Source organism: Marinobacter sp. F4218, assembly GCF_019443085.1.
GTDB classification, from domain to species: Bacteria; Pseudomonadota; Gammaproteobacteria; order Pseudomonadales; family Oleiphilaceae; genus Marinobacter; species Marinobacter albus.
This window is the reverse complement of record NZ_JAHZIL010000003.1, coordinates 2,046,657-2,161,999: the sequence shown is the minus strand read 5'-3', so window position 1 is coordinate 2,161,999 and position 115,343 is coordinate 2,046,657. Positions and strand designations below refer to the sequence as shown.

Sequence of the window (115,343 nt, the reverse complement as noted above, 5' to 3'; positions counted from 1 at the left end):
AGCGGAAACGACACGCACAATCTCAACATTCAAGCAGGTGCCAGACGGATTCGCCAGAAGGCCTCTGGGGGGTGGTCTCTGCTATGCACCCAGGCAATACGGCGTGGATTGGAAGCAGACTATCGCTCGGGCCCGTCCTGCCTCCGGCAATAATCTCTTGCAGAGAGCGGCACGTACACCTCAGCATTAGCAGACTGGAAAGGAACGCGACACCTTGAACACTCTCTACTGGTTCACCCGGGATCTCCGGTTACACGACAACGCGGCCCTGCTGGCCGCCTCCCGATCGGACATGCTCCTGTGTGTCTTTGTGGTGGATCCCCGCTGGTTCTCTCCGGGACAGTTCCAGAGCCGGGCCATGGGTGAGCACCGTTGGCGCTTTCTGTGGCAGAGCCTGATGGCGCTGGAGCGCGGCCTGCGACCGCTCGGCCAACGCCTGCGTATCGCCTATGGAAAACCAGAGACGGTAATCCCGGAGCTGGTGCACGCCCATGGCATTGCCCGGGTCGTGCGCTCCCGGCAGCCTGGCACCCAGGAAGCCATCCAGTGGCAGTCTCTCAAGGAACAACTGCCCGACACGCTCTTCCAGCAGTTTGAAACCCTGAGCCTGTTCACCGAGGGCTCGCTGCCCATGGCGTTGCCCGAGCTCCCCGATACCTTTTCACAGTTCCGCAAGCAGGTGGAAAAAACCGGGGAGCGCTGTACAGAACGCTTGCGGATTCGGACCCTGACCGCACTGCCCCCCCCACCGGGGTTTGCCGACGACAACCGGGGCGAATGCCCGCCAATTGCCAAACCCCAGCATCCGCTCCAGTTTATTGGTGGCGAAGAGGCCGGACTGGAGCAACTTCGGCAGTTCCTGTTCGTCAGGCATGGCATCGACAATTACAAGGAAACCCGCAATGCCCTCGACACATGGGACGCGTCATCCAAGTTTTCCCCCTGGCTGGCCAACGGGTCGCTGTCGGTCCGGGAGGTCGCAGAGACCATTGCCGAATACGAACGCAGTGACACGAAGAACGAATCGACCTACTGGCTCTGGTTCGAACTGCTGTGGCGAGAGTATTTCCACTGGTACGCCCTGAAACACCGCGCCAGCCTGTTTCGCCGCGACGGCGTTCAGCGCAAGCGCCGACCGGCCACCTTTTACGGACACCGGTTCATGGCCTGGTGCCAGGGCAACACTGAATACCCGCTGGTAAACGCCGCGATGAATCAGCTTCGGGAGACCGGCTACATGAGCAACCGGGCCCGACAACTGGTCGCCAGCTGCTTCGTCAACGAGCTGGAACTGGACTGGCGCTATGGCGCGGCATGGTTCGAGCAGCAGCTGATCGACTATGATGTAGCCAGCAACTACGGCAACTGGCAGTACCTGGCTGGCGTAGGGGCTGATCCCCGCGGACTGAGACAGTTCAACTTGGAGAAGCAGGCGAAACAGTACGACCCCCTCGGCACCTTTGTGGACCGCTGGGGTGGACACGCCGACCAGCCCGTGGGATTACACACAGTGGACGCAGCGGACTGGCCCATTTTATGACGACGACTGGCAGCCCCCGGGAAATACTCGCGCGCATCATCGACTCGACCCAGCCGGAAACACTTCTGTGTTGCGGCAGCATTGCCCACGAAGTGGCCGCCATTTGGCAGCAGCATAAGGGTAATGCCCGTGTCCGCAGCCTCGACACCACCGATCCCAATGCCGCCTTGCCGCTCGACACCGTGCAGGACCTGGCCCTGATCTCGGATACCCTGGAACACCTGCCCCACGACGAGGGTGCTCTTCTTCTGGGCCAACTGCGAAATTATGGCACTCACCAGATTGCAGTGCTGGTGGGCGATACCCCGGACTGGGCGTTTACCGATTTCATTGGCCTGGGTTTCCGGCGCCATGCCGAAGTGCAGGGCGACCACGGCATACTCACCCTGTATACCTACAATCTGGACACCTATAACCATAAGCGAGCCTGGAACAATCCGGACAACTGGGCCAACCCGGAAATGTGGGGCAAGGCCTGGTGGTAAGCCAACGCGTGCCCAGACACCTATGCCGCCGCTGCCACCTGCACCCCAACATCTGCGTCTGTGACCACTGCAGCGCCGTGCCAAACCAGACCCCGTTGACCGTATTGCAGCACCCCTCGGAAGTCGGCCGGAGCAAGGGAACCCTGAGAATCCTCGAGCAGTGCCTGACAAGGCTCCAGGTCTTTGTCGGTGAGACCCCGGCAGAATTTCGCCAGGCCGGATTGGGCGACAACATCCCCCTGGCCGGTACCGCGGTACTGTTCCCGGGGCCAGACAGTCAGGCCCTCGAAGAGGCCGACCTGCAAGGCATCCATCACTGGGTTCTACTGGACGGCACCTGGCGGAAGGCGGCCAAGATCCTGCACCTGAACCGGCGGATCGGCGAGCTGCCGAGGTATCACTTTGCCGCACCGCCGCCCTCCCGTTACGTTATCCGCAAGGCTCCGGGGGACCATCACCTGGCAACCGCCGAGGCCGCCGGCCACCTCCTCCAGCACCTGGAACCGGGACTCGACACCGACCCCATCCACGCCGCCATGGCGGCGCTGGTGACCAGACAACTGGCCCAGATCCCGGCGCCACTTCGGGATCGCTACCGGTAGCACCGGAAACCTGAGCGGTTGGCAATACACTCAGGCTTGAGCGATCATACGACCTGACAGACGTGACACTCAGCAAGCGTATAGGACACCCGTTTATGGCCCTGTTCAGTCAGAAGAACGCCGAGGAACAACTGAACGCCGAATCCGCGAAGGTGCATCGGGCCGATCTGGAGACGGTGCTCGAACGCCAGCGAGCCATCGAGGAAAAGGTGAAAGGCAGTGGCCGGCTCAAGCGCTTCAGTGCCGACATAAAACTGATGTTCTCGATGATCCGGGACTACTGGTACGGCAACTACCGCAGTGTCCCCTGGAAGACCATCGCCGCAGTCGCCGGCGCCCTGCTGTACGTGCTCAACCCGCTTGATGTCATTCCCGACCTGATCTTTGGTTTTGGTTTCCTCGACGACGCCGGTGTTGTCGCCCTGTGTCTGAAACTGGTCGAATCGGATCTGCACCGCTACGCGGCGTGGAAAGAACAACAGGAAAACCAAAAGCAGGAATCGGATCCCGGATTTACACAATCAAATTGATTGAAAAATAAACCAACGGGAAGGTGTGCTGGTTTTAGAAGACCGGGAAGTCGGCTCGCCGTTTCTGGCCCGGTCACCGGCGACAGCATCACCTGGTAACCCCACCAGCACCGACCAATACGGTGCATCTTTCCCATTTATGCACCGTATTGGTGCCATTTCTCTTCATTTCCCGCACCAGAACTCCAGCGAAGGACTTACAACTGACCACCACTCCTAATTTTGCATTGTTTTGGAACACCTCTTGCTTATGTGCACACCCACAATGCACAGAAAGCCCGACAGAGGCTGAAACACACCATCAGGAGCGAAAAACCCGTGGACATCACGAGTGCAGTACATACCCTGACCGAGAGCGCCAACACGCTGTTCATTCTCATCGGTGCCATCATGGTACTGGCCATGCACGCCGGCTTTGCCTTCCTCGAAGTGGGCACCGTGCGACACAAGAACCAGGTCAATGCCCTGGTCAAGATCATGACCGATTTCGGCGTCTCCGCCGTCATGTATTTCTTCATCGGCTACTACGTTGCCTACGGCAGCCACTTCATGTCCGGTGCTGCCGAGCTGACCGCCAGCAACGGCTACGAGCTGGTCAAGTTCTTCTTCCTGATGACCTTCGCGGCAGCCATACCGGCGATTGTGTCGGGCGGTATTGCCGAGCGGGCGAAGTTTTACCCGATGCTGATTGCATCCGGCCTGATCGTCGCGTTCATCTACCCCTTCTTCGAGGGCCTGATCTGGAACGGCAACTACGGTTTCCAGGCCTGGCTTGAGAGCCAGTTTGGTGCATCCTTCCACGACTTTGCCGGCTCCGTTGTAGTGCATGCGGTCGGTGGCTGGATTGCCCTGGCGGCGGTGCTTCTGCTTGGCGCCCGTAACGGTCGCTACCGCAATGGCCGGGTGGTCGCCTTTGCCCCGTCCAACATTCCTTTCCTGGCCCTGGGCGCCTGGATCCTGACCGTGGGCTGGTTCGGCTTTAACGTCATGTCGGCACAGACCCTGGATGGCATCAGCGGTCTGGTGGCCGTCAACAGCCTGATGGCCATGGTCGGCGGCATTCTCGTGTCCATGCTGCTGGGCCGGAAGGATCCGGGCTTCATCCACAACGGACCACTGGCCGGACTGGTTGCTGTTTGTGCAGGTTCCGACCTGATGCATCCTGTTGGTGCACTGATCACTGGCGGTGTCGCCGGCGCCATCTTCGTTTACCTGTTCGAATGGGCCCAGGACAAGATCGAGCGCCTGGACGATGTTCTGGGTGTATGGCCCCTGCACGGCGTGTGCGGTGTCTGGGGCGCAATCGCCTGCGGCATCTTCGGCCAGGCGAGTCTCGGCGGCCTGGGCGGCGTCAGCCTGATGTCCCAGATCATCGGCTCCGTTGCCGGCGTTGCCATCGCCTTTGTCGGCGGCCTGATCGTATACGGCGTGATCGGCGCCATCTCGGGGCTGCGCCTGACCGAGGAAGAAGAGTTCAACGGCGCGGACGTCAGCATTCACCGCATTGGTGCGACGGCCGTAGAGTAAGCTCCCCCTTCCAACAACAGGCGGCCATCTGGCCGCCTGTTGTCCTTCTATACCCCCCGAATTGACAGACGCCCGGTCTTCTCCTTTCTTTAAATCAAGGCAGTTTTCCAAAAACGACAACTACTGGCCCACCTTTTGCTGCCGATTACCTTACCGTGTGCCATACGCGCCGGCACCGCCCTAGGAGATGTACGGAATCATGCTGATTCAGACACCGGACCAAGGCCTGTTTGACGAACTGTTCGACCGGGACAACAAAGTACGACCGCACTGCCGAATGCTGGAGCAGTGGTTGATCAACTCGGATGAAACCCTGATTGCTGAAAAGCGTCGAGAAGCGGATGTGCTGTTCCAGCGCCTGGGCATCACCTTCAACGTCTACGGTGAAGACCAGGGCGCCGACCGGCTGATACCGTTCGATCTAATTCCCCGGGTGATCTCCGCCAGCGACTGGCACAAATTGCAGAGCGGTCTGCGCCAGCGGGTGCAGGCACTGAACCGCTTCCTGTTCGATATCTACCACGACTACGACATCGTCAAAGCCGGCGTGATCAGCGCCGAGCAGGTTTTTGCCAACCCGCAATACCAGCCCGGCATGCAGGCCCTGAAACTGCCGCGCAATCTGTATTGCCACATCGCCGGGATTGACCTGATTCGTAATAACGACGGCGACTTCTACGTCCTCGAGGACAACCTGCGCTGCCCCAGCGGCGTTTCCTACATGCTCGAGAATCGCCGCATGATGATGCGTCTGTTCCCGGAGCTTTTCGCCCACTCACCGGTGGCGCCCGTTGAGCACTACCCCAATCTGCTGGGTGAGACACTGCGTGCAGCCTCTCTCAAACCGGACCCGACCGTGGTGGTCCTGACTCCCGGCCGATTCAACAGCGCCTATTTCGAGCACGCCTTCCTCGCCCGGCAAATGGGCGTGGAACTGGTGGAAGGCGCCGACCTGTTCGTGCACCAGAACAAGGTGTTCATGAAGACCACGGTCGGCCCCCAGCAGGTCGACGTCATATACCGCCGCATCGACGACGACTTCCTCGACCCACTCGCGGGCAATCCCGACTCCATGCTGGGTGTGCCCGGACTTTACTCCGCCTACCGGACCGGCAACGTGGTGCTGACCAATGCCATGGGCACCGGCGTCGGGGATGACAAATCCATCTACCCCTACGTGCCCGACATGATCCGCTTCTACCTGGACGAGGAACCGATCCTGAAAAACGTTCCCACCTGGCAGTGCCGCAAGAAAAAGGATCTCCAGTACGTACTCGACCACCTGCCGGAGCTCGTGGTCAAAGAAGCCCAAGGGGCCGGTGGTTACGGCATGCTGATTGGCCCGAAGGCCAGCAAACAGGAACTCGCCACCTTCCGCAGCCTGCTCAAGGCCCGGCCCCAGGATTACATCGCCCAGCCTACCCTGAGCCTGTCCACCTGCCCGACCTTTGTCGATGAGGGCATCGCGCCCCGCCACCTGGACCTGCGACCGTTCGTGTTGTCGGGCAAGAAAATCCAGATGGTGCCCGGCGGACTGACCCGGGTTGCCCTCAAGAAGGGCTCACTGGTGGTGAACTCGTCCCAGGGCGGTGGCACCAAAGACACCTGGGTACTGGAGGATGACTTATGCTGAGCCGCGCCGCCTCCAGCCTGTTCTGGATGGCCCGTTATCTGGAACGGGCCGAAAGCCAGGCCCGACTGCTTGATGTCAGCCTGACCATGGCCCTGATCGACGTGCCCGAAGACCGGATCGAACAGCTCTCCGTTCCGCTCCTGGTGTCGGGCACACGGGAGATGTTCTTTGAATACTACAACGAAGTAACGCCCCAGAACCTGATCGATTTCCTGGTACTGGATGATCGCCATCCCGCCAGCGTGTACACCATGATTCGCAGTGCCCGCGACAATGCACTGCATGTCCGCGGCAACCTGTCCGCGGACGTCTGGGAAAGCATCAACCAGGCCTGGTTCGAAATGAAGGAGTTGCGCCAGCGGGGCGTCAGCGAATCCAATGCCAGCACGGTGTTTGACTGGGTCCGGGAACGTTCCCACATGTTCCGGGGTGCGGCCTACGGCACGCTGCTGCGCAACGATGCCTTCCACTTCCTGCGCCTGGGCACCTTCCTCGAACGCGCGGACACCACCGCCCGGGTCCTGGACATCCGTTACGTGATGGCCATGAAAGCGATGGAAGAACATCCCACCCAGTCGTTTTTCGAATGGACGGCGGTGCTGCACTCGCTGGCCGCGTTCGAAGCCTACCAGAACACCTACGGGCACAACCTGGACCCGATGAACGTCGCCGAGTTGTTGATCCTCGAGCCCGATGTTCCCCGTTCGCTGCGCGGCTGCCTGCAGGAAATCGCCAGCCTGCTGGAGGAGATCGAGAGCGACACCGCCCGGCGCTCCCGCCGACTGGCCTCCAGCCTGTACGCTAACATTCGCTACGGCGACCGGGAGTACATCGCCGAACGGGGCCTGCATGAGTATCTCGTGGATTTTCTGGAGCGCATCCAGGGCATTGCCGGGCAGATCCGGAACGACTTCATGGGGTGGAAACAATGAGACTCACGATTCAGCATGAAACCCGATACACCTACGAAACCACGGTCCAGAACAGCATCCAGTACATCCGGCTGATTCCCAGGAATACGCCCCAGCAACGGGTCCACGACTGGCACCTGCACACACCGGGTGAAACCAGCCAGATGATGGACGGGTTTGGCAATCCGGTGACCATCATGACGCTCCACGACGCGGTCCCGGAAATTGTCCTGAGGGCGGAAGGCGTGGTCGATCTGACCGGCAAGCCACTGACCCGGGACGACTCGCCCTTCCCGCCCCAGGTCTTCCTGCGTCATACGACGCTGACCGAGACCGACGAAGCCCTGAAGGATTTCGCCAGCCAGTACTCCGCCAACAAGCGCAGCCTGGTGCGGCTCATGAAACATCTCCTTGAACACATCACCTTCATGCCGGGTGCCACCACGGTCACCCACTCGGCCAGCGAAGCCTTCAACCTGGGGGCCGGTGTCTGTCAGGATCATACCCATATTTTCCTGGCGTGCTGCCGCCACATCGGCGTCCCGGCCCGGTACGTCAGCGGTTACATTCATTCCGCGAACGACGATCATGTGGCCACTCACGCCTGGGCCGAAGCCTGGATCGGCAGCAACTGGCACACCTTCGACGTGGTCAACACCCTGAACGTGGCCGAAAGCCACATCAAGCTGGCCGTGGGCCTGGACTACCTCGATGCGGCACCGGTCCGGGGCGTTCGCAGCGGCGGTGGAACCGAGCACATGCAGACCACCGCCTGGGTCACCAAGGCCACCGGAAGCCAGTAACAAAAAACTCAAAAATGCGACAAGAAAGCACTCACACCTCGCCGGATGTTGAGATTAGACTACGCTGCTGAAGAAGGGCCTTATCAGGAGGGCTTCATGACCTATTGCGTAGCGATGCGTCTGGCTGACGGGCTGGTGTTCGCATCGGATTCCCGGACCAATGCCGGCTTTGACCAGATTTCCACCTTTCGCAAGATGCACGTGTTCGAGCAGCCCGGAGAACGCGAACTGGTCCTGTTGTCCGCAGGCAACCTCGCCACCAGCCAGAGCGTGATCAGCCTTCTGGAGCGCCGCGTCGGCACCGATGCGGCGAACGTGCTGAACACGGCCTCCATGTTCGAGACCGCCGAAATCGTCGGCCAGACCATGCGCGAAGTGATCCGGCGGGACAACCCGGACGGCAAGCTGAACCACGTGGATTTCAGCTGCTCACTGATCCTGGGTGGTCAGATCAGGGGCGAGGCGCCGCGCCTGTTCAACATCTACCCGGAAGGCAACTTCATTGAGGCGACCGAAGAGACCCCCTATTTCCAGATCGGCGAATCCAAGTATGGCAAACCCATCCTGGACCGGGTCATCAATTTCCGCACCCCGCTGGACCGGGCCTACCAGTGCGCGTTGATCTCCTTTGATTCCACCATGAAGAGCAACCTGTCGGTGGGGATGCCTCTCGATATCGCCATCTACAGGAAGGACGCCCTCAAGCCCTGCCTGACCGAGCAGGTCGAAGAGCACTGCGCGTACTTCGAGACGCTCAGGCAACAGTGGCACCAGGGCATCCAGGATCTGTTTGTCGGACTCGAGCCGCCGGCGCTCAGCAAGACGGATTACTCCCCGCCGTACCCGGTCAGCTCCATGTAGCCTTCGCCGGAGTGGCTGCCGGTGACACTCACCGGACTCTCCCAGTAGGGGAACTGCCCGCGGTTCCGGTAGTCACCCGGCGGAGCCTTCACCGACAGATCCACTCCATAGTCCGGCACTTGCAGCCGCCACCGGGTCGGCATATCGCCCCGCAAGCTTCCCGGCGTCAGCATAAGGTCGCCAGGGCCCAGTGCTACGGGTTCACCAGCCGCCGGAATCCATGTGCCGGAGACAAACCCACCCTCGCCTTCTCGCAACCGGAAGGCCATGAGCTTGTCCCCGGAATCCAGATGCAGGGCAAACCAGTCCCAGCCCTGCTGCCCGGCTTTCAGCAACTGGCTGCTCCATTCCCGATCAAACCAGCCCTTGCCCCTGACCGACAGGGTTTGCCCATCAACGGTTACCGTTCCTTCAATCGCGATATCGACCAGACTGAAGTACATGGACCCCTCGCCACTGGCAGACTTGGCGCTGAAACCGGCCTCACCATGGGCGACCGGCTCACCCTGCACCCGTAATGACAGGTCGTAGGACCAATCCGCAGCCGACACCTGCAAGCGCCATGCATCACTGCCGCCCTCACTGGTCAGTTGCCAGTCATCCAGCCAGACCTCGAATGGCTCGGCCGTCGCTCCGGCGTGGCCAACGTCCCCCCGGGCCAGCTTCTCGGCAAAACGGTGCTGCCCCGTCCAACTGACCGCGCCATGGGCCTTCCAGGCCGCCTGCAGCGGCCAGCGCGAAGGGGGCGGTGGTGCCTGCGTGGGCGGTCTCGGCTCCAGGGTCTGGCGGAACTGGGTCCACTGCAGGCCGAGAGGCTCACCCCCGGAGGTTTCCAGGTTCGCGGTCAGGTACCACCATTCAATACGGTGCTGCGGGTGGGGGCCAAAATCCTCCGGGAAGGTCAGGCGGTCACCCGGCTCCGGCTGCAGAAACGGCACCGTCGCCGGACTCTGCCCGGACTCCGCGAGTCCGGCAAAGCCGGCTTGCTCAGGTGGCTCGGAACAGCCCGCAACCAGTAGCAGAAGGGCCGCGACAATCCGGCGGGATCTCATCGTTCACCCCCGGACAGGCCACTGGCGGACACCGGCATCGCCGCCGGCTGCCGAAGCTGGCGGCGCATGAGGGCGGCAATACTGAGCCCGATAATCAGGCTGAGCCCGGCCAGTTCGAACCAGAACTCCGGGTACACCGCCATGGGCAGGGACCAGCCAAAGGCCTGGGGGTTGACCCGATGCACCAGCGCCCAGGTCAGCCAGATGCCCAGCGGCAGCGCCAGCACCGCGATGCTCATGGTCAGGGTCACCGACAGCCGGACCAGTTGTCCGGCCACCTCACGCGGGCCCATCCCCCACACCGCCAGCAACCGGTAGTACCAGACCCGGGTCGTGAAAAACACCCAGCCCATGATCAGCAGCGCCATCGCTGCCAGAATCAGGGTCAGGACGGTCATGGAGCGGGTCAATAGAAAGGTCTGCTCGAAGACGGAGTCGGCCAGGGCCCGTATCCGCCCGTTGTCGCGAAGGGACAACGTCTCGGTCTGCCAGACCCGCTTCAGGCCGGAGGTCACCGCATCCAGATCCGCCGTGTCGGGACTGATGGCGAAGCTTTCACCGTCCGGACGGAAGCCCGCCGGCAGTTGCGCGGCGTGGATCAGCACCTCCCCGGCGGGCCGCCCGTAATCCGGATAGACTGCCAGCACCGGTGCTGTCCAGCGTTCGCCAGCCAGGGCCAACGTCAGGCTATCCCCCACGGACAGCTGCCTGCGCCGGGCCAGCTGCTCGTTGACCATAATCCCCTGCCCCCGGGAGAACGCCTCCCAGGGGGCATCTATTGCCGCCTGCAGACGCCAGGTCCCGAGCATGTTGCTGACGGGCCCGAGAGCAAACAGATCCACGGTCTGCCCGGGCCACCCGTCGACGGCCGGCAGGATGGCACGGCCCCGGACCACCCGGTGCCACCGCCCGCTCCCGGCGAGTGGCGATTGGGTTTCCAGCCAGTCAGCGGCGGCCAGGCTGTCAGCGCCGGCAGGCACCTCGATGAAATAGTCCGCCGCCAGACGCTGGGAAAGCCAATCATCAAAGGTGGCCTCAAACACCGTCACCAGGGCCTGGACCGCCAGCACCATGGCCAGTGCAAACTGCAAGGCGACCAGTGGCAATGCCAGCCGGCGGGCAAGCACGCCAATTTCTGCACACTGCCAGCGGGTGAGCGGGGCCGCACTCGCCCGGCCACACCGTCGGGCCAATTCGCTTATGAGGCCGGGGGCCAGTACACCGGCACCGGCAAACACCAGCGCGATGGCCACAAAGGTCAACGCCAGGGACGAGGAGACAAACGCAAGCGCCAGCCCAGCCACCAGGGTGAGCAAGGTTACCCGGTAACCCTGGCCGGCAAGCCTCCTGATGACCTGACGCCCCGAGAAATGCAATTGATCGGCCAGGCATACAGCCAGCACCACTGCCATCATGGTCAGCACCGGCGTCAGCCAGCTGCTTCCCTGACCGGCGAAAAGCGGAACATCAAACAGGCTCTCCAGCGCCTGACCAAACCCGCTGCCCAAGCCACCGGCCAGCAGCCTGCCCAGTGCCACTCCCGGCACCACACACACCGCCGCCAGCAGGACAATCTCGATGACCAGAGCCCGCCTAACAGCCGGTTCGGGCACGCCAAACCGGTGTAACAGGGCAAAACTGTCCCGGCGCTGGGCCAGACCCAGCTGATGCACGCTGCGCAGCAACAGGGCGGTAATCAGCAATACCAGAACCCCGAGGGCGTCCAGGTTCAACAAAAAGCTTTCGCCCAGCTCCCCGGTATCGGGGCCCAGGGAAAAGGGCGCCCGGCGATAGGCCTCCGGCAATGCCGGTTGACCCGGCGGCCCCGAGAGCAACAGCGACAAGGTCGCCCGGGCGCCATCTCCGGCGGCCGCAAGATTCTTCGCCTCCCGGATATCAAGGAAGGATTCGCCATTCAGCGGCTGGTCCCAGCCCCGGTAGGACTCTGCAGGCTGTCCGAAGCACGCGGCCGCCAGGGGATCGATACCCACCACCCGGCCTGTTGAGGCCGGACGTTCCACCTCCAGCCAGGGCATGACACAGTGCCCGGCCCGACGCAGGGCGACAAAATCCGCCACCGTCACCGGCATGCCGTCCACGCGTTCCACCTGGGCACGTTCCGCCACCGCCCGTTCGCTCTGGCCCAGACTGGCGCGGGCCTGACTGGTCAGGTGGCTAACACCGGTCCACAAGGCGCTGGCCACCACCATCATGGCGGCCAGCGCCAGTAACTGGAGCGGGTGTCGGCGATAGTGGCTCAGCAGCGCAGCGAACAACTTCATGGGACTAGGCCGGAGCCGTATGGGCAAGGTCCAGGCGCTGTTCACAACGGGCAGCCAGCTCGGCATCGTGAGTCGCCAGAATCAGGGCGCAGCCGGTTTTTGCCTGAAGCCGGAACAACTCATCGGCGACGTCGTCCGCGGTGTGCCGGTCGAGGCTGCCGGTGGGTTCGTCGGCCAGCACCAGGGCGGGCTGCATGGCAAACACCATGGCGAGGGCTGCCCGCTGGCGCTGGCCACCGGAAACCTGGTCCGGATACCGCCCGGCGAGCTCGCCAATCTCCAGACGCTCCAGCCAGGCCGAACAGTCATCGGGGTCCTGACCCGCCAGGCCAGCCCTGAGGCGCACATTATCCAGCAGCGACATGGCAGGCATCAGGTTGGCTTCCTGAAACACCACGCCAATGTGCCGGCAACGCAGGTCCGCCCATCGCCGGCTGTCCCCGCGCCCGTTCCGGGGCTGCCGGCCATTAAAGAGTTCGCCACACACCGAGATCACGCCGGCGTCCGGTTGCTCCAGTCCGCACAGCAGGTTCAGCAAGGTACTCTTGCCGGAGCCCGAGCGACCCATCAGGGCCAGGGACCCACCACCGCCCAGAGTCAGGTCGATGTCCGAGAGTACCGGCACCCGTTCGGTCCCACTGTCAAAATGCTTGGCCAGTCCACGAACTCGTAGCAGTTCATCCTGCATGCATCATTCCGCCCTCAGTCTTCTGCCCCCAGAGGCGTTGCCGTCTCGCCATGCCGCTGCGCCCGCCATTCCCGGAACTGCTCCATCCACGACAGCAATGCCGGAATGACCAACAGAACCAGCAACGTCGACAGCCCCAGCCCAAAGGCGATCGAGGTCGCCATGGGAATCAGGAACTGGGCCTGCAACGAGGTTTCAAACAGCAGCGGCAACAGCCCGCCAATGGTGGTCAGCGAAGTAAGCAACACAGCCCGGACCCGCTGCACCGCCGCCTCGTTCAATGCGTCGGTGATGCCAAGCCCTTTCTGCCGCTGCTGATTGTAGAAGGCTACGAGGATAATCGCGTTATTGACCACAATTCCGGACAGACCGAACAACCCGAACAGGGACAGGATGGTGAGCTGGAGCCCCATCAGCCAGTGGCCCAGCAAGGCGCCCACGAGGGCGAAGGGAATGATGGCCATCACGATCAACGGCAGGCTCCAGGACGCAAACACCCAGGCCAGCACCACGTACATCAGGCCGAGACCAATCGTCAGCCCGGTCCTCATGTCGGCCAGGGTTTCCCGCTGATCCGCGGCCCGGCCTTCAAAGCTGTACCGGACATTGAAGCGGCTGGCGATGTCCGGAAGGGCTTCGGCCTGAAGGCTGTCCAGAATCTGGTCGGTGGTACTGACCCGGGTGTTGAGCCCCGAGGTAACCTCCACCGACAGCTTGCCATCGGCGTGCCGGAGCGCCTGAAAGCCCTGCCGGTGATCGAGGTTCATAACCTGGGACAGGGGCACGAAACGGCCATCCGATACCCGCACCGTCATCCGCGACAGGGTGGACAGGTGCTCCCGCTGGTACCGGGGCAGTTGCACCCGAACCTCGACTTCATCCCGGCCGTCCTGATAGATCTGGGCGATGCGGCCGTCAAAGGCTGCTCGCAGCTGCCGGCCGAGTTCGGCGGTCGTCAGCCCGAGCGCCTCGCCATAGGCGCTGACCTGATAGATCAGCTGTTCCCGGCCCCAGGGCATGTCATCTTCGACATCGAGCACACCGGGCAGGGTGGCCAGCGCCTGGGACAGTTCCTCGGCTGCCGCTTTCAGACTCTCGGCATCGTCACCGGTCAGACGCACGTTAACGTCCCGGCCCGGGGGCCCCGCCTGCCGCTCCGAGATGCTCAGGTTATCGAGGCCGGCCGGCAGACGCAGGCGACTGCGCCATTCGTTGATAAATTCGGGGTTCCGGACCGACCGCTGGCCGGAGGGCACCAGCTCAATCATCATGGCACCGAGTTCATCGCCGTTCCGGGACCGGCCCTCGGCCCCCAGGGTGGCCCCGCGTGTGGTCACCGCATGCAGGATCAGGTCGCCGCCGAGGGCGGACTCGGTGTCGTTCAGGGCTTTGCGCATGTCCGCCAGGAACCGATCCACCGTGCCCTGGTCGGTACCGGCAACAAAGCTGGCGTTGGCGTAGAAAATCGAGGGTTCGGGTGTTGGAAAGAAATTGAAGCCAAGGCGACCGCCGGCCAGTAGCCCAACGGTCAATAGCGACAACGCCAGCGCCCCGGCCAGCGTCATGCCCCGGTGCTTCAGGCTGAGCAGGGAAAAGCGGCGAAAGCCGCCTTGCCGGAACTGGTCAAAACGCCGTTCGAAGCCCGCCCGCAGCCGGGCAACCGGGTTTCGGGCCGGAGCGGCTGGCTCGGGGGTCCGGGATTTGGCGGGCCGCACGACAAAGGCATGACGCAGATGCGCGGGCAGAACGATGAAGCACTCCAGCAGCGAAGCCACCAGGACACAGATCATCACCGTAGGGATGTCCCCCAGAATGTTCCCGATCACACCGCCGACCACCAGCAGGGGCATGAACGCCGCCACAGTGGTCAGCGAGGACGCCAGCACCGGCCACACCATGCGTTTGGCCGCGCCTTCGGAGGCATAGATCGGGTCCTCGCCCATCCTGGCGTGGGCGTCGGCGTCTTCGCCCACCACGATGGCATCGTCAACGATCACCCCCAGCGCCATGATCAGCGCAAACAGGGAGATCATGTTGATGGAACCGCCGATGCCCCAGAGCACCGCCATGGATGCCAGGAACGCCGTGGGAATACCGATGGCCACCCACAGGGCCACGCGCCCGGGAAGAAACAGGTACAACAGGCACACCACCAGCACCAGGCCGCCAAGACCGTTTTTCACCAGCAGTGAGATGCGATCGTTCAGCAGCTGCCAGGTCTGGTCGTACACTTCCAGTTCCAATGACGGCGGCAGGGTCGGCCGGGTTTCCCTGATCCACTCATCCAACACCTCGGCGGCGGCCAGCGAATTGCCGTTCTCGGCCCGCTGCAACAGCAGTTCCACGGCCGGATGGCCGTTCCGGGTAAGGGTAATCTGATTGTCCCGCGTCTCCTGCCGGATGATGGCGATATCGCCCAGCCGCAACTGGACCCGGTCGCCACTGAGCACCGGAATGCTCTCGAACGCCTGGGGTGACCGCCGCTGTTCCACCGCCCTCAACTCCCGGGTGGCGTCCTGCTGCGCCATCATCCCCGCCGGCAAGTCCCGGGAGATGGAGGCCACCCGATCGGCAACCTGCTCCAACGAAAGGCCCAGGGTTTCCAGGCGCTCCACGGGAACGGCGATGCTGATCTGCTGTTCCGGCAGCCCGGTGATTGCCACGCGGTCTATGCCGCGTTCCAGCAACTCGTCTTCGTACCGGTAACTCAGCGCCCGCAGTTCACTGCGCGCGACATCACCGTAGACGAGCAACCGGGCCACCGGTTCGTAGCGTTCGACCCGGGTAACCTGGGGCTCCTCGGCATCGGCCGGCAGGTTGGTGAATTCGTCCACCTTCTGGCCCACATCGTCCAGGGCCTGTATCGGGTTGGTGCCCTCGTGGAATTCCAGGGTGATGGAAGCTATGCCCTGGGCTGAGGTGGAGGTCATCTTTTTCAGACCATTAATACTGCGCAACCGCTGTTCGAGCGGGTCGGTAATTCCCTGCTCCACGTCCTCGGCCGAGGCACCGCTCCAGACCACGCGGACACTCACCACGTCCAGGGCAAAGGTGGGGAAAAACTGGATATTCATCCGGGTCAGCGCCAGCGCGCCACCGAGCAGCATCATCAGCATCACCAGGTTTGCAGCCACCCGGTGATGGACGAAGAACCCGATGATGCCCTTCCTGCGCCTCATGGCGAGGACTCCTCCCGACTCTCCGCCAGCTCCACTTTCAGACCCGTCACCGCGTTGGGAAGGTGCGTGGTGATCAGGCGCGCGCCCGGCTCCAGAGCATCACCGGCAACGAGCAGCCAGCGTTCGCCATTCTCGGCCCGGGCCTCACCGATGCGCTGAACCACCGCGCGTTCCATCCGGTTATCGCGGTTCATCAGATAGACGGCATCGGCCCCATAAAGAGCGCTGAAGGGAATGGCAACCGTCTGGTCGCGTTCGGGCCGCTCCAGCCGGACCGGCAGCAATTCACCCGGCCGCAGACCGGCACCGGGGCCCAGCAGCGAGAGAATGGCTTCGGTCCCGGCCGGGTCAGCCGTGCCGGCAAACCGGGACAATTGAAATCGGTGGGCGCCGTCTTCGCTGGACGCGATCAGGGTTTCGCTCCGATCCAGGGCCTCCAGCAACTCCGCGCGAAACACGGCGGGTACCTGGGCCCTCAATTCCAGCCCACGATCCGGGTACAACGACAGCAGCGGGGCATTACGGGCGACCTGATCCCCGGGTGCAACCTGTACGTCCGTGACAACGCCGTCAAAGGGCGCTGCCAGCCGCGACCGCTCCGCATCCCGCCGGATGATGGCCAGATTGGCCTCAGCCTGAGCCAGTTTTGCCTCAAGGCTCTGCAACCGGGCGGGGTGTTCCTCAATGGCACGTTGACGGGTTTTGACGGTCAGTTCAGCCCGGGCCAGGGCATCGGTGACCGCTTCCAGATTTTCCTGGGAAGCCAGATTACGTTTGACCAGTGACTCGGTGCGCTCCAGCTGTCGCCGGGCGTTGTCCCGGATGGCCAGCTCGCTGCGAATGGCCGACTGATCGTTGCGATAGCGCACCGCCTCGGCCTGCAGTTGGGCCTGCAGGTCTGCCACCTGGGCCTCGGCCTGGCTCACCACCGGGCCGATGTCCGCGTCGTCCAGAGCCACCAGCAGGTCTCCAGCCTTTACCCGCTCCCCTTCGGACACCGGGCGTGTGCCGATGCGGCCGGCCAGAGTGGCCGTGACAGTGAGCTGTTCAGGTGCTACCACCTGACCGTATAGTGGCAGCAGCGGTGTGTGGGTCCCCGGCTCGATGGTCTGAACATTAACACGCCAGCTGCGCTCGGTGGCACTCACTTCCGCCGGCTCCGGCCGGGTCATCTTGAGGACCAGGAAACCGAGGACGCCAACAGCAAGAATCAGCAGGGGAAAGAGTCGTTTGGACATTACTTCGTGGCCAGCTAAGGTGAATGGAACCCATCCTGTTAGGGCGTAAATCTACTACACAACCGGAGAAAACCACAGTTGGCCATGAACGAGCATGTCGTCCTGATCAACGTTACCGTCATCAACGCCCTGATTGTGGCGGCCGTCGTTCTCATCCACCACGAATCGCTGATTCGCCTGAGTGGGCTGCTCTCCAGCATGCGGCAAAGCCACCACTTCCGCATGATTGTTGCTGTTTTCGGCATCCTCGTGGCGCACACGGTCCAGGTCTGGATTTTCGCCGCAGCCTACTACGGGCTGCACCACGGTGAGGGCTGGGGCGAGCTGGTTGGCAATTTCAGCGGCAGCCTGCTGGATTGCGCCTACTTCTCGTTCACGACGTTCACCACCCTCGGATACGGCGACATTGAAGCTTTGGGCCACCTTCGATACCTCACCGGCATCGAAGCACTGACCGGCCTGGTACTGATCACCTGGAGCGCCTCGTTCCTGTTCGTGGAAATGCAGCGCTACTGGCCCACCCGCTAGCCCGGGCCTCCGACGAAACACCTTTGGTTACAGCCAGTTGCAGCGTGCCAGCGTGTAGTACAGTAGCGGTACCACCACGACCGTCAGCAGGGTCGACATCGCCAAACCGAAGACCAGCGAAATCGCCAGGCCATTGAAAATCGGGTCGTTCAGGATGAAGTAGGCTCCGACCATGGCCGAGATCGCGGTCAGGGCGATGGGCTTGATTCGTACGGCTCCGGCCAGCACCACGGCCTCGTCCAGTTCGATGCCCTCCTCCAGCAACTGCCGGATGAACACCACCAGCAAAATGGAGTTGCGCACAATGATTCCCGCCAGGGCGATCATGCCGATCATACTGGTGGCGGTAAATTCCCGGCCCAGCAGTCCGTGCCCGGGCAGGATACCGATCAGGGTCAGGGGGATGGGCGCCATGACCACCAGGGGCAACACGTAGGAACGGAACTGCGCCACCAGCAGCACGAAGATCATGAACACCCCGACACTGTAGGCCGCGCCCATGTCCCGGAAGGTCTCGTAGGTGATCTGCCATTCACCGTCCCATTTCAGGGCGCCCTTCTCCGGCAAGGGTGGCTGGCTGATGAAATACTGCTCCGGAGCACCCGGTTCCTGTTTCAGACGGTCCACCATGGCGAACATGCCATACAGCGGCGAATCGATTTCCCCCGCCATGTCAGCCGTGACATAGGTCACCGGCAGCAGGTCCTTGTGATAGATCGCCCCCATCCAGTCCGCTTCGCGGACCTCGGCAATACTCGCCAGCGGCACCAGCTCGCCACCGCGGCTGCGGACCTTCACCGACAACAGCGCGGAGGGCTGGGCCTTGTCGCCCTCACCCAGGATGATCCGGATCGGCACCGGGTACTTGGCGTGATCGTCGTGCAGGAAGCTGACACCCCGGCCACCCAGCGCCGTCTGCAGCGCGCCGACCACCTGGGCCTGGGACACCCCGAGACGCGCCGCGCGCGGCCGGTCAATCACCACCTCCCACTGCCGGATCGGGGCTTCGAGGGTGGTGTCGATATCCACGAGTCCCTGCACCCCGGTCATGCCTTCGGCCACCCGGGTTGCCAGTTCGGCACGTCGCTCGTTATCCACGGCATAGATTTCCGCCACAACCGGTGAGAGCACCGGCGGGCCGGGCGGCACTTCGACAATCTTCACCTTGGCGCCGTGGCGCTCGCCGATGTCGGTCAGGGGTTCCCGCAGAGACTGGGCAATGGCGTGGGATTGCCGCTCCCGGCTCTCCTCGGCTACCAGGTTCACCTGGAGATCCCCATGGTAGGGTTCGCTGCGCAGGTAGTACTGGCGCACCAGTCCGTTGAAGTTGATCGGGGATGCGGTCCCGGCATAGGTCTGCCAGTTGGCCACCTCGTCCACCGTCTCCAGGTAATGCCCCATTTCCAGCAGGACCTGCTGGGTTTTCTCCATGGGCGTACGCTCGGGCATATCCACGACGATCTGCAATTCGGATTTATTGTCGAAGGGCAGCATCTTCAGGATCACCACCTGGAATACCGGCAGCGAGGCCGCCGCTCCGGTCAGCAGCACGACACCCAGGGCCAGCGACCGTCGCCGCCAGGAATGTTCGCCCAGGAACGGCGACAGCAGGGTGCGGAAAATTTTCAGGGACACCGGGCTCACGCCATCGGCGGAACTGGAGGCTTCGGCCGCCTCCCTGGCCGCCTGCCCCTGCTTGTGCCGCAGCAACCGGAACGCCAGCCAGGGCGCGACCACAAAGGCCACGATCTGGGAAATCACCATACCAGCGGAGGCATTGATCGGAATCGGGCTCATGTAGGGTCCCATCAGGCCACTGACAAAGGCCATCGGGATCAGGGCCGCCATGATGGTGAGGCTGGCCATGATGGTGGGGGTGCCGACTTCGTCCACCGCTACCGGAATAATGTCCTTCACCGCGCGGCGGGAGTTCTGGATTCGTCGGTTTATATTCTCGGTGATCACAATGCCGTCATCCACAAGGATGCCGATGGAAAAGATCAGCGCGAACAGCGATACCCGGTTGAGGGTGAAGCCCCAGGCCCAGGAGAACACCAGCGTCAGCAGCAGGGTAATCAGGACCGCAATACCCACGATCAACGCCTGCCGCCAACCCATGGCGGCCAACACCAGAATCATCACCGCCAGCGTGGCCGAGACCAGGTCCGTAATCAGCTTGCGAGCCTTCTGGGAAGCGGTATCGCCATAGTCCCGGGTGACCAGGACCTCCACGTTCGCCGGCAGGGCCCGGTTCCGGAGCATGTCCAGGCGTTCCTGGATGGCCGTGGTGATGTCGATTGCGTTCTCACCGGGCTTCTTGGCCACCGCGAGGGTCACCGCCGGGAAGACCTCACCGGGTTTTCCGTCTGTACCGGACTGGGTTCCGGGGCCAAAGCCGGTCATCACACTCTGATCCACCACGGTGCCGCCCCGGCGAACCTCGGCCACGTCCTCCAGGTGCACGGCCGCGCCGTTGTGCATCCCGACCACCAATCGTCGGATGTCCTCCACCGACGCCAGCAGGGTGCCAACCTGCACCGGTATCGACAGGTTATTGCGGGTAACACGGGATTCCTGGCTGCTGGTGTTGGCCGTTTGCAGGGCGTTCTGGATATCGCCGACGGTGAGCCCGAAACCGGCGAGCAAGGCCGGGTCAAACCGGACATCGACCCGGTCGGGAACGCCGCCCACGGTGTAGATGTCGCGGGTGCCCGGCACCCGCTTCAGGGCCACTTCCAGCATGTGGGCCAGCCGGGTGAGCTCCTCGCCGGTGTGACCGTTGGCCGGGTCATACAGGGTCAGGGTCATCACCGGCACATCGTCAATGCCCTTGGGCTTGACCACCGGCTGCGTCGTCCCCAGATTCGCCGGCAACCAGTCCTGGTTGGAATACACCTGGTTGTACAGGCGCACCAGGGCCTCCTGCCGGACCACGCCCACGTCAAACTCAACGGTGATAACCGCCTGCCCCTGGCGCGCGACGGAGTAGACATGCTCAACGCCCTGGATCTCGCTCATCACCTGTTCGGCGGGCGTGGCAATGGCGCTTTCGACCTCCCGGGCGCTGGCGCCGGGAAAACCCACCATGATATCGGCCATGGTGACGTCAATCTGGGGCTCCTCTTCCTTCGGCGTCACGATCACCGCAAGCACACCGAGCACGATGGCCATCGCCGCCAGCAGGGGTGTCAGCTTGTTATCCTGAAAAACCCGGGCAATGGCTCCGGAAGGCCCGACCTTCGGCAGTTCATCGCTCACCGGCTTTCCTCCCCGCCGGCTTGCGCTGACTCGGGCCGACTCAGGCGATCACTGCCCACTAGTGCCGCCGGGTTCACCACCACGCGCTCGCCCTCATCCACGCCGGCGAGGATTTCCAGACGATCGCCGTCGCGGACACCCGTCCGCACCTGACGCAAACGGGGGCGGTCCTCGTCATCGAGAATGAACACAGCCCTGAGCTCGCTGCGCTGGATCAGGCTGCTGGTCGGCACCCACAGGGACTCCCGGGTGCCCACCGGGACACCAACCTTCACGAGCATGCCCGGAAACAGTGAGCCATCGGGCTCATTCAGCCGCATCCGCAACCGGAAGGTATGAGTGGCCGGATCGGCATAGGGGTAGAAGGTCATTTCGCGGGTCGCCAACACCCGGCCATCCGCCAGGGTGACGGTCGCCTGACGCCGGGAACGGGCCAGGTCGGCGTATTTCTGAGGCAGATCCACCACAACCCGCAGCTGCTCCAGGGAAAGCCCGCTCAGCAACGGCTGACCGGGATTCACCGATTCACCGATTTCCACATGGCGCTCGGTGAGAATGCCGCCATAGGGGGCAACGATGCGGGTGTAACCCAGTTGTTCTTCCGCCTCGGAAACACCCGCCTGGGCCCGCTCAACCCGCGCCCGGGCGGCCGCCAGGTTATTCCGGGCCTGATCAAATTCCTGACGCGATACCAGCCCCCGTTCCCGGATGGCGGAGATGCGATTGAAGGTCTGCTGTGCATCTTCTGCCCCGGCCCGGGCCTCATCCAGCGCCGCCTGGGCCTGACGCAGGCGCGCCTGTTGTTCGCTGTCCTCCAGCTGGACGATCAGGTCACCGGCCGTCACCGAATCGTCGACGTCGAAGGGCAGCGCCTCAACCGTCCCGCTGGTCTGCGCGGACACGGTGCTTTTCTGCACGGCCTCGATCACCCCATCGAGCTGAATTCTTTCCTCCAGCGTCTGGCGCAGCACCGGAGTCGATGCCACCGTGTCCTCTGCTGAATCCTGGGCCAGGGCCGTCGACGCCAGCAGCCAGCCGATCGCAGTGATCATGAAAATCCTAGCCATTGTTAATGCCCACCGTAATTTCTAAATGGTATATACAAATACCTTTAAAGCATATTAAAACCTTCACCGAGCCGGACATCAACACCCACGACCCCAATGAATCGAGCACCCCCGGGTTCATGACCGTCGTTCCCTGCCCTGCAAGGCTTCAAAACCGATGATGACGTCCAGCAACTCGGTGGTGATTTCTTCCTGGCGAACGGACCGCATCTGCCCTTTGACCTGCTCCAGCTGGTCATCCACGGATCGTTCTGCCTGCTGCATTCGCGCCAGTCGTGCCGCGTTTTCAGTCACGATGGCCTCTGCAGAGGCCCGAAACACACTGGCAAAGATATGACTGCGTAAAAGAGCGGCGAACACCTGATCGGATGACAGACTGTGGATGGGCAGCGACCGGGATACCCACGGGCGTTCAGCGAGTTCCGCAACCAGCGACGGTGCCAGCGGCAGCAGACGGGTTACCGCTGGCCGCTGCTGGCCGTGATCGGCACGCTGCATGAAGGCCAGTGTGGCCACCAGCCGGTTATGGGGATCGCCACGTCCGATCGTGTCCAGCCGGGTCACGATATCGCTGGCCAGTCGACCGATGCCGGCGGCCGAGGCCGGCGGAAGGAGGACGGCCTCCGAGGTAATCCCCAGACCGGTCAGGGCATCGTTCATCTGTGCCCCCACACACAGGATGCGCAAACCAGGATGCTCCGCGGCGAGAAGCTCCGGCGCCGTCACAACCGCCTGGGCCACGGTTTCGTTATAGCTTCCACACAGGCCGTGATCAGACCCGAACACCACCAGCACCTTTTCCTCTGGCTCCACCGAGGGCAGCGCAATTGGTCCGGTCCCCGCCAACAAAGCCTGCAAGCCGCTCAGTATCGTATTGTGGTAGGCCTCAATGGATGTCGCAGCACGCTCATAGGGCACCGCGTTGATGGCCGAGAGGGTTTTCATGGTGTGCACAATGCTCCGGATACCGGTCAGGGTATCGTCGTGGTGAGACAGGGCTTCAAACGTCTGTGCCATCGCCGCCACCCTCGTTCCCCAGGACCTTACCCGCCAGTGCCAGCATTGCGCTGAGATCAGACTCGCTCAGGGGCTGATTCTGGCCTATCTGTTTTGCCAGCCCCGGGAGTTCGTCGGTCGCCGCCGCCCGGAGCTGATCCATGGCAGCCAGCACCCGTGCTTCCGGTAAGTCATCGAACACTCCCTCCATGGCCGCAACCAGAATCACCAGCTGCACCACCGCCGGCACCGGAGCGTGCTCGGGCTGGCGAAGCGCCGCCCGCACAGCCGCCCCGCGCACCAGCCGCGCCCTGGTCGTGTCATCGAGCCGGGTACCGAAGCGGGCGAAATCCTCCAGTTCCTCGAACTGGGACAGGGTCACCCGCAGATTGCCGGCCACGTCCCGAAACGCCCGGTACTGCGCCTTGCTGCCAACCCTGGAGACCGACACGCCCAGATCCACGGCTGGAAACTGGTTCTTCCGGACCAGCCTGGGCGACAGGTAAATCTGGCCGTCGGTGATGGAGATCAGGTTGGTGGGAATGTACGCCGACAGGTTCTCGGCCTGGGTTTCCACCACCGGCAGCGCGGTGATCGAACCACCCCCGGCCTCCGGCGAAAACTGTCCGGCGCGCTCCAGCAACCGAGCATGAACGTAGAAAATATCGCCCGGGAACGCCTCCCGGCCGGGGGGCCGGCGCAACAGCAGCGACAGCTCCCGGTAGGATTGGGCATGGTGGGTGAGATCATCGAACACCACGAGCACGTCGCAGCCCTGGTCGGCAAAGTACTCGGCCATGGTCATGGCGGAATAAGGCGCAACGAACGACAGACCCGGGGTATCCTCATCCCCCGCGGCGACAACGATGGTCCGGGACAGCTGTCCGCTACCCCGGAGTGTCTCGATCACGCGAGCCACGGAATCGCCCCGTTGGCCTACGGCGCAGTAAATACAGAGTATCTCCGAGCTGGCCTGGTTGAGGATGGTGTCCAGCGCAATCGACGTCTTGCCCGTCTGCCGGTCACCAATGATCAGTTCACGCTGCCCCAGCCCTACAGGTACCGCCGCATCAATGGCCTTGATGCCGGTGGCCAGGGGCCGGGTGATGGGCGAGCGACAGAGAATCCCTGGCGCCGCGACCTCAATAGGCCGATCAGCCACCGCCTCAATCCGGTTCCTGCCATCCCTGGGTTGCCCGGTGGCATCCACCACCCGCCCCATCAGCCCCGGTCCCACCGGCACACTGATAACCTTGTGGGTGCGCCAGACATCCTCACCGGCGGCGATCTGGTCCGCCGGTCCCAGTAACACGACGCCGAGCCGATGTGGCTCAAGGTCCAGCACCATGCCCCGGACGCCGGAGGCAAATACCAGCAACTCATCGGCAAGGGCCCGGTCCAGCCCCGACACCAGCGCAATACCGTCGCCCACCTCGGTCACTTTGCCAACTTCCGCCAGCACCGGAGACGGCGCAGGGCTGTCCAGCAACGAATCGATCAGCGATTTTACGCCTGGCTGGAGCGGTTCATCCGTCATCACTCGCCCCCCCGACCCAAGGCGCCTGTGGCCAGCCGTTCGGTTAACAGCCCGATCAGTTCCTCGGTGTAGCTGTCCACGGTCCAGGCCACCTGGGCACTGCCGATACGGAGCACCAGGCCGGGAGCCTGGTCTTCGTCCACCAGAAAACGGAGCGGAACGTCGGGAATCAGCGCCGCCAACTCCCGATTCAGGGTGGCCCGGGCGCCCTCCGACAGCGGAATGTGGGTGCTGACAATGGCTTCCTCCGCGGTGCCGGCGGCGACGAGCAAGTCCGGCGCCATGGGCTCGAGTTTGGCGGTCACATGCAGGGCAATGCGTTCTTCGAGCTGTTCGTCCGCCAGATCGCGAAGCGCCTTGCGTACCAGCTGATACAGGGTATCTGCCCCGGCCCGATACAGCTCTGCGGTGAATTTCTGCTGCTCCCGTTGCAGGTGCCTCTGCCAGTCCTTCTGTTCATGCTCAAGCTTCTGGTGCGCTTCCGCCAGCAGGGCGTCACGCTGGCGCTCTGCCTCCTCATGGGCGGCGTCAACGATGGCCGCGTCCTCCGCCAGCAGTTCCTGTTTGCGGGCAACAAAGTCCGCCTCGGCCGCTGCCGCCTTCGCCCTGGCCCGCTCCGCCTCGCCCATTCGTTCAGCAATCTCGGCTTCACGAGCGTCGATGCCATTGAGAATCGGCTTGTAGAGAAATCGTTTGAGCAACCAGACCAGAACCAGAAAATTGGCAATCTGGGCAATGACCGTAATCCAGTCAATCGACATGGTTTAGCCCGCGGCCGCCGTGGTTGCCTGCAGGATCGTGTCCCAGAAGGGGTTGGCGAACAGCACGATCATGGCAACGACGAAACAGTAAATGGCGGTCGATTCAATCATCGCGAGGGAGACAAACAGAGTCCGCGACAGCGCCGAGGCCGAATCCGGCTGCTGGGCAATCGCGTTCAGCGCGGCCGCGGCCGCCCTGCCCTCCCCAAGCGCGGGGCCCAGGGCACCGAAAGACACGGTCAGCCCCGCCGTGAAAATGGAAACAACGGCAATCCAAACAAGATCTGTCATCAGTCGCGCTCCTTTTTCACCGGCTCGCCCGGTCGGGTCGTCGCCAGCGAGATATACACGGTCGCCAGGACCGCAAAAATGTATGCCTGGATCAGGCCCGTCAGCAGCCCCAGCACGTCCATGACCACTGGAAAGAAGAACGGCGCCAGACCCAGCAGAATCCCCGCGATCACCGCACCGCTCATGACATTTCCATAGAGGCGTATGGACAGGGAAACACCCCGTGAGAACTCACTGATGAGGTTGAACGGCAGCATAATTGGCGAGGGCCGAATGTAGATCTTCAGATAGCCACCCAAGCCCTGCCTCGAGATACCGAACAGGGGCACGGCAATCAACACCGACAGGGCCAGGGCAGCCGTCGTCGATAGCGAAGCGGTCGGTGGCGAGAAACCAGGGATCACCAGCAGCAGGTTCGAAGTGGCGATAAACAGGAACAGGGTTCCGGAAAAATACAGAACGTGCCGGGAGGCCTGCCGGGAGATGTCCTCGATCTGGCGCTGGATGCCCGTTACGATCACCTCCAGCGCCGTCCGCCAGCGACTGGGCGGCACATCAGGCCGCAGGTTTCGGGTAATGAGGACCGAGGTCCCGGTCAGGATCGCCATGACCACCCAGGTGTAGACAATGGTTTCGCTGAAACCGATGCCCCCAATTGTAAATACGATGACTTCATCCGGCGTCAGTTGCATCGGTCCTCCTTCGACTGGGGCAACCGGGCAATCCCCGTGGCGATGAGCCGCACCAGGAAAAAGGCCGCGACATAGCCGACGAACGCCCATCCGTCGCCGCCTGCCCCGGTAACCCACCAGCCCACGCCGAGCAGCAGGGCAATCCTGGCCGCAGCACTGGGCAGCAGAATGAGGCCGGGGCGGCCGGTGCGAAGCGCCCAGCGCACGCTCACGGCGAGACCGGCGAAGAACACGGTGCTGGCCACCATTCCGATCCAGAAACCGGTGTACAACGCCACCCAGTCAACTGTGATCATCGTTGCTATCCCCGTCGTCGCTGTCGTCCTGACCTTCCCTGCTGACCCAGGCCCAGGCAATGAATCCGCCCAACACCACGCCCCCCAGGATCAGGGCGATGGTCCATGGAAACGCCTGTGGCAGTGTGCGGTCCAGCCACATGCCCAGGAAGGCGCCGCCCACCGTGGGCACCGCCACCGACCAGCCAATCATGCCGAAGGCTCCCAACCCCCGAAGCGGGCTCATTCCGGGGTTATCCCGGGCGCGCTTGAGGCGCCGGGCCTGCCGGCCAATATCCTCTTCAGGGGTATAACGCCGGCCGGTCATGGCTGGGGCTTCTGTAAATCGGCAAACCGGCGGACTATCCCCGCCTCCAGACGGGAAAGGGCCGATCGGGCCACACGTTCATCTTCATCCACGGCAATAAAGTTTCTGTAGACCGTATCTTTGATCGACGCAAGATCCTCGCCCCGGACACCCCGCCGAACCGCAACATCGACCTGATGCCCCTTCTTGACCAGGATGCCCTCGTCAATGCCGAAGATCAGTTCCTCGCCGCCGGTGGCAATGACAATGAACACCGAGGGCACCAGCGCGGTGACGAAATCTATGTGGTTCGGCAACATCCCGAACGCGCCGTTTTCCGCCACTGCATAAAGCCGGCTCGCCGTGCCCTGATAGAGGGTTTGCGTCGGCAACCGCACAGACACCGTCATTTCCGTCGCCATCGTCATGTCACCGCCTCCAGATCCGCCAGGCCGCCGATCATGTAGTAGTCGCCTTCGTCCCGATCAAAATGGGTCTGATTGAGGATGGCGTCGCAGCCATCGAGGGTGTCGGCAATCGCCACCCGTTTGCCGGCGGTGCCGGTAAACGAGCCGGTGGTAAAGAAGGGCTGGGTCAGAAACCGTTCCAGCCGGCGGGCGCGGGCGACGGTCAGGCGATCGGCGGCGGACAACTCCTCGATGCCCAGCATGGCAATGATGTCCCTCAGCTCTTCATATTCCGCCAGCGTCCGTCGAACCGCCCGGGCGATGTCGTAATGCCGTTGCCCGACCACCGACGGGGTCAGCATCACCGACGACGACGCCAGCGGATCGATCGCCGGGTACAGGCCCTCGCTGGCTCGTTTTCGGGACAGCACCACCGCCCCGGACAGGTGGGAGAAGATGTGCGCGGCGGCCGGGTCGGTAAAATCGTCGGCGGGCACATAAACCGCCTGGACCGAGGTAATCGCCGCTTTGCGGGTGGAGGCAATGCGCTCTTCCAGTTCCGCCAGCTCGGTGGCCAATGTTGGCTGATAGCCCACCCGGGAGGGCATGCGCCCCATAAGTCCGGATACTTCCGCGCCCGCCTGCACGAAGCGGAAAATGTTGTCGATCAGCAACAGCACATCCTGGTGCTGGTCGTCCCGGAAAAACTCCGCCATGGTCAGCGCGGTTTTGCCAATCAGGAAGCGTACGCCGGGCGCTTCGTTCATCTGGCCGAACAGCATGACCGTCTTGTCGCGAACACCGGCCTCCCCCATTTCCCGGTAGAGTTCCTCGGCCTCCCGGGAGCGCTCGCCGATGCCGCAGAACAGGCTGACGCCCTTGTGGTGATGCACGGTGTTGTTGATCAGCTCGGTGATCAGCACGGTTTTGCCGACGCCGGCGCCGCCAAACAGACCGGTCTTGCCGCCCCGCTCCAGCGGCGACAACAGGTCGATGGCCTTGATACCGGTTTCCAGTATGCTGCTGCGAACCACGCGCTCTTCCAGCAGCGGCGGCGCATGATGAATGGAGCGCAGATCCTCACTCACCGGCGCGGGTTTCCGGTCGATCGGCGCACCAAAGACATTCAGCATACGCCCCAGCACGGCATCACCGACCGGCACCCGGATCGGCGCACCGGTTGCCCGCACCGCCATGCCCAGCCCGAGACCTTTTACCGGCGCCAGTGCCATGCAGCGAGCGACGCCCTCCTCCCGGAGTGACGAGACCTCCAGGGCAATCGTGTCGACGTATAGGAGTTCACGAATCTGGGGTACCGGGTCGCTGAACCGGACATCCACCACGCCGCCACGAATGGCGATGACCGTGCCATCCCCTCGGCGGGGCTGAGCATGATTGTCTCGCGGCATTCTTTTGCCTCCTGGGGCCGATCATCGCACCCGGCTGGCTAGCTCGTATCAGCCCAGAAAATCCGTTTACGCCCCTGCGGATATGCTTTGTGGCGATTCAATAAAGCATAGATGCTGAATCCGGAAACCATGTTGACCAAGGACAAAATGTATCGAGATGACGTCTGGAATACTGATGGCTTCATCTTGGGTAAACACGATAGGGAGTTTGCGAGGTTATTTTTCGCGCGAATGACCGCGCAGATCACAGACGTCAAATGGTTCCATGGAACGGGGGACTGCACTGGGCTAAGCTTCTGCAATCACAAAGCGCGTTGTCTAATTGCTGTTAAGTGAAAGTAAGGGAAGCCGACATCGAGAAGTTGCTCAAATCTAAACATCTCAAAGCCATCAGCTGGATTTCCATTGTCAGTAGCTCTATCTCTGTTGTGACTCTGATTTGGCTTGTTGTGGTTTCTTATCTTCCTCAGTTGATTTCATTGTATTCCCAGTCCTTTTTCTATTCGCTTGCGGCCGGCATTTCGCTCACTATCACCATAAGCACTCCCAATGGGACTGCTATTGGTTTCTATCGTTTCGCCTTGATAATGATGATCCTTTGTATTCGGATGCAACGGGAGCACAAGCACTTAACCAGTAGCGCCGCTCGGACGCCCTGAAGTGCGCCTGTGGTTATCTGGTTCAGCATTGCCAAGCACTCAGCTGGCAGATTTGGTCGTCATTTCCGAAGTTCGAGGGTTTGCCAGAGTGAGCTGCGGTGAAGGGCAGCAGGAACATCAAACACCAGGGAGAGGTACTTTTGGCTAGTGTCAGTTTTGATTTTAAGTTCAGCGTGCCCCAGTCAGCTGCCATGCGGGCGTTGTTGAAGCAGTTCCTTGGCTACACAGGCTATTTTATGACTGCTGTGTCCGCAGCTGTCTGGATGGCGTTGGGTCTGCTTGTCGTTGCTCTATTCTCACAAAACGCAGTTATCGTCATTCTGGAACTGTTGGTGGAATGGGGTGGTGATGTCTTTGCGCCTATGAAAGAAGGGGGACAGTTGGTTTTCAGTACCGACATGACCCAGCGGGGCAAAAACGACGTGGATGGCTTGCAAGCAGCGCTATCGGTCGTGGCGAGAGTGTCCCTGGTACTTTATGTTCTGGGTGCCGTGGGAAGGGCAATCTTTGGGACGAAACTGACTTTGACCCGGTCCGTGAAGCTCGCTTTTGTTCGGCGAGCGTCTCTCGTTGTGTTCGTGGCAATTCCGCTCAGTAGCGTCTTGCAGTTCGAGTCCGGTATAGGGCCAGATTCTTTCTTTATTGCCGCATTTCTCGCGGTCTTTATCACACCTGTGCTGTTACTCATTGGGTACTGGTCCGTTTTCTGGAATCACATGGTGATTCAGGCGATTCGCTATGTGGATGAGGGTGGTGTGAATGTACCCACGCTACAGGTAGAGCGCTGAAGTGGCTCTGGAGCCACTACGAATCATGCATAACCAGCTTGCTGTTGCCAGACAATTTTCCACCGCTTCGCGGCTCCCAAGTGGCCGCAAAGCTCCGAGTCATATATCGCTGATGGCGGTGAGTATCAGTTTCCCGGGCTTTACTGAGAGACTCGACTGGCGGGTAGACTATCCAAAAAATGAATCATAACAACAAGGCGAACAAGATGGATACTTCCGAAAAGAATGTGGCGCTCAGTATTTTTCAGATGATTGAGCGGCTGTTGCTGATCATCGTTGTGGTAATGACCCTCGGGGGCGTGGCATTCGAGCTTCACTCACTGTATGTCGCCCGGAGCATCAATCTTGCGGACATTCTGCTGATGTTTCTGTATCTGGAAGTCATCGGCATGGTTGCCGTGTTCTACTCAGACCGGCGGTCTGCTTCGGTTTTCCCGATTTTCATCGCCATTACGGCACTGGCCCGACTGATCATCCTTCAGGGCAAGGACATGGCACCTGAGAACATCCTGTTTGAGGCCATTGCCATCCTGATCCTCTCCATCGCGGCGTTTGTCATGACACGCCTGAACCAGGTGAGAAAAGGGGAGTCCGACATCTGATCGGTTGAAGACCAGGTACCTTCCTCTAGAACGAACAGAAAGCACTCTAAAAACCCGCTAGAATGCGCCCCATGGAATGGCTCACCCACTCACAAACCGGTTTCCGTCAGGCGGCGCGCTACCTGCTGAGCATGCGCCATGTCACTTTAATCGAGCATAGATGCTGAATCCCGAAATCATATGGATCAGGGACAAAATGTGGCCAAATGACGCCCGGTCCACCTCACCATCGAGCCGTCAGTGCCGCGCGGAGCGTGCGACCGGGTTCGTTGACCCGCACCGCTTCGGGGCTGAACGGATCCGTGTTGGCGCGACTGACGTGGCGGGCCCAGGTCTTATCGAGCAGGTTATCCATGGCCCAGGACAGCGTCAGGTAATCCGTCATTGCGTGGCTTCCCGACAGGTTGAGGACGCCATGGCCCGGTGAAGTGGCGGCGTCCAGTCCTGAGGCCAGATCCACCCGATCCTGCCGGCGGGCAACCACCCACTCCAGCGTCAACTGGTGCCCCCGGTACTGCCAACCGACTGTCTGCACAAATTGCAGCGGGGGAATCTGCGGCAGCGCCTGGTCGTCGTCCCGGTTTTCCCCCCGGACTGCGGCCAATGCGCTGTTCGAGCGCCAGGTTCCGTTGCTCCAGCCCAGTTCCGCTTCGACACCGAGCAGGCGCGCATCGATGTTGCGATAGATACTGACCTGATCGCCATTTCGGGTGCGCAACACGTAATCGTCTACCTGATCCATCCAGACCGCAGGGCGCCAACGCCAACCGGAGCCCTGCCCCGGCAGAGCAACCTCCAGCTTGTGATGCTTTTCGGTATCCAGGGCCGGATTACCGACCCAGCGCATGGCCGGCATCATGCTCCAACTGGCAATGTAACGCTCGGTCACGCCCGGGCTGCGAACACTGCGAGAGGCATTGACTTCCAGCGACTGGCGCGATGAAAAGCGCCAGTCGCCGGTGATAAACCCGCTGACATTGTCATCCGTCGCTTTGGTATTGGCCGTGTCATACAGCGCCCGGTAGATGCCCGCCGCGGACATCGCCATCATCCCGCTGCCAAAGGTTTTGTCTGCGGCGTCTGCGTCCATTGCCACGCGGTCATAGCGCACCCCGGCACCGACCTGCATCGCCGGGGTCAACCGTTGGAAGGCTTCGGCGAACACGCCGAAACGGTCCCGATCCACATCCGGCCACAGTACCGACGTCAGCGTATCCAGCCCGGGGCCACCCAAACGCTCGGCGTCCCAGTTGTTGGTCTCAATGTCGGTGCCAATGGCCCAATTGGTCTGCGTGCCCGGGTTCTGATCCAGAGTCAGCCGGACTCCACGGGTCCGGGTTTCAGAGACCGTCAGCATGTTCATGGTGGCCGGGCGCAGGCTGAAGTTGTCCATAATGTGGTCCACGTCCGCGCTCCACGCCAGAAGCTTCCAGTCACCGTCAGCAACCGGCGCTCCCAGCTCCAGCCGAGCGATATCGGTATCGGTTTTCGGGGCATCCATACCCGAGCCGGCGTATTTCACATCGCGCTCTTCCTGGCGGCTGACCAGTCCCTTGAGGAAAAGGCCATTGTCCGCCTTCCAGGCGGCATCCATCCGCCCTTCCGTGTTCCGGTAAGCGCTACGTACCTCGTTACCGTCGCCATCCTCGTAATCGTCGGCTTCATCGTGGCCGCCCGCCACCCGGAACCAGCCGCGATCGTTGCCAATTGCTGCGCTGCCATTGACCAGCCGACCATTGCCGTTATCTGCGCCTCCGGCCGTCAGATGTCCGGTCGTCAAACTCTCGCCAAAATCCGGATCCGGCGTGGTGGCAATGACCTGCCCGCCGGCTATGGCGCCCCAGCGCAGGGTCCGGTTGCTGGTCCGAACCTCCAGTCCGGGCGCAAGTGCCGCACTGAGCCGACTGGTTGGCGGGTCCATTCGATTCGGGCACGCCCCCTCCACCCGGATTCCGTCCAGCAGCACATCCACCCGCTCCTGGCCCTGGCCCCGGACAACGGGCTCCAGGCCACGACCGCCCATTCTGGACAATGAGACCGAAGGCTCGTTCGCCAGTCTTGCCACCGGCTCGGAGGCAAGCGCCTCACTGCCCCTGTCCTGGCGATGACCTTCCGTGACTCGAATCAGCAGCGCTGACCCGGACGTTTCCTCCGCCTGGAGGGCCATCGGCCAAGCCACACTGACGGCGACAAAAGCCAGTGCAAACCGGCCTGTTTGCGTTTTCTTCATGAGTTAACACCCTGAACAAATGGAATTTTCGGCCAATCATAATAGCCTCGGCGCAACGGCGCCTGAGGCAGAATGCCGCACTCCAAAGTCGCCATAGCGGCATGTAGGGCCCGGAAAAACCCGCTAGAATGCGCCCCATGGAATGGCTCACCCACTCACAAACCGGTTTCCGTCAGGCGGCGCGCTATCTGCTGGGCATGCGCCTGTCCATTGCCGCCATTCAACTGGTCGCCCTGGCGATAGCCGAGACCATGATGGTGCTGACGTATCGGGCCGAGGCCACGCTGATCAGCCTGCTCTACGCCGTACTGGCGACACTCGGCTGGCTTTGGTTCACACGCCGGCCACCGAAGGCGGCCCTGACAGTGAGCGCCGGCCTCGCCCTGGATCTGCTGATGATTGGTGGCTGGCTGCTGCTGACTGGCGGCTTCACCAACCCGTTCACCTCACTGCTCCTGTTGCCTATTGCGGTGGCCATCCTCCTTGTACCGCTCAGCCAGAGCGTCGCGCTCACCGGTTTCGGCATTCTGGTCTATACCCTGCTGGTGGTCTGGCACCTACCGGTATCAAGCGGCCCACACAGTACCGACATGGCGCAGTTGCACCTGTTCGGCATGTGGGCCACCTACGCACTGACCTCCGCCATACTCCTACTGGTGGTCGGCTCCCTGGCCCGCCGCGTCCAGAGACAGCAGGCCCAATTGGCGAACATCCGGGAAACCCGTTTGCGGGATGAACAGATCATTGCCCTGGGCTTGTCGGCGGCGGGTATTGCCCATCGCCTGGGGACACCACTGAATACCTTGACGCTGCTCGTTGAGGAATTGCGCCACGCGCCCAAGGAGCAAGATCTGACAGAGGATCTGAACCTGATGGGTCAGCAGCTGAGTCTGTGCGCCGATCACCTTCGCCAGCTGTCTGATGCGGCGGTCAAGGCGAAAACGGCACAACCGGAAACCGTCAGTGTGAGTGACTGGCTGATGCGCCTTCGGGAGTCAGCAACCCTGCTCTGGCCCGCCGGCATTATCGAGTGGCAGTCACCTTTTCCCGAAACGCCCATCAAGGTTGACGCAACGCTGGATCAGGCGGTCCTGAACCTGCTCGCCAATGCCCTGACGGCCAGCCCGCAGTGGGTGGGTGTCAGGGCAAGCGACAGCGGCAACGGCACGGTGGACGTGGTAGTCGACGACCACGGCGAGGGTTTGGCACCAGAGCGCAAAGACACCCTTGGTGACGGCGTGGTGTTTTCCGAATCCGGACTGGGCGTGGGCCTGTTCCTGTCGAACGCCACCATTCAGCGTTTCGGCGGCACCCTGAAGGCCCGCGCGGGCCAGACCGGCACCACCATGATCATCTCCCTGCCCCGGGCCAAAGAGGGAGAAATTGATGGCTGACCCCACGACGTGGCTGCTGGTCGATGACGACGAGGCCTTCCTGCAAGTCCTGCAACGCTCTTTGGGGCGCCAGGGTATCGGGGCAACCGTTGTCAGATCGGGCACGGACGCCCGGCAATGCCTTGAACGCCGCCGATTCGACCACTGTGTGCTGGATCTGAACCTGGCCGGGGAGAGCGGCCTGCAACTGCTGCCTGATTTACTGGCCCTGCAGCCGGACCTGAAAGTCCTGGTCTTGACCGGGTACGGCAGCATTGCCACCGCCGTGGAGGCCATGCGCCAGGGCGCCGTGAACTACCTCTGCAAGCCGGTTACAGTCGGCCAGCTGGTCACCGGCTTTGAGCCCCCGGGGTCAGCACCGGCCCTGCGCCCGGCACCGCCTTCGGTCGAAGAAATGGAATGGGAGCACATCCAGCGCGTGCTGAATGAACACGAGGGCAACGTATCCGCCACGGCACGTGCCCTGAACATGCATCGCCGGACGCTGCAGCGAAAACTTCAGAAACACTCCCAGTGGCGGCACTGAGCCCCGGCTGCGACAAAATCCCGCCGAAAAATGACTTCCGTCAACCCGACGCGACCAATTGGGCATGAGTTTGCGGCGGCCGTCGAGTAGCATCCTTCGCCATTGACTAGATGCCGTTTTTTTCGGGATAGGAATGCGACAGATCGATGCCAACAGCCCCGGCCCTGCACCCAACGATTTCTGACCCTCTGACCGACCGACTTGCCAGAGTCGCCTCGATAACCCGCAACATGGTGATCCTGCTCGACAGCGCCGGAGTCATCGAATGGGTTAACCTCAGTTTCGAGGAACACACGGGGTACTCGTCGAGTCAGGCCATCGGACACACACTGAGCAATTTGCTGGCCGGCCCCGACACCGATCCGGAAACGATCAGGCGTATCCGGCGAAAGCTCTATCAGGGTGGCATAGCAGAGGAAGACGTCCTCAATTACAGCAGGTGCGGTACGCCGTTCTGGGTAAACCTGTACTGCGCGCCCCTCGACGACGATGGCCAGCAAGGCTTTATTGTTGTCCAGACCAACGTTTCCGACCGCAAACAGGGCGAACGCAACCTGCGCATTGCCGCCAGCGTGTTTGATCGCAGCCACGAAGCCATCCTCATCAGCGATTGCAATAACCGGATTCTGGACGTCAACCCGGCCTTCTCCCGAATTACGGGATATGGACGTCATGAGGTGCTTGGGCTGACCCCGACCATCCTGAGTTCCGGGCGGCACTCGTCAGAATACTACCGCTCCATGTGGCACGCCCTTGAACAGACCGGCCATTGGCGCGGCGAGATCTGGAACCGGCGCAAAAACGGCGAGGAATACATCGAAATGCTGTCCATCAGCCGGGTGCAACTGGACGAACCGGGCACGTTCTACCACGTTGCGGCGTTCTCGGACATCACGGCCCTGAAGAACCACGCCCGGGAACTGGACCGGGCCGCCAACTACGACAACCTGACCGGGCTGCCCAACCGGCAACTGCTGACCGAGCGCCTTCGCTCCGCGTGCCTGCACTCCGACCGGCAACAACGAGGCCTGTCGGTCTGTTGCCTTGATCTGGACGGTTTCAAGGAACTCAACCAGCGCCTGGGGCAGGCCGCGGGCGACCAAGCCTTGCGGACCATTGCCGAACGACTCACCCACGCCGTTCGCCGGGGCGATACCGTTGCCCGGATCGGGGGCGACGAGTTTATTCTGCTGATCCAGAGCGACTATCCCGAAGGCGTATACCAGCGCATTCTGGATTGCGTGAGGGAGCCGCTCGAGATCGCTGGCGACGCTGTTGAGGTTACCGGCAGTATGGGCATCACCCGGTACCCGGCGGACCGGACCGATGCCGAGGGCCTGATCCGGCATGCGGATCAGGCCATGTATCTGGCCAAGGAGATGGGCCGCAACCAGTTTCACTTCTTCGATCCCGGCCTCGACGAGTATCGGCGACAACGCCGAAATCAACTCATGGAGCTCACACGGGCGCTGGAGAACGAAGAGTTCGAGCTGCACTTCCAGCCCCAGATCCGGGTCTCTGACTCAAAGCTGGTCGGCCTGGAAGCACTGATTCGCTGGAACCACCCCGTGCGAGGCCAGCTGACGCCGGGCGACTTCCTGCCAATGCTGGACAACAGCAATCTGGAGGTACCTTTGGGGCAATGGGTGGTCAAGGAAGCGATCCATCAACTGAACGTCTGGAAAACTGCCGGCGAGGATTTTGCCGTCAGCATCAATATCAATGCCCAGCACCTCATGGACCGAAGCTTTGCCACTTACCTGGAGAGCTACCTTCACAGCCACGCGGAACTCGATCCCGGCCAGATCACCCTCGAAGTCCTGGAGTCCACAGCGCTCGAGGACACAAAGCGCGCCAGCAATGTGCTGGCCACCTGCCGGAGCCTGGGCCTCAAGGTCGCACTCGACGACTTTGGCACCGGTTTTTCATCACTGACCTATCTGCGCACTCTGCCGGTGGACCTCATCAAAATCGACCAGACCTTTGTGCGCAACATGCTGGCGAATGCCCATGACCGGGCGATCGTCGAGAGTGTGATCTTTCTGGCCCAGCGCTTCTCGCGGCCCGTCCTGGCCGAAGGTGTCGAAACCGCCGAGCATGCCCGGGCCCTGCGGGACATGGGCTGTCAGTTTCTCCAGGGTTACGGGATTGCCCGCCCGATACCCGCCCGCCAGGTTCTGGACTGGGCACGGCAATGGCGGCACCACAGCGATTGCTGGCTCAGCGGTAGCGGCGCTGGTCCAGTGTGGTCAGGCGATCGGGATGGAACACCATCAGGCCGGTGACGAAGGTACCGTTCACGAAGCCCTCGGGGATCATGAACAGGGGCAGGTAGCGGATGTACTCGTGCACCAGCTCCCCGAACTCGTACACGCCGCTGCTCCAGAGCATCAGGCACATCACCGTTCCGGCGGCCGCCACCGAGATGCCGGCGCCGAAAAATCCGCAGAAAAAGATGTAGGCAAAGAAATTCCGGAAGTTCCGCCGGCGCTCCCAGAGCATGATGCCGTGACTGACCAGCGCCGGCACCATCACCGTGACCAGGCCGTTGGCCGCAAACATCAGCAGGGGTTCCCGGCCCGTGATCACGGTGATCAGCAACGCCAGTAATCCAGAGAGCACCGCCAGCGCCCACCCCAGCATCAGGGTAATCACGGTGATCCCAAACACATGGATGGCCAGGCCGGGCGAAATGCCCGCACGCATTTGCCAGAGAAACCCCAGCACGACGGCTGCTCCGAAGAACGAATGCTGCAGCGCGTTGTCGCGTCGGAAGGCCTGCCAGTCAATGGTGCGTACCGCCCGAATCAGGATCAGCAGGAACAGCACCAGGGTTGTGAGCCACTGGCCGGTCGATAGCAGGTTTTCAGTCATGCCCATAATGAACGTGCCACCGTCTGAGCTCCGGGAAATACTCCCATGATACCGGCCTTACCCATCATATGGGCAAGCCGGCCGTGCGTCAGACAGGGATACGCTGGGGTACTCGGTTGCCGATCAGTCGCTGCCAGGCTTCGAAGGTGCTGAGGAAGACCTCCCCGCTGAGCTTGGCCAGCAAGTCGGTTCGCTTGAGCCGGTCCATCACCGGCCCCTTCACCTCCGACAGATGCAGAGTCACGCCGGCATCCCCCAGCCGCTCATTGATGGCCTCCAGGCTCTCCAGCGCCGAGGCATCAATGAGGTTGACCGCCGGACAGACCAGAACCAGATGCTTGAGTTCCGGCTCTTCGGACACCAGATCCATGACCCGCTCCTCCAGAAACCGGGCGTTGGCAAAGTACAGGCTTTCGTCCACCCGCAGGAAGGTCACCTTGGGGCACAGCTCCACCTCATGGCGAAGCACATTGCGAAAATGCTCGGTACCCGGGACACGGCCAACCACGGCGCTGTGGGGCCGGCTGGTACGGTACAGGAAGAGTCCGATGGACAGGGCCACCCCGGCGATAATGCCCGCCTCCACACTGTGCACGAGGGTCGCCAGGATGGTCGCCAGCATGGCCCCGAAGTCCGGCCGAGAATACCGCCAGGTCCGGCCCAGTGCCGGCAGGTCGATCAGCGTGGACACGGCCACGATGATGGTCGCCGCGAGTGTGGCCTGGGGCAGATAGGCGATGGCCGGGGTCAGGAACAGGGTCGCCAGGGCGATGCCCACCGCCGTGTAGGCACCGGCTGCGGGCGTCTCCGCGCCGGCGTCGTAGTTGACCACCGAACGGGAAAACCCGCCCGTCACCGGCATGCCGCCGGACAGGCCGGCGCTGAGGTTGGCGGCGCCAAGGCCCACCAGCTCCTGATCCGGATCAATACGCTGGCGTCGCTTGGCCGCAAGCGTCTGACCCACCGACACGGATTCAACAAAACCGACCACGCTGATCAACAGGGCACTGACCGCCAGCTGTTGCCAGAGCTCCCAGTCCAGACTCGGCAGGGTTAACTCGGGCAACCCGGCCGGCACGGAGCCAACGAGCCTGACACCGGCTGCCCCCAGGTCCAGTTGCCACGCCACCACCGTGGTCACCAGCACGGCCAGAATCGGCGCCGTCTTGGTAACGATGTCGGCCATTCGCGACGGCAATCCGGCGGCCATTAGCCAGGTTTTGAGATATCGGCGCGCCAGCAGCAGAAACACCAGGGCCCCGGCTCCGATGGCCAGTGTCGCCAGGTTGATCTGGTCAATCGACTGCACCAGGGAATGGATGATTTCAAGCAGGTTATGGCCGGACGCCGGGATCCCGAACAGGTGCTTGAGCTGGCTGGCAGCGATCACGATGCCCGAGGCGGTAATAAACCCCGAGATCACCGGGTGGCTGAGGAAGTTCGCCAGGAAACCCAGCCGCATCAGGCCCATGGCCATGAGCATCAGCCCCGACATCACCGCCAACAGAATCGCCCCGGCGACGTACTCGGGCGTACCCACGTCGGCCAGCGGCGCCAGCGCCGCCGCCGTCATCAGGGAGGCGACAGCCACCGGACCCACCGAGAGCGTACGGCTGGTTCCGAACACCGCGTAGACAATCAGCGGCAGGATACTGGCGTACAGCCCGACCTGGGCCGGCAACCCTGCCAGCAGGGCATAGGCCAGTGACTGGGGAATCAGCATCACGGTGACAATCACCGCAGCCACCAGGTCACTGGTGGCCTGACTCCGACCGTAGGACGGCAACCAGTTCAGCACCGGCAGGTAGCGTTTGATGTCCATGCCCGCCTCAGAACCGGTTAATCGGTACTTTCAGGTACACCTGTCCGTTGTCCTCTTCCGGCGGCAAATGGCCCGCCCGCATGTTGACCTGGACCGACGGCAAGATCAGCCGGGGCATGTCGAGAGTCTCATCGCGCTCGGTGCGCATCTTCACGAATTCGTCTTCGGAAACGCCTTCGTGGACGTGCACATTGGCTTTGCGCTGCTCGGCGACGGTGGTCATCGGTTCAAACCGGTCCCGGCCGGGTGCCTTGTAATCGTGGCACAGGAAGATCCGGGTCTCTGGCGGCAGGGCCAGCACCTTCTGGATCGAACGATAGAGCGTCCGGGCATCGCCGCCCGGGAAATCGCAGCGGGCGGTGCCGTAATCCGGCATGAACAGGGTGTCGCCGACGAAGGCGGCATCGCCGATCACGTAGGTCAGGCACGCCGGCGTGTGCCCGGGCGTGTGCAACACCCGGCCCTCCAGGCCGCCGATGCTGAATGTATCGCCTTCGCGGAACAACCGATCGAACTGACTGCCATTCCGGGCAAACTCGCTGCCGGCATTGAACGCCTTGCCGAAGATTTCCTGGACGTCGCGGATGTGCTCGCCGATGCCGGTCCTGCCACCCAGCTTGTCATGCAGATAGGGCGCCGCTGACAGGTGATCCGCGTGGACGTGAGTCTCCAGAATCCACTCCACCGTCAGGTCCTGCTCACGAATGAAGGCGATGATGTTGTCGGCTGAGTCATGCGCGGTCCGCCCCGCCGCATAGTCAAAATCCAGCACCGAATCGAGGATAGCGCAGGACCGACTGTCCGGATCCCGGACCACGTAACTGAAAGTGTTGGTGGGCTCGTCAAAAAAGGGTTGGACGATGGGGTTGCTCATGGGTTTCACCTCCGGAGCGAATCTATATTTTATTCTAAGGATATACTATTAAGTAATATGGGGTGAAATGCTGATTTTTTATATACGAAGGACTCCTGATATGTCGACGGCACAATCGCGGCCGGCCTGCTTGGCCAGATACAACCGATGATCGGCGCGCCCAATCACGGTGTCCACAGAGATCATGCTGTCGTCCCGTTCCCGTACCGACGCCAAACCGGCGCTTACCGTTAGCGGGATCTCACGCCCCTCGAACACGAACCGGCCGTGCCGCACCGCATCGAGAATTCGGCTGATCGTCTGGTGCACGGTGGCCTGCTCGGTATCGGGAAACACCACCATGAATTCCTCACCGCCGAAACGGGCGACCACATCCGTCGACCGCACCAGATCAATCAGGATGTCCGCAAACCGTCGCAGGGTATAGTCGCCACCGAGGTGGCCAATGGAATCGTTGATCTGCTTGAAATGGTCAATATCGAGCATGGCAACGGTGAAATTCTCGTCGTAGCGCTCGGCCCGCTCGACCAGCTCATTGAGCCTCGGCATCAGATACCGCCGGTTGTGCAGGCCGGTCATGGGGTCGCGGATGGACTGGCTCAGCAGTTTTTCTTCCAGGATATGCCGTTCGAGGGCGCCGGACAGCAGACCGGAAACGATGATCAGCAGGTCGGACTGGTCTTCGCGCCATTTCCGCGGGGCCAGCGAATCCAGCCCCATGAAACCAACCACCTGGCCCTGAACCCTAACCGGCACGCAGAATACGGATGCCGCCTCACTCGTGGCTTCAATGAACACCACTTCGTTTTCGTCAACCATCTCAAGCAGCTTCTGCCCCCACTCATCCTGGTCATCCAGGGGCACCGACTGGTCTTCGTCGATCACGGACCTCACCCCGTCACGGCACCACTGGTGGGTCTTGGTTGCGGAGGTGTGATCGTCGTTGAAGGCGTAGAGGTAGGTCCGGTCCGCGGTGAAGAAAACACCAACACTTTCAAGCAGTTCAGAAATGCAGTCGTCTATCGTGCCAAATCCGACATTGATGAACTGGGCCGACAGGCGCGCAACCAGCTTCTGGAATCCAGCCTGGAACGAGTACTCGGCTTCGCTGTCACGAAGCTCCTGTTCCAGTTCCTTGTAGTGCTGGATGTTGTGGAACTGGCCGTACCAGAGCGTGCTGCCATCAGCCTGGCGCTCTGGCCTGGAATGGGCTTCGTACCATTGATAGCTGCCATCCTGCAGACGCAGGCGGGCCCGGTATTGCCAGGGCTCCAGCGTACGGGCCGACTCGAAGATGCTGTCCTGGAGGCCGCCGGCATCATCGGGGTGGACAATCGCGAGCACGGCATCCGCGTTCTGTTTCAAAGCCTCGGGGTCTAACCCGAAGCGTTCCCGGATCTGTTCACTGACGTAGGGGTAGCAATGGGCGCTTTTGTCGGCGCTGAGCCAGTAGGAAAAGAGAATGCCCGGGACCGCCGACGCCAACTTGTAAAAGAAATCTGCGGATGGGGCTTTTGTCGACGGTGAAGCCTTGTTGGTCGCCATGACACGCACTTTTCCTGGTCGAGGGCCTCCCGCCCTCTTTGCCCCAAGTGTAGTCCACGGTGACGGGTGCAGCGAGTAGCCGCCCGGCCTCAGAGCGTCTGCAGGAGCTGCCTGGCCTCGTCCCGTCGGCCGGTATCCGCCAGTTCACGCCCGGGCCGGGACGGCGCTTCCAGCACTTTTTCCAGGTAGCGACGGGCCTGCTCCGGCTGGTCCTGCTCCCTCAGGAAGTCGCCGTAAAAAAAGTTGGGATCAATGCCGTCGGGATTGATCGCCAGGGCTTTCTCCAGGTATTTCCGGGCCTTGTCGTCGTCACCGAAACCCAGGGGCCAGCCCGGCACCTGGTAATAGAGACTGCCAAGCGAGGTGTAGGCCGAGCCCTCCAGCGACCGGGGATCAATGGCCAGGGCGGCTTCAAGGGATTCCCTGGCATCCTTGACCAGCCCGAGTGCTCCCAGCCCGCCCTTGGCCCCGGCGTAGGTACTCAGGACAATGCCCTGCCAGATCAGCGGTTCCGCGTGCCCCGGATACCGGGCGACAAATGCCTCGGCGGTGTCGGCCAGGGCCTCAAAGGCTTTTTCTTTCTGATCCTCGGGCACCTGGTACTGGATTTCGGCCCAGCGCTGCTGGATGTCGGCGAGCTCCGCGTTCAGGTCAGCCGCCAGGGCCGGCACAGCAAGCAGCCCGGCCAACAGGAAAATGATCGCCCTCATGACAACACCTCCGAATTGAGAAAACGCCGGATGACCGGCAACTGTTTCAACATGGCCTTGTCCACAATGCGCGGCAGGATTCCGTTGATCACGACGAACAACTTTTCCGGCCAGCCCAGAAAGCGGCGAAGGTCGTCGTTTTCCATGGCCTTGAGGATCTGGGCAGCCACCGCTTCGGGCGCGTCCATCTTGTTGCCGAGAGCGTGATTGAGCTCGTTTACCGCCTCCGGATTCATGGCCGTGGCGGTGGCCCTTGGCGCCACGTAGACCACCTGCACGGGGGTATCCGCGAGTTCCCGGCGCAGGGCCTCGGAAAACCCGCGCACACCGAACTTGGTGGCACAGTAGGCGGTGTATCCGGGAAAGCCGATGCTGCCGAAGGTGGAACCGACAAAGACCAGCGCGCCGTAACCGGCGGCCTCGAAACGCGGGGCAAAGTGCCGGGCGACCAGCATGGCACTGCGGAGGTTGACCATCAGTTGATCGTCAATGGCCGTGACCGGCAATTCCCCCAGACTGGCGAAGTAGTTCTGGCCTGCGCAGTGAATAACGCCGTCGATATCCGGATAGGCCTCGCTCAGCCGAACAAGCTGATGCTCCAGGTCCGGCGCCGCCAGGTCCAGGTGCACCGCCGACACCCCGCTGAGTCTGGCCAGTCCCTCCGGTTGGCGGGACGCCACGATCACCTTGGCACCGGCGCGAATCAGGGGCTCAACCAGGGCCTTGCCAATGCCGCCAGTCCCGCCGAGCAACAGGAACACCCGATCATGCAGCCTCATGTTGCGACTCCTTGCGACCGGTCTGCACGGGGATGCTGTGCAGCATGTCGCCGTATAACCGATAGACCATCCGGGCCGACTCGATAATGGCCTGCTGGTCATCGGCATCGGTGATCTCGTTCATCAGCTTTCGGAAAAACTCGAAGTGTTCCTGGTCCAGCGCACCGTGGGAATACAGATAGCTGAAGGCCTCATCCGGCAGGCCCAGTTGCTTCTGGATCTGCTCACCCAGCGGCGTCGCCAGCTCAATGGAGGTCCCCTCAAGCACCTGCACCATGCCGAAGAAGGCCGCCGGGTTGCCGCGATCGATCTGGTCGTACAGGTAGGCCACCATCAGTTTGATCGAGGTGTCCGGCTTACCCTGACGGATGCTTTCCCTGTCGGCGCCACAGGCTTCGAGATCGTCCAGGATCCATTCGTGATGGCCGTACTCCTCTTCGATGTACTCCACCAGAGCCTTGCGCACGAATTCCAGCCGTTCCGGCAGGCGCCCGCCGCAGGCCATCATCAGCGGCACCGTGTGTTTGACGTGGTGGTAGGCCTGGGTCAGGAACCAGATGTAGCTCTCCAGATCGAAGCGGTCCTCCTGGATGGCCCGGATCACCGGGGCCTCGGTGACGTGTTTGCGGGCGTCTTCGGTTTCCTGCTGCAGTCGGTCAAAAAATGCCATGTGAAATCCTCCTGGCGGGTTCATCAGTGAAAACGTCATATCAATGTGGGTGGCGTCGGCCAGCAACGCCGTCAGATCGGTTTGAATCCGGGACCGGACTGGCCGCCCGTTTGCGGTAATGTGGCCCTCGGCCTGGCAGAGCAACTGCTCGCGCACGTAAACAGTCGCCAGTCGCGCGTAATCGGGCAGTCGATCGTTCAGTGCGCTCAATGCATCGGCGATCCGTGCCGGCGACTGGTCCTGGGTGACGGTGATCAGGGCACGCAGATGCGGCTCACCATCCCCAAACACGACCGCCTGGCGGGCGCCAACCGCCTGCACCAATTCGCTTTCCAGCCATTCCGGGCTGACGTTGCGTCCGAAGCTGGTGATCAATAAGTTCTTGGATCGGCCATCGACCCGGAGAAAGCCGTCGCTATCCAGCCGCCCCAGATCGCCGGTGCCCAGGCTCTCGTCCGCCCGCAGCGGATCCCCGAGATAGCCCAGGTGAGTGTTGCCGTGAACACGGATTTGCCGATCGTCATCCAGCGCAACCCGAACGTGGGCCAGTGGCTGGCCCACGGTGCCCGGCCGATCCTGACCCGGTACGTTCAGGGCCACCACCGAGCCGCACTCCGACAGGCCATAGCCCTCGAACAGAGGCAGGCCCGCACGGCGGCCACGGGCGAGAAGATCCGGAGACACCCGGCCACCGCCCACCGCAAGAAAACGGAATCGGCCAGGTTCAAGATGCCCCCGCTCGGCAGCGTCGACGAGCAGGCTCGCCAGCTCCGGTACGAGGATGACCGAATGCGGTCGGATCCGGTTCAGGCCCGCCATCAGCCTGGCTCCGTCAACGCCGCTGCTTCCGGTCATTCCGAGGGTCCCCAGCGGGGCCAGCTCGACCGTGGCGCCCATCAGCAGGGGCAGGTAAACGCCGGCAATGTTTTCCAGCAGCGTGGCCAGGGGCAAAATACACAGGTGATGGCGCAGCTCGAGACCGCCAAGGCGCTCGCGCAGGGCCTCGGCGGTAGCCGCCATCTGATCGGCAGAGAGGCACACGCCTTTGGGCGTACCGGTACTGCCAGAGGTAAAGGTGATCTTGGCGGTACCCGCGGGCACCCGCACAGCAGCCGCGGTCACCGGCAGGCTTTCCAGCCAGACCCCCTGCCCCAGCTCGTCGCGGCCCGGCCCCGGTTCCGCCCACAAAAGACCATCAAGGCCGGCCCGAGCGATCAGATGATCGGTCTGGCTACGGGAGAAAAATCCGGGCACCGGGACGCAAACAACGCCGGCCATCAGGCAGGCCAGATCGGCCAGCACCCAGGCCGAGGTGTTGTCACCGGTCAGACCGACCGAGGCCACGCCCCGCGCTTCAAGCCTTGCAGCGAGCCCGGCAGCGGCGGCGTACAGATCGCGAAACGTCATTTCTCCTGCCGGTGATTTCAGGGCGATCCGCTCGGGTGTACGGCCCACCTGGGCCGCCAGCATGTCAGGCAATGCAGCCATACTGGTTTCCTCTTTCCGCGTCATTGCCGTTTACCGGAAACGTGACCTTGAGCAGACCGGCGGCCTTCAGCGCCGCCAGACTTTCGGCGACGCTCACCGCCATGACTACCGGGTGATGGTCGTAGTAGCGGCCCCAACCGGCACCACCGTCGGCAAGCCGGGCCGGATCGGCGTCGGCCAGAACGTGGGTATCGATCCCGAGCCGACGGAAACTGTTCCGCAACTGGTCGGTGCCCGTGCACACCACCCACTGATAGCCAGCGCCATCCAGCCACACCGCCAGGCTGGCAAACAGGTAACGGCTGACACCGGCTTCAACGCCGGCAAGGTGGGCAATCTCGGCAATCGCCTGGCGACCGGGACCGGGCTCCGGCATGCGGTTTTCAACCGGTTCACCGAGGTAATCTTCCAGAAACAGGGACTCACTCGCGGCGTTACGCACACCTACCGCCGCCAACAGTGAGCCGTGGGCGGTGGTCAACACCAACAGGTCGGGAATACGCAGGCTCGGCTGGGCACCATAGGCCAGCAGAAACCGACGCCGGATAAACTGGCCGACCTCTGCCGCCGTTCGGGTGTCTGCGTCAACTCGGCACAGCCAGCGGCCGGCACATCGGATGACGGGTTCCACCTCGTCGGAATCCGGTGGGCAACAAGCGGACATCATGAGTGGATCTGACATAAGCGGTCTCCAGTAGGTGACTGGCAAGGCCTGATAGAAGGCAGTGCAAACTGAAGGTCAGATTAGGGAGGCAGCCTTAATCCAGGCTTAACCGTTGCCGCGAGTTTTCTTAAGCCGGCCTTAAGGTTTTTGTGCCAGACTTGTATCGTTTTCCAGGTCGGGGCCACCATGCGAATACTGCTTGTAGAAGACGATCACCCACTCGCCAATACCATGCTCGACATGCTGCGGGACGACCAGAACACGGTTGACTGGCTCGATGACGGCCTGCAGGCGCTGAACGCTCTCTCGAATGAGCAGTTTGACCTGGTTATTCTGGATCTGACCCTGCCCCGGGTGGATGGCCTAGACATCGTACGGCGCGTTCGACAGCAGGGCGTTCAGACCCCCGTGATCATACTGACCGCCCGTACCGAACTCGGGGAAAAGCTGCAGGGCCTCGACTCCGGCGCCGATGACTATCTCACCAAACCCTTTGCCATGGCCGAACTCAAGGCCCGAATCCGGGCCGTGACCCGGCGCGGTGCTACGACATCGCACAACGGACTGGTGATCGGCCGGCTGATGCTGGATACGGACGCCAGCCAGCTGACGGTCGACGGGGAACAGTTCAGCCTGCCCCGCAGTGAGTTCCAGATACTGCATTACCTGATGCGCCATCCGGATCAGGTCGCCACCCGCCGGCGGCTTGAGGACCAGCTCTATGGCTGGGAGCATGGGGTGGAAAGCAACGCCCTGGAAGTACACGTCCACCATCTCCGGCGCCGGGTCGGCAAGGCCACCATCCGAACCGTAAGGGGGGTCGGCTACCTGCTCGACAGTCAGGCCGCCGCTTCCGGAGCCCAGGAATGAGCTTGACCCGCACCCTGACCGTTATGGTCGCCACCATGGTCCTGCTGATCACGCTGATTACCGCAAGCTGGGGCTTCTATGTCAGCAACCATCAGCTGGAAGAGCTGTTCGACGCCGAGCTGGCCCAGAGCACCCGTATCGTGCAGGGGCTGGTCCAGCATCTGTCCGACACCCAGTCCCGGGAACAGCTGGCCACCATACTGTCCAAAACCCTCAAGCTGCCCGAAAGCGCGCTCTCTGAATCTGAGGAAGATGAAATCCTGCCGGACGGCTCCGGCCACAAGTATGAGAAAAAAATCGCCTTTGAAGTCTGGTCGCCGGAGCAGGATCCCCTGCTCAACACACTGCGGGCCGATGACAAACTGGAACTGCAGCCGGGATTCGCCTGGACCGAGGTCAGCGGCTTCCTGTGGCGAACATTCACCCTCCGGGATCCGGCCACGGGTTTCTGGATTCGTACGGCCCAGCGCGAGGACGTGCGCGAGGAACTGAGCGAAGAACTGGCCCTGGGTAACGTCCTGCCGCTGTTGCTGGCCCTGCCCTTGCTGGTGATCGCCGTGATTGTGGCGGTTCAGGTCGGCTTCCGCCCATTGCGGCGCCTGGAGCAGCCCGTGCGTTATATGGCTCCCGAACGCATTCACCCGCTTGACGAACGGCAGGCTCCCAAAGAAGTCGCCGGGCTGGTCAATGCAGTGAACGGCCTTCTCAGACGGCTGAACCAGGCCCTGGAACGGGAGCGGCGGTTTTCTGCTGACGCCGCTCATGAGCTGCGCACCCCGCTGACGGCCCTACGCCTGAATCTCGAGAAGGCCTGTGAGAAGGCCCCGGGGCAGTTTGAAGGCCTGACCCAATCGGTCGACCGGATGGTGTACCTCGTCGAACAGATGCTGTTGCTCAACCGGGTGGATGCCGGAACCGACTTCTCCCCTCAGTACCATAACCTGTCTGCCATCGTGGAACAGAGTATTGCCGATGTGGCGCCACTGGCGCTGAAAAAGGGTATTGAGCCGGTGCTCGAGGACGATGACGGCCAGGCCATGGTGTACTGCAACAGTGCCCTGATTAATACCCTGATGCGTTCCCTGCTGGCCAACGCCATCCAGTACAGCCCGGAGCACACAACCGTGCTGACCCGACTGGTTGCCTCCGGGGAGGGCTACCATGTGGTCGTCTGCGACCAGGGCCCGGGCATTGCGCCCGAAGAACGGGAGCGCGCGCTGAGCCGCTTTGTCCGGCTTGATCAACGCCAGGGCGGGGGTGCCGGGCTCGGTCTCGCCATCGCCCGACGCATTGCCGAGCTCCATGGCGGCCAGCTCACCCTTGATGATCGACCGGACGGCCAGTCCGGACTCTGCGTACACATCTGGCTGCCGGCCCAGCCCGCCGCATGGAGCCGTAAGGTTTAAGCTTTATTTAAGGTTACTTCCCGACAATTCCCGTCAGAGTGCTGGCAGATCCTGCCTGCCCCAACTGATTCGAGCAACATCGAGGGAGGTGAACTGTGAGTCGGGAAAAGTCATTGTCACTGGTGATCCCAGCCAGGGACGAAGAAGAAAACATTGCCAGCCTGGTGACTGAGATCTTCGCTGTGATGCGGGACTATCCGAATTTTGAGGTAGTGCTGGTGGACGATGGCAGTGCCGACCAAACCCTCGAGGCCGCCATTCGAACCGCGCGGTTGATGAACGGCCACCTGGTGGGAGTGCGTCACGACCGGAGCGTTGGCCAGAGTACAGCGCTGGCAACCGGAGTTCGGCAGGCCCGCGGCCACCTCATTGCGACCATGGACGGGGACGGCCAGAACGACCCGTCCGACATCCCCACGCTGCTACAGAAGACCTCCGCCATCACGGTTCCCGATTTCTGCATCGCCGGCTACCGGAAAAACCGCAAGGACACCGCCTGGAAACGCTTCCAGTCACGCCTGGCCAATCGGGTCCGCAACGCTTTTCTGCACGACGGTGTGCCCGACACCGGCTGCGGACTCAAGCTGTTTCCGAAGGCGACATTCATGAAACTGCCCTGGTTCGACCACGGCCACCGCTTCATTCCGGCCCTGGTCAAAGGCCTGGGGGGCGAAGTGGCGGTGGTGGAAGTAAACCACCGCCCGCGGGGCGGAGGTACCTCCAAGTACACGGCCTGGAATCGGGCGTGGGCGGGCATTCTCGATCTGTTCGGCGTGATGTGGCTCCTGCATCGAACCCGGACCCCGGTCATTGCCGACATCGTCGAGTCGGAAAGCCGGGCGCCCGTTGCAAAGGCCTCCTGACATGGGAAACTGGTTACGCTGGCTGGTCTTCGGCGTGCTGGCCGTCGCCGGCTTCGTCGCGGTTCAACAGGGCTGGCTGGGCTTTCTGTCGGATAAAAACCTGGTCGCCAGCTATATTCACAGCCATGGCGTGGCGGGGCTGATGGAGATCATCCTCGCGGGCGCAGTATTCACCGGTGTCGGGGCGCCGAGGCAGTTACTGGCGTTTGTTCTGGGGTATGCCCTGGACGGGCTCAATGGCACCCTGCTCTCAACCCTCTCGACTGCCCTGGGTGCCACCGGCTGCTTCTTTACTTCCCGGTGGCTGCTGCGAACGTCGCTGACCGAGCGCTTCGGCCAACGCATGCGCCAGTTCGACGACCTGTTTCGCCAGCAGACGCTTCTCAAGGTCCTCATGGTGCGGCTGTTGCCGGTGGGCAGTAATCTGGTAACCAATCTGGTCGCCGGCTGTTCGGAGATTCGCTTTGCCCACTTTCTGGCGGGCAGCACCCTCGGTTACCTGCCCCAAATGCTCGTATTTGCCCTCGCGGGCGCCGGCGTCGGTCAGGCCGATCATTACGAACTTCTGCTGAGCATAACCCTGTTTATCATTGCCTCCGCCATTGGCGCCTTTTTGTACCACAGCCACAGGGCAAAAGCGCTCGCCAGCCCCGTTTCCAGCCAGTCCTGAGACCCGAACATGCCCGCATCGCCCTATTTCCGACACCTCCCGGACTCGTTGCTCCACCTGTCCCGCAACCGGCTATTGCTCCTGCTGCTGGCCTTTGCTGCCGTCATGATTGCCACCGGCATTGGCCTCCGTTCGCCCTGGCCCGCCGATGAGCCGCGCTTTGCCGAGGTCGCACAGGAAATGGTGGCGTCCGGCCAATGGCTGATCCCCATGCGCGGCGGCGAGTTCTACCCCGACAAGCCGCCGGTGTTCATGTGGAGCATCGCGTTTTTCTACTGGCTGACCGGTAACCTGAAAGTCGCTTTCCTGCTGCCCAATGCCCTGTGCAGCCTGTTAACACTGGGATTGGTCTACGACCTCGGAACCCGGCTCTGGAACCAGCGCACCGGCGCCGTTGCGGTGCTGCTGATGATGCTGGCACCACAATTTCTGGCCCAGGCCCAGAAGGCCCAGATTGATGCCATGGTGGCCTGCTGGATCACCGTTGCCTGCTATGGCCTGATCCGCCACTTCTTTACCGGGCCGGCCTGGGGTTGGTATTTCGCCGCCTGGGCGTTCATGGGGCTGGGGATCATCACCAAGGGCGTGGGTTTCTTGCCCGCATTGATGCTGGTGCCTCTGCTGGCGCTGAACTACCAGGATAGGGCGCGTTTCCATGGCGCCATGACCTGGCGCTGCGCCCTGGGCCCCCTGGCCATGCTCGCCGTGGTGGCGGCGTGGCTGGTGCCCATGGTGCTGTATGTGAACAGCGTGGGCACGGACGAGGCCCTAGCCTACAGGAACAACATCCTGTTCAAACAGACCGGCGAACGCTACGCCGATTCCTGGGGGCATCTCCAGCCCTGGTACTACTACCTCACCAGTGTCATTCCCGCCCTCTGGTTCCCACTGCCCCTGGTTTTCCTGGCGCTGTTCCGGCCGCTGACCGATGCCATCCGGCACCGTCCGGTGATTCTGGTGCAGCTGGCCTGGGTGGCCCTGGTGGTCCTGTTCTTCAGCATCAGTCCGGGCAAGCGCGGCGTTTACCTGTTGCCGGCACTCCCCATGTTCGCCCTTGCGCTGGCCCCGGTACTGAGCACGCACCGCCCGGCCCGGTGGTTTCCGCCGATACTCACCGGCCTGCATATGCTGATCGCGGTGGCGCTGGTCACCCTGGGTGTCCTGGCCTGGAATGATCACCCGAAACTGGTTGAAAAGGTCAGTGACTACAGCCGCGATCCCGCGCGGTTGCACGAGGCGGGGAGCCTGGTGTTCACGGTGGGACTGGTATGGCTGGCGAGCCTGCTCGGCCTGTGGCGTTCCCGGCCGCTGGGGCGCCTGTTCCTGGCCATGATGCTGAGCTGGCTGCTGCTGTCTACCTGGGGCTACCAGATTCTGGACCCCCTGCGTACACCACGCAACATTCTCGCAGCCGCTGAACAGAACGTGCCGGCAGACGCCCAACTCGGCATGATCGACTTTCGCGAGCAGTTCCTCCTGTTCTCGAAGCTCGATTTCGTTCACTTCAGTTTCTTTTCCAGCCTGCGGGACGAGGAACGCAACGCCTGGCGCTGGATGGGCGAGGGAGAACATCGCTTCATCCTGGTACAAGACAAGCTCGACCTGGACTGTTTCAGCCTGGATGGCGCCCGGGACCTCGGCGTCGCCCATCGGGAGCATTGGCTGCTGGTGGGCCCGGATCAACGGCTTCCGGACTGTGCCCCACCATCGAGAGTGCGCCAGTTCACCACACCAAGCCCGGGCGCCTGGCTGGATTGAACCGGCTCTCACCGACGCCCGGGGACCTATCGCTGGATTCGGGAAATCTTCGTACCTTCAATACTGACCCCGGCCATCAAGCCCTGCTGGCTGAAAATAAAGGCGTAGGCATCGTCCTTGAGTGACGACGTCGACAGGTTCTTGGCCACGCCTTCGTCAACCATCACGACCGTGGGCCCGACTCCAACCTCCCAGCCGTCTGACTTTTCCAGGTAGCTGACGGCCTCGTCGGTCATCAGGAACATGGCGTAGGCATAGGACTGGGCGCCGGCCTGGAATCCGAAGGTTCCAGCCACGGAGTTGTAGTAATCGACAACCTCCGAATCTTTCATCAACACGCCCTCACCATAACTGCCGCCAAAGACCAGCCCGGCTTTTACGATGTTCGGGAAAACCAGGACTGCCCTGGCGTCTTTGGACAGTGACTTGGCGACGGCATTGGTGTCGTAGAGCCTTTCCAATGCCTGCCGGGCATCCCGGTGCAAATCCTCGGCGGTTGCTGCCAGGGCCTGATGCCCGACGACCATCAGAACCATGGTAGCCAGCGCCAATATGGTTCCCTTTAACAAACTTGGTTTACTGTTCATGATGCCCCCCTCTTCCCGGTTCCAGGAGCCAGAACCGCGATATGGAATGGTGTTTCGGGGTCGAGACGAGACAGGCGCCACCGCCTGGCCCCTTACAAGACTGACTGCGGATCGAATGGTGACTGCTGTTCAGATGGGACGGCCAACTACCGGAGCATCTTTACCATGCGCCTGTTGGTGAAATTATAGTCCAGCTCGGAAAGAACCATGCAATCCGACTACAATGGCTCCTCATTTCAGGAGGTGCCAGGTGACCGTTTCGACACAGCATTTGCAGCGGGAGTGGCAAGCGTTCTGGCTTGCCGTCGGGTTCCTTACCCGAATTCCCATGATGATCCACATTGATTATTCCCAGCGGCTGATGAACCAGAGCAGCCTGTATTTCCCCTTGGTCGGTCTGGTGCTGGGTTGCCTTTATGCCGCCACCTACGGTGCCCTCACGCTGGCGTTCAGCCCTACCGTGTCGGTCATTCTGGTGGTCAGTCTGCACCTGTTCGTCACCGGTGCCTTCCACGAGGACGGTCTGGCCGACAGTGTTGATGCCCTGGGGGGCGGGTATACCGTGGAGCGGCGCCTCGCCATCATGAAGGACAGCCGTATCGGCACCTACGGCACAGTGGCGCTGGTCATGTCCCTGGGACTGAAAGTGGCTCTGCTGCTGGACGCGTCCGAGATCTGGCTGGCCATTCTGGTGGCGCCGGCGATAGCGCGGCTGGCGCCGCTGCTGATCATGTGGCAGTTGCCCTACGTGACCGATCGGGACAAGAGCCGGAGCAAACCGGTGGCCGACGGTTTTTCCCCTCGACGCCTGGGACTTGCCGCCGCGTTTACACTGGGCATTGCCCTGATCGCCGCGACCTGGGTTCCGGCAGCCATCACCGGCGCCCTTGCCGCGGTTATTCTCGTGGCGATGTGCTGGGGAAACTACATCCGCAATCAACTGGGCGGCTACACCGGCGACACCCTGGGCGCCAGCGTCGTGCTGTGCGAACTGGTGCTGCTGATGTTCCTGTAGATGCTACCGGTGCTCAGCTGTCGACGGTAAAGGAGAGTATCCGGGACAGATGACAGTAGGGCAGTCCGGTTTCCTCGTGCCAGTCGTTAAAGGCGGCCTGAGCCTGCATCAGCGCTTTCTTGCTGCCCGGCGAGGCGTCCAGCAGGTCGGCCCGGCGCAGGGCGGTCACCACGTCCGATGACAGGATGAAGCCGTCCCATCCTACCCGGCGCAGGAAATACTGAGCGCTGTTGCCCCCCAGCCGGGCACCATTGCGCTTGAGCCAGAGCAGCAAACCGGCCTGATCGTCTCTCGGCCACTGCTCGAGAAACTGCCCGAAACTGCCGTATTCTCGCGCCGTATCGACAATCATCCGGGCGTTCTCCGGTACCGTCCGGATCTTCTGCATGTTCCGAACAATGCGTTCGTCCCGGGCCAGATCCTCCAGCACATCGGGCGACACCTGTTGCCAGTACAGAGGCACAAAACCGTCGAACGCGGCCTCGAAATCCGGCCACTTGTTCTCGATAACGCGCCAGACAAAGCCGGCCTTGAACACACACCGTGTGAGTTCGGACAGGTATCGGTCGTCGGGTCTGGCCGCCAATTCACCAGCCTCCGGAACACGCGGCAGCAGCGCCCGCATGGCCGGCTCGCCACCCTTCAGGTTCAGGGCCCGCTCATAGATCTCTGAAAAACGCATAAGGCCTCACGGGTTACTGTTTCAGTTCTGCCAGGAGTGACTCGTCCTCCAGCGCCTGCCCCCAAAGATTGCCATGCACCAGGCCATTCAGGGGTAACCGAGACCGCCAGCCTTTGGCCTGGAGCTCCGGCTGGTCCAGAAACTCACTGACGTAACCGAGGCAGAGGTAGGCGAGCGGATAGACATTCTCCGGCAGATCCAGGGTTTTTGCCAACTGGTGCTGGTCCAGGATACTGACCCAGCCAACCCCAATGCCTTCGGCCCTTGCCGCCAGCCACAGATTCTGCACCGCCAGGCAGGTGCTGAACAGGTCGGTTTCGACAATCGAGTTCCGCCCCAGCACATGGGCACCACCACGGCTGCGGTCGCAGGTAATGCAGAGGTTCAGCGGACTCTCCAGAATGCCCTGCAGTTTCAGGCTGCGGTAGGTCTGCTGGCGATCGCCCTGATAGTTGTGCGCCGCCTTGTCATTTTCCGCGTCAAAGATCGCCAGCACCCGGGCCCGGACCTCGACGCTGTCGATGACCAGAAAGTCCCAGGGCTGCATGAAACCCACGGAAGGAGCATGGTGCGCGGCCCTGAGAAGACGGGCCAGGACGTCCGTTGGAACGGGGTCCGGCAGGAACTGGGAGCGAACATCCCGGCGTTCATGAATGGCGCGGTACAGACCGCGGCGCTCATCGTCGCTGAAGGGGCGGTTCGGATCGGTCATATGGGGTTCCCGTTGGTCAGTCCCAGAAGCTGGCGCAGCCAGTCGGTATCGAGGCAGAGTTCGACCTGATCCGCCAGACGGTCCAGCTGCTCCAGGCGATGCTGCTGATAGTCCACGGCAGCCTGGTTGCCGCGCAGCCCCGCCCAGGCGAGTATTGCGTGGCAGGCTTCCGGTTCGTCAAAGACACCATGGACGTAGGTGCCCATGATCTGGCCGTCGGCACTGACGGCGCCATCGGCGGTTCCGCCAAGGTCCGCGAACGGTCGGTCCAGTGCCGGCCCCTCGGTCACGCCATTGTGCATTTCGTAGCCGCTGATACCGGCGTCCTTGCCCCCCGGCGCCCGCATCCTGCCTCGGACATTGCGTAACTGCTTGCCCGCAACCATTCGGGTGCGCATCGCCAACAGCCCCAGCCCCGGGGTGTGCCCCGGATCACTCTCGAGGCCGTCGGGGTCGCCCACCCGTTCCCCGAGCATCTGAAAACCACCGCAGATGCCGAACACCCGGCCGCCATAGCGCAGGTGACGCCGGATCTCGGTGGCCCAACCCTGGGCGGTCAGCCAGTCCAGGTCGTGACGGGTGTTCTTGCTGCCCGGCAACACGATGAGGTCCGCCGGGGGAATGGCTTCGTCCGGACCGATGAACCTCAGGTCCACCCCGGGGTGCAACCGCAAGGGATCGAAATCGTTGTGGTTGCTGATTCTCGGCAGTACCGGCACCACCACCTTCAGGGCGCCGGCCTCGCTGGTGCCGCTGGTCCCGACGCTGTCCTCCGCGTCCACGATCAGTCCATGCAGGTAGGGCAACACGCCGACGACCGGCTTGCCGGTGCGTTCGGTCAGCCAGTCCAGCCCCGGCTCCAGCAGACTGATGTCGCCCCGAAACCGGTTGATGACAAACCCCGCCGTGCGGGCACGCTCGGTACCGGAGATCAGCTCGAGCGTGCCGACCAGCTGGGCGAACACGCCGCCACGATCGATGTCGCCGACCAGCAACACCGGGCAGTCCGCCGCTTCGGCAAAGCCCATGTTGGCAATGTCGTTGGCCCGCAGGTTGATTTCGGCGGGACTGCCGGCGCCCTCGGCAATGATCACGTCGTACCGGGTACTGAGGTTGCGCCAGGCATCCATCACTGCGGCTTTCGCCTCGGCCTTGTAGGCATGGTAGTCGAGGGCATTCATGTTGCCGTGCACCTGGCCCCGAAGGATGACCTGGGCGCCACAATCGGTCTGCGGCTTCAGCAGGACCGGATTCATGTCGCTGTGCGGGGCCAGACCGCAAGCCAGTGCCTGCAGCGCCGTGGACCGCCCAATTTCGCCGCCATCCACGGTCACTGCGCTGTTCAGCGCCATGTTCTGGGGTTTGAAGGGGGCCACGGACACACCCTGCCGGGCCAGCCAGCGACACAGGGCCGCCACCACGGTGGTCTTTCCGGCGTCCGAGGTGGTTCCCTGAACCATCAGCGTCGCCATGTTTTAGAGCTCGACCCCTTTCTGGGCCTTGACGCCCTGGTCCTTGAACGCATGCTTGACCACACCCATTTCGGTGACGGTGTCGGCGAGATCCACCAGTTCGTGCGGGGCGGACCGGCCGGTCACCACCACATGCTGCATTTCCGGGCGGGCCTGCAGGTCATCCAGCACCCGGTCGAGGTCCAGGTAGTCGTATTTGAGCGCGATGTTCAGCTCGTCCAGCAGCACCAGGTCATAGCTGTCATCACCGAGCATCCGGGCGGCGACGTTCCAGGCACTGGCCGCGGCAGCCACGTCCTGGTCACGGTTCTGGGTGTCCCAGGTGTAGCCCTGCCCCATGACGTGGTAATCCACGTTCGGCAGATCCCGGAAAAAGGCTTCCTCGCCGGTGCTGAACGCGCCCTTGATGAACTGGACGATGCCTACCTTCATGCCATGGCCCAGCGCCCGCGCCACCATACCGAAGCCGGAACTGCTCTTGCCCTTGCCAGGGCCGGTCAGGACCAGCAACACACCCTGCTCCTTCTGGGCCCGGGCAATGCGTTCCTGCATGATTTTCTGTTTCGCCGCCATGCGGCGGGCATGACGTTCCGGGTCTTTGGCGCGTTCACGCATGATCGAGTCCTCCAGACGGGTTGGATGCAACGGGTTTCCTAGTCCATACCGGACCGGGCGGGCACGAATACCGGGGCACCATCGGCCTCCACGGTAATCAGTTTCTGGCCGTAGAGGCTTTCCAGGGCCTCGGGCACCAGCATGTGGTCGGCCGGGCCCCAGCAGGCGTCGCCACTGGGGTACAACAACAGGATATGGTCACACCAGCGGGCCGCCAGGTTCAGGTCGTGCAAACACATGAACACCGCACGGCCGGCGCTGGCGAGCGATTTCAGCAACTGCATCACCGCCACCTGGTGGTGCAGGTCAAGATGGTTGGTGGGCTCATCCAGCAGCCACAGGGACGGATTCTGGGTCAGCACTGTGGCAATGGCCACGCGCTGGCGCTCACCGCCGGACAGGGTATTGACCAGCCGGTCGGCGAGATGACCGACATCCAGTTGCTCGAGGGCAGCCCGGGCGCTGGCCAGGTCCTCACCGCTCTCCATCTGCCAGGGCGACAGCCAGGGATGCCGACCGATCAGCGCCGTCTCCAGCACGGTGGCCGGAAAACCGTCCTGGCGTTCCTGGAACACCAGCCCCAGCTGTTGCGACACCAGCCTGCGCCTCAGATCCGCCAGCGGCTGATCCCCCAGGTACACCTGGCCATGGCGCGGGGGACGCAGGCCAGCGAGGGTGTGGAGCAAGGTGGTCTTGCCGGCGCCGTTCGGCCCGAGCACGCCCCACATCTGCCCGGGAGCGACGGTCAACCCGAGCGGGCTGCCATCGGCCCGATCCGGAATATCGATCACCAGCTCGCGGGTGTGCAGGGCTCTCATCAGCGGCTCCGGTAAAGCAGATACAGGAAAGTGGGCACCCCAAGCAGCGCGGTGATTACCCCCACCGGCAGCTGCTCGGGGGCAATCACCACCCGGGCCAGGGTATCCGCCAGCACCAGCAGCGTGCCGCCGGCCAGGGCACAGGCTGGCAGGATCAGGCGCTGGTCATTGCCGAACACGAGGCGAAGCATGTGCGGCACCACGAGACCCACGAAGCCGATACTGCCGGCAGTGGTCACTGCAGTCGCCGTCAACAGGCTCGCGACAATGTATACCAACCACTCCAGCGGACGCACCGACACGCCAAGCACGGCCGCCTGAAGGGGGCCACGAGCCAGCACATTCAGGCTCCGCCCCAGCGGCACCACCAGGAAACAGGCGCCCAGCAAGAGCAGCAATGCCGGGGCGGGAGAGCGCGCGTAAGACACATCCCCCATGAGCCAGTACAGCATGCCCGGCAGTCGCTGGGCCGGACTGACGGCGAGAATCAGCGTAATGATCGCACCCCAGCCGGCCGCTACCACCACCCCGGTCAGCAACAACCGGGACGGTGTCCAGCTTCCGGTCCCGTGGGCGAGGCCGAAGACCAGGAAGGTCGCGAGCAGGGCGCCGGCAAAGGCGGAACCGGACACCAGCATGCCGCCCACTCCGGCCAGCATGGCCAGCAAGGCGCCGACGGCAGCCCCCCCGGACAATCCCAGTACATAGGGGTCCGCCAGCGGATTGCGCAGGAGCACCTGCATCAGGGCACCGGCCACGGCCAGCAGCCCGCCGGTGGCGAAGGCCGCCAGGGTCCGCGGCAGGCGAAGATCAAGAATCAGCGTTTGCTGCAGGTCGGTGCCCTGGCCGGCTAGCACGGCCAGAAGGTCCGACAGCCCGACGCCGACACTGCCGACGCTGACCGACAGACCGATGGCTGCCAGCCCGGCCAGGGCCAGCAACCACAGCGGACGTGAGACCGAGCGGGTCATGGCCGGGGCTCCCGAAGGCTACCGACGGGCACGGGCAGTCTCCAGTTTCTCACAGAACAGACGGCTGCCCTCCAGCATACGCGGTGTTGGCCGCTGAATCAGGGAGGGCGGCACGAAGAACAGGTTGCCCTGTGCGGTGGCGCGTAACTCGGGAAAACCGGCCCAGCGCGTCAGCCAGTGGCGGTTCTCCTCCCCCATTCCACCGGCCAGTATGGCTTCCGGGTTGGCCGCCAGCACCGCTTCGGTGCTGATCCGTGGCACCAGCCGGTCAAGGTCGCCAAAAACATTGCGACCGCCGCAAAGGGTGATCACCTTGCCGATCAGGTGCTGGTCATTGACCGACATCAGTGGCTCATCCCAGACCTGATAAAACACCGGAACCGGCGATGCCTGTTGAAAGCGGGTGCGCAGGCTGGCCATGCCCTTCCGGAAGGCGTCTGCTTCGGCAAACCCCGTGGACTCGGTGCCGGCCAGCACCGCCAGTCGCTCGATGGCCGACGAGACGCCTTCGAACGTTCGAGGCTCGATCGCAAAGACCGGCAGGCCGAGGTCGTCCAGTGCATCCAGCTGTTCGCCCGGATTGCCCGTCACCCAGCCAATCACCAGGTCCGGCCGCAGGCTGATCAGGGCCTCAAGGTCGAGCCGGGTATGACTGCCCACGGACGGCACCGTTTTCGCCATTTCCGGGTAATCGCTGTAGGCCACCACAGCCACCACCTGGTCACCGGCGCCTGCCGCCCACACCAGTTCCGTCGCCCCCGGAGACAGGGCGGCAATGCGCTGGGCCGGCTCGGGCAGACAGATCCGGCGACCGGTGTCGTCCACGGCGCAGACCTCGGCGCTGGTAAGCGCGGGCATTAGCCACGCCAGCAGCGCCAGTGTCGTTACCCTGAACCACCTGATGGTCAGCATGTATGGTTTCACCTATCGAGTCTGGCCAGCGGCCATGTTGTCATCCGGTCCGGATCAAAGCTCATACCGTATCGACGCCATCGCGGTTCGGCCAGCCGACAGGTACTGGCGGCCATCGAAACGCTCGGCGGTCGCGTAGGTCCGGTCGAACACGTCGGTAACACTCAGCTTGCCGGTCCAGTCCGGTGCAAAGCGCCAGATCGCGCGCAGGTCCAGTGTGCCATAGCCCGGCAGCCGCTTGGTGTTGGCCGCATCGTCGTAACGGTAGCCCTCGGCCACCAGGGTGCCGCCGAGGGTCCAGGTGTTGATATCACGATCGATGTCCAGTCGTGCGCCCTGCCCACTGCGACGGCGCAGCCGATTGTCGGTGCCGGCATCGCGGGCATCGGTCAGTGTCAGCGCCAGATGAGTCCGCCAGCCGCCCCGTTCGAAACCGGCCCCCAGCTCCAGGCCGCGGATCTCCGCCTCGTTCACGTTTTCCGGGCGTAGATTGCCCGCGCCATCGTCGGAGAGCGCAATCAGGTTATCAATGTCCAGTTGATACGCCGCCACGTCCCAGAACCAGTCCGGATAGCGCCCGCTGAAGCCCAACTCCACGGCGCTGCTTTCCTCGGGTTTCAGGTCGGGATTACCGGCGTAGGAGCCGCCGAAGGAGTAGGTTTCCAGGGGGTAATAGAGATCATTGAACGTGGGCGCACGGAACGAGGTGCCGTAACTGACCCGAATCCGGTGCGAACGGTCGAACGCGTGCCCGAGGGCGACCCCGCCGGTTTCCTCCCGCCCATAGGCTTCGTTGTCGTCGCCACGCAGACTGACCTGGACGTCGGTCGGCCCGAAATTCAGGCGCAGCTGACCGAAGAGCGCGGCGTTGTTCCGGCTGTTTTCGTCGAAGCCCGTGCTCGATTTGACCTCATCCGAGGAGAGCTCGCTGCCTAGGACCAGCTCATGCACGTCGCGGGTGAAGGTATTTTCCCAGCGCGCGGTGCGGGTGCGGGTGTTGAATACCGAATCGGCGAAGGCATCGTTCGCGGTTTCCTGCTCGTCCCGTGCCTCGTTCAGGTCAATGCGGGTGCGCCAGTAGTCGCTCAGCGGCGTGTCCAGGGAAAAACCAACCGCCCGGAGCGTGAAATCGGTGTTTCCGCCCTCAAACTCGGTGTTGCCCCGGGATTCGAACACCGACACTCCGGCTTCGCCGCCATTGGGCAGCGTATGGCTCAGGCGGGCGACACCCGCACTGTTGCGGAAACCGCGATCCTCGCCACCTTCGATCAGTTCGGTACCGTCGGTGTTCTTGTGTACGCCGCTCACACTGAAACTGGTGACACCATCGCCCAGGCTTACGCCCGCCGCCCCTTTGCGGGTATCAAAACTGCCACCACCGGCTTCAACCCAGCCGCGCGGGCCCGCTTCCGGCCTCAGGGTAAAGGCCTGGATCACACCGCCAACCGCATCCGCACCGTAAAGACTGCTGCGGGGGCCCCGCACAATCTCGACCCGCTCAATCAGCTCCTTGGGCACGAACTGCCAGGGCGCACCGCCGCTGGTTGCCGACCGGATCCGGATGCCATCGAGCAGCAGCACCGTGGAATCATTGGAGGTACCGCGGGTATACACACTGGTGTTCTTGCCGAACGCCCCGTTGGAGACCACCGTCACACCCGGCTGGCCCCGGAGCAGGTCCGCAAACTCATTCGGAGCCTGCTTTTCGACGGTGTCTTCATCCAGCACGGTCACTGACGACAGGCTTTCACCCACGGTTCGCGGGCCGAGGGTGGCGGTAACAACAATCGGATCAAGCTCGGTGGCATCGCCGGAAACGGAGGACTGTTCGGCCATTGCAAGACCGGAAACCAGGGGCAGGGAACTCAGGATAACGCCAGCCCCGACGTTGGGCAGACTGTCTTTCAGGAAACTCATAACCATACTCACTCACACGCCGCACGCACCCGTGCGGGGGATTCTTGTCGGGTTGCGCGGGGCAGGTCTGGCGGGTGGGTAAGAGTAGTCACGGGCCCGGGAGGCAGTTCACCCACCGCCGTCGCCCTCCGCAACGTCTGGTGTGTAAACAGGCCGGTCTCCGGGCTTATGAGCGGTGCGGCCAAGCGCACTGCGGTGATCGCCTTCCCATGCCTGGGCACAGTGGCGCACTCGATCACCGTTAACTCACATACCGTTGCGGGGGCAGCGCCGGACTCTCACCGGCTTCCCGTTTCACCCCTGCGATGTCGGCAAAACATCGCATCGGGGCACCTGAAAACGAGCGGCAAGGCTAGCAATCGGTCACTCACTGGTCAATGACAAATGACATGCCCTCGAGACCCCGGGCAAGTCTTTGCCAGTCCGATTCGGGCCCCGGGAGACCAAGCCGAAGCGCCGCCGGTCGGTCGAAATGCCGCACCAGAATGCCTTGCCGGGCCAGCTCCGCGTGCAGGTGACCGGCTCCGGGATGCGGGAGGTATCGGAACAGGAGCGTACCCTGGGTGCCGGGCAGGCCCAGTCCGGCCAGAAGTTCGCCCAGGCGCTGCGATGCCCCACGCAGGTGGCTTTCGGCGCTGTCTTGCCAACGGGTGTCCTGCAGCGCCCGAGCCATCAGGAAGCGGGCAGGTCCGCTGAGCGCCCATGGGCCAGTCACAACCCTGAGCCCCTCGCCGATGGCGGCGTCGGTCAGGACCGCGCCGGCACGCACCCCCGCCAGGCCGAAAAACTTGCCAAGGGACTTGAGCACCACCAGCCCGGGCTGGCCTGACACGGCGGCAAGACTGGCACTGTCCCCCGCGGTCAGGAACGCCTCGTCGACAACGAGCCAGCCCCCCCGCGCCTGCAGACGCGCCAGCCAGCCCAGGAGCCGGTCGCGTTCAAGGCGTCGTCCGGTCGGATTATTGGGGTTGATCCAGACGACCACATCGAGCGCATCAAGCCAGTCATCACCGGCCGCCAGATCGGCATCGGTTACCGGCACCACGACGTGGCCCGCAGAGGCCCAGCAGTGGGCGTGTTCAGCGTAACCGGGCTCAGGCACACCGACCCGGCAGGCCCGACGCAGGCGGGGTAAGGTCTGTATCGCGGCCTGACTGCCGGGTACCGGGACACAGACTGATGTCGCGGGCGCGCCGCACCAGTCCCGAACCACAGCCTCCAGATCGTCGTTGTCCTCCGGCAGACGCTGCCAGACCGACGCGGGAATGTCCGGCACCGGCCAGCCCAGCGGATTGATGCCGGTGGACAGGTCCAGCCACTGATCGACCGGTCGGTTCCAGCGCCGGGCAGCCTCGGTGAGCCGGCCGCCATGGGCTAATCGAGACGGGCCGGTCACCACAGCACCTCCTGGGCGCCAACCAGCAAAACCAGGGCAGCAAGCCAGAGCCCGACACCAAGATGAACCAATCGGATGGCATCACGAATGGTTCCGGCCTCTGGCTCGGTGCCGCTGCCCAGCCACGGGCGATCCTTGATTCCGGTGGCATAGGGCGCGGGGCCACCCAGCCGGACCCCCAGAGCACCCGCACCGGCAGCCATGACCGGTCCGGCGTTCGGACTGTCCCAGAGCGGCGCCTGGGTACGCCAGCAGCGCCAGGCGCGGCGGGTGTTGCCAAGGCAGGCGTAGGTCAGTGCCGTCAACCGGGCGGGCACCCAGTTCATGGCATCGTCCAGCCGGGCGGCGCAGCGGCCGAACCGGTAAAATCGGGGGGTCCGATAGCCCCACATGGCATCAAGGGTATTGATCATCCGGTGCAGCACAACCCCGGGTACCCCGGCCACGAGAAACCAGAACAGACTGGCAAACACCGCATCCGCCCCATTCTCGAGCATCGATTCGGTGGCGGCAGCCGCCACCCCGCGTTCATCCAGCGCGGCCGCATCCCGGCTGACAATCCGGGCCACCTGTGTGCGAGCCTCGTCCAGCCGGTGTCCGGCCAGCGGGCGGGCGACGGCCAGACCGTGCTCGGCGAGACCACGCAACGACAACGCCAACCAGAGCGTGAGAACTTCCAGGACCAGCAAAAAGGCTGGCGACAGCATCCCGACCAGCAACCAGAGCGCCAGGGTAACGGGAACCACCAGAGCCAGCACCGCCAGGACACCCCGGCCAATGCCCGCCGGCCGGGACCGGTTGACCTGATGCTCAATCCAGCCGGCGAGTTGCCCAAAGCCGACCACCGGGTGCCAGCGCCGGGGCTCACCCAGCCACCGATCCAGCACCAGCGCTACAGCACACACCGCCACCGATTCCAACACACCGTCCAAAAATAGGGCTCCATAGCTCTCAGGTTCCGTCAGGAGCGACAGTCTACTCGACCCAAAGCCAACCTTGACACCGTTTCAGCCTCGGTGGAGTATCGGGCGCCTGTCTCACCCGACTGGAATCATGCCATGACTCTGCCCGACTGCTGGACCCGGCCTCTGCCCCGAACCGACGAACATTGCCGCGAACAGGCCCGCCAGAGGCAGTCTGTGCTGACCAAACCGCCCGGCTCCCTCGGCACGCTGGAGCAGATCGCGATTACCTTGAGCGGCCAGCAGGCAACCGCAACGCCGGCCGTCGACCGGGTTCACATCGCCGTCTTTGCCGGTGACCACGGTGTCTGTGCGGAGGGCATTTCTGCCTTCCCGCAAGCGGTGACGGCCCAGATGATTGCCAACTTTGCCCATGGCGGCGCCGCGATCAGCGTTATGGCACGGCACCTTGGCGCGTCACTGGAGGTGGTCAACCTGGGAACCGTGGGTGAGGTGCCAGACGGACTCAGCGGTGTGGTGGACGCGACCATCAGGCCGCAAACAGGGAACCTGGCCCAGGAACCGGCCATGACCGAAAGCGAGGTCGGCGCGGCCCTGACGGCAGGGGACCACGCCGCCCAGCGGGCGGCCGAGGCAGGAGCCCAACTGTTCATCGCCGGGGATATGGGCATTGGCAACACCACCGCAGCCACGGCGCTGGCCTGCTGCCTGCTGGGTCAGAATCCGGATGCGCTATCCGGGCCCGGTACCGGCCTCGATGCCCGGGGCGTCTGTCACAAGGCGGAGGTCATCAAACGGGCGCTGGGTCGGCACGGCGAGGACCAGTCGCCAATGGGCGCTCTCGCGTCGCTGGGGGGACTGGAAATTGCGGCCATAGCCGGCGCAATCCTGGGAGCCGCGGGCCGCCGGATTCCGGTGTTGATTGACGGCTACATTGTCTCTGTCGCAGCGTTGGTGGCGGTCCGTCAACAACCGGAACTCGGCCAGTGGCTGTATTTCGGACACCAATCCGCCGAGCCCGGCCATCGTCGGGTCCTCGATGCGCTGGCGTCCTCGCCCCTGCTATCGCTCGGGATGCGCCTGGGGGAAGGCAGTGGCGCGGCGGTGGCAGTTCCTCTGCTGCGTTCCGCCTGCGCCCTCCACAACGGCATGGCCAGCTTTGCCGATGCTGGCGTCAGTGACAGGAGCTAGATCATGACCCGGGACAGTCAGCAGCCAACCGCCGACACCTCGTTCCTCGACCTGATCCGCCACGGGGAACCCGAGGGCGGCCCCATGTTTCGTGGCAGCCAGGACGATCCCCTGAGTGAGACCGGCTGGAAACAGATGCGCGCTGCCATCTCCGACAGCGACTGCTGGGACGCGGTACTGACCTCCCCCCTGCAACGCTGCCGCCAGTTCGCCGAGGAAGTTGCCGATACCCGAAACCTGCCGCTCTTCGTGGAGCCGGATCTGCGGGAAGTGAGCTTTGGCGCCTGGGAAGGCCGGACCTCGCAGCAGATCCTGACCGAATACGGCGACCAGCTGAGCGCGTTCTGGGACGATCCGACGGCCATTACCCCGCCCGAAGGCGAGCCCATTGACGCGTTCTACCGGCGAGTGACCCGCGCCGGAGCGCTCTGGCAACGCCGGCTGGCCGGCCAGCGGATTCTGGTGGTTTGTCACGGCGGCGTGATCCGAATGTTGCTCGCAGATGTCCTGCACATTCCGCTGTCGCGCTCATTCGCGGGTTTTGCCGTCCCCTACGCCTGCCGAAGCCTGATCCGGTTCGACCGGAGCGAGCACGGACTGTTACGGAGCCTGCTTCGCCACGGCGGCTAGAATCCGGACCCTTTCAGGATCTGGGGCAAACCGGCCACCGACAGCACCACACGGTGACAGCGGGCGGCCAACGCCTGGTTCAGCCAACCCAGCTCGTCGGCAAAACGTCGGGTCAGCGGGTCCATGCCAATCGTGCCCAACCCGACCTCGTTACTGACGATCGCGACCGGACCGGGGTAATTGGCCAGGCTGTCCAGAAACCGGGCACGCTCGGCGGCGAACACCTCTTCACCGGCAAACATCAGGTTACTGACCCACAGGCCCATGCAATCGATCAGCAGCCCGGGCGGGTGCGTTGACCGCGCCTGGGCCTGCAGGACCTCACCCAGGCGCAACGGTTCTTCAATCAACCCCCAGTGCCCGGGGCGACCGGCCCGGTGACGGTCGATCCGGGCGGCCATTTCGTCGTCGCCGGCGGTCGCTGTCGCGACATAGGTGACCCGGTCCCAGGCCGTCGCCACGGTTTCCGCCAGGGCGGTCTTGCCGGACCGGATTCCTCCCAATACCAGAGTGTGGTCCGTCGCCTGCGTTCCTGTGTTCATACTGCGGATTCCTTCGAAACATCGGTCATCGTTCGCGAAATCATGTCACGGAGCCCGGTTTCAAAACCAGACGTTTTACCGGATGGTTACTGTTTGCCCCCCCTGCTATATTCGATAACCAAACCATTGCCTTAGCCAGTTATCAGGGAGCGTCATGCAGGCCGAGCTCATCGACATTCGCAATCACCTCGCCAACTTTCCGCCCTTTGACGAGATGTCCGAGGAATTGCTGGACCGGGTTGTGTCCAGCATTGAGGTGGAATACTTTCGCGCCGGGAGCCCCATTCTCGAGTTCGGCAGCCCCAATCACTGGCTGTACTACATTCGCAGTGGGGCCGTGGAGATTTTCCGGCGTTCCGGCGAACTCTACAATCGCATCACCGAGGGCGACATCTTCGGCCAGTTTGGCCTGTTGATGCATCAGAAGGTCCGCTTTCCGGCCAAAGCCCTGGAAGACACCCTGGTCTATCGAATCCCGGAAGAAACCTTTCGGTTCCTGTTCGAAGCAGATGACAACTTCGCCGATTTCGTGGAGGTCGAGGATAAATCACGCCTGCGCTCGGCCCTGTCCCGCCGGGAGAAGTCCAACGAACTGATGACCTCCCGGGTGACCCGGCTGATCTCCCGGGAGCCGATTTCCGCCCCGTGCACCGTACGCCTGCAGGAAGCGGCCCGGATCATGACCGACCACGGCGTTTCCGCCCTGCTGTTAATGGAAGACCACGGCGATCACCCGCGTCTCAAAGGCATCATTACCGATCGCGACCTCCGAACCCGCGCGGTGACCGAAGCCCTGCCTTCGGAAACCCCCGTCTGTGAAATCATGTCCGAAGACCTGATCACCATCCGCGCCAGCGCCTTCATCTTCGAGGCCATGCTCACCATGCTGCACAACAACGTGCACCACCTGCCGGTGATGGACAAGAGAGAGGTCCGCGGGGTGATCGCCCTGGCCGACATCGTCAAGTACGAGAGCCAGAGCAGCCTGTACCTGGTGAGCAACATCTACCACCAGCAGGATGTGGCCGGCCTGAAAAAGGTCAGCCGGGATGTGCCCGACAGCTTCGTCCGCATGGTCAACGAAGACGCCAACTCGCACATGGTCGGCAGTGCCATGGCCGGCATCGGACGCAGTTTCACCCAGCGCCTTCTGGAGCTGGGGGAAGAGAAACTTGGACCGCCCCCGGTTCCCTACTGTTTCATGGCCCTCGGTTCCATGGCCCGGGACGAACAGCTGGTGGTGACCGACCAGGACAACGCCATGATCCTGGACGACAGCTTCGTGCCGGATGAGCACGACGATTACTTCCGGGCCCTGGCCAAATTCGTCAGCGATGGCCTGGCCGAGTGCGGCTACAGCTACTGTACCGGCGACATCATGGCCACCAACCAGAAATGGCGCCAACCCCTGAGCGTGTGGAAACAGTATTTCACCGACTGGATTGAGAATCCCAAGGCCGAGGCCCTGCTGAACAGCAATATTTTCTTCGACCTGGACGGTATCTATGGCAAGACCGACTTTGCCGAAGAACTCAAGACCCTGGTGGCCGAGAAGGCCAGCAACAGCCAGCGTTTCCTGACCATGCTGGCCCGCAATGCCCTGAACCGGACGCCGCCGATCGGGTTCTTCCGAAGCTTTGTGCTGGAGGAAGGTGGCCAGCAGCGCAAGACCTTCAACCTCAAGCGTCGGGGTACTGCTCCGCTGTCTGACCTGATCCGGGTTCATGCCCTGGCCTGCGGGTCCCGGGCCCAGAATTCCTTCGAGCGGCTCAAGGCGATTGGCAAGACCAAGCTCATCCTCGACGACGACCTGGGTAACCTGCGCGATGCCCTGGAGTTCATCGCCATCGTCCGGATCCGCCACCAGGCCCTCGCCATCGAGGAGGGCCGTGAGCCGGACAACAACGTGCGACCGGAGGACCTGTCACCGTTCGAGCGCAGCCACCTGAAAGATGCCTTCCAGGTGGTAAGCAACGCCCAGAAATTCCTTCGATTCCGCTACAACGCGGGGGTGGGCCGGAATGTCCAGTAAACCCGTCAGCGATACAACGGACCCTGGCAACTGGCCCGAACGATACCGGGCGCTGGCACAGGACGCGCGCAACCCACTGCTCAAGGAATTCTATGAGGCCGGGTGCGTGGCGCCGGATACGCCCCTGGCAGACGTGCCGATGGTGGCCCTGGATTTTGAGACCACCGGTCTGGACCCGAGTCAGCACTCAATCGTCAGCGTGGGAATGGTGCCCTTCTCCCTGAACGGAATTCAGCTGGGCGCCGCCCGGCACTGGGTAGTTCGCCCGAAACTCCCCCTGCACCAGGCCTCGGTCGAGATTCATGGCATTACCCACGCCGACATCGCTCACGCGCCGGACCTCTCGGAAATTCTGGAATGGATTTTCGACTTGCTGAAGGGGCGGGTTCCGGTGGTGCACTACCGCAACATTGAGCGCCAGTTTATGGACGTTGCCCTGAAATGGCGGTTGGGGGAAGGCATCCAGTTTCCCGTGCTGGACACCATGGCCATCGAAGCGCACATCTACCCGGAGCGGCATCCGTCCCGGTGGCAGCGACTGCTGGGCAAGCGACCAATCTCGATCCGGCTCAGCGACAGCCGCTCCCGGTACGGGCTTCCTCACTACGCGGCCCATAATGCCCTGATCGACGCCATCGCGACGGCGGAGCTGCTACAGGCGCAGATTCACCACCACTTCAGCCCGCAAACGCCGATCAGGGAACTCTGGCTCTAAATGTTCTGGCCGTCGGTCACCTCGTCGATGTACTCGCCGTAGCCACGGGCCTCCATTTCTTCCAGCGGGATGAATTCGAGGGCCGCCGAGTTCATGCAATAGCGCAGACCGGTCGGTGCCGGGCCGTCATCGAACACATGCCCCAGGTGCGAATCGGCATAGCGGCTGCGAATCTCGGTGCGGGTGCTGAAGAAGGATTTGTCCTCCCGCTCGACCACAGCGTCGTTGCTGATTGGCCGGGTGAAGCTGGGCCAGCCAGTGCCCGACTTGTACTTGTCCCGGGAGGAAAACAGCGGTTCACCGGAGACAATGTCCACATACAGCCCCGGTTGCTTGTTATCCCAGTAGCGGTTGTTGAACGCGCGCTCGGTGCCGTCCTCCTGGGTAACCTCGTACTGGATATCCGTGAGGCGTTGCTTGAGTGCCGCCTGGTCCGGCTTCACAAAGCTTTCCGGATCAAAGCCATCGCCCGCCTTGCCGGCCTTCATCGCGCCCGGCTGAAACCGGGAGAAATCCAGCTCGTAGTCCTCGCCATACACCTTCTCGATGAACTGGTAGCGGCCGGAATTGAACGTGTAGAAGTTGTAGCGCAGGGGATTCTTCTTGTAGTAGTCCTGGTGATACTTCTCTGCCGGGTAAAAGACGTCCAGCGGCACGATCTCGATAACGACCGGCTTGTCATATACACCGGACGCCTGAAGCTCGGCCTTGGCGGCTTCTGCCAGACGCTTCTGCTCCGCATCGTGATAGAAGATGGCCGGACGATACTGTTTGCCCCGGTCCACGAACTGGCCATTGGCATCGGTCGGATCCATTATGCGCCAGAGTCCCTGCAGCAACCCTGCGTAGGTCATCTGATCCGGATCGTAATACACCTGTACGGCCTCGGTATGGCCGGTGGAACCGGACGACACCTGCTTGTACGTCGGATTCGCCTCGTCACCCCCAGCATAGCCGGATACGGCTTCCACCACACCCGGGATTTTTTCGTAGCCGGCCTCCACACACCAGAAGCAGCCACCGGCAAAAGTCGCGACGGCCAGATCCGGATTATCCGGTGCATATTCGCTGGTTTGCGCGGCGTGCTTGTCCGCCGTGGCGTAGGCCGCAAACAGTGCGCCCGCAGAGCCGATAACCAGAGCGGTGGCAATTCCTATCATCTTGCGTTTCATTGGAAGTCTCCTGTGAATGATTCCATGCTGCCAGCGTATCGCCGTGGCTTCACGAAAACGTTCAAAGACTATTACGAATCTATAACGGCGCGGATTTATTCATTGCCCGGGCAGCCAGACCCGGAATTCGGCACCGGCCGAGGCTCCGTTTCGTACCGAGATGCGGCCTTTCTGGAGTTCCGCCATGCGTTGGGCAATGGCCAGCCCCAGCCCGGCATGGCCCGTACGGGCAGCGCCCGAGGCCTGGTAGAAGGGTTCAAACAGGTGCTCCAGGTCGTCGGCGTCGATGCCGGGGCCGGCGTCGGTGACGGCAATGCAGGCACCCCCGTCGCTGCGTTCCACGGCCAGGGTGACGCGGCTGTCCGCCGGGGCGTGACCTATCGCGTTGCTGATCAGGTTGTCGAGGATACGTTCGGTCATGGCAATGTCTGCGTTCACCATCACCGCGTCGGCGCCGACAATCTCGAGGGATACCGCCGCGCGCTCCGCCTCGGGCTGGTGTTTCTGGACCACGTCGTGGACCAGCTCGGCAATCATGCAGGGTTCCGGAGCGGGCTGCTTTTCCCGGGCCTCGAGGGCCGCCAGCTCGAACAGTTCATCTACCAGGCGGCCCAGCCGATGGGTTTCGGCCAGCGCCACCTTGAGGAAACGCCCCCGTTCTGTGGGGCTCAGGTCCGCCTGCTTTAACTGCAGGGCTTCGAGGTACCCCTGAATCGACGCCAGGGGCGTGCGCAGGTCGTGGGAGACCTGGGCCACCAGCTGGCGCCGCTGATGGTCCTTGTCCTTGAGCAAGTCCAGCTGGGCGGCAATGCGACGGGCCATCTGGTCAAAGCGTTCGGTCAGGTAATCAATGTCATCACCCCGCACCGGAACCCGATCGGGCGTCTGGGCCACGACCACATCCGCATCGCCGGCCTCAAAACTCTCGACCCGCTCTGTCAGTCGCGACAGCCGGCGTGTGAGCAGCCGGAAAAACACCAGCCCCGCCAGCAGCCCCACAAACAGGCTTACCGCGAGGGCACCGGCACCCATCTGGAGCAGCCGGTCGCTGTGCACCATGCTCTCGGCGGTGTCATATTCCTCGCCGCGCAGCACCACATAGAGATAACCAGAGGGATTCACGTCGGACGGCACCGGCGTCACCGAGAAGACCTTGCGCCGGTCGTGGCTGCGCGGATCGTCCCCCGGCAGCGGGTAGGCCGTCGGGTCGGAAAGCAGGGTCTGGATCGGCGCCAGAGATACCCGGTTGCGTTTGATTTTGTCCGGATCCGCGGAGTAGGAGAGGATCCGCCCCTCGCGATCGAGCAGGTAAATCTCAATGCTGGGGTTGATGGTCATGTAGAGATTAAACAACTCTTTAAGGGCGTTGCGATTGAGCTTTCCATCGGTCACCAGGTTGCGGTCAGAGACCAGGTTGCTGGCCAGATCCCGGTTGAGTTCCTGATTGACCGCCGCGGTGTACTCCCGCACCGAGTAAAGGCTCAGCACGGTAAACAGCCCGCCGACGATCACCAGCAGCAGGAACAGGCCCAGGGCCAGCCGGGCATAGAGGGTTCGGAAAACCGACAGCGCCATGGTTCAGTCCATGAACCGGTAACCGACGCCCCAGACGGTCTGGACGTACCGGGGTTCGGCGGGATCAGCCTCGATCTTGTTCCGAAGCCGGTTGATGTGGGTGTTCACGGTGTGCTCGTAACCTTCGTGGTTGTAGCCCCAGACCGAATCCAGCAACTGGGCCCGGCTGAAGACCCGGCCCCGATGGCGGGCGAAGTGCCAGAGCAGGTCGAATTCCCGGGCGGTAAGCTCCACCTCCCGATCATCCACAAACACCCGGCGACGCACCGGGTCTATCCGCAACCCGTCCACTTCCAGCGGCTCGGCCTCGGCCGGGATATCTTCGCGGGCAGACAGGGCATCCACACGGCGGAACAGGGCCTTGATGCGCGCCGCCAGTTCGGCCACGCTGAACGGCTTGGTCAGGTAATCGTCGGCGCCCATTTCCAGCCCCAGCACCCGGTCCAGCTCGGTGCTCTTGGCGGTCAGCATCAGCACCGGGACATAGCCGGGGCTGGACCGGATCTCACGGCAGACCGCGAGACCGTCCATCCCCGGCAACATCAGATCCAGGATCACCAGATCGATACCCCCCTGGCGAAAACGTGCAAGGCCCTCATCCCCGCGATCGACAAGAATGGCCGCCATCCCCAGATCGGTCACCTGCATGCGCACAAGCTCACCGATGCCCGGGTTGTCCTCAATGATCAGTACGGTTCGTGTCATGATCTCCTGGCTCTGGTCCGGCGCTCGAGCACCCGTTACTGCATGGTGTCCTTATCGTCCATGGTGTCGTCATCCATGGTGGTGTCGCTCATGTCGTCTTTTTTCATGTCGTCCATGCCCCCCGAGTCCATGGTGTCCTCTTTCATACCGTGCCCCATGTCCTCGGCCGTGTCATCCTTTTCCATGCCAGGGTCGGACATCCCCTGCTCCATGGTGTCGTCCTTCATCATGCCCTCCTCGTCCTTCATTTCCTCGGCGACAGCCAACAACGGCGCCAGGCTCAGACTGGCAATGGCAAGCATTCGGGTCAGGTGTTTCATTGTGATCTCTCCGTGTTGTTCATAGGGTTTGCGCCGGCACTGCGCACCGACAACACAGACAGGATGCCAAGCCGGGCTCACGCTCGGATCACGACCCGGTAAAGAGTGTATAGCGGAAATATCACAAAACCATCACGCCCGCGCAGGGAGCAGCGGGCGCGGGCGGACTGGCACCCCGGCCGGCATCAGGCCAGGAAACCGGTGAGCCGCTGCCGGACGATGGCCTCGGCATCGGCCATGATGCGGTTGATCAGTTCCTCGCAGGTGGGGATGTCATGGATCAGGCCCGCCACCATGCCACAGCTCCAGGCGGCCTCGTCCATCTTGCCTTCCTGCAGCACCAGCCGGCCCTTCACGCCGGTAACCAGGTGCCGGATGTCGTCGATGGTCTCGGCGTCGCCCTTCTCCCGCTCGATGCGGATGATTTCCTCCACCGCGGCGTTGTTCATCACCCGCTCGGTGTTGCGCAGGTTGCGCATGATCAGCCTGGTCTGGAGCTCATCCGCCTCCAGGATGGCCTGCTTGACGTTGTCGTGAATCGGCGCGTCTTTGGTTGCCAGGAAGCGCGTGCCCATGTTCATGCCCTCGGCACCCAAGGCCATGGCCGCCACCAGGCTGCGGCCGTCGGCCATGCCCCCGGAGGCCACGAACGGAATGCTCAATTCCTCGGCAGCGCGGGGCAACAGAATGAAGTTGGGGATATCGTCCTCACCCGGGTGGCCACCGCACTCGAAGCCGTCAACACTGGCGGCGTCGCACCCGATGGACTCGGCTTTCAGGGCATGGCGCACCGAGGTGCACTTGTGGATCACCTTGATGCCCGCCGCCTTGAGCTGGGGCATATACTTCTCGGGGCTGCGGCCGGCGGTTTCCACCGCCTTGACCCCACCTTCGATAATGGCGTCAATATACTCGGGATAGGGGGGCGCCTTGAAAGAGGGCAGAAACGTCAGATTCACTCCGAACGGGCGATCGGTCATTTCGTGACAGCGGGCGATTTCCCGGGCCAGGTCCTCCGGCGTCGGTTGGGTGAGCCCGGTGATCATGCCGAGCCCGCCGGCGTTCGACACCGCCGACGCCAGTTCCGCATAGCCGACGTGGTGCATACCGCCCTGGATAATCGGGTAACGGGTACCGAACAGTTCGGTGATTCGGGTGTTCATAGCGGGTTTCCTGTTTTGTCGTTAGAATGAATCCAAACTCCGGCACGAGGTTTCAGTGACAGAGAAAACAACAACCAGAGCGACGCCGGCCGATGCCTTCAAACGGGCCCGGCGCATGTGGCTCAAGGGTGAGCGCATTCACCTGGCATCCTTGTCTGACGAACTCAACATCGGTCGTGCCACACTGTTTCGCTGGGTCGGAAACAAGGATCTCCTGATCGGGGAAGTGCTCTGGTCGCTTTACGAGCCCTTGCGCTTGGAAGCGCTCTCGTCAACGCCCGGGCAAGGCGTCGACTTCGTCGTTGGCGTATACCGGCGCATCAATTCCACCATCCTGCACTTCGAGCCCCTGCGCCGGTTTATCAACCAGGATCCGGAATACGCCCTGAAGATCCTGACGTCCTCCCAATCCACGTTGCACAGCCGCACCGTGGAGGCCAACACCCGGACCCTGAAGGACCAGGTCGCCTCCGGTTACATCAGCCCGCCGATGAACATCGAGAGCCTGTCCTACTTCATGGTGCGGCTGGCCGAATCCTGCCTTTACAGCGACATCATCGGCGGGCGCGAGCCCCGGGACGAAGAGCTGGAAGATGCCTGCACGGCTGTTCGGATCCTGCTTGGCGGCAAGGCCTAGGTTCGGAGTCTGGCCCCTGGGGCGCGATACCTTTTCTTTTGGGAAAAACAACTCGCTTCGCTCAGACATTTTTTCCCGGCAGAAAAGGCACCCCACCCCAGGGGCCGAGCTGACTTCGAGTGTTAAAGCTGGAGTGAACGCACTTCCAGGAATTCCTCCAGGCCCCACTTGCCGAATTCACGGCCAATGCCGGAGTGGCCGAAGCCGCCGAACGGTGCCTGAGGATTGAAGGCACCGCCGTTGACCGTGACCTGCCCGGTACGCAGCTTGCTCGCCACCTTCTTCGCCTTGTCCTGATCCGCCGACCAGACCGCACCCGACAGCCCGTATTCGGTGCCGTTGGCGATGCGAATGGCGTCGGCTTCATCCTGGTAGGGAATGATGCTCAGTACCGGCCCAAAAATCTCTTCCTGGGCAATGCGGCTGTCCGGTTTGACGTTGCCGAACACCGTGGCCTTCACAAAGTAGCCCTGGTCACAGCCGTCTGGGGCTTCCGGGCCGCCGGCCACCAGGGTGGCGCCTTCCTCGATGCCGAGACGGATGTAGTCGAACACCCGGTCTCGCTGTTGTTCGGACGCCAATGGCCCGAGACGGGTGGTTTCCTCGAGCGGGTTACCCGGGGTCATTTTTGCCACCGCGGCTGCCGCCAGTTCACAGGCTTCGTCGTGCTGGTCCGCCGGGACCAGCAATCGGGTCAGCGCCGTGCAGGTCTGGCCGGAGTTCAGCAGACAGTTGTTCACCGTGCCTTTCACCGCGGCGCCCAGATCGGCATCGGGCAGCACCACCGAGGCCGATTTACCGCCCATCTCAAGGGCAATACGCTTGAAGTCGTCCGCGGCAGCGTGGGCAATGAGGCTGCCGGTGCGGGTGGAGCCGGTGAACGACACCATGCGCACGTCCGGATGCTTGATCAGGGTGTCACCCACGGTCTGACCCAGACCACAGACCAGATTGAAGACCCCTTTCGGCAGATCCGTACCATCCAGGATTTCGGCCAGGATGTAAGCGCTCTGGGGCGCGATTTCCGAGGGCTTCAGCACCACGGTGCAGCCGGCAGCGATGGCCGGCACAATTTTCAGGATGACCTGGTGCAGTGGGTAGTTCCATGGCGTAATACAGCCGACCACACCCACCGGCGCATACTGAACTTCAGAGTTGCCGGATTGCTCGGTGAATGGGAAATCCGGCAACAGTTTCAGGTAGGATTTTGTCATGGTCGCTGGCATACCGGCCTGAATCGCGGTCGCCAGCTTGATTGGCATCCCCACCTCCCGGCAGATGGTTTCGGCGATTTCGCCACTGCGCTCTTTCAACCCGGCATGAAGCTGTTCGAGCACCTTGATGCGCTGCTCCAGGGTGCTTTCCGACCAGGAGTCAAAGGCGCGATCGGCGGCGGCGATGGCCTGTTCCATTTCTTCCCGGCCAGAGGAGGGCACCCGGGCAATGACCTCGCCGGTCCCGGCTTCGTGGACGTCCAGAGTGTCGCCGCTCCAGTCCACCCATTGCCCGTTAATGTAGTTCCTGCTCAGATCGTTCATACGGTTCCTCCTGACTCAGTCAAAGACAATCACGCCGCGGGCGTTCTTGCCTGCCACCATATCATCGAAAGCCTGGGCGGCGTCTTCGATCGGGTAGGTGCGGGTGATAAGTTCGTCGAGCTTCAGTTTGCCGGCCTGGTAGAGACCCAGAATGCGCGGGAAATCATGCTGGGGCCGGGCCGAACCCAGCCAGCTGCCCTTCAGGGTCCGTTCGTCGGCGGGCAGGGTCAGCGTGGTCACCGAGGTTTTGTCCTTGGGATCGGCAACGCCCACCACCACCGCGGTACCGCCGCGGCCGAGACTCTTGTAGGCCTGTTCCACCACGGGACCGGCACCGACGCACTCGAAGGCGTAATCGACACCACCGGTCAGCTTCTTGACCGCGCGGGCGGGATCATCCACCTCGTTGATGTTCACGGTGTGGGTGGCACCGAACTCCCTTGCCATAGCCAGTTTCCGGTCATTGTTGTCCACGGCCACGATCATCTCGGCGCCGGCCGTGGCGCATCCCTGGATGGCGTTCAGTCCGACACCTCCGATCCCGAACACGGCCGCCCGGGAACCCGGCTCCAGCTTGGCGGTGTTGAACACCGCCCCCACGCCGGTCATGACCGCACAGCCCACCAGGGCAGCGTTCTGCATCGGCACCTTGTCGTCCACCTTGACGCAGTTATCGACATGCATGGTGGCGTATTCCGCCATCACGCCGCAGGCCCCGAACACGTTGAGTGGTTCGCCCTGGCTGTCTTTGGTGCGGACAGTACCGTCGGGCAGGGTAAACATGGCCTTGCGGGCGTGTTCGCAGAGGACCGGGCGGCCCCGGACACACTGGCGACATTTGCCGCACATGGAGATGAAGGAGCTGACCACATGGTCGCCTTCCTGGAAATCGGTGACGCCCTCGCCCACTTCGACCACCACGCCGGCGGCTTCGTGACCGAGGACCAGGGGTGGCGGATACTGGATCTTGCCCGTGGTCGCGGAGAGATCGCTGTGGCAAACCCCGCAGGCGGCGATCTTGATGGTGATTTCACCCCGTTTCGGGCCTTCGACGGTGATGGTCTCGACCTGAACGGGCTGCCCCCATTCCCGGCAGACCACGGCCTTCGCTTGTCTATCCATTCGCTTCAAACTCCCGTGCTAGTGCGTGTCAGAACTGTTCGTCCACCATATCCAGCGCAGTGGTATCCACGGCCTGCAGCAACTCCGCCGTGCTGATCACGTTGGGCAATTCGTACCGGGTAAAGTAGTCGCAAACCCTCACTTTACCCTCATAGAATTCCGGCGTCTGCTCACCTTTACCGGCCAGACCGGACAGGGCCCGGAGAGCCTGGCGCAGCCAGAGCCAACCCACCACCACATGGCCAAAGGCGTCGAGGTACAGGGTGGCGTTGGCCAGGGCCTTCTCGGTGTTACCACGTTGTTTTTCGCCGTTGATGGCGTCGGTTGCCGCCGCCATGGCACGCATCGCCACGTCGAGCCGATCCGCCGATGCCGTCAGCCGGGCATGTTGCCGGGCCTCAGCCAGGCTCGCCTCCATGCGACGCATGAGTTCGTGGTAGTGCTCACCGCCGGCCATGGAGACCTTGCGACCAAGCAGGTCCAGCCCCTGAATGCCGTGAGTGCCCTCGTGAATCGGGTTCAGCCGGTTGTCCCGGTAGAACTGCTCCACTGGGTATTCCCGGGTGTAGCCGTAGCCGCCATGAACCTGAATGGCGAGGCTGTTGGCCTCCAGGCAGTAGCGTGAGGGCCAGGATTTGATGACCGGTGTCAGCAGGTCCAGCAGGCCGGCGGCCTGCCGGCGCTCGGCGTCGGTGGCGGCGTGTTTTTTCTCGTCCACCAGCATGGCTCCCTCCAGGCACAGGGCCAGCCCGCCCTCGACGTAGGCCTTCTGGGCCAGCAGCATGCGACGGATATCGGCGTGGCGGATCAGCGGCACCTGGGCGGTGGCCGGATCCTTTTCGCCGACCGGCCGGCCCTGTCGGCGCTCCCGTGCATAGTCCAGGGCGTGGAGGTAACCGGTGTAGCCAAGCATGACCGAGCCCAGCCCGACCCCGATGCGGGCCTCGTTCATCATGTGGAACATGGCGGCCAGGCCCTGGTGAGGCTCGCCCACCAGGTAGCCGACGGCGCCGTCCCGTTCGCCAAAGTTGAGCATGGTCGAGGTGGTGCCCCGGTATCCCATCTTGTGGATCAGACCCGCCAGGGCAACGTCGTTGCGTTCGCCGAGACGGCCATCCTCGGTGACCAGGAACTTGGGCACCAGGAACAGGGAAATACCCTTCACGCCGGGTGGCGCGTCCGGCAGACGCGCCAGCACCATGTGAATGATGTTGTCACTCAGTTCGTGATCGCCGCCGGAGATGTAGATCTTGCTGCCGAACAACCGGTAGCTGCCGTCGGCCTGGGGCTCGGCGCGGGTGCGCAGATCCCCCAGGGAGGAGCCGGCCTGGGGTTCGGTCAGACACATGGTGCCGAAGAAGCGACCGGCCATCATCGGTTCGGCGTAGCGTTGCTGCTGCGCCTCCGAGCCCTGCACCATGATCAGGTTGGCGGCGGCAATGGTCAGGCCGGCGTAGCCCTGGGTGCCGACGTTCGCCCCCTTGAGCAGACCGACGCACATCTGCGCGACGGCCGCCGGCAACTGCATGCCCCCGCGCTCGTAATCCTGACTGGCGGCCATCAGGCCGGTGTCCCGGAGCACATCCAGTGCCCGTTTGACCTCGGGCCGCATCACCACCCGGCCCTGCTCGAACCGGGGTTCTTCCTCGTCCACCAACCGGGCGTGGGGCGCAAATTCCTCGGCTGCAACTTTCAGGGCCAGGTCGAGGGCGGCCTGCAGGGTCTCCCGGCTGTGATCGGCATAACGATCAAACCCCAGAACCCGTTCGACGTCGTGCAGCTCAAACAGCTGGAACGCCAGATCCTGAGGGTTGATGATCTTCTGCTGCATGGAGCCCCCTTACACCACCTCAAACAGGCCGGCCGCGCCCTGGCCACCGCCAATGCACATGGTGACCACCACGTACCTGGCTCCGCGACGCTTGCCCTCGATCAGGGCATGGCCGGTCAGACGGGAACCGGTCACGCCATAGGGGTGACCGACCGCAATGGAGCCGCCGTTGACGTTGAGTTTTTCCATGGGAATGCCAAGCCGGTCGCGGCAATACACCACCTGGGACGCAAAGGCCTCGTTCAGCTCCCACAGGTCGATGTCGTCCATGGTCAGGCCATTGCGCTGCAGCAGGCGCGGAATCGCGAATACCGGGCCGATGCCCATTTCATCCGGTTCGCAGCCGGCGACCGCGAAGCCACGGAAAATGCCCATGGGTTCGATGTTGTTCTTCTCGGCGTAGGTGCTGTTCATCACCGTACACACCGAGGCGCCGTCGGACAGCTGACTGGCGTTGCCGGCGGTGACAAACTGCCCCTCCCCGCGCACCGGATCCAGGCCCTGAAGACCTTCAAGCGTGGTGTTCGGCCGATTACACTCGTCCCGGTTCAGGGTCACGTCTTTCTGGCTGACCTCACCGGTTTCCCGGTCCTTCACCAGCATGGTGGCATCGAAGGGCACGATTTCGTCATTGAAACGGCCAGCCTCCTGGGCGGCCGCCGTGCGCTGCTGGGACACCAGGGCGTACTCGTCCTGGGATTCCCGGCTGACCTTGTAGCGCTGGGCCACGATGTCCGCGGTTTCGATCATCGACAGGTACAGCTCCGGCTTATGCTTCATCAACCAGTCATTGGTAGCGTGGAAGCTGTTGAGCTTGTCGTTCTGGACCAGGGAAATGGATTCGACCCCGCCGGCCACCATCGCCGGCACTTTCTCCGACACCACCCGCTGGGCGGCAATGGCAATGGACTGGAGCCCGGAGCTGCAGAACCGGTTGATCGACAGGCCCGCCGTCGTCACCGGCAGGCCGCCGCGGATCGCGGCCAGGCGTGCCATGTTCTTGCCCTGGGCCCCCTCGTGAAAGGTAGCGCCCAGGATTACGTCTTCAACCACGTGCGGGTCAATGCCGGCGCGCTCAACGGCGTGGCGGATCACGTGGCCCGCCAGGTCAACGCTGTGGGTGTTATTGAGGGCGCCACGAAAGGACTTGCCCAGACCCGTGCGGGCGGTGGAAACAATCACTGCATCAGACATAACTACTTACCCCAATAGATTTACAGATCTCCGAAGGACTTGCCCTCGGCAACCAGTTTTTTCAGCAGAGCCGATGGTTTCCACTGGTCACCTCCGAGTTCGTCGTAATATTTCTCCACCGCCTGGAGAATGGTATCCAGGCCAAGCTGGTCGGCCCAGAACATGGGGCCGCCCCGGTAGGCCGGGAAGCCGTAGCCATAGATCCACACCACATCGATATCCAGGGCCCGGTCCGCGATCCCCTCTTCCAGGATCTTGGCGCCTTCGTTGATCATCACGAACATGCAACGCTCCAGGATTTCCTGATCGCTAATCTCGCGCGGCGTGATGCCCTGCTCCTTGCGGAAGTCGGCGATGATGGCGTCCACCTCCGGGTCGGGAATCGGCTTGCGGCTGCCTTCTTCGTATTTGTAGACCCCGGCCATGGTCTTCTGCCCCAGGCGATTCTGCTCCACCAATTTGTCCACCCAGCTCGCGGGCACATTTTCACCGGCGTTGCGGCGTTCCTCACGGATGCGGTAACCCACGTCAATGCCGGCCAGATCCGACATCGCAAACTGACCCATGGGGTACCCCAGATCGGTCAGGACCTTATCCACTTGCTGGGGCGTGGCCCCCTCGTTGACCAGCGACATGGCCTCGGCGCCGCGCTTGTGCAGCATGCGGTTACCGACAAAGCCGTAGCAGTTGCCGACCAGCACACCCACCTTTTTGATCTTCTTCGCCACCGCCATCACCGTGGCCTTCACCTCATCGGAGGTCTTGCTGCCACGGACGTTCTCCAGCAGCTTCATGACGTTGGCCGGGCTGAAGAAGTGCATTCCGACCACATCTTCCGGACGCCCGGTGGCCGAGGCGATCTCATCGATATCCAGGGTCGAAGTATTGGATGCGAGAATGGCGCCGTGCTTACACACGGCATCCAGTTTGGCGAAGATCTCCTTCTTGATCGCCATGTTCTCGAATACCGCCTCGATGACCAGGTCGACCTCTTTGAAGTCGTCGTAGGTCAGGCTGCCGGAGATCAGCGCCATCCGCTCTTCCACCTGCTGCTGGCTGATGCGGCCTTTCTTGGCGGAGTTCTCATAGTTCTTGCGGATAATGCCCAGGCCCTTGTCCAGAGCCTCCTGCTTGACTTCAACAATGGTGACCGGGATACCGACGTTGGCGAAATTCATGGCAATGCCGCCGCCCATGGTGCCGGCGCCGATAATGCCCACGCTGTTGATGTCGCGAACCGGCGTATCCTTGGCCAGACCCTTGACCTTGGACACCTCCCGCTCGGCGAAGAAGGCGTGAATCAGGCCCGCCCGCTGGGGCGACTCCATGCATTCGGTGAACAGTTCACGCTCGCGCTTCATGCCCTCGTCGAAGGGCAGCTCGAACGCGGCCTGAATCGCATCGACACACTTGAATGGCGAGAACAGGCCCCGGGCCTTCTTCTCAAGGCTGGCACGGAACTGGTCGAACACGTCGCTGCCCTTGTCCGCCTCCAGTTTTTCGGTCAGATCGCGTACCCGACGGACCGGCTTGCCCTCATCGGCAATTTTCTGCGCGAACGCCAGGCCGGCGGCCTTGATGTCGTCGCCGTCGTCCACCGCATCGACAATGCCCAATTCCAGGGCCTCGCGGGCATCGACGAACTCACCGGTCGTGATCATTTCGAGGGCTTTTTTGGCACCGGTCAGGCGCGGCAGGCGCTGGGTGCCACCGGCACCGGGCAACAGGCCCAGCTTCACCTCAGGCAGCCCCACCCGGGCACTGCTCAGGGCAATCCGGTAATGACACGCGATGGCCGTCTCAAGACCGCCACCCAGAGCCGTGCCGTGGATAGCCGCCACCATCGGTTTGTCACTGTTTTCGTAGTGGTCCATGACCTCCGGCAACCCCGGTGACTGCATGGGCTTGCCGAATTCGCGGATATCCGCACCGGCAATAAAGGTGCGCCCCTCGCACACCAGCAACAATACCTTGGCGCCGGAGTCCTTTTGCCCCTGTTCCAGTGCGGCCACGAGGCCGGAACGAACCGCGTGACTGAGGGCATTCACCGGGGGATAGTTCACCGTAATCACGCCAACGGTGCCTTCACGGTTGTAAGTTACGACCTCAGACATAATTTCTCCTCGCCTAATATGGAATGTAGTTTTAACAAGCGAAACATGGGTACGATTTAATAGGAGTTTTTCCGACGTTTCAACCACCAATTAAAGACCAGACACAAAAAAACCGCAGAGTTTCCTCTGCGGTTTCTTGGTAAGACCCCGTGGCTAAGGCACTTCAGTGGTGCCGGCCCCGGCGCTCAGACGCCCAGGGATTCGATATCGCTGGCCAGCATGGCCAACTGGTGGGCAATGGTTTCGCGCAGTTTCTCGCCCGGCACCAGGTAGGAGGGGGCGGCACAGGTCAACGCCATGATGGTGCCATCCTGCAGCTGGATCGGAACGCCGGCGGAGTTGATGTTCCGGTCCCACTCACCGAGCGACAGACAGAAACCATACTTTTCATAGTCTTCCTTGGCGCGCTCAAGCCCTTCCTTTTTCTCCGGCCAGCCTTCGGGGCCGTATTTGGCCTCCATGGCGTCATCAATCATTTTCCGGGCCTTGTCACTGATGGCACAGTAATACGCGCGACCGGCGGAGGTGGTGGCCATCGGCAGCTTGAGCCCGATGTCCATGCGCAGCAGAGAGGCTTCCGGCGGCAGGCGATTCTCCACATAGATCATGTGCAGGCGGTCACGGCAGGTCAGGCCAACCGACATGTTGGTCTGGCGGGCAAACTCGTCCATGTAGGGTTTGGCGAGCTGGCGAACCTTAAGGTTGGAAACGTAGGCATACCCCAACGCCAGCACACCGGAACTGAGCTGGTATTTTTCCAACTGCACGTTGTAGCTCAGGTAGCCCAGCTTGGTGAGGGTGTAGGTCATCCGCGAGACCGTGGGCTTGGGCAGACCGGTAATCCGGGCGATGTCCTGGTTGCCCAGGATCACCGAGCCCTGGCTGAAGGCGCGCAGGACATCAAGCCCGCGCGAGAGTGCCTCGACGAATTTGCGATCCTTCTCCGGCTTCACCGGTTCACCATCACCAGAGGCAACCATCAGTTCCGGTGAAGTGGTTTGTGCTTTCGACATAGTGAGGCGTCCTCCGACAGCTTCGCCTGATCCGGTGTCCGGGATATAAGTCCCATGCATACAAAAGATGCGGTATTTTAATCGCTGATGAAATCAAGTACCACAAGGTCTTTTCAAAATCTGTGCCGAATATGAAACACTCTTCCCGAATGTTTCATAAATTTAATGCTAACGGCTGGCTGAAGGCCGTATTTGGTGATTTTTTTCGGCATTTCGTTTTACTCAGTAAAATAGCATAACCAGATAACCCTGATATTTCGAGCGTGGAGCCGCCATGAAAGTAGTTTTTGTCGCCGGTGATCCGAAACCGGAGCGCTGGACCGCACCAATCAGAACGCTGTTACCCGAGGCGGAAGTGTTTACCTGGGATCCGGACGGCCCCGCCGTCGAGGCAGACTATGCGATCGTCTGGCAGCCCCCTGCGGCACTGTTCGAACGGGAGAAGAACCTGAAAGCGATCTTCAACCTGGGGGCTGGCGTGGATGGCCTGATGGCTGTTTCGGCCCTGCCCCCGGAGCTTACCGTCGTGCGCCTTGAGGATGCCGGCATGTCCGTACAGATGGCGGAATACGTCCTGCATCAGTTGGTGGAGGCCAGCCGTGACATGAACCGCTATCGGGAACAGCAGCGACAGTGCACGTGGAAGATCCATCGCCCCATCCGACGTAACGAATGGCCGGTCGGCATCATGGGCCTGGGCCAGATCGGCCAGCGGGTCGCCCGCACCCTCACGGCCCTGGACTACGAGGTCAACGGCTGGGCCCGGGGCGAACACAGCCTGGACGGCGTCACCACCTATGCGGGCTCCGGCCAACTGGGGCAATTCCTGAACAGGACCCGGGTACTGGTCAACACCCTGCCGCTGACCGATGCCACCCGTAATCTGATCGACTATCCGCTGCTCAGCCAATTGCAGCCGGGCGCGGTGGTGATCAACGTGGGGCGGGGGGAATCCCTGGTTGAGGAAGACCTGCTGCGCGCTCTGGACGAGGGCCAGGTGGCCCGGGCCTCGCTGGACGTGTTCCGGGAGGAACCTCTGCCGGCGGACCACCCGTTCTGGCGCCATCGGGGCATCACCGTCACGCCGCACATCTCGGCACGCACGCTTCGCGAATCCACCATCGAACAGATCACCGGAAAAATCAGGGATCACGCCGCGGGCATGCCGATCAGCGGCGTGGTCGACCGCTCACGGGGTTACTGACCCCCGATCAGCGCAGGATTAACGCCAGGAACGCCAGCAACAGCGGCACCGCGATCAGCACGAACACCCCGTTCCAGCGGAACGCCACCTTCCAGCGGGATATCTGCCCGAAGCGCGACAGCAGCATCACCGACGGACCAAACGGCGACAGCATCATCGCCAGCGAGAACCCGATGACCAGCGCAACCGCAATGGGCAGCGGGTCCACGCCCTCGGCAACCAGCTGGGGCAGGAATCCGGCCTGGATGCTGAGCACAGTAATCGGAATGATGCCGATGGCCGACAGCAGCGGCAGCATCAGCAGGCCGGCGGCGGCCAGCACGAACACGCCGCCGGCCTGAGCGGCCAGGCCGCTCAGGGCATCCCCTGGTATAACGGCGGACAGGGTCACACCGAGAATGGCCGAGGCGGCAAAGATGGCCATCTCGTTGCTCATTGCGGATATCTGGACCGACGACTCCCGGGCAATGGTTACCGGGGACCGGTCCTGCCACAGCATGTAAAGCAGGGTAATGGCCGGCACTGCCAGCATGGCCGCCGCCGACACCTTCAAGCCGGTGAGCGCCACCAGCGTTGCCATCACGGAGAAGACCACGAGGACCAGAACCAGCAGCCTGACCGTGCCGGCCGGCCACTGGTCCAGCGCAACGCGCTCAGTGCTGACCTGCCGGAAACGGCGCTGTTCAAGCAGCCATCCCAGCAGAACCAGGGCAACCGCTGCGGTCGCACCGAATGGCAGCAGCATGGACCAGCTCAAGACCGGTAGTTCCCGGGTCAGGATCGCCACCGCCACGCTCGTGGGGGCAACCAGAGGCACCAGGGCAAAGCCCCGAAGCGTACTGATCAGCACACTGCGCAACCATCGCAACCTGGACTGACCGGTGATTCCGCGTTCGCTCAGCGTCTCCGACAGGGTGCCGCACAAGAGATTCATCATCCCGAAGCTCAGTACGGACGCAATGCCACAGCTGACGAGGGCGTATTTCGGGTACAGCCAGACCGGGCGACCGCCCAGCAGCACGTCGTGGATGCGCCGCAGCACCTCGAACCGCCGGACCAGGCACTGCATCATGCCGAGGCTGCCGAGAAACGCGGCATAGAACGCGGCATCCGCCGATGCCTTGATGAGCTGGGGCGTCGTCAACTCGCCCTTATAGGTCAGCCACGCGGTGACCGCCAGCGCTACCACCAGAAGGGCCCGGGAGTAGGCTTGCAGGCGCTTACCGGCCCACAGAAACCCCACCAGAAACAGCACGCCGGCCAGGGCACTCAACGACTGGCTGGCCAGGCACATGGCAACCAGTTCCAGGACAACCGCAATTGGCAACAACCCGCGTTCCACTGCCGTCATGATTCAACCGGCCCGAAAGGGATGGTCTCTGCTTGCATTTCAAACACACCCGGATTAGTCTTTCGTGAACTCATTACAAAACTGTGTTTCGCTTAACGAAACTATACTAGCATAAATGACCAGGCAGACCCGACAGCTTTCTTCGCCGGGCTCTTCAGCTCACAATGACATCTGGTCCCCTGTATATAGAGGAAGCAGCCATGAGCGCTTATATCTATGACGGACTGAGAACTCCCTTCGGCCGTCACGCCGGCGCCCTCGCCCCGGTTCGCCCCGATGACCTGCTGGCCAGCGTGATCCGGGCCCTGGTTGAGCGCAATGCCTTCGCCCCCGAGACCTATGAGGACGTGATCGCCGGCTGCACCAATCAGGCCGGCGAAGATGCCCGTAACCTGGCGCGCCATGCCGGGCTGTTGGCCGGCCTGCCGGTTGAGACCGGCGGCTTGACCGTCAACCGCCTGTGCGGCTCGGGACTGGCCGCCATTATTGATTCCGCCCGTGCGGTCAGGTGTGGCGAAGGCGACCTGTTTGTTGCCGGCGGTGCCGAGAGCATGAGTCGCGCGCCGTTCGTGATGGCCAAGAGCGAGTCCCCGTTCAGCCGGGATTTCCGAGCCTTCGACAGCACCATTGGCGCGCGCTTCCCGAACCCGGCCATCGAACGGGCGTTTGGTGCGGATACCATGCCGGAAACCGCCGACAACATTGCCCGGGAGCTGAATCTGGACCGGGACCTGGTTGACCGGTTTGCTGCCCAGAGCCAGGCCCGCTTCGAGGAAGCCCGCCGCGCCGGCTTCTACACCGACGAGATCCTGCCCATCGAGGTGCCGCAGGGGCGTAAAAAACCACCAGTCACCGTCAGCGAGGACGAGCATCCGCGCCCGCAGTCCACGGTAGAAGCCCTGGCCGGTTTGCGGCCGCTGTTCGAGGGCGGCGTGGTCACCGCCGGTAATGCCTCCGGCATCAACGACGGCGCCGCGGCCCTGATTATTGGCTCCCGGGAAGCCGGCGAAAAAGCCGGCATGCAGCCCCGGGCCCGGATCGTGGCTTCCGCCATCGCCGGCGTGGCTCCCCACGTCATGGGCTATGGCCCGGTTCCCGCCAGCGAAAAAGCGCTGGCCCGCGCTGGCCTGAGCCTCAAGGATATAGACGTTATCGAGATCAACGAGGCCTTTGCCGCCCAGGTTCTCGGTTGCACCACCCGATTGGGCATTGACCCGACCGATTCCCGGCTGAATCCGAACGGGGGCGCCATTGCCGTCGGCCACCCCCTCGGCGCATCCGGGGCACGAATTGCACTCACTGCCACCCGCCAGCTGGAACGCAGCGGCGGACGCTACGCCCTGATCAGCATGTGCATTGGCGTCGGCCAGGGCATTGCTGCTGTTATTGAACGGGTTAACCACTGATTTTTACCGAGGAGAAACACCATGGCTTCCGCACCCTGGGATGATTTACTGCAACTCGATACACAACTGGATGAAACCGAGCGCCAGGTTCGCGACAGCATCCGCTCTTTCTGTGACCAGCGCCTGATGCCCGGCATTATCGAAGCCAACCGTCACGAGAAGTTCGATCGCACCATCTTCAACGACATGGGCGAGCTGGGCATGCTTGGCGCCACGCTGCCGGAAGAGTATGGCGGCCCGGGCCTGAACCATGTCTGCTATGGCCTGATTGCCCGGGAAGTGGAGCGGGTCGATTCCGCCTACCGCTCCGCCCTGAGCGTCCAGTCGTCACTGGTCATTCACCCGATTCACGCCTTTGGCCAGGAAGCCCTGAAAAAGCGCATCCTGCCGCAACTGGCCTCCGGCGAAAAGGTGGGCTGCTTCGGCCTGACCGAGCCCAACCACGGATCTGACCCGGGCAGCATGGAAACCCGCGCCAAGAAAGTTGACGGAGGCTATCTGGTCAGCGGCTCCAAAACCTGGATCACCAACTCCCCCATTGCCGACGTGTGCGTGGTCTGGGCCAAACTGGACGGCAAGATCACCGGCTTTGTGATCGAGCGCGGCGCCAAGGGCCTGGAAACCCCGAAAATTGAAGGCAAGTTCTCCCTGCGGGCGTCCGAGACCGGCTCCATCTTTATGGACGAAGTCTTTGTCCCGGACGAGAACAAGCTGGACGTGGAAGGTCTGAAAGGCCCGTTCAGCTGCCTGAACAAGGCCCGTTACGGCATCAGCTGGGGCTCCCTGGGCGCCGCCGAGTTCTGCTGGCACGCGGCCCGCAACTACACGCTGGAACGCACCCAGTTCGGTCGGCCCCTGGCGGCCAACCAGTTGATTCAGAAAAAGCTGGTGGATATGCAGACCGAAATTACCCTGGGCCTGCAGGGTGCCCTGCAACTGGGTCGGATGATGGACGCCGGCAACTACTCAACCGACGCCATCTCTCTGATGAAGCGCAACAACTGTGGCAAGGCACTGGACATCGCCCGGGTTTCCCGCGACATGCATGGCGGTAACGGTATTTCCGACGAATACCACGTGATCCGCCACGTGATGAACCTGGAAGCGGTCAACACCTACGAAGGGACCCACGATGTCCACGCCCTGATTCTGGGCCGTGGTCAGACCGGCATTGCTGCCTTTAGCTGACCCCGGGGCGCGTCAGGAGTCAGGGCCTCGAGGTCTGCGCAAATATCGCAGTGAGGTTCCTGACACCGGGCGACGGAATGCTGGACAAACGCCCGGGCCAGCCCCGGCTCACCCCGTGTGAGCCGACCGGAGCATACGGCAACATGGCGGTACAATCCCTCCACCGCCTCCAGGCGTGAATCGTAGGGGCCGAGCTCCGGGATTTCCCGGGTCCGGACCAGCCACCGGCCATTCCGGTAGACCAGTCGCTGCTCGATTTCGAACAGCAGTGTGGTTTGCATCAGTTCCAACATGACGTCCACTCCTTTATCCGGGGCTCGACTCCGGGCCAGTCGTCGCTGCCCCGGAGCCGGAACCCGCCAACCGGCGCCCTAGCGAACACCTGCCCGACGCAGTGCCGCAGGGGTGTACTCCCGCGAACTCCGCTCAGTGCCGTACTCGTAAGGGTTGTCCTCCTCGTTGGTCATGCCCATGACCAGGTACCGGCCAGACAGCAGATCGTAGAGGGTTTCGAACGCGTACGCGGGAATGTTGGCGTCGTAGATCTGCATGGCGTGCGCTTCGGCGACGCGCCACAGATTGCCGCGGCCATCGTAGTGATCGACCAGGGCGATCTGCCAGGTGTCCTCATCCAGATAGAAGTCCCGAACCTCGTACACGTGCCGCTCTTCATCCTTGAGGGTGGCCTTCACATGCCAGACCCGATGCAGCTCGTAGCGGGCCAGGCTCTGGTCAATGTGACCCGGCTTGATGATGTCCTCATAATCCAGCTCGCCACTGGCCAGACGGTAGGAGTTGTACGGGATGTACATCTCTTTCTTGCCCACCAGTTCCCAGTTGTACTTGTCCGGCGCACCGTTGTAGAGATCGAGGTTATCGGACGTCCGCTGACCGTCCGCCGCGGTACCCGGTCCGTCGTAGGCAACGTTCGGGGCGCGGCGCACCCGGCGCTGGCCGGAGTTGTACAACCACGCCCGACGGGGCTCCTTCACCTGGTTAATGGTCTCGTGCACCAGCAGTACGTTCCCGGCCAGTCGCGACGGCGCGGTGATCGCCTGCTTGAAGTAGAACATGACGTTCGGATCCTCCGCCGGATCGTAGTCTTCCAGCGCCACCCGCTCGGTGAACGACTCGGTAAATTTCACCGGACTGAAATCGCCATTGGGTTGCGGTGTCACCTGGGCGACGTTGCGGGTGAACGAACCGCCACGGTAGCGGGTGATGTGATTGAAGATCGCCTCCAGGCCATTCCGGGGAATCGGGAACGGTGTCGCGGTCTGGTAGTTCTTCAGGCCATTGCCGCTTTCCACCAGTTCCACCTCGGTGGCATTTTCCATGGTCTGCTGCTGGACCGCTTCCGGGTAGGTAGCCGTCCGGCGAGTCTGGTAGACCGGGAGGAAGTAATCATCGTGGGACTTGATCATGGCGATCTGGCCGGGGCTCAGCTTGTCGGCGTACTGGTCCAGATTGGCCTGATTGATCCGGAACAGCTCGTTGTCGCCGGCGAACGGGTCTACGTACCGGCCGTCGCCCTTGTACGCCGCCGGCGCCTCGGTCAGACCACCGGTCCAGGCCGGGATTTCGTCGCCATTGCCCGCCTGCTTCGCACCCATCGGGGTCAGGGTGTCACCCAGTTTGGCCGCTTCCTGCGCGGAGACCGCGGCAACCGCAGACCCGGAGGTCAACAAGGCACTGGCCACTGCGCCATACATAAGGGTTCTGATCGTGTTCATGGATTGCTCCTGTTACGTCACGCGTTGATTAAAAGGAATAGGAAACTGAGGCAGCCACAAAATCACGGTCGTTCGTGACGTTGTAATCGCCGCCAAAGTAAGTGGTGTAACTGAGGTTCGCCTTGTAGGCGTTCTGGTAGGTGGCTTCGAGGCCGAGCCCGATGGACTTGTTGCCTTCGCTGAAGTTGCCGCCCGGATCCGGTGCGTAGCCTTTTACATCGTGGGTCCAGAACAGTTTCGGGCGAAGATTCACGCCTGCCACCGCGTCCGGGTAATCCCAGACGAACAGTGTTCGGTAGCCCCACGAGAACGAGGTGGTGAACCCGTCGCCTTTGCAGTTGGTCGCGTTGATGTTCAGGCGTGGATCGCTGTCCGTGCCCTGGCTACAGAAATCGCCGGAGAAACTGGGGCCATCCAGCGGTACCGGCCCGACCCCGTAGATGCCCGAGCGGCCATAACGGGCCTGGGATTTGCCGGGGAAATCGTGGATGTAGGTGGCGCCCACCTCACCGACGATAATGAAGCGGGCCGCGCCCATCACCCGGTCGATAAAGTGAATCGCGGTCGCCTGGGCCTGGGACACCTTGAACCGGTCATAACCATCCACGGCATCACCGGCATAGTTGCCGCCGCTGGCCCGTTCCCGCTGCTCCAGCTTGCTGACCACCTGGCCGTCAGGGCCACGCTGTTGCAGGCCACCGTAAATCAGTTCGAAGGTGTTCCACTGGATCGGCAGGTTGGGCCGGAAGCTATATTCCGCGCCAAGCGAGGTGCCCGTGGGCAGCGTGGTGTTGATGCTCAGGCCGAACAGGTCGATGCCCTTGGGATACTCGATGAAGTAACTCGGGAACCGGGAGAACGGCTTGCTCGGATCGTTGAACTGGTTGGCCTCCGGTGACTCCGGATTATTCACCACTCCACTGATGTAGGGCAGGCGGCTGTGGTAACGGGTGTAGAACAGCCCGAGTTCGGCATCCAGGTCGGTGATGAACCAGCGGGCGGCCATGCCGAACTGATCCTTATCGCCGGGCTCCCTGTCCCCCAGGCGGGGTGCGATGAAGCCTTCCTCGAACGCCTGGGAATCGGGCACCTGGCCTGCCAGCAGAACCGGCCCGCAACCATCGGCGGCGACGTCCGCGGAGGAGAAGAAGGTACCGCAGTCATCAATCCGGAACGGCTCCCAGTCGGTCTGCACAAAGGCCTCGATGGTGACTTCCGGGGTAATGCCGACCGAGGTGTACAGCATCTCCACCGGCAGGAGGACGTCCTTCAGTTCTGCGCCCGGCGCCCGGAAGGCCGGCACGTCAATTGGGTTAATGGCATTGATGCCACCGAGGATGAAGGTGCTTTCGCCCCAGTTGACGACCTGGCGACCGTAGCGGAGGGAGACCGGGGTATCCCCGAAATACCAGTCGGTGAAAACGTAGGCATCGAGCAGGTCCGCCCCCGCTGCGTTGTCCTTGGCTTCCTCATTCAGTTCCCGGCGCTGCCCGACCGGATCGACCGCCCGGGGATTGTCCTTAAGCTCGTAATCGTAGTAGTAACTGCCGCGCACGAGTGCGCCGACCCGGGTAAGCACGTCGCTGTCGGGGGTGTAGTCCAGGAACAGTTCACTGCGACCGCGCAGGATCTGGGAATAGGGTTCGCCCTTTTCAAAATTGAGGTTGCCGTCATCGAAATTATTGGACGACGCGCCGGTGTCACTGAATGCGAATTCCGGCCCCAGGTTGCCCTGGGAGATCAGGTCCTTGTCCTGATCCTCAAGACGATAGGCAATGCCGGCGGTCAGAGTCGTACTCAGGGAGGCGTCGATCTCGTAGATGTCGAAATCGAAGGCCGCGACCGATGTGGAAAGGCAGACCAGTTGCACCGCCAGCGCCAGACGGGTCGTTCCGGGAAATGGGGAGTTTGTTGTTGTCATTGCGTTTGCTCCGCAAGTTTTGGGCAAAGCCTCCCCGTGTGGCGAGGCTAACGCCATGATTTACCGTGTATCTGAAGGATTTCAGACCGGTCCCGGCATCCCGGGACCGGTCTCGGGATCAAATTGGCAGGCCACCATCCAGGAAGCCGCCTCCGGTGCCTCCGGTGCCACCGTCTCCGCCGGATCCACTACCGTCACCGGAATCGGTATTGCCATCGGCCGTGCAATCGGTGCCGGTTGTATCCGCATCCTTGACGACGCAGGGGTTGTTGACCGTGACCGGATCGTTGCCGGTGAACAGGGTGAGCATCTGGAACACCATTTCGTCGAACACGGCCCGGGAAGAAAAGCTGTCTGCACTCTTCTGACCAGCGGAAATCGGGTTGCCGTGGGAGCCTTCCAGATAGCGGGTAATGTAGGGCAGGTCGGTACCCAGCGGCGTGGACTCCGCCGCCATGGCCGCGGCCAGGGGATCTGTTCCGGCCATCGGCATGTTCTCGCCCTCAATCACGAAGCCGGTTTCCGGAATCGTGGTGGACAGCGGTCCGAGCGCGTAGAGCAAGGGATCGGCGGCGTTGGGAATGGTGTCATCGGTGGGCCGATCAACATCGTCGGGCACCCCGACAATCTCGGTCAGAAGCACAGGTTTATCCCGGTACAGCGGCCCGAACGCGGTCGGATCCGCGGAATCCAGCAGGCCCTGGAACACATTGAAATAGATGTTCAGCTCGGTGCGCCCCTGAGTCAGGAGGCCAGCCGAAGCGGCATCCAGGCCTGGCAGCACCCGCGGCGCGATGGACTGGGAGTTCTCTGCCAGACGGGTAAAGCCGCCGCCGGTGTTCAGGAAGTTCGAGGCCGTGATCGGGCTCAGACTGGCGTTACCGGCTTCGATGGCCGCGTTGTTGACGTGGGGAAACGCTGCGCCGCCCATCCCGCTCAGGGAATGGCTCAGGAAGTAGACCCGATCCGGATCCAGGTTCAGGGACTGCGGGCAGTCGGCACAGGCGTTGATCGCGTCCTCGATCGCTTGCAGTGACGCACTCACGTTCAGCAGGTCCAGCGCCCCCTGACGCATGTTGTCACGGGTGTTGGCGTAATTGGCGAAGTTCAGGAACAGGCTGCCGGACTCCGGCGCTTCCAGCTCCCCCGCCGGCACGGGGCTGAGGTCGGCGCTGGCGGCAAAGCCGAAATGGCGCTCAGTGGCGTCCGCCGAGGCACCGTCCTGGGTGGTGATGGGATTCAGGCCCACGATGCCCTCACCGAAAATACCGTGCAGCGGCTGATCAATGCCAATGGTCACAAAGCAATCGTGGCTGTTGGCAGGGTCCGCACACAGCAGCCCGGCCGCCGTGGCCATCGGCAGGATGGCGGAACGGTCGGTGGTCACCGCATGCTGGTAAATGATGACCGGATAACCTGCGGCCGGCTGCTGGCCGGCAATGACCAGGTTATCCGTGTCCGGGGCCGCCACCACAATGGGTACGGTGGTGTCGGCAACCTTGCGCGCGAACGGAAACCGGTAGCTGATCCGGTCAGACGGTGCGGCGCTCAGTGTCTCGTCGCCGGAAAAATCGGCGGGCAGCCAGCTTTCCGTGGTGAGCGGGGAACCATCCCCTTCCGCCGGCAGGGCCTGGAAGTAGGGCAGCGTGATCTCGCCCTCATAGACATGAACGTTCAGCGGCGTGCCGGCAACCTCCTGGGCGAGTGCCGGATTAACATCGCCGCCGTCGCGCTGACTGAACACGGAGACCGTGCGGGGTTTGGGCGTATCCACCACAGCTTCGGCGGCCGACGCCAGGCTCCGGGCCCTGGCCTCGACATCGATATTGGCATCGGTCGCCAGGGCGGTTGCCACCTGCACGATGTGTGCGATCCGGCGATCCGAACCGGCATCGGCAACCACGTCGGCATAGAGAACGGGGGTGTCACTGGCGTTGGCGTCCATCAGGATGGTGGCCAGACTGTCGTCGTAAAGACGGAACGCGGGATCTGTCAGGGTGGCGTAAAGCGCCGAGTTGAGGTTGGCCTCTTCGCCGTTTGCACCCTCGCCAAGGGGCTGGTCAGTGAGGTTGTAGAAACCGTCAACCAGTTTGCCGAGTTCCTCCTGGCGCTGGGCGCTCGCCAACATGGAACGGTAGTAGGTAATCGGTGCCGCGTTGGCGAGGATCACATCCTCCACCGCGGTGGTGGTGATCGCAGTTGCGTATACCACGTCATCAAAGCCGGACCGGAAACCCGCGGATTCCTCAGATTCCCGCTTGAAGTCGAAATAATCGGTCACGAGCCTGCGGGCCGGCAACATGGCGTCCCGGAACGGCTGGAACGCCGCGTTCGACAACGTACGCTCGGGATCGGCAACGGACTGGTACACCGGAGAGCCGACCAGTGGCTCGCCACTGGCATCCACTATGTCGTTGGTCAGCGCCAGCACGTACTGGGTCTTGGCCGCCAGCGGTGTCAGTGGCAGCACCCGAACCAGGTTGTTCTGACCACCGTCGATGTCCAACAACTCCACCCGGACCTTTTCCGCCAGCAGGTCGCTGAAAATGGCGTCGGCACCGGCGGTGTCACCCTGCGCCTGCAGACGGCGGGCCTGACGATAGCGTTCCGCCGGCGTCAGCCCGGGGGCTTCCGCTTCAAGCGGCCGGAGGGCATCGCCGCTGGCGTACTCGACCGGGACCAGGAACACATTCTGTTCGGGATTCGGGACCACCGCGCCGTCGATCTCGACGAAGTCGCGGGCATCCAGTATCTGCTGGTCATCGAGACTGGCGCTGATCTTGACATCGATGGGCGCCAGTACCGAGGCGCCATCGAGGAACCCGATACCCTGGGTAACCGGATTGGCCGGATCGGTGCCGTTAAGCATGGTACCGTCGTCGATTTCACTCAGAAAAAACAGGGCATCGCTCGGAATCACGAACTCTGTTTCCAGTGGATCGAAGAGCGGATGGGTCCCACGTTCGATCAGGCCGCTGTTGATCCGATAATCGGGATTGGCGTTTTTCTGGGTCTGGCTGCTGCTGTCCAGGCAGCCGGTCAAACCAACGGCGGCTGCCGATATGGCTGTGAACAATACGTTGCGGATAAGCATACTCTGTCACCTTTGGGTTTCTTGTAGTTCGGCGCTTCCATCGCCATTAGCTGCCCACCACGTAGGTCTAATTGCAAAGGTTCCAAAGCCACCCGGAGATTTTCCGAAAAAACTCCGCATACCAGCCTTAATATTTTGATTTTGTTGACATTACCGCCGTTCTTTTTTTTACAATACGGACATACCCGCAGAGGCCCGGGGCTGATAGACTGGGCACACGATAAAAATCAGAAACGTCCTGCAGCACTCTGATAGTGCGAGATGTTTATCAGGGGTATCCATTTGGCCTTGCTTCCGTTTCGCCAATCCAAGTCAAAACGCTTTGAACGCCTGGTCCATCCACACCTCAGGCCGCTGCATACGTTTGCCTACCGGCTAACCGGCAGCCAGCACGATGCCGAGGATCTGGTTCAGGATGTGGTCACCAAGCTGTTCCCCAAGGTGGACGAACTGGAGCGCGTCGAGGATCTTCGCCCTTGGCTGCACCGGGTTCTGTACCGACAGTTCGTGGACAACGTCCGCAAGCGACCGGCAGGGCGAGAGGTCAGCGAAAACGCACTGGGCCCCAAGGACCAGCAGACCCCGTTTCTGGAAACCCTGCCAGGCACCGAACCCGATCCCCTCACCCACACGGACAACGACCGACGAAGCGCCATACTGCACCGACTGATTGGCGAACTGCAGCCCGACCAGAGAACCCTGTTGCTGCTGCATGACTCCGAAGGCTGGCGCCAGGAAGACATTGCCGAGATTCTGGACGTGCCCCTGGGCACCATAAAATCCAGGCTGCATCGGGTACGGGCGCTGCTCCGGACGAAATTGCAGGAGGAGATGGAACCTTTTGAGGAGCAACAACGTGGCTGCCAGTGAGGTGAATGCGATGAACTGCATTGAATTCCGAAAAGACGTGGATGCCTGGGCCGCCGGCGAAGTGTCCGAGACCACTGAGGTGGCCATGCGCGAGCACGTCAAATCCTGCGAAGCCTGCTCTGTGGCGCTGGCGACGGCGACGTATATCGTCCAACAGGTTGCCGCAGACCGGGCGCCTGAACCCGACCCCGACTTCGAGTCGCGGATACTCGGCCGGGCCATGGCAACCGATCAGCAGACCCCGAAACGACACTGGACCACGTCCGTCTGGAGTGGTGCCGTTGCCGCGGCACTGGCGGTCGGCGTGTTCATTGGCACCCAGTTCAACCAGGCCCCGCAACCGGGGGCAGAACTGGCTGGCACCGCAGAGCCCTCGGCGGTAACCGCTGACCCGACACAGAAAACCGTCCGGCTGGCATTCACGTCTACCGAAGCTCTGGAAGACGTGACCCTGACCCTGGAGCTGCCGCCGAACATGGAACTGGCACCCTTCCCGGGGCGACACCGGGTAAGCTGGAAGGTAAACCTGAAGCCCGGCGACAACCTGCTGGCCCTGCCGGTGAACATTCTGTTCCCGGGTGAAGGCACGCTGGTTGCGCACCTGGGCGAAGGCACCAAACGCAAAACCTTCCGTACGGACATCGGCAAGGAAACGGAACCATCGTCATGAAAGTAACAATTCCCGGCCAGGTTCGGCTTGTCTGGCTTCTGATTGCAGGCTTCTCGCTCACGCCGACTCTGGCGGTAGCAGAGGAGGACTATGGCGTCACCATGAGAATGGTGGCGGATGAAGAGGCTCTGGATAATTCCTTCGTTCAGGAAATGGAAATCCCGGAATCGATCAACGAGCTGGACGACGACCAGAACTGGGATGAACTGGATGCCAACGAGCTGTCCAGCGAAGCCTGGAGTCGCGAGGAAGACCTTAGCTTGCAGGCTCGCGAATCCCGCGATGCATTTGATACTGAGCTGCCGGGCGAGGAACTGCTGGATGCGCCGACCGTCGAACAGCCGGGACTGGACACCCCCGAACTGGACCTGCCGGGCACGGACTTACCGACGGACGATCTGTTGGATCCCGGACTGGATTTACTCAACAACACCGGGTCCACGCTGGACAACACAGTGAACCAGTAAACGTCCCCTGTCGGAGCAGTTCGAAGAAATATGCTGTCGCCCTACCGACTGATAACGATGCTGCTGGTTTGCCTGTGCGTTCCATTCGTGGTCGCGGCAGAAACCGACTCTTTGTCATCGCCGAAGCAAAAGTTCCGGGCCGGCATCGAGGCATTCCAGAACAATAACCTGGAGCGCGCCCGCGAACTGCTTGAGGCCGCGGCCGAAGACATGGAATCCCGCGCGCTCACCTACAATCTCGGCGTCCTCTATTTCAAGATGGGTGACTACGTCAGCGCGGAGGAGATGTTCCGAAGGCTGCTCGACACACCCCAACGGGCACTCGCCTTCTACAACCTCGGCCTGATTGCTCTCGCCCAGGATCAAACGTCAAAGGCCCGCCAGGCATTTCGTGAAGCCGCGCTGGCAAGCAGTGAGGACAATCTGAGCAAGCTCGCCCGGGGCCAGCTTGCCAAGCTGGGAGCGCCGCCCGCCCCTGATCGATGGCAAGCCCTGCTGTCGCTGTCCGCCGGGTACGAAGACAACATCGCCCTGTTCCCGGACAGTGCCGCCAGCTCCCTGGACGGCGCTTTCTTCGAGTCGGTCAATGCCATCTCCGGCTACCCATTCCGATCCGGCGATCAGTCGATCAAGACCGACCTGCAGCTGTATGGCCGCGAATACACCACTCAGGAAGACTTCAACACCCATCTCGTCCGCCTCAATGTGGCGGGCGTCCATGCCCCCGGTAACTATCGACTGAGCCTGGGCATTGGCGGGGATCAGGTCTGGCAAGGGGGCAAATCAAGGGAAAACCGGGCACGCCTCAGTTCCGGACTCCGGAAATCGGGTTGTACCCTCGGCAGCGAAACCGCCGTCTGCTCGATTTCTGTCGACGCGGAGCAGGTCAACGCGGCAGACCGTTACCGGGCCTACGACGGTCAGCATTATCGCCTGGACACGCGCTACCAGGCGCGACGCCATTCCTGGCGGGCAAGTGTAAAATACCAGGTGGACTACGATGACCGCCGCAATCTCGATACCGGCACCGAGTACTACAGTGTTTCTCCCCTGGGCCAGACCCTGGCACTGGGACTCGGGTACGCCCTTACACCGGCCCTGGAACTCGGCACGTCTGCCAGTTACCGGTTCAACTACTACCGTACTCCACACCGGCTCGAGGTCCCTGAGGGGTTACTGATCATCCGCCGGGAGGACCAGCGGCTGACGTTCTCGATTGACGGGGAGTACCGGGTCAACAAGACGGTGTCCCTGCTGCTGAACCTCCAGCAGGTTCAGAACGACAGCAACATTGCTCGGTACGATTACGATCGGCGAACAGCAACACTCGGCGTTGCTGTTCGCCTCTGAGCCCTGGCCGGCTACTCGATATCCACCAGCACCTCACCCGGCACCACGCGGTCGCCCTTGGCAATGGAAACGCCCTTGACGGTTCCGGCGATGGTGGCCTTGACCTCGGTTTCCATTTTCATGGCTTCGATGATCAATACCGGGTCTCCGGCAGCGACCTGATCGCCCTCCTTGACCAGCACATCCACAATGTTGCCAGGCATACTCGTGGTCACATGACCTTCCTTGGTAGCACCGGCCCGACCGCCGCTCTTGCGACCGCCTTCACTGCTGTCGCCCTGGGACTCCAGGTGAATTTCCTCCGGCACGCCATCCACCGTCATGTAGAAACGGCGCTCGTTCTCACCCGTCGGATTGGCACCGGTGACGTCGATGTCGTAGCTCTCACCGTGCACGGTGATCTTGAACTTGGACGAGACGGCGCCGGAGCGCCCGCTCGGAATGGGTTCCAATGGCTCGGGCTGGAGCGTGCCATCCCGGCGCTGCTCCAGATACGCCTTGGCCTGATCCGGGAACATGGCGTAGGTCAGCACATCCTCATCGCTCTCGGCCAGCTCGCCCACCTGCTTGCGCAACTCCTCAAGCTCACGAGGAATCAGGTTCGCTGGCCGTTCTTCAACCAGCTCCTCCTTGCCAACCGCGCGACGCTGTAGTTCGGCGTCCACCTCGGCAGGCGCCTGGCCATACCAGCCCTGGAGGTACTTTTTCACCTCGTTGGTGATGGTGTCGTAGCGCTTACCTCCCAGCACGTTAATGACCGCCTGGGTGCCGACAATTTGGGAGGTCGGGGTAACCAGCGGCGGGAAGCCGAGGTCCTTGCGAACCCTCGGGATTTCCTCGAACACTTCCTGGATGCGGTCCAGGGCGCCCTGCTCCTTGAGCTGATTGGCCAGGTTGGACATCATGCCGCCCGGCACCTGGGACAACAGCACCGAGGTATCGACACCGTTGTAGGCGCTCTCGAACTGGTGGTACTTCTTGCGCACTTCCCGGAAATGGCCGGTGGCCTTGTCCAGCAGCTCCAGATTCAGGCCGGTGTCGAAGCCGGCGTCGTGCAACGCCGCCACCAGCGATTCCGTAGGCGGATGGCTGGTGCCGCCGGCAAAGGCCGACAATGCGGTATCGATGTGATCGACACCGGCTTCCATCGCCGCCCACTGGCACATCGGCGCCATGCCCGAGGTGGCGTGGGAGTGCAGGAACACCGGTAGATCAAGGGTGCTCTTGAGCTTGCCCACCAGCTCGGCGGTGACCGCCGGCGTCAGCAGACCGGCCATGTCCTTGATGGCGATGCTGTCCGCGCCCATCTCGGCCATGGCTTTGGCCTGCTCCAGATAAGCATCGGTGTCGTGCACCGGGCTGACGGTGTAGCACAGGGTACCCTGGGCGTGCTTACCGGCTTTCTTGACGGCCTTGATGCTGGTTTCCAGGTTGCGCACGTCGTTCAGGGCGTCGAACACCCGGAATACATCGATGCCGTTTTCAGCGGCCTTGGCGACGAAGGCTTCCACCACGTCGTCGCCGTAGTGGCGATAGCCCAGCAGGTTCTGCCCGCGCAGGAGCATCTGCAGACGGGTGTTGGGCAGGGCCTGGCGCAGCGTGCGCAGGCGCTCCCAGGGGTCTTCCTTCAGGAATCGGACACAGGCGTCGAAGGTGGCACCGCCCCAGCACTCCAGGGACCAGTATCCGGCCTGATCGAGCCATTCACAGGCCGGCAGCATGTCTTCGGTCCGCATTCGGGTGGCGATCAGGGACTGATGGGCGTCCCGCAGGATAACGTCGGTAATATGAATCTTGCGCTTGGTCATTCTGGATCTCTCCGGTGTTCGGTTTACAGGCCCGCCTGGGCGGCGATGGCCGCGGCGATGGCTGTGGCGATGGCTTCAGGACGGGTCTTGGTGCTGTACTCCAGCAACTGAGGATTTGCTTCGACAAAGCCGGTGTTAAAATTGGCGGCCTGGAATTCCTCATGGTTCAGGATCTGTTGGTAATAGGGGATGGTGGTCTTGACCCCGTAGATGGCCATATCGTTCAGCGCCCGGCGCGAGCGGGCAATCAGCTCCGGCCAGTCCATGGCCCAGACAATCAGCTTGGCGCACATGGAGTCGTAGTAAGGCGGGATCTCGTAGCCGGTGTACATGTTGGCGTCGGTACGCACGCCCGGGCCACCGGCCGAGTAGTAGCGGCTGATCCGGCCAAAACTGGGCAGGAAGCCGTTCTTGGGGTCTTCGGCGTTGATCCGGAACTGGGCGGCAAAGCCCCGGTAGCTGATGTCCTCCTGCTTGAGCCACAGCTCCTCGCCGGAGGCAATCCGGATCTGGGCCTTGATGATGTCCACCCCGGTGATTTCTTCGGTGATGGTGTGCTCCACCTGCACCCGGGTGTTCATCTCCATGAAATAGAAACTGCCGTCGTGGTCGAGCAAGAATTCCACGGTGCCGGCATTCTCGTACCCGCACTGCTTGGCCACCCGCCGCGCCAGTTCGCCGATGTACTCACGCTGGTTCTCTTCCAGCTGCGGCGATGGCGCCAGCTCAATCAGCTTCTGGTTCCGGCGCTGGATCGAACAGTCACGTTCGTACAGGTGTACCACGTTGCCGTGGCTGTCTGCCAGGATCTGCACCTCGATATGGCGGGGGTCGATGATGCACTTTTCCAGAAAGACCTCGGCGCTGCCGAACGCCTTGGTGGCCTCGGAAATCACCCGCACGTAGTTCTGACGCAGCTCCTTCTCGTTGTCGCAGCGACGGATACCCCGACCACCGCCGCCGGAGGTTGCCTTGAGCATGACCGGATAGCCAATCTCAGAGGCCTGCCGAACCGCGTCTTCGACATCTTCCAGATTCCCCCTGGACCCGGGCGTTACCGGCACACCGGCGGCCTCGGCCGTCTGACGGGCCTGGGTCTTGTCACCCATGGAGGCAATGGCCTCTGATGACGGGCCGACAAAGGTGATCCCCCGCTGTTTGCAGATCGCCGGCAGCTCGGCATTTTCCGAGAGGAACCCGTAGCCGGGATGCAGCGCATCGCAGCCGGTTTCAACTGCCATATTGACGATATGATGGGGGTTCAGATACCCGGATAGCGGATCCTGACTGATCTGGTAGGACTCGTCGGCTTTTTTGACATGCAGGGAATACTCGTCCGCCTTCGAATAGATGGCGACCGAGCGTATACCCAGTTCGCTACAGGCCCGGGCAATTCTGACTGCAATCTCACCGCGATTGGCAATCAGCAGCTTCCTTATGGCCATGAAGTTACCTCCGGTATTGGTTTTGGTTGATGTTGACGGCCGGCACTCCCTGGCCAGCTCCGCCATGCCCGGACCGGCCCCGAGGGGATGCCGGGGCCGAACCGGGCCTTGCAGGTTCTAGAAATTCCCCTGAACGACATTCACGATTTCCGAGAACGATGACGCGCGATGCTCCAGGTCGATAGGAATGTGCAGCTGTTCAACCAGCTGGCTTGCCGAGACAATGCCACGCAGGTACTGCTCGCCGGCGTTGTTCTGGTCGTCGTCCACGACCAGCAGGTACTCCTCATGGACCGACCTGAAAGTACTGACAAGGTCGCCGACGGAGGCGCGGCACAGGTCCTGGTAGTGGATCGCGGGGAGGCTGCTGAGGGGGGTCATGATGTCCCTGACCCGAATTTCCCCGGGTAACACCCCCCGACGGTTGGCAAGACTCAGGGGCAACTCGCCGTTGATGTCTGCGATGGTGATGACCCCGACACACTCGTTGACCCCGTTCTCCACCAACTTGAATGCGGTATCGGCCATTTTCATCCACAGCCTCGCCTCGGAGACGCTCATGTCTGAGTTCAGGGCCGGTGGACGGCGCGCGCGGAAATCGGTCAGCAGATGAACCGCAGAATCATTGCTGCCGATGTTGTAGGCGGGCTGGAGGGTGGCCAGGGAGTGGGTACGTCCCAGGTCGCGTACTGGTATCGCGTGAAAGTGCTTGCTCATGATGAACCTCACTGATTCCGGATGTTCGCTGTAACACTCCGCCTGTTCTGGCCAGGCAATGGGGGTGCGGTTAATCGACGGAGATCAGGTGAGCGAAGGCGGGCCCTGAGGCAGGGCGGGATAGCTAACGAGGCGAACCGGCGGCTCGATGAAGGATAGATTCGGGGAATGCCCCGGATATCCCGTAATGAGGGGAAGGCCAGGGCCCAGTGAACCGGTCAGCCCGGCTTCGCCGGATGGTGAATCCCCGGATGCATCCAGCATGGTGACCTGGAACGATCCCGGTTCCTCCAACTGAGGGTCCAGCGCCGGCACGTTGAAACCCGAAGTGGCCCACGCGAGAACGACCAGTGCCATCACAGTTGTCAGGCAAAGACGAACCTTGTTTTCCGATGCTCGCAAATGGGCCATGAAAATCCTTTGGCGGGCGCTAACGTCCAGACTATTTAATTTCTATCACAGTTGAATCAGCAGGCATGATCGTTTTTTTGAGTGTTTAAATTCGTTTTTTTCGATGTCCTACACCCAGAAACCCGCAACCCGCTCAACCAGCCAGAAGGACGCGATACCACCGATGGCATAACTGGCCACCCGCTTCCCGGTGCTCTCGAACCACTGCAAGCCGACATCCCGACGCTGGAATGCCCTTCTGGCCAGATAGCCGCCCAGAACCACCGCAACGACAAACGCGATCTGACCGGCCTCCACCCCCAGATTAAAACTCAACAGCGCCAGCGGGACGTCCCCCGCGGGCAGACCGATCTCCCTCAGCGCCCCGGCAAAGCCAAAGCCGTGCAGAAGACCAAACGAAAATGAAACCAGCCAGGGATAACGGGTCGTGAGTCTCTGACTATCCGTCGGCCGGGCCAATTCCGTGGCGAGGAACACAATCGACAGCGCGATCACCGCTTCCACCGGAGGTGCCGGGAGCGTGAACATGCCCAGCGTCACTCCGGCCATGGTCAGGCTGTGGGCCAGGGTGAAGGAGGTCAGCGCGGCAACCAGCATCCGGAGGGTTGGAATCAGGAGCAGCAGGGCAAAGACAAACAGGAGGTGATCGAAGCCTTCGAGAATGTGTTCGACACCCAGCGCAAAGTAGCTGGACAGCACCGAATCAAAGGACCCTGTCCGGGCAATATCGAAAGCGACGGCATCCGGCGTCAACCGGGTCACCACCGGCGCCGCGCCGGAATCCGGGCTGTAACGCACCAGCACGTCCGTTCGCGTGGCTTCCAGGCCTCGGACCGCTACCGTGCCACCCTCCAGTCCTCCCGCGCAGGTGGCTACCCAGCGGCTGACAAAGGCGCGGCCATCGAACTGCATCGGGCCGGGCGCGACTCGGGGCGCGCAGGTCTCGGGCAGCACCGCCTCGATCACCATCGGTTGGCCGCGCACCTGGGGCACCCGCCAGACCGCCTGCCAACGGTCGTTACCGGCCGGCGCCAGGCTCAGGAAACCCGGCTCCAGGGCATGGGCCTGAAGCAGTGACGGCACAGTCATTAAGACGGCCAACAGGACCGCCGGCACCACTCTGGTCATTGCGATACCCCGTCCACATCCGGTACGGAGATGTCGTAGTCCGATTTCATCGCCAGCAGCTGTTCCTTGCTCAGCCGTTCGGCGGTATCACGGCGCCAGGCGTCCTCCACCTGCTCCCGGATAGCCTCGAAGCCGGGCACCGTGCCAGTGGTTTTTCCGGTCACTTTCACCAGGTGCAGGCCAAAAGCCGACTGAACCGGGCCGGCCCAGATGTCCGGTGGCAGGGTAACGAGCTGGTCAAAGAATCCGACGCCGAAATTCGAATCCACGGTGGTCGACACACTGGGCCGCATTTCCGGCGCCAGCAAGGTGGCCTGCCCGACCTCGCCCGGCGCCGCGCCCGCCTCAAGAGCCTGACGCGTGGATGCCACCGTTGCCTCGTCGACGGTTTTACCCAGGAAAACCTGCTGGAACCCGACCTTGGGCCGGGTGGTAAACCGCTCGGCATTGGCGCGGTAATACTCTCTCAAAGCCTGGTCAGACGGCACCAGAGAGGCGACGGCACCGTCGAGAATAAATTCCATCTTTTGTCTCAGGCGCTGGCGAATCACCGCATCACCGGTGTCGAGCCCCATGGCCAGGGCTTCCCGGACCAGGATTTCTTCCTGCACATACTTGTCGACCAGGCGCTGCAGCTCTTCACGGGTTGGCGGTCGTTGCCAGACCTGCCGGAAATTGCTTGCCAGTTGCGCGACGTCACTTTCGGTGATCACCAGACTCCGGACCGACGTGTCTTCAGGCACGTCGTTCAACCAGCCATAAAGCCCGAAGAGCGCCACTCCGATCAGCAGGAAGTGAACGAAAGGCTCGGTTACCAGTCGTTTGATTGATCGATCAGCCACCGGATCAGCCCTCCGGTCCGTACCAGATGGGTGAGGTGTAGGCGCGGTCGATCACCTCCATAGGCGTGCCTTCCGGCATCTCAATCTGGAAGTACTTCGCGTCGTAGGCCGTCCAGCGGGGTGTCGGGATCTCCAGGACGCGCACGTAATAGAAGGCGCGCTGGTCCGGATCGAACTCGGGGTCGGTCCAGTGACCGGCCAGCACGGCGCTGCCGATATCGTTGGTGTAGCTGGCGCTGGCAACGTTCACCGTATTGCCGACGTCTCCGTTGCAGCCGCCGTCCACGATCTCGCGTCCGGCACAGGCGACATCCCAGATTTTCTCCTGGGTATCACCGTTGTCATCAACCCAGCCCTTGATCATCTGAATCCGGTCGAGGTTGGCACCGTCCGGATCCCGCAGGGCGCGGACCATGAAGGTTGGTGCATCCGTGCCTTCGGGCGCCGGCCGCAGATCGCCCCCCATGGGTACGCCCCGCGAATAGCCGGCATCGGCGAAGTCTGGGCGCAGCACCTCTTCCGGCTGGAAATCCCAGCCCCCGAACACCCGCACGCGGAGCCGGCTGCCGGAAGTGGCGAATACCTCGCGCCGGGCGAAAGCATCCCAGATGGCTTCCCGGGTGTTTTCCGTGGCCCAGACCCCGGCCAGGCCAGAGGCCCCCAGGTCAATGTCGTAAATGGACAGCTTCGGATCCACAGTGCTTTCGATCAGCACGCCTTCCTTACGGTGGGGCGAGGGTTCGACGATGTAGGCCTTGCCGAACCAGTTCTCCTCCCGGGTCGAAGGCAGGGCGTTGTGGGCATCGGTCGCACCGATCATGCCGAACTTGAAGGGATTCACGCCCAAACGTTCGGCTTCGGCGAGCCCTAACTTCAACGCGGAACGGGCGTATTCGGTGCGGAGCATCTCCTGCTCCTTGGCCGCGGAACCGGCCAGGTTGGAGGTGTCGATAATTTCGTGGTCGGCAAAGGCATCGTCCGGTGACAGGAAAGGGTGGGTTTCCCCTGTGCCCTTGGGCTGGGTCACTTCGACCACCGGCTCAAAATTTGCGCGGCGCCGGGCGTAGGCTTCGTCGAACGCATCACCGTCGAAGGTTTCCAGCATAAACATCATGCCGTTGGACAGGTTGCCGTTGTGGGGAATGGCCAGCACCTGGCCTCCCGTGTCCTTTTCATAGGCCTCGAGGTAGTCCCAGAGGTCTTCGGGATCGTCGCTGTCCAGTGCGGAAAAAGGCACGACCTGACGAGTCCGGTCGGCGCCGTCCCGGAAGATGACGTTCCGGTGCAGGTTGTTTCCGTCCGGGCCGGAGGTCCATTCGTAGCCGATAAAGGTGGTGAAGACGCCCGGTTCATAATAATGCTCGGCATTGTCGATCACCTTTTGCCAGACCGCAGCCACCATCTCCGGACTCTTGATCATGTCCTCACCACGCCCGTTGGCCGCGATCCATTCGATGAACGCATCGTAACCATCCCCGGCCTTAAACATCTGGTACCAGCGCTCGCCACCTTCGGTGCGGCGCACGAGCGGATCACCGCGTTCCAGGTAATCCGATAGCCCCAGATTCTCGGCGTGATCAGCGACGACCACGAAATCCAGGGGTCGAATCAGCTTGAACGGGCCCGCAGTCTGGCTTTGGACCACCTCACCGCGCGCGGCGCGGTAGGCCACGTCCGGACCCGGTTTTGCTCCGCCCATGCCAGCGTCGGCGGACCAGGCGGTGTGCAGATGGGTATCACCAAAATAGACATTTTGGGGGAAGTGATCGTCGACGTAGGGGGAATATGGGTTCGCCGGCGCGGCGTACTCATCTTCGCTGATGCTCAGATCCTGGCCGTGTGTTCCCTGGGTCATGAAACCCACGGCAAGGGGCAACAGACAACAGTGCCAACCTCTTCGGTTCATCGCGGACCTCCTGATCCTTAACTCTGGTGCTCGCTTAGACCAGACCGCCATCCTTGGTCACACCGACATTTACGAAGCACTCATTACTATAGCTCACTTTCTGACCAGCGAACCGACAACCGGAACTACCTGTCAGGCACCGCCGTCCGGGCACAAAAAAGCCCCGGCACGGGGGACGTTGCCGGGGCTGAAGATGCAAAGCGAGATTTGCGTTAACTCAACTCAGGTGGTTCCTACCGCACTCAGAAACTCAGCTTCGCAGATGCCATCACCTGCTCGTACTGATTGCTGCCACTGCCGGCAATCTCGCCGAAGTCCCAGTAGGCGTACTCCAGGCCCAGGGTCAGGTTGGAATGCGCGGACCAAAGCAGGTTCACATGAGCCGAAGTGGAGGAGTCGAAGTAGCTCAGGGTTCCCGCCGGCGGTGCAGTCAGATCGTCCACGATTTCGGTGTGGGACACGGTCACCGTGGAGCGCCATGCCGGCGACCAGAAATGGCGGTAAGCCGCGGTCGCTCCGTAGGTATCCAGTGCCTTCACCTCGCCACCGGCCTGGGCCACGAGATCCACATCAGGGTAGGTGAACAGCCCCATGTAGCGACCCAGCGCGCCGTAGCTGTACTGCAGACGGATGTCGTCCTTGCCAATGGTCGGAATGCGGGCACTGACGGAAACGGCACCGGCCAGCTCAGACTCACCGGAGGCGTCGTCCTCCAGGTTGCGCAGCAGACCTGCAACCGAGTAGAACCCGTGCTTGCCTCGAACCTGGTAGCGGGCGGTGAGGTCCGGATACGACTGATCGTCATAGGAGTTGGTGCCGAACCCGTCTTCCGGGTTTTCCAGGGCCATCATCAGCTTGCCGCCGGGAACGGCCATGTTGTAGCGAATCATCGGCTGGGTCACGTAAATGAAGGCGGCCTGCTTGCCCTGATTCAGGATTTCCGGCATCGCCGCGAGGTCGGTAAAGGTGGTGTAGGTCTGGCCGAACTCCCAGCCATTCCAGTTGCCGTAGGCCTGACGCAGGCGCGGTGAGTAGCTGTTGGAGACCACCTCGTTGCCGGGTGCACCAATACCCTGCTGGAAGTCCATCTCGAGGTAAGTGCGCAGTTGATGCCCGGCCACGCCTTCAGTGGAGGTACCAAAACTGAAACGGGATTCCCGGGCACTGAACCCGACCTTCCAGTCGTTGTCGGTCGCGGCCGCGGACGCGAAGGTGCGGGGCAGCCCGACGGAGTAGGTGTTGCGCTGACCGTTGCCGTTGGAGCCATACATCATGTCGGCCTTGATAAAACCGCCGAACGAGATGGTGGTACCACCGATTTTCAGGCCGTCGCCTTCGCGCAGGATGTAGGGATTGTCTTCGCTCGCCTCCGGAGCGGTGGAAACCGCGCCTTCCAGCTTGCTCTCGAGCATCTGCACACGTTCCCGCAGCTGGTCCAGCTCGGCGTTGCTCTGGGCGGAGACGCCAGCGGACGCAAACGTGATCAGTGGCAGGCTGGCGAGGGCCATGGCACGGGTAAGCGGACGGGGTTTGAAGGGTGTTCTTGTTGTCATAACTAACCTCTGACGGAGTTGATTGTGTCTTTGTTATTGAACTCTCCGGCGCCGGTACAGCGGGACGCACTTTCAACCTTTCAGTTTCGCACTGCGGTATTTTTTATATTTAGATTTCCGCATAGCGGTACCAGCTTCCGTGTTAGCGACTATAGACAAACGCATTTACACCATCAACCCGCATTTAATATTTTTTTATGAAAGCAATGGTTACCTAGCGTTTCATAATTTCATTATCGTTGACACGGGGCGAATTATTGAAGGATCATTGAGTAATTCTGCTATGCGGTATATATTTTCGCTGTAATGCAAACGAGGTTATCTCATGAACATGAACTACACGGCCGAGGAACTTGCCTTCCGAAATGAAGTGCGCGCGTTCCTGGATGAGAAGCTGCCGGCGGATATTGCCGCCAAAGTGAAAGGTTTTCGCCGCCTGACCAAAGACGACCATCTGCGGTGGCAGAAAATCCTCAATGCCCAGGGCTGGTACGCCACCCACTGGCCGGAAGAGTACGGCGGCGTTAAATGGACGCCGGTCCAGAAACACATCTGGGATGAAGAGTCCTGCCGCTACGGCGTACCCCGTTCCATTCCATTCGGGGTCAACATGGTGGCACCGGTCATCATCAAGTTCGGCAACGAGGAGCAGAAGCAGCGCTACCTGCCCCGCATCCTCAGCGGCGAAGACTGGTGGTGCCAGGGTTACTCTGAGCCGGGCGCCGGTTCTGACCTTGCCTCGCTGAAAACCCGTGCCGTGCGCGAAGGCGATCACTACATTGTTAACGGCCAGAAGACCTGGACGACGCTGGGCCAGCACGCCAACATGATTTTCTGCCTGGTCCGCACCAATACCGAGGTGAAGGCCCAGGAAGGCATCTCGTTTTTGCTGATCGATATGGATACCCCGGGCATCACCGTACGTCCGATCATCACGCTGGACGGTGAACACGAAGTGAACGAGGTGTTCTTCGAAGACGTGAAGGTGCCGGTGGAAAACCTGGTGGGCGAAGAGGACAAGGGCTGGACCTATGCCAAGTTCCTGCTTACCTACGAACGCACCGGACTGGCCGGCATCGGCATGTCCAAGGCGGCGTTGTCACACCTGAAACAGCTGGCCTCCCGTCGCATCAAGAATGGCCGACCGCTGATCGAGGATCCTTCCTTCAGCCAGCGCATTGCCAAAGTCGAGATTGACCTGACCGCGGCGGCCATCAGCAACCTGCGCATTATCGCCTCGGTCGAGGGTGGTGGCGTGCCGGGCGCCGAAAGCTCCATGCTCAAGGTCAAGGGGACCGAGATCCGTCAGTCCATCAATGACCTGGCACGACGCGCGATCGGCCCCTACGCGATCCCCTTCGTCGAAGAGGAACTGGACTACGAGTACGACGGCGACTTCCTGTCAGACGAGAACGCCGCCCCGCTGACCGCCCAGTACTTCAATAACCGCAAGCTGTCGATTTTCGGCGGATCCAACGAGATCCAGAAAAACATCGTGTCGAAAATGATTCTCGGGCTTTAAGGAGGCGACCATGGATTTCCGACTGAATGAAGAGCAGCAGATGCTGCAGGACACCGTGGCCCGCCTGGTGCGCGGTGAATACAGTTTTGAAAAGCGCCTGGAGTTCAGCGAAACCGACGCCGGGTTCAGCGAGGCCTTCTGGACCCAACTGAGCGAGCTGGGTCTGACGGCCGTGCCTTTTGCCGAGGAGCTCGGTGGGTTCGGCGGTGGTGGCGTGGAGGTTCAGTCGGTAATGACTGAGCTCGGTCGCGGCCTGTGCCTGGAACCGTACATGCAGTCCGTGATCCTCGGCGGCGGCCTGATTGATCACGCCGGCAACGATAGCCAGAAAGAGCGATGGCTGACCGGCATCGCCAGCGGCGAACTCAAGGCCGCCGTGGCCCTGCAGGAGCCACAAAGCTTCTACAATCTGAAAGACGTGGCAACCCGCGCTGAAAAGTCCGGCGACGGCTACGTACTCAACGGCCGCAAAGCCGTGGTGATCGGCGGCCACTGTGCCGATCTGATCCTGGTGTCCGCCCGCACCTCCGGTGACAGCCGCGATACCGACGGCATCAGCCTGTTCGCACTCAGTCCGGAGCTGGCCGGCGTCGAGCGCCGGACCTATCCCACGATCGATGGCTCAAAGGGCTGCGACATCACCCTGAATAACGTCGAGGTGGGCGCCGATGCCCTGTTGGGCGGCGAAGGCGGGGCCGGCGAGATCATCGAGTACCAGAGCGGTCGCGCCATTGCGGCCGTGTGTGCCGAAGCCGTTGGCGTTATGGAGATGGCCAACGAACTGACCCTGGACTACCTCAAGCAACGCAAGCAGTTCGGTGTGCCCATTGGTAAGTTCCAGGTTCTGCAGCACCGCATGGTGGACATGATGTCGGAGCTGGAACAGGCCCGTTCCATGGCCATCCTGGCCGCCAGCGTGGCCGATGCAGAGCAGAGTGACGAGCGGCGCCGGATTCTGGCCGCCGCGAAGAACGTGATTGGCCGCAGCGGCCAGTTCATCTCCGAGAACGGCATCCAGTCCCACGGCGGCATCGGCATGACCTGGGAATACAACTTTGCCCATTACGCCAAGCGGCTGATCATGATCAACCACCAACTGGGCGATGACGATTTCCACCTGGAGCGGTACGCGGGCCTGTTGCAGGCCAGCTGACCCCCTTCACCAGTGAGCCTGGGGCCTCTCTCCTTCCAGTCAGAGGTCGTGTTCGGGGGTGCCCTTCAGGCCACCCCCTTTTTTTGGTTCTGCACCAATCGAGGTGATCACAATGACAACAGACGCCCAACACACCAACACCGAGTCGCTGAACAAGGCCGAATGGCAGGTGCGCACGGAACTGGCAGCCGCTTATCGGCTGGTGGCGCTGTTCGGCTGGGACGACCTGGTCTTCACCCACCTGTCGGCCCGGGTGCCCGGTCCTGACCATCATTTCCTGATCAACCCCTACGGCCTGCTGTTCCACGAAATCACCGCCTCGTCGCTGGTGAAGGTGGACCGCGATGGCCAGGTGGTGGCCGCGGGTGGCCTGGGCCGGGTCAATCCGGCCGGTTTCACCATCCACAGTGCCGTGCACATGGGACGGGCGGACGCCGGCGCGGTGATGCACCTGCACGCCGCCGATGGCGTGGCCGTGTCGGCCCACCGGGACGGCCTGCTCCCCCTGAGCCAGACTGCCATGCTGTGCCTGGACCACCTCAGTTACCACGATTACGAAGGGGTGGCCCTGAATCTGGACGAGCGCGAGCGGCTGATCCGGGATCTGGGCGACAAGTCGATGATGCTGTTGCGCAACCACGGCGTTCTGACCGCCGGTGAGTCGGTGCCGGAGACCTTCACCTACCTGTACTTCCTGATGAAAGCCTGTGAGATCCAGGTCAAGGCGCAGAGCTGTGGGCCCACCTGGATGCCGTCGGAACAGGCGGTGCAGACCACCGCCGAGCAATCGAAAAATCTGGGCGCGGCCGCGAAGCTCACCTGGCCCGCGCTGTTGCGCCTGCTCGACAGCAAGAACCCGGGCTACGCGGTTTAAGGGGAAAACAGATGATTGAAGTCAAATTGGACGAACTGGCTGATAAAAAAGGCACTCTTGTCAGTCACAGCCCCTGGTTGACCGTCACCCAGGAGATGATTGAAGCGTTTGCTGACGCCACTGGCGACCATCAGTGGATTCACATCGATATCGAACGGGCGAAGAAGGAATCCCCCTGGAAAAGTCCGATTGCCCATGGCTATCTGACCGTGTCATTGATATCGCGGCTGAACCCGCAGGCTCTCAAGGTGACCGGGCCCACGGCAACCATCAACTATGGCCTGAACAAGTTGCGGTTTCCGTCTGCGGTTAAGTCCGGATCGGATATCCGCACCAAGGTCCAGCTGCTCGACGTCAACCAGGTGGATGAGCACCGTTATATGGCCAGCTACCTCACCACGGTAGAGATCAAGGGCGAGGACAAGCCCGCGTGCGTCGCAGAAAACCTGGTGATGTACGTGATCTGACCGGTTGACCGGGCCCTCAGGCCCGGCCTTCCAGTGCCGCCCGCATCTTCAGCGTGACCAACACGGTATTCAGGTGTGGAACGGCAATGCCTTGACGCTCGGCAATGGCCACCACATTGCCCAGCACGGCATCCCGCTCGATGGGGCGATCGTTGAGGTAATCCAGCGCCATGCTGTTCCTGTAGGGCGGCATCTTGCGGGTACCGTCAATGTTCTGATCAATCAGCGACTCGTCCATGGGGTAACCTTCCGCTGCGGCCACGGCCATCACTTCGCCGATCATGGCCCGAATCAGCGCCTCTCCGCCGTCGGTATCCAGAATGGTTTTCGTGTCAGCACCGTTGGCAATCACCGACAAAGGATTGAATGGGGTATTCCACAGACATTTGCGCCAGCGTTCGCCCACCACAGCTTCTGTCACATCCACCTTGATCCCACCTTCGATGAACAGCTCCGACAGGGTCCGGCAATGCTCGTCGATGCCCCGGGGGTAAGTCCCCATAACCAGTTTGCCATAGGCCTTGTGCTCAACAACTCCCGGTTCCGTCCGACTAGCGGCAATAAAGGCCAGACAGCTGATGATGGGATTCTCAGGGAACGCCTCCGCCAGCTCCTGCTCGATGCCCAGACCATTTTCGATCAATACCAGGCGGGTGTTCGGCCCCATCCAGGGCTTGACCAGTTCGGCCCGGTTGACGCCGGGTAACACTTTCACACACAGAATGAGGTAGTCCGGCCAGACCTCCGGCGTACCACCGTCACGGTATACATGATCCGGCCGGAAAGACAGGTCCCCCAAGGGGCTGGTGATCCGGATACCCTTTTCCCTCACCACTTCGTACTCGGAGCGCAAGACGGTGTCGACCGGACATCCGGCCTTTTTGAGGATGGCCCCATAGAAGCTACCGATGGCGCCGGCGCCAACAATCAGGATGCTTGGTTTTTCAGTCATTTTCTGCTCACTTTGCCTGCTGCGATGCCCTGTTTTATCTTCGTACCGGAGCCATGCCCAGGTGCGCTCCACCGTCGATCAGCAGGGTCTCGCCGGTGGTCAGATCCCCCCCTACGATAAGCCCGAGACACACATCGGCCACTGATTCCGGGGAAGCGGTATCGTTCAGCGGTGCGGCGCCTTTGGTTTTGGCCAGCAACGCGTCATATTTGTCTTCGCCCAGCCCCTTTTTCAGCCACTCGCCCTGAACAAAGCCCGGACATACAGCATTCACCCGCACTTCCGGACCCATCACGCGGGCGAGCGATCGGGTCATGGTGATCAGCGCGCCCTTGGAGGCCGCGTACGCAATTGAACTGCCAATTCCTGCCAGTCCGGCGATGGAGGCCATATTGATGATGTGGCCGGACCCGTTTGCTCGAAGCGCGGTCTCAGCTGCCCGGGTCATCTGGAACGGTCCCACGGTATTAATCGCATAGAGGTCCAGAAAATCCCGCTTGTCCAGGCCCTCAAGGTCACCGTGGTTACAGAACTTCGTGGTTCCTGCGTTGTTGACCAGGATGTCTATACGACCAAACTGCGCCAGGGTTTCGTCCACAAGGGCACGACAGTCTGCATCCTCTGACACATCGGCCCGGCACACCAGCGCTTTTACACCATACTGTTCACAGTCCGAGGCCACGGCGCGTGCACCAGTCTCGTTCCGACTGAAGTTGATCACCACATGACAGCCATGCTCGGCAAATAATCGAGCCACTGCGGCTCCAATTCCTGACGAGGATCCGGTCACGATGGCGACAGAGTCTTTCAGTTTCATAGAGCGCCTCACCTACCAAAAAAAGGGGCAGGCCATTGGTGGCCTGCCCCCTGTTTAACACAGTGACGTTTACTCGATCTCTTCCTGAACAATCTTGCCATCTTTTACCACGGCCAGCGTGGTATCCGTGACAAAACCGCCCTTGTCGGTCACGTTGGTCACCTCATACGGGTTCTTGCGAGTGGGCATGTTCTTCAGGGCATCACCCATGGCGGCGCGGATCACCTTTGGATCGGTCGACTCGGTGGCATCCATCGCTTCCACCAGCCCGTGCAGGGCCAGGTAGTTGTAGGCGGCTTCCGATCCCGGGGTCTTGCCGTATTCGGCCTCGTAGCGCTTGATGAAGTCCTGGGCGGCCTCGGTCTCATAGACGCTCAGGGGCACCACGCCAACCGCACCTTCAACCATCTCCAGCCCGCCAGCGACATTGGCGACCTCGTCAATCTTGGCTTGATCCATGACGATGAAACCGCCCTGGAAGCCCATCTGTCGGGCCTGCTGAACCACCAGACCGGTCGGCTCGGAGGCACCACCGACGAACATCACGTCCGGGTCCTCGGCAATGATCCGGCTCACGCCGGTGAAGAAGTCGGCGGACTTGTTGTAGTCCATCGGGTTGTTGGCCACCACTGTACCGCCCTTGGAGGTCCACTCCTTTTCAATCATGGAGGCCCAGATCTTGGCATACTCATGGGTCGCACCGGCCATGCCCAGGGAGGTACCCAGGTTTTCCAGGGCATAGTCCGTGAACGCCCGGACATAGCCATCAAAGGTCGGCGGGATTCGTATGGTCAGGGCATTCCCCTTTTCGGTCACGGTCGGCACGCTGGTGTAGGCCATGATCAGGAAATTGTCCTTCTCATTGAAGTCCTGCAACGCAAACACACCCCCGGAATGCGGGATAAAGATCGCCGGCACGTTCGATTCCT

101 protein-coding genes and 1 riboswitch (1 of these 102 only partly in view) are annotated in these 115,343 nt (G+C 62.2%); of the genes, 37 read left to right on the top strand and 64 right to left on the bottom strand.

Annotated features, from left to right (window positions below; genetic code table 11):
• Window positions 1-214 precede the first annotated feature (214 nt).
• The 9 genes from K0B93_RS13855 to K0B93_RS13815 all read left to right on the top strand — a co-directional run bounded on the left by K0B93_RS13855 (window position 215) and on the right by K0B93_RS13815 (window position 8,892).
• Window positions 215-1,540 carry a DASH family cryptochrome gene (locus K0B93_RS13855; protein ID WP_219867762.1) on the top strand — a complete coding sequence of 442 codons (1,326 nt, stop codon included), beginning with the start codon at window positions 215-217 and terminating at the stop codon, window positions 1,538-1,540.
• The gene (locus K0B93_RS13850) at window positions 1,537-2,025 is read left to right on the top strand and encodes a DUF6231 family protein (protein ID WP_219867761.1); all 489 of its coding nucleotides are present in this window, start codon (window positions 1,537-1,539) and stop codon (window positions 2,023-2,025) included. Before K0B93_RS13855 ends, K0B93_RS13850 begins: the two co-directional genes overlap by 4 nt.
• On the top strand, window positions 2,004-2,627 hold the full coding sequence (locus K0B93_RS13845; protein WP_324125173.1) for a tRNA-uridine aminocarboxypropyltransferase: 624 nt from the start codon (window positions 2,004-2,006) through the stop codon (window positions 2,625-2,627). The genes K0B93_RS13850 and K0B93_RS13845 overlap by 22 nt, the downstream gene beginning before the upstream one ends.
• Before the next feature lie 95 nt (window positions 2,628-2,722).
• Complete coding sequence (locus K0B93_RS13840; protein WP_219867759.1) at window positions 2,723-3,157, top strand: YkvA family protein; 435 nt, start codon at window positions 2,723-2,725, stop codon at window positions 3,155-3,157.
• Window positions 3,158-3,475: 318 nt separating this feature from the next.
• Window positions 3,476-4,684: an ammonium transporter gene (locus K0B93_RS13835; RefSeq protein WP_219867758.1), complete on the top strand. Its 1,209-nt coding sequence runs from the start codon at window positions 3,476-3,478 to the stop codon at window positions 4,682-4,684.
• A 199-nt stretch (window positions 4,685-4,883) separates the two neighbouring features.
• Window positions 4,884-6,317: a circularly permuted type 2 ATP-grasp protein gene (locus K0B93_RS13830; protein WP_219867757.1), complete on the top strand. Its 1,434-nt coding sequence runs from the start codon at window positions 4,884-4,886 to the stop codon at window positions 6,315-6,317.
• Window positions 6,311-7,249 (top strand): alpha-E domain-containing protein, encoded by a 939-nt coding sequence (locus tag K0B93_RS13825; RefSeq protein WP_219867756.1) that lies wholly within the window; start codon window positions 6,311-6,313, stop codon window positions 7,247-7,249. The genes K0B93_RS13830 and K0B93_RS13825 overlap by 7 nt, the downstream gene beginning before the upstream one ends.
• The gene (locus K0B93_RS13820; RefSeq protein WP_219867755.1) at window positions 7,246-8,031 is read left to right on the top strand and encodes a transglutaminase family protein; all 786 of its coding nucleotides are present in this window, start codon (window positions 7,246-7,248) and stop codon (window positions 8,029-8,031) included. The genes K0B93_RS13825 and K0B93_RS13820 overlap by 4 nt, the downstream gene beginning before the upstream one ends.
• Before the next feature lie 96 nt (window positions 8,032-8,127).
• Window positions 8,128-8,892, top strand: coding sequence for a proteasome-type protease (locus K0B93_RS13815; protein WP_219867754.1), 765 nt, complete (start codon window positions 8,128-8,130; stop codon window positions 8,890-8,892).
• Here the strand turns inward: K0B93_RS13815 and K0B93_RS13810 are convergent.
• From K0B93_RS13810 to K0B93_RS13790, 5 genes are read right to left on the bottom strand one after another with little or no spacing between them, the layout of a single operon-like run.
• Window positions 8,859-9,944, bottom strand: coding sequence for a lipocalin-like domain-containing protein (locus tag K0B93_RS13810; protein WP_219867753.1), 1,086 nt, complete (start codon window positions 9,942-9,944; stop codon window positions 8,859-8,861). The genes K0B93_RS13815 and K0B93_RS13810 overlap by 34 nt on opposite strands.
• Window positions 9,941-12,226, bottom strand: coding sequence for an FtsX-like permease family protein (locus tag K0B93_RS13805; protein ID WP_219867752.1), 2,286 nt, complete (start codon window positions 12,224-12,226; stop codon window positions 9,941-9,943). Before K0B93_RS13805 ends, K0B93_RS13810 begins: the two co-directional genes overlap by 4 nt.
• A 4-nt stretch (window positions 12,227-12,230) precedes the next feature.
• Entirely contained in the window at window positions 12,231-12,914 is a 684-nt protein-coding gene (locus K0B93_RS13800) for an ABC transporter ATP-binding protein (protein WP_219867751.1), read from the bottom strand.
• Window positions 12,915-12,928: 14 nt separating this feature from the next.
• Entirely contained in the window at window positions 12,929-16,093 is a 3,165-nt protein-coding gene (locus K0B93_RS13795) for an efflux RND transporter permease subunit (protein WP_219867750.1), read from the bottom strand.
• On the bottom strand, window positions 16,090-17,331 hold the full coding sequence (locus tag K0B93_RS13790) for an efflux RND transporter periplasmic adaptor subunit (protein ID WP_219867749.1): 1,242 nt from the start codon (window positions 17,329-17,331) through the stop codon (window positions 16,090-16,092). The genes K0B93_RS13795 and K0B93_RS13790 overlap by 4 nt, the downstream gene beginning before the upstream one ends.
• An 84-nt stretch (window positions 17,332-17,415) precedes the next feature.
• On the opposite strand from K0B93_RS13790, the gene K0B93_RS13785 reads away from it, so the two are divergent.
• The gene (locus tag K0B93_RS13785) at window positions 17,416-17,859 is read left to right on the top strand and encodes a potassium channel family protein (protein ID WP_219868135.1); all 444 of its coding nucleotides are present in this window, start codon (window positions 17,416-17,418) and stop codon (window positions 17,857-17,859) included.
• A gap of 27 nt (window positions 17,860-17,886) precedes the next feature.
• Here K0B93_RS13785 and K0B93_RS13780 read toward each other — a convergent pair whose 3' ends face one another.
• The 11 genes from K0B93_RS13780 to atpD all read right to left on the bottom strand — a co-directional run bounded on the left by K0B93_RS13780 (window position 17,887) and on the right by atpD (window position 28,859).
• Window positions 17,887-21,117 (bottom strand): efflux RND transporter permease subunit, encoded by a 3,231-nt coding sequence (locus K0B93_RS13780; RefSeq protein ID WP_219867748.1) that lies wholly within the window; start codon window positions 21,115-21,117, stop codon window positions 17,887-17,889.
• On the bottom strand, window positions 21,114-22,169 hold the full coding sequence (locus K0B93_RS13775) for an efflux RND transporter periplasmic adaptor subunit (RefSeq protein WP_228743376.1): 1,056 nt from the start codon (window positions 22,167-22,169) through the stop codon (window positions 21,114-21,116). The genes K0B93_RS13780 and K0B93_RS13775 overlap by 4 nt, the downstream gene beginning before the upstream one ends.
• Before the next feature lie 132 nt (window positions 22,170-22,301).
• Window positions 22,302-23,201: a F0F1 ATP synthase subunit gamma gene (locus K0B93_RS13770; RefSeq protein WP_219867746.1), complete on the bottom strand. Its 900-nt coding sequence runs from the start codon at window positions 23,199-23,201 to the stop codon at window positions 22,302-22,304.
• The gene (locus K0B93_RS13765; RefSeq protein ID WP_219867745.1) at window positions 23,185-24,717 is read right to left on the bottom strand and encodes a F0F1 ATP synthase subunit alpha; all 1,533 of its coding nucleotides are present in this window, start codon (window positions 24,715-24,717) and stop codon (window positions 23,185-23,187) included. Before K0B93_RS13765 ends, K0B93_RS13770 begins: the two co-directional genes overlap by 17 nt.
• Window positions 24,717-25,478 carry a F0F1 ATP synthase subunit B gene (locus K0B93_RS13760; RefSeq protein WP_219867744.1) on the bottom strand — a complete coding sequence of 254 codons (762 nt, stop codon included), beginning with the start codon at window positions 25,476-25,478 and terminating at the stop codon, window positions 24,717-24,719. The genes K0B93_RS13765 and K0B93_RS13760 overlap by 1 nt, the downstream gene beginning before the upstream one ends.
• 3 nt (window positions 25,479-25,481) lie before the next feature.
• Window positions 25,482-25,769, bottom strand: coding sequence for a F0F1 ATP synthase subunit C (locus K0B93_RS13755; RefSeq protein ID WP_219867743.1), 288 nt, complete (start codon window positions 25,767-25,769; stop codon window positions 25,482-25,484).
• On the bottom strand, window positions 25,769-26,461 hold the full coding sequence (locus tag K0B93_RS13750) for a F0F1 ATP synthase subunit A (protein ID WP_219867742.1): 693 nt from the start codon (window positions 26,459-26,461) through the stop codon (window positions 25,769-25,771). The genes K0B93_RS13755 and K0B93_RS13750 overlap by 1 nt, the downstream gene beginning before the upstream one ends.
• Window positions 26,452-26,757 (bottom strand): ATP synthase subunit I, encoded by a 306-nt coding sequence (locus K0B93_RS13745; protein WP_219867741.1) that lies wholly within the window; start codon window positions 26,755-26,757, stop codon window positions 26,452-26,454. Before K0B93_RS13745 ends, K0B93_RS13750 begins: the two co-directional genes overlap by 10 nt.
• Complete coding sequence (locus K0B93_RS13740) at window positions 26,744-27,064, bottom strand: AtpZ/AtpI family protein (RefSeq protein ID WP_219867740.1); 321 nt, start codon at window positions 27,062-27,064, stop codon at window positions 26,744-26,746. Before K0B93_RS13740 ends, K0B93_RS13745 begins: the two co-directional genes overlap by 14 nt.
• Entirely contained in the window at window positions 27,061-27,471 is a 411-nt protein-coding gene (locus tag K0B93_RS13735) for an ATPase (protein ID WP_219867739.1), read from the bottom strand. Before K0B93_RS13735 ends, K0B93_RS13740 begins: the two co-directional genes overlap by 4 nt.
• The gene (atpD, locus tag K0B93_RS13730) at window positions 27,468-28,859 is read right to left on the bottom strand and encodes a F0F1 ATP synthase subunit beta (RefSeq protein ID WP_219867738.1); all 1,392 of its coding nucleotides are present in this window, start codon (window positions 28,857-28,859) and stop codon (window positions 27,468-27,470) included. Before atpD ends, K0B93_RS13735 begins: the two co-directional genes overlap by 4 nt.
• Before the next feature lie 799 nt (window positions 28,860-29,658).
• Between atpD and K0B93_RS13725 the strand changes: the two genes are divergently transcribed.
• Window positions 29,659-30,306 carry a hypothetical protein gene (locus tag K0B93_RS13725; RefSeq protein WP_219867737.1) on the top strand — a complete coding sequence of 216 codons (648 nt, stop codon included), beginning with the start codon at window positions 29,659-29,661 and terminating at the stop codon, window positions 30,304-30,306.
• A 206-nt stretch (window positions 30,307-30,512) separates the two neighbouring features.
• Window positions 30,513-30,908, top strand: coding sequence for a phosphate-starvation-inducible protein PsiE (locus K0B93_RS13720; protein ID WP_228743375.1), 396 nt, complete (start codon window positions 30,513-30,515; stop codon window positions 30,906-30,908).
• 223 nt (window positions 30,909-31,131) lie between these two features.
• On the opposite strand, the gene K0B93_RS13715 is transcribed toward K0B93_RS13720, so the two are convergent.
• A complete protein-coding gene (locus K0B93_RS13715; protein WP_228743374.1) occupies window positions 31,132-33,138 on the bottom strand; it encodes a TonB-dependent receptor domain-containing protein in 2,007 nt (668 codons plus the stop codon).
• Window positions 33,139-33,266: 128 nt separating this feature from the next.
• Between K0B93_RS13715 and K0B93_RS13710 the strand changes: the two genes are divergently transcribed.
• The 3 genes from K0B93_RS13710 to K0B93_RS13700 all read left to right on the top strand — a co-directional run bounded on the left by K0B93_RS13710 (window position 33,267) and on the right by K0B93_RS13700 (window position 37,343).
• Window positions 33,267-34,532 carry an ATP-binding protein gene (locus K0B93_RS13710; protein WP_324125154.1) on the top strand — a complete coding sequence of 422 codons (1,266 nt, stop codon included), beginning with the start codon at window positions 33,267-33,269 and terminating at the stop codon, window positions 34,530-34,532.
• On the top strand, window positions 34,525-35,058 hold the full coding sequence (locus K0B93_RS13705) for a response regulator transcription factor (protein WP_219867735.1): 534 nt from the start codon (window positions 34,525-34,527) through the stop codon (window positions 35,056-35,058). Before K0B93_RS13710 ends, K0B93_RS13705 begins: the two co-directional genes overlap by 8 nt.
• A gap of 146 nt (window positions 35,059-35,204) precedes the next feature.
• Window positions 35,205-37,343 carry a putative bifunctional diguanylate cyclase/phosphodiesterase gene (locus K0B93_RS13700; protein ID WP_219867734.1) on the top strand — a complete coding sequence of 713 codons (2,139 nt, stop codon included), beginning with the start codon at window positions 35,205-35,207 and terminating at the stop codon, window positions 37,341-37,343.
• Here K0B93_RS13700 and K0B93_RS13695 read toward each other — a convergent pair.
• The 8 genes from K0B93_RS13695 to K0B93_RS13660 all read right to left on the bottom strand — a co-directional run bounded on the left by K0B93_RS13695 (window position 37,279) and on the right by K0B93_RS13660 (window position 46,502).
• Window positions 37,279-37,938 carry an energy-coupling factor ABC transporter permease gene (locus K0B93_RS13695; protein WP_219867733.1) on the bottom strand — a complete coding sequence of 220 codons (660 nt, stop codon included), beginning with the start codon at window positions 37,936-37,938 and terminating at the stop codon, window positions 37,279-37,281. The genes K0B93_RS13700 and K0B93_RS13695 overlap by 65 nt on opposite strands.
• 82 nt (window positions 37,939-38,020) lie before the next feature.
• On the bottom strand, window positions 38,021-39,754 hold the full coding sequence (locus tag K0B93_RS13690; protein WP_219867732.1) for a SulP family inorganic anion transporter: 1,734 nt from the start codon (window positions 39,752-39,754) through the stop codon (window positions 38,021-38,023).
• A gap of 7 nt (window positions 39,755-39,761) precedes the next feature.
• The gene (locus tag K0B93_RS13685) at window positions 39,762-40,628 is read right to left on the bottom strand and encodes an MBL fold metallo-hydrolase (RefSeq protein WP_219867731.1); all 867 of its coding nucleotides are present in this window, start codon (window positions 40,626-40,628) and stop codon (window positions 39,762-39,764) included.
• Between the two features lie 78 nt (window positions 40,629-40,706).
• Window positions 40,707-42,173: a diguanylate cyclase gene (locus K0B93_RS13680; RefSeq protein ID WP_219867730.1), complete on the bottom strand. Its 1,467-nt coding sequence runs from the start codon at window positions 42,171-42,173 to the stop codon at window positions 40,707-40,709.
• Between the two features lie 89 nt (window positions 42,174-42,262).
• Window positions 42,263-42,883 carry a tetratricopeptide repeat protein gene (locus K0B93_RS13675; RefSeq protein WP_219867729.1) on the bottom strand — a complete coding sequence of 207 codons (621 nt, stop codon included), beginning with the start codon at window positions 42,881-42,883 and terminating at the stop codon, window positions 42,263-42,265.
• Window positions 42,880-43,662, bottom strand: coding sequence for an SDR family oxidoreductase (locus K0B93_RS13670; protein WP_218636374.1), 783 nt, complete (start codon window positions 43,660-43,662; stop codon window positions 42,880-42,882). Before K0B93_RS13670 ends, K0B93_RS13675 begins: the two co-directional genes overlap by 4 nt.
• Window positions 43,649-45,820 carry an AMP-binding protein gene (locus K0B93_RS13665; RefSeq protein ID WP_219867728.1) on the bottom strand — a complete coding sequence of 724 codons (2,172 nt, stop codon included), beginning with the start codon at window positions 45,818-45,820 and terminating at the stop codon, window positions 43,649-43,651. Before K0B93_RS13665 ends, K0B93_RS13670 begins: the two co-directional genes overlap by 14 nt.
• Window positions 45,804-46,502, bottom strand: coding sequence for a thermostable hemolysin (locus K0B93_RS13660; protein ID WP_219867727.1), 699 nt, complete (start codon window positions 46,500-46,502; stop codon window positions 45,804-45,806). The genes K0B93_RS13665 and K0B93_RS13660 overlap by 17 nt, the downstream gene beginning before the upstream one ends.
• 168 nt (window positions 46,503-46,670) lie before the next feature.
• Here K0B93_RS13660 and K0B93_RS13655 point away from each other — a divergent pair, with 168 nt between their 5' ends.
• The 5 genes from K0B93_RS13655 to K0B93_RS13635 all read left to right on the top strand — a co-directional run bounded on the left by K0B93_RS13655 (window position 46,671) and on the right by K0B93_RS13635 (window position 52,051).
• Window positions 46,671-47,354: a response regulator transcription factor gene (locus tag K0B93_RS13655; protein WP_219867726.1), complete on the top strand. Its 684-nt coding sequence runs from the start codon at window positions 46,671-46,673 to the stop codon at window positions 47,352-47,354.
• Entirely contained in the window at window positions 47,351-48,760 is a 1,410-nt protein-coding gene (locus K0B93_RS13650) for an ATP-binding protein (RefSeq protein WP_218636370.1), read from the top strand. Before K0B93_RS13655 ends, K0B93_RS13650 begins: the two co-directional genes overlap by 4 nt.
• Window positions 48,761-48,855: 95 nt before the next feature.
• Window positions 48,856-49,623, top strand: a complete 768-nt coding sequence (locus K0B93_RS13645) for a glycosyltransferase family 2 protein (protein ID WP_218636369.1) — start codon at window positions 48,856-48,858, stop codon at window positions 49,621-49,623.
• Between the two features lies 1 nt (window position 49,624).
• Window positions 49,625-50,293 (top strand): TVP38/TMEM64 family protein, encoded by a 669-nt coding sequence (locus K0B93_RS13640; RefSeq protein WP_219867725.1) that lies wholly within the window; start codon window positions 49,625-49,627, stop codon window positions 50,291-50,293.
• A gap of 9 nt (window positions 50,294-50,302) precedes the next feature.
• Window positions 50,303-52,051 (top strand): ArnT family glycosyltransferase, encoded by a 1,749-nt coding sequence (locus tag K0B93_RS13635; protein WP_219867724.1) that lies wholly within the window; start codon window positions 50,303-50,305, stop codon window positions 52,049-52,051.
• Between the two features lie 26 nt (window positions 52,052-52,077).
• Here K0B93_RS13635 and K0B93_RS13630 read toward each other — a convergent pair whose 3' ends face one another.
• Window positions 52,078-52,638, bottom strand: coding sequence for a lipid-binding SYLF domain-containing protein (locus K0B93_RS13630; RefSeq protein ID WP_219867723.1), 561 nt, complete (start codon window positions 52,636-52,638; stop codon window positions 52,078-52,080).
• A gap of 250 nt (window positions 52,639-52,888) precedes the next feature.
• Between K0B93_RS13630 and cobS the strand changes: the two genes are divergently transcribed.
• Window positions 52,889-53,653 carry an adenosylcobinamide-GDP ribazoletransferase gene (gene cobS, locus K0B93_RS13625; RefSeq protein WP_285368515.1) on the top strand — a complete coding sequence of 255 codons (765 nt, stop codon included), beginning with the start codon at window positions 52,889-52,891 and terminating at the stop codon, window positions 53,651-53,653.
• Between the two features lie 13 nt (window positions 53,654-53,666).
• On the opposite strand, the gene K0B93_RS13620 is transcribed toward cobS, so the two are convergent.
• The 10 genes from K0B93_RS13620 to cbiB form a co-directional block, all read right to left on the bottom strand.
• Complete coding sequence (locus tag K0B93_RS13620; RefSeq protein WP_218636364.1) at window positions 53,667-54,335, bottom strand: DNA-3-methyladenine glycosylase I; 669 nt, start codon at window positions 54,333-54,335, stop codon at window positions 53,667-53,669.
• A gap of 13 nt (window positions 54,336-54,348) precedes the next feature.
• Window positions 54,349-55,047: a 5,6-dimethylbenzimidazole synthase gene (gene bluB / locus K0B93_RS13615; RefSeq protein WP_218636363.1), complete on the bottom strand. Its 699-nt coding sequence runs from the start codon at window positions 55,045-55,047 to the stop codon at window positions 54,349-54,351.
• Window positions 55,044-56,519, bottom strand: coding sequence for a cobyric acid synthase (locus tag K0B93_RS13610; protein WP_219867722.1), 1,476 nt, complete (start codon window positions 56,517-56,519; stop codon window positions 55,044-55,046). Before K0B93_RS13610 ends, bluB begins: the two co-directional genes overlap by 4 nt.
• A 3-nt stretch (window positions 56,520-56,522) precedes the next feature.
• The gene (cobO, locus tag K0B93_RS13605; protein WP_218636361.1) at window positions 56,523-57,134 is read right to left on the bottom strand and encodes a cob(I)yrinic acid a,c-diamide adenosyltransferase; all 612 of its coding nucleotides are present in this window, start codon (window positions 57,132-57,134) and stop codon (window positions 56,523-56,525) included.
• A gap of 38 nt (window positions 57,135-57,172) precedes the next feature.
• Complete coding sequence (locus tag K0B93_RS13600) at window positions 57,173-57,952, bottom strand: ABC transporter ATP-binding protein (protein ID WP_219867721.1); 780 nt, start codon at window positions 57,950-57,952, stop codon at window positions 57,173-57,175.
• Window positions 57,952-58,923: a FecCD family ABC transporter permease gene (locus K0B93_RS13595; RefSeq protein WP_219867720.1), complete on the bottom strand. Its 972-nt coding sequence runs from the start codon at window positions 58,921-58,923 to the stop codon at window positions 57,952-57,954. Before K0B93_RS13595 ends, K0B93_RS13600 begins: the two co-directional genes overlap by 1 nt.
• A gap of 18 nt (window positions 58,924-58,941) precedes the next feature.
• Window positions 58,942-59,835: a cobalamin-binding protein gene (locus K0B93_RS13590; RefSeq protein WP_219867719.1), complete on the bottom strand. Its 894-nt coding sequence runs from the start codon at window positions 59,833-59,835 to the stop codon at window positions 58,942-58,944.
• Window positions 59,836-59,889: 54 nt separating this feature from the next.
• The gene (locus K0B93_RS13585; RefSeq protein ID WP_219867718.1) at window positions 59,890-61,752 is read right to left on the bottom strand and encodes a TonB-dependent receptor domain-containing protein; all 1,863 of its coding nucleotides are present in this window, start codon (window positions 61,750-61,752) and stop codon (window positions 59,890-59,892) included.
• Between the two features lie 133 nt (window positions 61,753-61,885).
• A riboswitch (cobalamin riboswitch) is annotated at window positions 61,886-62,104 on the bottom strand.
• Between the two features lie 15 nt (window positions 62,105-62,119).
• A complete protein-coding gene (gene cobD, locus K0B93_RS13580) occupies window positions 62,120-63,148 on the bottom strand; it encodes a threonine-phosphate decarboxylase CobD (protein WP_219867717.1) in 1,029 nt (342 codons plus the stop codon).
• Window positions 63,145-64,080, bottom strand: coding sequence for an adenosylcobinamide-phosphate synthase CbiB (gene cbiB / locus K0B93_RS13575; RefSeq protein WP_219867716.1), 936 nt, complete (start codon window positions 64,078-64,080; stop codon window positions 63,145-63,147). The genes cobD and cbiB overlap by 4 nt, the downstream gene beginning before the upstream one ends.
• Window positions 64,081-64,206: 126 nt before the next feature.
• Here cbiB and cobT point away from each other — a divergent pair, with 126 nt between their 5' ends.
• A complete protein-coding gene (gene cobT / locus K0B93_RS13570) occupies window positions 64,207-65,262 on the top strand; it encodes a nicotinate-nucleotide--dimethylbenzimidazole phosphoribosyltransferase (protein ID WP_219867715.1) in 1,056 nt (351 codons plus the stop codon).
• Window positions 65,263-65,265: 3 nt separating this feature from the next.
• Window positions 65,266-65,892 (top strand): histidine phosphatase family protein, encoded by a 627-nt coding sequence (locus K0B93_RS13565; protein WP_219867714.1) that lies wholly within the window; start codon window positions 65,266-65,268, stop codon window positions 65,890-65,892.
• Here the strand turns inward: K0B93_RS13565 and cobU are convergent.
• Window positions 65,889-66,434, bottom strand: coding sequence for a bifunctional adenosylcobinamide kinase/adenosylcobinamide-phosphate guanylyltransferase (cobU, locus tag K0B93_RS13560; RefSeq protein ID WP_219867713.1), 546 nt, complete (start codon window positions 66,432-66,434; stop codon window positions 65,889-65,891). The two genes, K0B93_RS13565 and cobU, sit on opposite strands and share 4 nt — an antisense overlap.
• A gap of 154 nt (window positions 66,435-66,588) precedes the next feature.
• Between cobU and K0B93_RS13555 the strand changes: the two genes are divergently transcribed.
• Both K0B93_RS13555 and K0B93_RS13550 read left to right on the top strand, forming a co-directional pair.
• Window positions 66,589-68,466 (top strand): DUF294 nucleotidyltransferase-like domain-containing protein, encoded by a 1,878-nt coding sequence (locus tag K0B93_RS13555; protein WP_219867712.1) that lies wholly within the window; start codon window positions 66,589-66,591, stop codon window positions 68,464-68,466.
• Window positions 68,456-69,181, top strand: a complete 726-nt coding sequence (locus K0B93_RS13550; protein ID WP_219867711.1) for a 3'-5' exonuclease — start codon at window positions 68,456-68,458, stop codon at window positions 69,179-69,181. The genes K0B93_RS13555 and K0B93_RS13550 overlap by 11 nt, the downstream gene beginning before the upstream one ends.
• On the opposite strand, the gene msrB is transcribed toward K0B93_RS13550, so the two are convergent.
• The 5 genes from msrB to K0B93_RS13525 all read right to left on the bottom strand — a co-directional run bounded on the left by msrB (window position 69,178) and on the right by K0B93_RS13525 (window position 74,116).
• Window positions 69,178-70,353: a peptide-methionine (R)-S-oxide reductase MsrB gene (gene msrB, locus K0B93_RS13545; protein ID WP_219867710.1), complete on the bottom strand. Its 1,176-nt coding sequence runs from the start codon at window positions 70,351-70,353 to the stop codon at window positions 69,178-69,180. The genes K0B93_RS13550 and msrB overlap by 4 nt on opposite strands.
• 99 nt (window positions 70,354-70,452) lie before the next feature.
• On the bottom strand, window positions 70,453-71,928 hold the full coding sequence (locus K0B93_RS13540) for a sensor histidine kinase (protein ID WP_219867709.1): 1,476 nt from the start codon (window positions 71,926-71,928) through the stop codon (window positions 70,453-70,455).
• A 3-nt stretch (window positions 71,929-71,931) separates the two neighbouring features.
• Window positions 71,932-72,633 carry a response regulator transcription factor gene (locus K0B93_RS13535; protein WP_219867708.1) on the bottom strand — a complete coding sequence of 234 codons (702 nt, stop codon included), beginning with the start codon at window positions 72,631-72,633 and terminating at the stop codon, window positions 71,932-71,934.
• Between the two features lie 35 nt (window positions 72,634-72,668).
• Window positions 72,669-72,953 (bottom strand): hypothetical protein, encoded by a 285-nt coding sequence (locus tag K0B93_RS13530; protein WP_219867707.1) that lies wholly within the window; start codon window positions 72,951-72,953, stop codon window positions 72,669-72,671.
• 185 nt (window positions 72,954-73,138) lie between these two features.
• Entirely contained in the window at window positions 73,139-74,116 is a 978-nt protein-coding gene (locus K0B93_RS13525) for an NAD(P)H-dependent flavin oxidoreductase (RefSeq protein ID WP_219867706.1), read from the bottom strand.
• Window positions 74,117-74,171: 55 nt separating this feature from the next.
• Between K0B93_RS13525 and K0B93_RS13520 the strand changes: the two genes are divergently transcribed.
• On the top strand, window positions 74,172-74,753 hold the full coding sequence (locus K0B93_RS13520) for a QsdR family transcriptional regulator (RefSeq protein WP_285368499.1): 582 nt from the start codon (window positions 74,172-74,174) through the stop codon (window positions 74,751-74,753).
• 122 nt (window positions 74,754-74,875) lie between these two features.
• On the opposite strand, the gene K0B93_RS13515 is transcribed toward K0B93_RS13520, so the two are convergent.
• The 6 genes from K0B93_RS13515 to K0B93_RS13490 form a co-directional block, all read right to left on the bottom strand.
• A complete protein-coding gene (locus K0B93_RS13515) occupies window positions 74,876-76,291 on the bottom strand; it encodes an aldehyde dehydrogenase family protein (protein WP_219867705.1) in 1,416 nt (471 codons plus the stop codon).
• A gap of 15 nt (window positions 76,292-76,306) precedes the next feature.
• Window positions 76,307-77,413: a zinc-binding dehydrogenase gene (locus K0B93_RS13510; RefSeq protein WP_219867704.1), complete on the bottom strand. Its 1,107-nt coding sequence runs from the start codon at window positions 77,411-77,413 to the stop codon at window positions 76,307-76,309.
• Between the two features lie 28 nt (window positions 77,414-77,441).
• A complete protein-coding gene (locus K0B93_RS13505) occupies window positions 77,442-79,244 on the bottom strand; it encodes an acyl-CoA dehydrogenase (protein WP_219867703.1) in 1,803 nt (600 codons plus the stop codon).
• 9 nt (window positions 79,245-79,253) lie between these two features.
• Window positions 79,254-80,438 (bottom strand): acetyl-CoA C-acyltransferase, encoded by a 1,185-nt coding sequence (locus K0B93_RS13500; protein ID WP_219867702.1) that lies wholly within the window; start codon window positions 80,436-80,438, stop codon window positions 79,254-79,256.
• Window positions 80,439-80,458: 20 nt separating this feature from the next.
• A complete protein-coding gene (locus K0B93_RS13495) occupies window positions 80,459-82,552 on the bottom strand; it encodes a 3-hydroxyacyl-CoA dehydrogenase NAD-binding domain-containing protein (protein WP_219867701.1) in 2,094 nt (697 codons plus the stop codon).
• A 185-nt stretch (window positions 82,553-82,737) separates the two neighbouring features.
• Window positions 82,738-83,565, bottom strand: a complete 828-nt coding sequence (locus K0B93_RS13490) for an IclR family transcriptional regulator (protein WP_219867700.1) — start codon at window positions 83,563-83,565, stop codon at window positions 82,738-82,740.
• A gap of 274 nt (window positions 83,566-83,839) precedes the next feature.
• Between K0B93_RS13490 and K0B93_RS13485 the strand changes: the two genes are divergently transcribed.
• Complete coding sequence (locus K0B93_RS13485) at window positions 83,840-84,769, top strand: 2-hydroxyacid dehydrogenase (RefSeq protein ID WP_219867699.1); 930 nt, start codon at window positions 83,840-83,842, stop codon at window positions 84,767-84,769.
• A 7-nt stretch (window positions 84,770-84,776) separates the two neighbouring features.
• Here the strand turns inward: K0B93_RS13485 and K0B93_RS13480 are convergent, their stop codons facing one another.
• On the bottom strand, window positions 84,777-86,120 hold the full coding sequence (locus K0B93_RS13480) for a hypothetical protein (protein WP_219867698.1): 1,344 nt from the start codon (window positions 86,118-86,120) through the stop codon (window positions 84,777-84,779).
• Window positions 86,121-86,320: 200 nt separating this feature from the next.
• On the opposite strand from K0B93_RS13480, the gene K0B93_RS13475 reads away from it, so the two are divergent.
• Window positions 86,321-87,526 carry a 3-oxoadipyl-CoA thiolase gene (locus K0B93_RS13475; RefSeq protein WP_219867697.1) on the top strand — a complete coding sequence of 402 codons (1,206 nt, stop codon included), beginning with the start codon at window positions 86,321-86,323 and terminating at the stop codon, window positions 87,524-87,526.
• 21 nt (window positions 87,527-87,547) lie between these two features.
• A complete protein-coding gene (locus K0B93_RS13470) occupies window positions 87,548-88,714 on the top strand; it encodes an acyl-CoA dehydrogenase (RefSeq protein WP_219867696.1) in 1,167 nt (388 codons plus the stop codon).
• On the opposite strand, the gene K0B93_RS13465 is transcribed toward K0B93_RS13470, so the two are convergent.
• The 4 genes from K0B93_RS13465 to K0B93_RS13450 form a co-directional block, all read right to left on the bottom strand.
• Window positions 88,687-89,007 (bottom strand): hypothetical protein, encoded by a 321-nt coding sequence (locus tag K0B93_RS13465; protein ID WP_219867695.1) that lies wholly within the window; start codon window positions 89,005-89,007, stop codon window positions 88,687-88,689. The two genes, K0B93_RS13470 and K0B93_RS13465, sit on opposite strands and share 28 nt — an antisense overlap.
• A gap of 78 nt (window positions 89,008-89,085) precedes the next feature.
• Complete coding sequence (locus K0B93_RS13460; RefSeq protein WP_416383214.1) at window positions 89,086-90,426, bottom strand: DUF1329 domain-containing protein; 1,341 nt, start codon at window positions 90,424-90,426, stop codon at window positions 89,086-89,088.
• A gap of 49 nt (window positions 90,427-90,475) precedes the next feature.
• Window positions 90,476-92,368 carry a DUF1302 domain-containing protein gene (locus tag K0B93_RS13455; RefSeq protein ID WP_219867693.1) on the bottom strand — a complete coding sequence of 631 codons (1,893 nt, stop codon included), beginning with the start codon at window positions 92,366-92,368 and terminating at the stop codon, window positions 90,476-90,478.
• A gap of 118 nt (window positions 92,369-92,486) precedes the next feature.
• Window positions 92,487-95,462, bottom strand: coding sequence for a hypothetical protein (locus K0B93_RS13450; protein ID WP_219867692.1), 2,976 nt, complete (start codon window positions 95,460-95,462; stop codon window positions 92,487-92,489).
• Window positions 95,463-95,744: 282 nt separating this feature from the next.
• On the opposite strand from K0B93_RS13450, the gene K0B93_RS13445 reads away from it, so the two are divergent.
• Genes K0B93_RS13445 through K0B93_RS13430 form a run of 4 tightly spaced genes read left to right on the top strand, consistent with a single transcriptional unit; the run spans window position 95,745 to window position 98,819 of the window.
• Window positions 95,745-96,332, top strand: a complete 588-nt coding sequence (locus tag K0B93_RS13445) for an RNA polymerase sigma factor (protein ID WP_228743373.1) — start codon at window positions 95,745-95,747, stop codon at window positions 96,330-96,332.
• Window positions 96,319-97,002 (top strand): zf-HC2 domain-containing protein, encoded by a 684-nt coding sequence (locus K0B93_RS13440; RefSeq protein WP_219867690.1) that lies wholly within the window; start codon window positions 96,319-96,321, stop codon window positions 97,000-97,002. Before K0B93_RS13445 ends, K0B93_RS13440 begins: the two co-directional genes overlap by 14 nt.
• Window positions 96,999-97,469, top strand: a complete 471-nt coding sequence (locus tag K0B93_RS13435; RefSeq protein WP_219867689.1) for a hypothetical protein — start codon at window positions 96,999-97,001, stop codon at window positions 97,467-97,469. The genes K0B93_RS13440 and K0B93_RS13435 overlap by 4 nt, the downstream gene beginning before the upstream one ends.
• A gap of 30 nt (window positions 97,470-97,499) precedes the next feature.
• Entirely contained in the window at window positions 97,500-98,819 is a 1,320-nt protein-coding gene (locus K0B93_RS13430) for a tetratricopeptide repeat protein (protein WP_219867688.1), read from the top strand.
• An 11-nt stretch (window positions 98,820-98,830) separates the two neighbouring features.
• On the opposite strand, the gene oadA is transcribed toward K0B93_RS13430, so the two are convergent.
• The 8 genes from oadA to K0B93_RS13390 form a co-directional block, all read right to left on the bottom strand.
• A complete protein-coding gene (gene oadA, locus K0B93_RS13425) occupies window positions 98,831-100,627 on the bottom strand; it encodes a sodium-extruding oxaloacetate decarboxylase subunit alpha (protein ID WP_219867687.1) in 1,797 nt (598 codons plus the stop codon).
• Window positions 100,628-100,650: 23 nt separating this feature from the next.
• The gene (locus tag K0B93_RS13420) at window positions 100,651-102,072 is read right to left on the bottom strand and encodes an acetyl-CoA carboxylase biotin carboxylase subunit (protein ID WP_219867686.1); all 1,422 of its coding nucleotides are present in this window, start codon (window positions 102,070-102,072) and stop codon (window positions 100,651-100,653) included.
• Between the two features lie 117 nt (window positions 102,073-102,189).
• Window positions 102,190-102,789 carry a CBS domain-containing protein gene (locus tag K0B93_RS13415; protein ID WP_219867685.1) on the bottom strand — a complete coding sequence of 200 codons (600 nt, stop codon included), beginning with the start codon at window positions 102,787-102,789 and terminating at the stop codon, window positions 102,190-102,192.
• A gap of 84 nt (window positions 102,790-102,873) precedes the next feature.
• Window positions 102,874-103,200, bottom strand: a complete 327-nt coding sequence (locus K0B93_RS13410) for a hypothetical protein (RefSeq protein WP_219867684.1) — start codon at window positions 103,198-103,200, stop codon at window positions 102,874-102,876.
• A 108-nt stretch (window positions 103,201-103,308) separates the two neighbouring features.
• Complete coding sequence (locus K0B93_RS13405; RefSeq protein ID WP_219867683.1) at window positions 103,309-104,328, bottom strand: HupE/UreJ family protein; 1,020 nt, start codon at window positions 104,326-104,328, stop codon at window positions 103,309-103,311.
• On the bottom strand, window positions 104,325-105,170 hold the full coding sequence (locus tag K0B93_RS19420; protein WP_219867682.1) for a peptidyl-prolyl cis-trans isomerase: 846 nt from the start codon (window positions 105,168-105,170) through the stop codon (window positions 104,325-104,327). Before K0B93_RS19420 ends, K0B93_RS13405 begins: the two co-directional genes overlap by 4 nt.
• A gap of 4 nt (window positions 105,171-105,174) precedes the next feature.
• A complete protein-coding gene (locus K0B93_RS13395; RefSeq protein ID WP_228743372.1) occupies window positions 105,175-107,076 on the bottom strand; it encodes a DUF3604 domain-containing protein in 1,902 nt (633 codons plus the stop codon).
• Window positions 107,077-107,318: 242 nt separating this feature from the next.
• Complete coding sequence (locus K0B93_RS13390; protein WP_219867681.1) at window positions 107,319-108,629, bottom strand: DcaP family trimeric outer membrane transporter; 1,311 nt, start codon at window positions 108,627-108,629, stop codon at window positions 107,319-107,321.
• Window positions 108,630-108,954: 325 nt separating this feature from the next.
• Between K0B93_RS13390 and K0B93_RS13385 the strand changes: the two genes are divergently transcribed.
• The 4 genes from K0B93_RS13385 (at window position 108,955) to K0B93_RS13370 (ending at window position 112,645) form a co-directional block, all read left to right on the top strand.
• Window positions 108,955-110,151, top strand: a complete 1,197-nt coding sequence (locus K0B93_RS13385) for an acyl-CoA dehydrogenase family protein (RefSeq protein ID WP_219867680.1) — start codon at window positions 108,955-108,957, stop codon at window positions 110,149-110,151.
• Between the two features lie 10 nt (window positions 110,152-110,161).
• The gene (locus K0B93_RS13380; protein ID WP_219867679.1) at window positions 110,162-111,304 is read left to right on the top strand and encodes an acyl-CoA dehydrogenase family protein; all 1,143 of its coding nucleotides are present in this window, start codon (window positions 110,162-110,164) and stop codon (window positions 111,302-111,304) included.
• A 112-nt stretch (window positions 111,305-111,416) separates the two neighbouring features.
• Window positions 111,417-112,178 carry a class II aldolase/adducin family protein gene (locus K0B93_RS13375; protein WP_219867678.1) on the top strand — a complete coding sequence of 254 codons (762 nt, stop codon included), beginning with the start codon at window positions 111,417-111,419 and terminating at the stop codon, window positions 112,176-112,178.
• Between the two features lie 11 nt (window positions 112,179-112,189).
• The gene (locus K0B93_RS13370) at window positions 112,190-112,645 is read left to right on the top strand and encodes a MaoC family dehydratase (protein WP_219867677.1); all 456 of its coding nucleotides are present in this window, start codon (window positions 112,190-112,192) and stop codon (window positions 112,643-112,645) included.
• Between the two features lie 16 nt (window positions 112,646-112,661).
• Here K0B93_RS13370 and K0B93_RS13365 read toward each other — a convergent pair whose 3' ends face one another.
• From K0B93_RS13365 to K0B93_RS13355, 3 genes are all read right to left on the bottom strand, one after another.
• On the bottom strand, window positions 112,662-113,597 hold the full coding sequence (locus K0B93_RS13365; protein ID WP_219867676.1) for a ketopantoate reductase family protein: 936 nt from the start codon (window positions 113,595-113,597) through the stop codon (window positions 112,662-112,664).
• A gap of 34 nt (window positions 113,598-113,631) precedes the next feature.
• On the bottom strand, window positions 113,632-114,414 hold the full coding sequence (locus tag K0B93_RS13360; protein WP_219867675.1) for an SDR family NAD(P)-dependent oxidoreductase: 783 nt from the start codon (window positions 114,412-114,414) through the stop codon (window positions 113,632-113,634).
• 69 nt (window positions 114,415-114,483) lie between these two features.
• Window positions 114,484-115,343, bottom strand: the 3' portion of a protein-coding gene (locus K0B93_RS13355) for an ABC transporter substrate-binding protein (protein ID WP_219867674.1). 289 nt of this gene lie beyond the right edge of the window; 860 of the gene's 1,149 nt are visible here — the last part of the coding sequence; the start codon falls outside the window, past its right edge; the stop codon is at window positions 114,484-114,486.

Bases quoted from the DNA above. Each gene is read 5' to 3' on its own strand.
- K0B93_RS13850 (WP_219867761.1), top strand. From the start codon at position 1,537: ATGACGACGACTGGCAGCCCCCGGGAAATACTCGCGCGCATCATCGAC.
- K0B93_RS13840 (WP_219867759.1), top strand. From the start codon at position 2,723: ATGGCCCTGTTCAGTCAGAAGAACGCCGAGGAACAACTGAACGCCGAA.
- K0B93_RS13830 (WP_219867757.1), top strand. From the start codon at position 4,884: ATGCTGATTCAGACACCGGACCAAGGCCTGTTTGACGAACTGTTCGAC.
- K0B93_RS13825 (WP_219867756.1), top strand. From the start codon at position 6,311: ATGCTGAGCCGCGCCGCCTCCAGCCTGTTCTGGATGGCCCGTTATCTG.
- K0B93_RS13820 (WP_219867755.1), top strand. From the start codon at position 7,246: ATGAGACTCACGATTCAGCATGAAACCCGATACACCTACGAAACCACG.
- K0B93_RS13815 (WP_219867754.1), top strand. From the start codon at position 8,128: ATGACCTATTGCGTAGCGATGCGTCTGGCTGACGGGCTGGTGTTCGCA.
- K0B93_RS13810 (WP_219867753.1), bottom strand. From the start codon at position 9,944: ATGAGATCCCGCCGGATTGTCGCGGCCCTTCTGCTACTGGTTGCGGGC.
- K0B93_RS13805 (WP_219867752.1), bottom strand. From the start codon at position 12,226: ATGAAGTTGTTCGCTGCGCTGCTGAGCCACTATCGCCGACACCCGCTC.
- K0B93_RS13800 (WP_219867751.1), bottom strand. From the start codon at position 12,914: ATGCAGGATGAACTGCTACGAGTTCGTGGACTGGCCAAGCATTTTGAC.
- K0B93_RS13795 (WP_219867750.1), bottom strand. From the start codon at position 16,093: ATGAGGCGCAGGAAGGGCATCATCGGGTTCTTCGTCCATCACCGGGTG.
- K0B93_RS13790 (WP_219867749.1), bottom strand. From the start codon at position 17,331: ATGTCCAAACGACTCTTTCCCCTGCTGATTCTTGCTGTTGGCGTCCTC.
- K0B93_RS13785 (WP_219868135.1), top strand. From the start codon at position 17,416: ATGAACGAGCATGTCGTCCTGATCAACGTTACCGTCATCAACGCCCTG.
- K0B93_RS13775 (WP_228743376.1), bottom strand. From the start codon at position 22,169: ATGATCACTGCGATCGGCTGGCTGCTGGCGTCGACGGCCCTGGCCCAG.
- K0B93_RS13770 (WP_219867746.1), bottom strand. From the start codon at position 23,201: ATGGCACAGACGTTTGAAGCCCTGTCTCACCACGACGATACCCTGACC.
- K0B93_RS13765 (WP_219867745.1), bottom strand. From the start codon at position 24,717: ATGACGGATGAACCGCTCCAGCCAGGCGTAAAATCGCTGATCGATTCG.
- K0B93_RS13760 (WP_219867744.1), bottom strand. From the start codon at position 25,478: ATGTCGATTGACTGGATTACGGTCATTGCCCAGATTGCCAATTTTCTG.
- K0B93_RS13755 (WP_219867743.1), bottom strand. From the start codon at position 25,769: ATGACAGATCTTGTTTGGATTGCCGTTGTTTCCATTTTCACGGCGGGG.
- K0B93_RS13750 (WP_219867742.1), bottom strand. From the start codon at position 26,461: ATGCAACTGACGCCGGATGAAGTCATCGTATTTACAATTGGGGGCATC.
- K0B93_RS13745 (WP_219867741.1), bottom strand. From the start codon at position 26,757: ATGATCACAGTTGACTGGGTGGCGTTGTACACCGGTTTCTGGATCGGA.
- K0B93_RS13740 (WP_219867740.1), bottom strand. From the start codon at position 27,064: ATGACCGGCCGGCGTTATACCCCTGAAGAGGATATTGGCCGGCAGGCC.
- K0B93_RS13735 (WP_219867739.1), bottom strand. From the start codon at position 27,471: ATGACGATGGCGACGGAAATGACGGTGTCTGTGCGGTTGCCGACGCAA.
- atpD (WP_219867738.1), bottom strand. From the start codon at position 28,859: ATGCCGCGAGACAATCATGCTCAGCCCCGCCGAGGGGATGGCACGGTC.
- K0B93_RS13720 (WP_228743375.1), top strand. From the start codon at position 30,513: ATGGATACTTCCGAAAAGAATGTGGCGCTCAGTATTTTTCAGATGATT.
- K0B93_RS13715 (WP_228743374.1), bottom strand. From the start codon at position 33,138: ATGAAGAAAACGCAAACAGGCCGGTTTGCACTGGCTTTTGTCGCCGTC.
- K0B93_RS13710 (WP_324125154.1), top strand. From the start codon at position 33,267: ATGCGCCCCATGGAATGGCTCACCCACTCACAAACCGGTTTCCGTCAG.
- K0B93_RS13705 (WP_219867735.1), top strand. From the start codon at position 34,525: ATGGCTGACCCCACGACGTGGCTGCTGGTCGATGACGACGAGGCCTTC.
- K0B93_RS13700 (WP_219867734.1), top strand. From the start codon at position 35,205: ATGCCAACAGCCCCGGCCCTGCACCCAACGATTTCTGACCCTCTGACC.
- K0B93_RS13695 (WP_219867733.1), bottom strand. From the start codon at position 37,938: ATGGGCATGACTGAAAACCTGCTATCGACCGGCCAGTGGCTCACAACC.
- K0B93_RS13690 (WP_219867732.1), bottom strand. From the start codon at position 39,754: ATGGACATCAAACGCTACCTGCCGGTGCTGAACTGGTTGCCGTCCTAC.
- K0B93_RS13685 (WP_219867731.1), bottom strand. From the start codon at position 40,628: ATGAGCAACCCCATCGTCCAACCCTTTTTTGACGAGCCCACCAACACT.
- K0B93_RS13680 (WP_219867730.1), bottom strand. From the start codon at position 42,173: ATGGCGACCAACAAGGCTTCACCGTCGACAAAAGCCCCATCCGCAGAT.
- K0B93_RS13675 (WP_219867729.1), bottom strand. From the start codon at position 42,883: ATGAGGGCGATCATTTTCCTGTTGGCCGGGCTGCTTGCTGTGCCGGCC.
- K0B93_RS13670 (WP_218636374.1), bottom strand. From the start codon at position 43,662: ATGAGGCTGCATGATCGGGTGTTCCTGTTGCTCGGCGGGACTGGCGGC.
- K0B93_RS13665 (WP_219867728.1), bottom strand. From the start codon at position 45,820: ATGGCTGCATTGCCTGACATGCTGGCGGCCCAGGTGGGCCGTACACCC.
- K0B93_RS13660 (WP_219867727.1), bottom strand. From the start codon at position 46,502: ATGTCAGATCCACTCATGATGTCCGCTTGTTGCCCACCGGATTCCGAC.
- K0B93_RS13655 (WP_219867726.1), top strand. From the start codon at position 46,671: ATGCGAATACTGCTTGTAGAAGACGATCACCCACTCGCCAATACCATG.
- K0B93_RS13650 (WP_218636370.1), top strand. From the start codon at position 47,351: ATGAGCTTGACCCGCACCCTGACCGTTATGGTCGCCACCATGGTCCTG.
- K0B93_RS13640 (WP_219867725.1), top strand. From the start codon at position 49,625: ATGGGAAACTGGTTACGCTGGCTGGTCTTCGGCGTGCTGGCCGTCGCC.
- K0B93_RS13635 (WP_219867724.1), top strand. From the start codon at position 50,303: ATGCCCGCATCGCCCTATTTCCGACACCTCCCGGACTCGTTGCTCCAC.
- K0B93_RS13630 (WP_219867723.1), bottom strand. From the start codon at position 52,638: ATGAACAGTAAACCAAGTTTGTTAAAGGGAACCATATTGGCGCTGGCT.
- K0B93_RS13620 (WP_218636364.1), bottom strand. From the start codon at position 54,335: ATGCGTTTTTCAGAGATCTATGAGCGGGCCCTGAACCTGAAGGGTGGC.
- bluB (WP_218636363.1), bottom strand. From the start codon at position 55,047: ATGACCGATCCGAACCGCCCCTTCAGCGACGATGAGCGCCGCGGTCTG.
- K0B93_RS13610 (WP_219867722.1), bottom strand. From the start codon at position 56,519: ATGGCGACGCTGATGGTTCAGGGAACCACCTCGGACGCCGGAAAGACC.
- cobO (WP_218636361.1), bottom strand. From the start codon at position 57,134: ATGCGTGAACGCGCCAAAGACCCGGAACGTCATGCCCGCCGCATGGCG.
- K0B93_RS13600 (WP_219867721.1), bottom strand. From the start codon at position 57,952: ATGAGAGCCCTGCACACCCGCGAGCTGGTGATCGATATTCCGGATCGG.
- K0B93_RS13595 (WP_219867720.1), bottom strand. From the start codon at position 58,923: ATGACCCGCTCGGTCTCACGTCCGCTGTGGTTGCTGGCCCTGGCCGGG.
- K0B93_RS13590 (WP_219867719.1), bottom strand. From the start codon at position 59,835: ATGCTGACCATCAGGTGGTTCAGGGTAACGACACTGGCGCTGCTGGCG.
- K0B93_RS13585 (WP_219867718.1), bottom strand. From the start codon at position 61,752: ATGAGTTTCCTGAAAGACAGTCTGCCCAACGTCGGGGCTGGCGTTATC.
- cobT (WP_219867715.1), top strand. From the start codon at position 64,207: ATGACTCTGCCCGACTGCTGGACCCGGCCTCTGCCCCGAACCGACGAA.
- K0B93_RS13565 (WP_219867714.1), top strand. From the start codon at position 65,266: ATGACCCGGGACAGTCAGCAGCCAACCGCCGACACCTCGTTCCTCGAC.
- cobU (WP_219867713.1), bottom strand. From the start codon at position 66,434: ATGAACACAGGAACGCAGGCGACGGACCACACTCTGGTATTGGGAGGA.
- K0B93_RS13555 (WP_219867712.1), top strand. From the start codon at position 66,589: ATGCAGGCCGAGCTCATCGACATTCGCAATCACCTCGCCAACTTTCCG.
- K0B93_RS13550 (WP_219867711.1), top strand. From the start codon at position 68,456: ATGTCCAGTAAACCCGTCAGCGATACAACGGACCCTGGCAACTGGCCC.
- msrB (WP_219867710.1), bottom strand. From the start codon at position 70,353: ATGAAACGCAAGATGATAGGAATTGCCACCGCTCTGGTTATCGGCTCT.
- K0B93_RS13540 (WP_219867709.1), bottom strand. From the start codon at position 71,928: ATGGCGCTGTCGGTTTTCCGAACCCTCTATGCCCGGCTGGCCCTGGGC.
- K0B93_RS13535 (WP_219867708.1), bottom strand. From the start codon at position 72,633: ATGACACGAACCGTACTGATCATTGAGGACAACCCGGGCATCGGTGAG.
- K0B93_RS13530 (WP_219867707.1), bottom strand. From the start codon at position 72,953: ATGAAACACCTGACCCGAATGCTTGCCATTGCCAGTCTGAGCCTGGCG.
- K0B93_RS13525 (WP_219867706.1), bottom strand. From the start codon at position 74,116: ATGAACACCCGAATCACCGAACTGTTCGGTACCCGTTACCCGATTATC.
- K0B93_RS13515 (WP_219867705.1), bottom strand. From the start codon at position 76,291: ATGAACGATCTGAGCAGGAACTACATTAACGGGCAATGGGTGGACTGG.
- K0B93_RS13510 (WP_219867704.1), bottom strand. From the start codon at position 77,413: ATGGATAGACAAGCGAAGGCCGTGGTCTGCCGGGAATGGGGGCAGCCC.
- K0B93_RS13505 (WP_219867703.1), bottom strand. From the start codon at position 79,244: ATGCAGCAGAAGATCATCAACCCTCAGGATCTGGCGTTCCAGCTGTTT.
- K0B93_RS13500 (WP_219867702.1), bottom strand. From the start codon at position 80,438: ATGTCTGATGCAGTGATTGTTTCCACCGCCCGCACGGGTCTGGGCAAG.
- K0B93_RS13495 (WP_219867701.1), bottom strand. From the start codon at position 82,552: ATGTCTGAGGTCGTAACTTACAACCGTGAAGGCACCGTTGGCGTGATT.
- K0B93_RS13490 (WP_219867700.1), bottom strand. From the start codon at position 83,565: ATGTCGAAAGCACAAACCACTTCACCGGAACTGATGGTTGCCTCTGGT.
- K0B93_RS13485 (WP_219867699.1), top strand. From the start codon at position 83,840: ATGAAAGTAGTTTTTGTCGCCGGTGATCCGAAACCGGAGCGCTGGACC.
- K0B93_RS13480 (WP_219867698.1), bottom strand. From the start codon at position 86,120: ATGACGGCAGTGGAACGCGGGTTGTTGCCAATTGCGGTTGTCCTGGAA.
- K0B93_RS13475 (WP_219867697.1), top strand. From the start codon at position 86,321: ATGAGCGCTTATATCTATGACGGACTGAGAACTCCCTTCGGCCGTCAC.
- K0B93_RS13470 (WP_219867696.1), top strand. From the start codon at position 87,548: ATGGCTTCCGCACCCTGGGATGATTTACTGCAACTCGATACACAACTG.
- K0B93_RS13465 (WP_219867695.1), bottom strand. From the start codon at position 89,007: ATGTTGGAACTGATGCAAACCACACTGCTGTTCGAAATCGAGCAGCGA.
- K0B93_RS13460 (WP_416383214.1), bottom strand. From the start codon at position 90,426: ATGTATGGCGCAGTGGCCAGTGCCTTGTTGACCTCCGGGTCTGCGGTT.
- K0B93_RS13455 (WP_219867693.1), bottom strand. From the start codon at position 92,368: ATGACAACAACAAACTCCCCATTTCCCGGAACGACCCGTCTGGCGCTG.
- K0B93_RS13450 (WP_219867692.1), bottom strand. From the start codon at position 95,462: ATGCTTATCCGCAACGTATTGTTCACAGCCATATCGGCAGCCGCCGTT.
- K0B93_RS13435 (WP_219867689.1), top strand. From the start codon at position 96,999: ATGAAAGTAACAATTCCCGGCCAGGTTCGGCTTGTCTGGCTTCTGATT.
- K0B93_RS13430 (WP_219867688.1), top strand. From the start codon at position 97,500: ATGCTGTCGCCCTACCGACTGATAACGATGCTGCTGGTTTGCCTGTGC.
- oadA (WP_219867687.1), bottom strand. From the start codon at position 100,627: ATGACCAAGCGCAAGATTCATATTACCGACGTTATCCTGCGGGACGCC.
- K0B93_RS13420 (WP_219867686.1), bottom strand. From the start codon at position 102,072: ATGGCCATAAGGAAGCTGCTGATTGCCAATCGCGGTGAGATTGCAGTC.
- K0B93_RS13415 (WP_219867685.1), bottom strand. From the start codon at position 102,789: ATGAGCAAGCACTTTCACGCGATACCAGTACGCGACCTGGGACGTACC.
- K0B93_RS13410 (WP_219867684.1), bottom strand. From the start codon at position 103,200: ATGGCCCATTTGCGAGCATCGGAAAACAAGGTTCGTCTTTGCCTGACA.
- K0B93_RS13405 (WP_219867683.1), bottom strand. From the start codon at position 104,328: ATGACCAGAGTGGTGCCGGCGGTCCTGTTGGCCGTCTTAATGACTGTG.
- K0B93_RS13395 (WP_228743372.1), bottom strand. From the start codon at position 107,076: ATGAACCGAAGAGGTTGGCACTGTTGTCTGTTGCCCCTTGCCGTGGGT.
- K0B93_RS13390 (WP_219867681.1), bottom strand. From the start codon at position 108,629: ATGACAACAAGAACACCCTTCAAACCCCGTCCGCTTACCCGTGCCATG.
- K0B93_RS13385 (WP_219867680.1), top strand. From the start codon at position 108,955: ATGAACATGAACTACACGGCCGAGGAACTTGCCTTCCGAAATGAAGTG.
- K0B93_RS13380 (WP_219867679.1), top strand. From the start codon at position 110,162: ATGGATTTCCGACTGAATGAAGAGCAGCAGATGCTGCAGGACACCGTG.
- K0B93_RS13375 (WP_219867678.1), top strand. From the start codon at position 111,417: ATGACAACAGACGCCCAACACACCAACACCGAGTCGCTGAACAAGGCC.
- K0B93_RS13370 (WP_219867677.1), top strand. From the start codon at position 112,190: ATGATTGAAGTCAAATTGGACGAACTGGCTGATAAAAAAGGCACTCTT.
- K0B93_RS13365 (WP_219867676.1), bottom strand. From the start codon at position 113,597: ATGACTGAAAAACCAAGCATCCTGATTGTTGGCGCCGGCGCCATCGGT.
- K0B93_RS13360 (WP_219867675.1), bottom strand. From the start codon at position 114,414: ATGAAACTGAAAGACTCTGTCGCCATCGTGACCGGATCCTCGTCAGGA.